The organism is Streptomyces sp. NPDC006872, from assembly GCF_040635845.1.
Lineage (GTDB): Bacteria > Actinomycetota > Actinomycetes > Streptomycetales > Streptomycetaceae > Streptomyces.
This window is the reverse complement of record NZ_JBEYIL010000002.1, coordinates 753,500-868,842: the sequence shown is the minus strand read 5'-3', so window position 1 is coordinate 868,842 and position 115,343 is coordinate 753,500. Positions and strand designations below refer to the sequence as shown.

General features: G+C 72.0%; 61 protein-coding genes and 1 riboswitch (2 of these 62 running past the window's edge). Of the genes, 16 read left to right on the top strand and 45 right to left on the bottom strand.

All coding sequences use genetic code 11. The features are described from left to right. Positions 1-657, bottom strand: partial view of a LuxR family transcriptional regulator gene (locus tag ABZ725_RS08685; protein WP_358801999.1) — the start only. 2,421 nt of this gene lie to the left of the window's left edge; 657 of the gene's 3,078 nt are visible here — the first part of the coding sequence; the start codon lies at positions 655-657; the stop codon falls past the left edge of the window. 230 nt (positions 658-887) lie between these two features. Between ABZ725_RS08685 and ABZ725_RS08680 the strand changes: the two genes are divergently transcribed. Beyond that, complete coding sequence (locus ABZ725_RS08680) at positions 888-4,070, top strand: AAA family ATPase (protein WP_358801998.1); 3,183 nt, start codon at positions 888-890, stop codon at positions 4,068-4,070. A gap of 239 nt (positions 4,071-4,309) precedes the next feature. After that, on the top strand, positions 4,310-4,951 hold the full coding sequence (locus ABZ725_RS08675) for a response regulator transcription factor (RefSeq protein WP_351915567.1): 642 nt from the start codon (positions 4,310-4,312) through the stop codon (positions 4,949-4,951). Between the two features lie 45 nt (positions 4,952-4,996). Here the strand turns inward: ABZ725_RS08675 and ABZ725_RS08670 are convergent, their stop codons facing one another. The 13 genes from ABZ725_RS08670 to eccD form a co-directional block, all read right to left on the bottom strand. Further along, positions 4,997-6,106 carry an RICIN domain-containing protein gene (locus ABZ725_RS08670; RefSeq protein ID WP_358801997.1) on the bottom strand — a complete coding sequence of 370 codons (1,110 nt, stop codon included), beginning with the start codon at positions 6,104-6,106 and terminating at the stop codon, positions 4,997-4,999. Between the two features lie 168 nt (positions 6,107-6,274). Then, the gene (locus ABZ725_RS08665) at positions 6,275-10,021 is read right to left on the bottom strand and encodes a hypothetical protein (RefSeq protein WP_358801996.1); all 3,747 of its coding nucleotides are present in this window, start codon (positions 10,019-10,021) and stop codon (positions 6,275-6,277) included. Between the two features lie 299 nt (positions 10,022-10,320). Then, a complete protein-coding gene (locus tag ABZ725_RS08660) occupies positions 10,321-11,172 on the bottom strand; it encodes a type VII secretion system-associated protein (RefSeq protein ID WP_358801995.1) in 852 nt (283 codons plus the stop codon). 55 nt (positions 11,173-11,227) lie between these two features. Next, positions 11,228-11,869, bottom strand: a complete 642-nt coding sequence (locus ABZ725_RS08655; RefSeq protein WP_358801994.1) for a type VII secretion system-associated protein — start codon at positions 11,867-11,869, stop codon at positions 11,228-11,230. 150 nt (positions 11,870-12,019) lie between these two features. Continuing rightward, positions 12,020-43,675, bottom strand: coding sequence for a lonely Cys domain-containing protein (locus ABZ725_RS08650; RefSeq protein WP_358801993.1), 31,656 nt, complete (start codon positions 43,673-43,675; stop codon positions 12,020-12,022). Between the two features lie 22 nt (positions 43,676-43,697). Then, a complete protein-coding gene (locus ABZ725_RS08645) occupies positions 43,698-44,099 on the bottom strand; it encodes a hypothetical protein (protein WP_358801992.1) in 402 nt (133 codons plus the stop codon). Then, positions 44,096-44,575, bottom strand: a complete 480-nt coding sequence (locus ABZ725_RS08640) for a YbaB/EbfC family nucleoid-associated protein (RefSeq protein WP_358801991.1) — start codon at positions 44,573-44,575, stop codon at positions 44,096-44,098. Before ABZ725_RS08640 ends, ABZ725_RS08645 begins: the two co-directional genes overlap by 4 nt. A 68-nt stretch (positions 44,576-44,643) precedes the next feature. Further along, positions 44,644-48,201 carry an AAWKG family protein gene (locus ABZ725_RS08635; RefSeq protein ID WP_358801990.1) on the bottom strand — a complete coding sequence of 1,186 codons (3,558 nt, stop codon included), beginning with the start codon at positions 48,199-48,201 and terminating at the stop codon, positions 44,644-44,646. After that, on the bottom strand, positions 48,198-48,677 hold the full coding sequence (locus ABZ725_RS08630) for a type VII secretion system-associated protein (RefSeq protein WP_358801989.1): 480 nt from the start codon (positions 48,675-48,677) through the stop codon (positions 48,198-48,200). The genes ABZ725_RS08635 and ABZ725_RS08630 overlap by 4 nt, the downstream gene beginning before the upstream one ends. 198 nt (positions 48,678-48,875) lie before the next feature. Beyond that, the gene (locus ABZ725_RS08625) at positions 48,876-49,196 is read right to left on the bottom strand and encodes a WXG100 family type VII secretion target (RefSeq protein WP_358801988.1); all 321 of its coding nucleotides are present in this window, start codon (positions 49,194-49,196) and stop codon (positions 48,876-48,878) included. 63 nt (positions 49,197-49,259) lie between these two features. Continuing rightward, positions 49,260-49,595 carry a WXG100 family type VII secretion target gene (locus ABZ725_RS08620; RefSeq protein WP_358801987.1) on the bottom strand — a complete coding sequence of 112 codons (336 nt, stop codon included), beginning with the start codon at positions 49,593-49,595 and terminating at the stop codon, positions 49,260-49,262. Between the two features lie 305 nt (positions 49,596-49,900). Continuing rightward, entirely contained in the window at positions 49,901-51,388 is a 1,488-nt protein-coding gene (gene eccB / locus ABZ725_RS08615) for a type VII secretion protein EccB (protein WP_358801986.1), read from the bottom strand. A 269-nt stretch (positions 51,389-51,657) separates the two neighbouring features. Next, complete coding sequence (gene eccD, locus ABZ725_RS08610) at positions 51,658-53,058, bottom strand: type VII secretion integral membrane protein EccD (protein ID WP_358801985.1); 1,401 nt, start codon at positions 53,056-53,058, stop codon at positions 51,658-51,660. A 283-nt stretch (positions 53,059-53,341) separates the two neighbouring features. Between eccD and eccCa the strand changes: the two genes are divergently transcribed. Further along, the gene (gene eccCa, locus ABZ725_RS08605; protein ID WP_358802081.1) at positions 53,342-57,307 is read left to right on the top strand and encodes a type VII secretion protein EccCa; all 3,966 of its coding nucleotides are present in this window, start codon (positions 53,342-53,344) and stop codon (positions 57,305-57,307) included. A gap of 132 nt (positions 57,308-57,439) precedes the next feature. Here the strand turns inward: eccCa and ABZ725_RS08600 are convergent, their stop codons facing one another. Continuing rightward, on the bottom strand, positions 57,440-58,618 hold the full coding sequence (locus ABZ725_RS08600) for a S8 family serine peptidase (RefSeq protein ID WP_358801984.1): 1,179 nt from the start codon (positions 58,616-58,618) through the stop codon (positions 57,440-57,442). A gap of 317 nt (positions 58,619-58,935) precedes the next feature. Here ABZ725_RS08600 and ABZ725_RS08595 point away from each other — a divergent pair, with 317 nt between their 5' ends. Then, positions 58,936-62,238: a right-handed parallel beta-helix repeat-containing protein gene (locus ABZ725_RS08595; RefSeq protein ID WP_358801983.1), complete on the top strand. Its 3,303-nt coding sequence runs from the start codon at positions 58,936-58,938 to the stop codon at positions 62,236-62,238. 91 nt (positions 62,239-62,329) lie between these two features. Here the strand turns inward: ABZ725_RS08595 and ABZ725_RS08590 are convergent, their stop codons facing one another. The 3 genes from ABZ725_RS08590 to ABZ725_RS08580 are packed head-to-tail and all read right to left on the bottom strand — an operon-like array spanning position 62,330 to position 66,087. After that, positions 62,330-63,637, bottom strand: coding sequence for an LLM class flavin-dependent oxidoreductase (locus tag ABZ725_RS08590; RefSeq protein ID WP_358801982.1), 1,308 nt, complete (start codon positions 63,635-63,637; stop codon positions 62,330-62,332). 10 nt (positions 63,638-63,647) lie between these two features. Next, the gene (locus tag ABZ725_RS08585; protein ID WP_358801981.1) at positions 63,648-64,760 is read right to left on the bottom strand and encodes an LLM class flavin-dependent oxidoreductase; all 1,113 of its coding nucleotides are present in this window, start codon (positions 64,758-64,760) and stop codon (positions 63,648-63,650) included. Then, positions 64,753-66,087: an MFS transporter gene (locus tag ABZ725_RS08580; RefSeq protein WP_358801980.1), complete on the bottom strand. Its 1,335-nt coding sequence runs from the start codon at positions 66,085-66,087 to the stop codon at positions 64,753-64,755. Before ABZ725_RS08580 ends, ABZ725_RS08585 begins: the two co-directional genes overlap by 8 nt. Before the next feature lie 675 nt (positions 66,088-66,762). Between ABZ725_RS08580 and ABZ725_RS08575 the strand changes: the two genes are divergently transcribed. The 3 genes from ABZ725_RS08575 to ABZ725_RS08565 all read left to right on the top strand — a co-directional run bounded on the left by ABZ725_RS08575 (position 66,763) and on the right by ABZ725_RS08565 (position 70,548). Next, positions 66,763-68,895 carry an RICIN domain-containing protein gene (locus ABZ725_RS08575; RefSeq protein ID WP_358802080.1) on the top strand — a complete coding sequence of 711 codons (2,133 nt, stop codon included), beginning with the start codon at positions 66,763-66,765 and terminating at the stop codon, positions 68,893-68,895. Positions 68,896-69,049: 154 nt separating this feature from the next. Then, positions 69,050-69,817 (top strand): NPP1 family protein, encoded by a 768-nt coding sequence (locus ABZ725_RS08570; RefSeq protein WP_358801979.1) that lies wholly within the window; start codon positions 69,050-69,052, stop codon positions 69,815-69,817. A gap of 299 nt (positions 69,818-70,116) precedes the next feature. Beyond that, entirely contained in the window at positions 70,117-70,548 is a 432-nt protein-coding gene (locus ABZ725_RS08565) for a hypothetical protein (RefSeq protein ID WP_358801978.1), read from the top strand. A gap of 133 nt (positions 70,549-70,681) precedes the next feature. On the opposite strand, the gene ABZ725_RS08560 is transcribed toward ABZ725_RS08565, so the two are convergent. Further along, complete coding sequence (locus ABZ725_RS08560; RefSeq protein WP_358802079.1) at positions 70,682-72,307, bottom strand: glycoside hydrolase family 76 protein; 1,626 nt, start codon at positions 72,305-72,307, stop codon at positions 70,682-70,684. A gap of 564 nt (positions 72,308-72,871) precedes the next feature. Here ABZ725_RS08560 and ABZ725_RS08555 point away from each other — a divergent pair. Beyond that, positions 72,872-75,760 carry an alpha-L-rhamnosidase gene (locus ABZ725_RS08555; RefSeq protein WP_358801977.1) on the top strand — a complete coding sequence of 963 codons (2,889 nt, stop codon included), beginning with the start codon at positions 72,872-72,874 and terminating at the stop codon, positions 75,758-75,760. A gap of 76 nt (positions 75,761-75,836) precedes the next feature. Next, positions 75,837-75,986, top strand: coding sequence for a hypothetical protein (locus tag ABZ725_RS08550; protein WP_358801976.1), 150 nt, complete (start codon positions 75,837-75,839; stop codon positions 75,984-75,986). Positions 75,987-76,091: 105 nt separating this feature from the next. Here ABZ725_RS08550 and ABZ725_RS08545 read toward each other — a convergent pair whose 3' ends face one another. From ABZ725_RS08545 to ABZ725_RS08520, 6 genes are all read right to left on the bottom strand, one after another. Next, the gene (locus tag ABZ725_RS08545) at positions 76,092-76,721 is read right to left on the bottom strand and encodes a hypothetical protein (protein ID WP_358801975.1); all 630 of its coding nucleotides are present in this window, start codon (positions 76,719-76,721) and stop codon (positions 76,092-76,094) included. 56 nt (positions 76,722-76,777) lie between these two features. Next, entirely contained in the window at positions 76,778-77,149 is a 372-nt protein-coding gene (locus ABZ725_RS08540; protein WP_358801974.1) for an STAS domain-containing protein, read from the bottom strand. Between the two features lie 139 nt (positions 77,150-77,288). Next, positions 77,289-77,450, bottom strand: a complete 162-nt coding sequence (locus ABZ725_RS08535; protein ID WP_358801973.1) for a hypothetical protein — start codon at positions 77,448-77,450, stop codon at positions 77,289-77,291. Positions 77,451-77,455: 5 nt separating this feature from the next. Beyond that, positions 77,456-78,100: a DUF5994 family protein gene (locus tag ABZ725_RS08530; protein WP_358801972.1), complete on the bottom strand. Its 645-nt coding sequence runs from the start codon at positions 78,098-78,100 to the stop codon at positions 77,456-77,458. A 137-nt stretch (positions 78,101-78,237) separates the two neighbouring features. Then, the gene (locus ABZ725_RS08525; protein ID WP_358801971.1) at positions 78,238-78,633 is read right to left on the bottom strand and encodes a VOC family protein; all 396 of its coding nucleotides are present in this window, start codon (positions 78,631-78,633) and stop codon (positions 78,238-78,240) included. Between the two features lie 157 nt (positions 78,634-78,790). Then, positions 78,791-80,128, bottom strand: coding sequence for a PLP-dependent aminotransferase family protein (locus ABZ725_RS08520; protein ID WP_358801970.1), 1,338 nt, complete (start codon positions 80,126-80,128; stop codon positions 78,791-78,793). A 92-nt stretch (positions 80,129-80,220) separates the two neighbouring features. On the opposite strand from ABZ725_RS08520, the gene ABZ725_RS08515 reads away from it, so the two are divergent. Further along, positions 80,221-80,844: a DJ-1/PfpI family protein gene (locus ABZ725_RS08515; RefSeq protein ID WP_358801969.1), complete on the top strand. Its 624-nt coding sequence runs from the start codon at positions 80,221-80,223 to the stop codon at positions 80,842-80,844. A gap of 30 nt (positions 80,845-80,874) precedes the next feature. On the opposite strand, the gene ABZ725_RS08510 is transcribed toward ABZ725_RS08515, so the two are convergent. The 4 genes from ABZ725_RS08510 to ABZ725_RS08495 form a co-directional block, all read right to left on the bottom strand. Beyond that, positions 80,875-82,023, bottom strand: coding sequence for a N(5)-(carboxyethyl)ornithine synthase (locus ABZ725_RS08510; RefSeq protein ID WP_358801968.1), 1,149 nt, complete (start codon positions 82,021-82,023; stop codon positions 80,875-80,877). Positions 82,024-82,216: 193 nt separating this feature from the next. Continuing rightward, the gene (locus ABZ725_RS08505; protein ID WP_358801967.1) at positions 82,217-83,230 is read right to left on the bottom strand and encodes a VOC family protein; all 1,014 of its coding nucleotides are present in this window, start codon (positions 83,228-83,230) and stop codon (positions 82,217-82,219) included. Beyond that, on the bottom strand, positions 83,227-84,111 hold the full coding sequence (locus ABZ725_RS08500) for an alpha/beta fold hydrolase (RefSeq protein ID WP_358801966.1): 885 nt from the start codon (positions 84,109-84,111) through the stop codon (positions 83,227-83,229). The genes ABZ725_RS08505 and ABZ725_RS08500 overlap by 4 nt, the downstream gene beginning before the upstream one ends. An 8-nt stretch (positions 84,112-84,119) precedes the next feature. Then, entirely contained in the window at positions 84,120-85,691 is a 1,572-nt protein-coding gene (locus ABZ725_RS08495; protein WP_358801965.1) for a bifunctional 3-(3-hydroxy-phenyl)propionate/3-hydroxycinnamic acid hydroxylase, read from the bottom strand. Between the two features lie 278 nt (positions 85,692-85,969). Between ABZ725_RS08495 and ABZ725_RS08490 the strand changes: the two genes are divergently transcribed. Next, positions 85,970-87,019, top strand: a complete 1,050-nt coding sequence (locus ABZ725_RS08490) for an amidohydrolase family protein (protein WP_358801964.1) — start codon at positions 85,970-85,972, stop codon at positions 87,017-87,019. 30 nt (positions 87,020-87,049) lie between these two features. Here the strand turns inward: ABZ725_RS08490 and ABZ725_RS08485 are convergent, their stop codons facing one another. Beyond that, on the bottom strand, positions 87,050-87,280 hold the full coding sequence (locus ABZ725_RS08485) for a hypothetical protein (protein ID WP_358801963.1): 231 nt from the start codon (positions 87,278-87,280) through the stop codon (positions 87,050-87,052). A 108-nt stretch (positions 87,281-87,388) separates the two neighbouring features. Here ABZ725_RS08485 and ABZ725_RS08480 point away from each other — a divergent pair, with 108 nt between their 5' ends. Together ABZ725_RS08480 and metE are read left to right on the top strand one after the other, a co-directional pair. After that, positions 87,389-87,991: a hypothetical protein gene (locus tag ABZ725_RS08480; RefSeq protein WP_358801962.1), complete on the top strand. Its 603-nt coding sequence runs from the start codon at positions 87,389-87,391 to the stop codon at positions 87,989-87,991. Positions 87,992-88,122: 131 nt separating this feature from the next. Further along, a riboswitch (cobalamin riboswitch) is annotated at positions 88,123-88,353 on the top strand. Positions 88,354-88,519: 166 nt separating this feature from the next. Continuing rightward, positions 88,520-90,838, top strand: coding sequence for a 5-methyltetrahydropteroyltriglutamate--homocysteine S-methyltransferase (gene metE / locus ABZ725_RS08475; RefSeq protein ID WP_358801961.1), 2,319 nt, complete (start codon positions 88,520-88,522; stop codon positions 90,836-90,838). Positions 90,839-90,937: 99 nt separating this feature from the next. Here the strand turns inward: metE and ABZ725_RS08470 are convergent, their stop codons facing one another. Then, complete coding sequence (locus ABZ725_RS08470) at positions 90,938-92,122, bottom strand: ArgE/DapE family deacylase (RefSeq protein ID WP_358801960.1); 1,185 nt, start codon at positions 92,120-92,122, stop codon at positions 90,938-90,940. Positions 92,123-92,179: 57 nt separating this feature from the next. Further along, on the bottom strand, positions 92,180-94,597 hold the full coding sequence (locus ABZ725_RS08465; protein ID WP_358801959.1) for a diaminopropionate ammonia-lyase: 2,418 nt from the start codon (positions 94,595-94,597) through the stop codon (positions 92,180-92,182). 121 nt (positions 94,598-94,718) lie between these two features. Between ABZ725_RS08465 and ABZ725_RS08460 the strand changes: the two genes are divergently transcribed. The 3 genes from ABZ725_RS08460 (at position 94,719) to ABZ725_RS08450 (ending at position 99,141) form a co-directional block, all read left to right on the top strand. Continuing rightward, positions 94,719-95,639 (top strand): LysR substrate-binding domain-containing protein, encoded by a 921-nt coding sequence (locus ABZ725_RS08460; protein ID WP_358801958.1) that lies wholly within the window; start codon positions 94,719-94,721, stop codon positions 95,637-95,639. Between the two features lie 160 nt (positions 95,640-95,799). Beyond that, on the top strand, positions 95,800-96,840 hold the full coding sequence (locus ABZ725_RS08455) for a LacI family DNA-binding transcriptional regulator (RefSeq protein WP_358801957.1): 1,041 nt from the start codon (positions 95,800-95,802) through the stop codon (positions 96,838-96,840). A 273-nt stretch (positions 96,841-97,113) separates the two neighbouring features. After that, entirely contained in the window at positions 97,114-99,141 is a 2,028-nt protein-coding gene (locus ABZ725_RS08450) for an RICIN domain-containing protein (RefSeq protein ID WP_358802078.1), read from the top strand. 78 nt (positions 99,142-99,219) lie between these two features. Here ABZ725_RS08450 and ABZ725_RS08445 read toward each other — a convergent pair whose 3' ends face one another. From ABZ725_RS08445 to ABZ725_RS08385, 13 genes are all read right to left on the bottom strand, one after another. After that, positions 99,220-101,574 carry a glycoside hydrolase family 3 N-terminal domain-containing protein gene (locus ABZ725_RS08445; protein ID WP_358801956.1) on the bottom strand — a complete coding sequence of 785 codons (2,355 nt, stop codon included), beginning with the start codon at positions 101,572-101,574 and terminating at the stop codon, positions 99,220-99,222. A gap of 123 nt (positions 101,575-101,697) precedes the next feature. After that, positions 101,698-102,621 carry a carbohydrate ABC transporter permease gene (locus tag ABZ725_RS08440; protein ID WP_358801955.1) on the bottom strand — a complete coding sequence of 308 codons (924 nt, stop codon included), beginning with the start codon at positions 102,619-102,621 and terminating at the stop codon, positions 101,698-101,700. After that, complete coding sequence (locus tag ABZ725_RS08435) at positions 102,618-103,469, bottom strand: sugar ABC transporter permease (RefSeq protein WP_358801954.1); 852 nt, start codon at positions 103,467-103,469, stop codon at positions 102,618-102,620. The genes ABZ725_RS08440 and ABZ725_RS08435 overlap by 4 nt, the downstream gene beginning before the upstream one ends. 47 nt (positions 103,470-103,516) lie before the next feature. Then, entirely contained in the window at positions 103,517-104,806 is a 1,290-nt protein-coding gene (locus ABZ725_RS08430; protein WP_358801953.1) for an extracellular solute-binding protein, read from the bottom strand. A gap of 275 nt (positions 104,807-105,081) precedes the next feature. Beyond that, entirely contained in the window at positions 105,082-106,740 is a 1,659-nt protein-coding gene (locus ABZ725_RS08425; RefSeq protein WP_358801952.1) for a DHA2 family efflux MFS transporter permease subunit, read from the bottom strand. A 149-nt stretch (positions 106,741-106,889) separates the two neighbouring features. Then, the gene (locus ABZ725_RS08420; protein WP_358801951.1) at positions 106,890-107,867 is read right to left on the bottom strand and encodes an MBL fold metallo-hydrolase; all 978 of its coding nucleotides are present in this window, start codon (positions 107,865-107,867) and stop codon (positions 106,890-106,892) included. Positions 107,868-108,002: 135 nt separating this feature from the next. Next, the gene (locus tag ABZ725_RS08415; protein WP_358801950.1) at positions 108,003-108,962 is read right to left on the bottom strand and encodes a PDR/VanB family oxidoreductase; all 960 of its coding nucleotides are present in this window, start codon (positions 108,960-108,962) and stop codon (positions 108,003-108,005) included. A 257-nt stretch (positions 108,963-109,219) separates the two neighbouring features. Continuing rightward, positions 109,220-110,287: a 2-oxoglutarate and iron-dependent oxygenase domain-containing protein gene (locus ABZ725_RS08410; protein WP_358801949.1), complete on the bottom strand. Its 1,068-nt coding sequence runs from the start codon at positions 110,285-110,287 to the stop codon at positions 109,220-109,222. 76 nt (positions 110,288-110,363) lie between these two features. Further along, positions 110,364-111,308 (bottom strand): sugar phosphate isomerase/epimerase, encoded by a 945-nt coding sequence (locus ABZ725_RS08405; protein ID WP_358801948.1) that lies wholly within the window; start codon positions 111,306-111,308, stop codon positions 110,364-110,366. Between the two features lie 29 nt (positions 111,309-111,337). After that, positions 111,338-111,946 (bottom strand): nucleoside deaminase, encoded by a 609-nt coding sequence (locus ABZ725_RS08400; RefSeq protein ID WP_358801947.1) that lies wholly within the window; start codon positions 111,944-111,946, stop codon positions 111,338-111,340. Beyond that, positions 111,943-113,496, bottom strand: a complete 1,554-nt coding sequence (locus tag ABZ725_RS08395) for a GMC oxidoreductase (RefSeq protein WP_358801946.1) — start codon at positions 113,494-113,496, stop codon at positions 111,943-111,945. Before ABZ725_RS08395 ends, ABZ725_RS08400 begins: the two co-directional genes overlap by 4 nt. A 77-nt stretch (positions 113,497-113,573) precedes the next feature. Continuing rightward, a complete protein-coding gene (locus ABZ725_RS08390; protein ID WP_358802077.1) occupies positions 113,574-114,704 on the bottom strand; it encodes an ROK family protein in 1,131 nt (376 codons plus the stop codon). Between the two features lie 8 nt (positions 114,705-114,712). Then, a protein-coding gene (locus ABZ725_RS08385; protein ID WP_358801945.1) for a carboxylesterase family protein crosses the window boundary here: on the bottom strand, positions 114,713-115,343 show its end. 764 nt of this gene lie beyond the right edge of the window; the window shows 631 of its 1,395 coding nt (coding positions 765-1,395); its start codon lies beyond the right edge, outside the window — the gene reads right to left on this strand; its stop codon occupies positions 114,713-114,715.

Sequence of the window (115,343 nt, the reverse complement as noted above, 5' to 3'; positions counted from 1 at the left end):
GCCGCTGTCCTCGCGGTGCGCCGGCGGGTGACCCGGTGCATGCGGTGGCCCGGCGGCCAGGACCACCGGCAGGCCCGCCGGGCGGAACACCCGCAGCAGCAGTGCGAGGGCGGCGGCCGTCGCGGGCGGCAGCCGTTCCATGCCGTCGCCGATCAGAGCGAGCGGGGATCGGTGGGCGGCGGTCGTCAGTGCTTCGCCCAGCGCGGCCAGGACGGCGAGCGCGGCGGGTGAGGCCTGGGGATCCGCATGGGGCGCGGGGCGATCTTCGGCCAGCCGGGACCGGGCGCGGCGTACGGCGTTCACCCGGGCCGAGAGACGGGTGTCACGGATCTTGGCGAGGAGCCCGCACACCGCGTCGGCGAGCGGTCCGGCGGCGACCGCCGCCCCTTCCTCGCCCCGGTCGCCGGGGTTCGGCGGTCCGTCGGTGCTCCAGCCCTCGAAGGCGGCCGGTACGGGCAGTCGCAGCACGCGCACACCGTCACCCACCGCCGCCGACCGGGCCGCCTCCAGCACCGTGGTCTTCCCGGAACCGGGGCCGCCGGTGACGAGCAGGGTGCCGGCTTCGGTGGTGGCGCGCAGGACACGGGCGATCGCGGTGATCTCGGTGTCCCGGCCGATCGGACCGGAGTGCGCCACGGGTAAGGGGTTCGGCGGCACGGCGACTCCTCGCTTCGTTCGTCGCTTCCTTCGCCCGGACAGCCGGGCCCCGCCGTTCGGTGTCCGACGGCGTCCCACGGCCAGGAGGGATCGCGTGGCAGTCCCGGCCGTTTGTGCACCGGGCGCAGCAATAATTGCAGTTGCCCTTACGGTCCGGTCGACCGGGTTTGCCCCGGCACGGGGAGTCGGCCTGCCCAGGCGACCCACGCGGCACTAGGAGAGCACGGACTGTGGCAGGTCGGAGAAACACCGAGTTGGTCCCGGGCGGCACTGCCGCCCGGCTGGACCATTCGTACGAGCAAGTGGTCGGCCGGGAGAAGGAGTTGGGGGAGGTCCATGCGCGGCTGAGGGATCCTGACGGGCCGCGTCTGGTCGTCGTGCGGGGTGAACGGGGTGTGGGGCGGAGCGCGTTCGTGCGGACGCTCGGCGAGCGGCTCCGGGCGGAGGGGGTCGCGGTGCTGCCGCTGGCCTGTGCGGTCGGGGACACGGAACACCCTCTGTTGCTGGCGTTGCGTCTGGTCCGGGCGCTGCCCATGGCGCGGTCGGCCGGGCCTGGCCCCGGGCCCGGGGCGCCCGGGGCCGGGCGTGGCCGAGGCAGGGTGCGGTCCGACACGGATGCGCTGGCCGCTGTCGAGGCGAGGGACCCGACGGCGATGGCCCTGGTGCTCGGTGCGGCAGTCGCATCGGGGCAGGCAGGGGGTGCGAGGCCGACGGTCGTGGTGATCGAGGACGCCGAACATGCCGACGCCGACTCCCTCGTCCTGCTGGGCGGAAACGGCGGCGACGGTCTCTTTCCGCCGGACGTCCGACTGCTGGTCACCGTCGCCGAGCGTGGAGCGGCGCGCGAGGGCGGGACAGGCATCGGGGGCGAGGGCGGGACAGGCGTCGGGGGCGACGGCGGGGTCGAATCCGAGGGCGGGGTCGGCAACGCGTCGGCCGGGTCGGGCCGTCGGCGGCCCGTGGAGCGGCTGGCGGACGAGTTGTCCTCGTACTCCCTCGTGCTGCGGCGGCTCGGTGAACCGGAGGTCGCCGCCATGGTGGCCGGGCGGTTGCAGGCGACTCCGCAGCCGGATCTGGTGCGGCGGGTGCACCAGTTCGGCCGTGGTGTGCCGGCGGCGGTCGACGCCCTGCTGACCGGGTGGGTACGGGAGGGCGCGATCCGGGTGGCCGACGGCCACGCCTTCCTGAGCGTCCGCGTTCCGGTGCCGTTGCTGCCGTACGACCACCCGCTCGTCGCGGAACTGCGGGCGCTCGGTGAGCCGTACGGGACGGTGGCCGGGGCGCTGAGCATCCTGTGGCCGCTCGGCCGGGCGGCGCTGACCCGCACGGCCGAGGTGACCGGGCTGTCTGCGGAGGAGACGTGGGCCGCGCTGCGTGCACTCGGCTGCGCGGGGATCGTGACGGAACTGAAGGAACCGGCGCGGCCGGAGGAGGGCGCGGACGGCTCGGCGGGGCCGGGCGACGGTGGTCGGGGCGTCCGGGGCTGGATGTTCTGCCTGCCTCTGGTGGAGCACACCGTCCGGGAAGGGCTCGGGCCGCTGGAGCGGGCGCGGCTGTCGGCTGCGGCGGTGTCCGAGCTGTGGGGTGAAGGGGCCGGGGGCGAGCGCCTGCCCGCGGAGGCGGGCGGCGGGGGCCAGCCGGCGGAGGCGGGCAGCGGGGGCCAGCCGGCCGAGGCAGGCGGCGGGGGCCAGCCGGCCGCGGCGGGCGGCGGGGGCCTGCTGGCCGAGGCCGATGCCGTGACCTATCCGGCCGACCGGATCGCGGACGCGGGTGTGCTGGTCGACCGGGAGCGGGCCGTCGACGAGCTGGTACGGACCGCGGATCGGCTGCTTCCCGATGTCCAGGGGCCGCTCCTGCTGCGATACCTTCGGGCGGCCCTCGACCTGATCGAGGATCCCGGGGCGCGCGAACACATGCTGCTGCGGTACGCGAAGGCCGCCTACGTGGTCGGCGACTACTCGCGCGCGCGGGCCACGGGTGAGGAGATCCTGCGCGACCCCGCCGACAGCCTCACCGATGACCTGCTCCAGGACGTCGCCCTGCTGCTGGTCGCCTCGACGGCCGCCTCGGAGGACTGGGCGCAGGTGTCCCGGATGGCTTCCGCGCACTGGTGGCGGGACCTGCCACTGCCCCCGATAGCGGCCCTGACGGGCCAGGCGCTGGCGCTCGGCAACACGGAGCGGTGGCTCGAGGCGCGTGATCTGCTGGCGCGGACCGAGCCGATGTGGCGGACCGGCACCCGTGAGCAGTGGAACCCCGAGTGGTTCCGGGTCTGTGCCGAGTGGGTGCTCGGACGGCCGGAGCGGTTCCGGCAGCTGATGAGCGCTCCGTACGGGCCTGACATGACGCTCGACTCCAAGCACGCTCTCAGCATGGCCGCGGCCGATCAGCTCCTCGGCGCCAGGGATCTGCACGCTGCGACGCGAGTGCTGGCCTTCCGCGGTCTGTCGCCGGAGTGGATGCCTGCGTACACCCGCTTCCTGTGGCTGCACCTTCTGGGGCGTTGGGACGAGGCGCTGGCGGTCGCGCGCTGGATGCTGGCGAACCGGCAGGCGTTCAACCCGGCGCCGAGCCACCATCTGCTCCCCGCCCGGACGGCCGCCATGCTCCTGGCCAAGGGGCGCGCCACCAGTGCGCGACGGCTGCTGGACAGTGCGCGCAGCCTCCACGAAGGGCCGCTGGAACTCTTCCTGGACCAGGCCGAGGCCGAGGTGCTGCGTGCCCTCGGCGAGGCGGGCGAGGCCGAGCGGATCCTGCGCCGCGCACTGGCGGTGGCGGGCGAGCGCGGACATGCCTACGGCATCGACGAGTTGTGGGCCCTTCTGGCCGAACTCCTTGCGGAGGCCGGGCGGGTCCCCGAGGCGGCCGACGCGCTGGCGAACCTGGAGACGCTCACGGAGCGCACCGGGGGCGAACGGACCCGGTTGTTGTGGTTGTCGACGTCGGCGCGGGTCGCGGCTGCGGGCGGCCCCGGTGGTTCTGACTGCGGACGGGAGCGGTTGCCGGCCGCCGTGGAGCTGGCCCGCGCGCGTGAGCAGCCGTTCGAGACGGCGGTCGTCCTGGTGTCCGCCGCCCGTTCGGGGGCCGGCCACGAGGAACTGCTGTACGAGGCGTACGACCTGTTCGGCGAGGTCGGTGCCGCGCTGTGTCGCTTCCATGCCCGTACGGCGATGCGTGAGGCCGGGCTGGCCGTGCCGGATCGTCGGCAGGTGACCGTCGAGAACGAGCAGTTGCTCGCCACCCTGATCACAGAGGGCCTCAGCAACCGCCGGATCGCCTCGGTACTGCGCGTGAGCGAGGACGCGGTCGCCAACCGGCTGACGCGGCTGCTGAGCCGTACCGGACTGCGGTCCCGTACGGAGGTGGCCACGGCGGTGCTGACCAGCAGTGCGCCGGCCTGGCCGGTGCGGTGAGTCTGTCGGGGTGACGCGGTGAGCCTGTCGGGGTGGCGGAACTCGCGCCAGGTTTCCCTATTCCTTGGTGCACGGGGGGTGTTTGCCCACCGAGTACGGGGCTGGATCATGACAGCATCGGCCTCCCGTTGCCCTGATTCCCCAACCATGACATCCGTGACTTCTGTGACATCCACGACATCCATGCCTTTCGCAACGCCTGATGTCGTTCCGTCACTCTGGTACCCAGTGGAGGGCGAATGCCCCGGTCGGCGCTCACACTCACCGTTCGGGTGGCGATCCACGCCCCCGATGCCGTCATACGTGCCGGCCTGGCCAACCACCTCCAGTTCGACCGGCGGATCACCGAGGTTCCGCCCAGCAGAATCGGCGAGGCCGATGTGACGGTGGTGGCGGTGGACTCCGCCGACGCCGGCACCCTGGACGTGCTCGCCGCGCTGTCCGACCGCCGTGAATCACGCTTCGTGCTCGTCGTCGGCCGACAGTGGCAGACCAACATCTTCACCGCCGTGGACCGGGGGGTACGCGCCGTGCTGTGGCGGGACACCTTCACCCCCGCGGCGTTCGTGCGGGCGCTGATCACCGTCGCGGAGGGCGGGGGCAGCTTTCCGCCGGCCCTGCAGGGCGTGCTCATGGAGCAGGTCCAGTGGACCCACCGCGAGGTCCTCACCCCGCACGGCCTGACGGCGTCGGGCGTCTCACCGCGTGAGGCGGATGTGCTGCGGCTGATCGCGGAGGGCAAGGAGCTGTCCGAGATCGCGGAACTGCTCTCGTACTCCGAGCGCACCATCAAGTACATCCTGTCCGGTCTGATGAAGCGTCTGGAACTGCGCAACCGCGCGCACGCCGTGGCCCACGCCATACGCTCCGGCCTGATCTGATCCGACCCGGCCGGGGAAGGCCGGGTCAGGTCAGGTCACGCCAGGTCAGTTGACGATCCACTCGTGGTCGTCGGTGGGGCTGCACGGGTAGACGCCCAGCCGGGTGTCGGGGCCGCCGGAGCCGTCGGCGCCCCACACCTCCAGGCACATGCCGTTGCTGGCCTTGTTGTGGATCCAGTACTGGCCGTTGCCCCGGCTCTCCAGCCACCACAGCTGGTTGTCGGCGGTGGTTCCGGTGCAGGCGCCCTCCCTGACGTGGGTACGCATGGCGACCGCGCCGGTTCCCGGGAGGTCCATGCACAGGCCGTCCTTGACGTTGCGGATCTGGAAGACGTCCGCCCCGTCCGCGCCCGCACCCTTGTAGCGCACCTCGAAGTCCCACATCTGGTTGTCGACGGTGCCCCGGTAGCAGTACTCCTGGAAGACCCCGGCGCCGAGCTTCCCCTTGGCCGAGCCGCCCAGGTCGGCGCACATGGCCGTGCTCGCGTTTTTCAACATGACGTTCTTGCTGTTGGCGATGTTGACGGTGGGCTGCGCCGCCACCTTGGGGGTCAAGGCCGCCCTCGGGGTCGGTGACGCCGTGGTCGTCGTGCCGGAGACGGAGGTGGACTTCGCCGTCCCGGTGGTGGCGAGGCTCTCGCTCTGGCTTCCCGGCTTGTTCCGGTCCGTGCCCGTGGCGCCCGCACCGCCGGCGCTGGTGGTCGGAGTGGGGCTCGCGGTCGGTGACGCGGTGCCGTAGGCGGGTGTGGGCGCACCCGGTCCGAGCTGCTTCGGCAGCACCACACCGGAGGCCGGTTCGGTCTGCTCGGCAGACCGGTCGTCTTCGTCCCCGCCGATGAAGAGCAGCGGTACGGCGAGCAGCAGCGCGCCCACGATGCCCGCGCCCGCCAACAGGGCCTTGGTCGGGCGGCCGGAGGGCGGCTCACCGTCGCCGCCGTCGGCCCCGACGCTTGCGGTGACCTGCGTGTCGTCGTCCGAGGCCGATGCGGCGGCTGCGGTCGCAGCGGTCGCTGCGGTGGGGGCAACTGATCCGACTGGGGCGGCCGACGCGGCTGCCGCCACCCCGGACGTCTCGGACGACTCCCCCGCCGGGCCGCCGGACCGGACCCCCGACGAAGCCGGAGCGCTGCCGGACGTCCCTTCCGGAACGGACACCCGGGACGCCTCCTCCGAGGAGGCGGAAGGGGAACCGGAGGCCTCCGGCGGCATGAGGGACGCATCCGGCTCCCCCGGCGCTGCGGGCACCGCGATGGCACGGCGTACCGCGGGGGCACCGGGTCCCGTGCGCTCCTGACGAGGCATGTCGTCTCCGTTCTCGGATCTTCAGTCGGCGTGCGGCGCCGTACGGGGCGCCTGCGGGGTGGTGTGTGCCGGGCCGATCGGCCCCTGGCACAGGCCCGGCCAGGCGAAGGCACCGGGCGCGGGGAATCGGCCGCGCAGCGTGTCGTCCAGCCGGGCGAGCACGGCGCGGTCGGCGTCGTCGAGTTCGGGGCGCTGCGGGAGGGGGCCGCCCGGGGTGCCCGGAGTGCCCGGAGTGCCCGGGGCGTCGGGCGGCAACTCACGAAGCATGATCAGCGGGGCCGGGCCGGACGGCCGTACGTCGAGCACGCGCAGCCTGGTGCCCGGCGCGAACAGCACCTTTTCGACGGCCGCTCCTTCGCTCGGGCGGTCGGTCAGCTGGCGGACCCGCCGCCCGGTGGCGGACCAGATGACGTACTGCGGCCCACCGGGAAGCGGTCCGCCGACCCCGACGGGTACGGCGCCCAGCGGGGCCGAGTCGTACAGCAGGGCTCCGACGGCCAGGCCGTCGAATGGCACTCCTCCGGCGCCGTGCACGGCGACACCCCGGTAGGAGGGCAGGCGGCGGAGGGCCGAGGCGAGGCAGGCGACGTAGGGCAGGAGGCGTTCGTCACCGGATCGCAGCCCCCGGACGACCGCTTCGGGGGCGAGCGGGCCGTCCGGGGAGTTCAGGTAGATGTGCAGTGCGATCACATCGGCGCGGGCGGCTTCCTGATCCTGGGCGCGCAGAGCGGGCATCCGGATGAGGGCACGGGCCACGGCAGCCCCGTGCCGCTCCCACACGTCCTCGGCCAGCTCCCGGAACGCCCGCCGCTCGTCCTCGGTGCTGATGTGCCCGGGGTGGAACGGGACAGGGGGCTCTTCGAGCGCGGGCAGCCGGGACCGCTCCGGCAACTCACCGGTCGTGGGCGGACGTTGGCGCTCGGGCAGCTCGGTGGGCGGCGATATGCGCGGCCCACGGGAGGGGGTCGGACGAGCCTCCCCGGCCCCTGCCGAGGGCGATGGCGTGGTCGCGGTGCTCGGGGCGGGCGTGCGCCGGGCTTCCGCCGGGTCGCTCCCCTCCGGCCGCACCGGGGACGATCCCGGTGCGACCGGCGGCGCAGGCGCCTCGGCACGCTCCGGTGCCGGCACGGCGGCGCGGTTGCGGGTCTCCGTCGCCGCTGCGGGGGCGGTGGCGGGTTGAGCCGCCGGGTCGATGCCGGCCAACGGCCCATCGGCTGCGGTTGGTTCGGAGGGCTCGGCAAGTTGCGGCGTGGCTGTTGTGACCCGGACGGGCGGGAGTCGAGGTCCCGCTGTCTCCGGGTGCTCCGGAGCGCCCGGCACCGGTGCGGCGGCACGGTTGCGGACATTCATCGCCGCTACGGGGGCGGCGGGTCGTGCCGACCGGTCGATGCCGGCCAACAGCCCGTCAGGTGCGGTGGGTTCGCCGGGCGGGGCGGGCGGGAGCTGAGACTCCGGTGGCTTCGGTGCCTCGGTGCGTTCCGGGCGTTCCGGCGTCGAGCGGGAGGGGCTTCGCTCCGGGCGGAGCGGCCCGGCGGGTGCTGGGCGCTCCGGTGGTGAGGTGCGCGTCTGCGGTACGGGGGCAGCCGGCCGCACGGGAGGTTCGGGCTCGGCCAACGGCCCGTCCGCCGAGCTGAGTTCGGCAAGGACCTGGCGCGCGGCACCGACGAGCGGCGGCGTGATGGGGGTGGGTGCGGCGGGTACGGTCGCCCTTGGGGCGGCCGGAGCCATGCCGGACGGCATGCCCTCGGCCGGTGCGGCAGCCCGTACCGCCTGCGGGGCCGGATTCCCCCCGGCCTGGGGCAGCCGGGCCGACTCCTCGGTCGATGCCGCCGCCTGGGCAGGCGAACTCCCGACCGGTGCCGTTGTCCGGCCGTGCGGGTCTCCGGCCGGTGTATGTGTGCCGTGCTCGGCACCCTCCGGTGCCGGTGTGCCGTGCGGGTCCCCCGCCGGTGTTGGTGTGGCGGACTGGGCACCTGCCGGTGCTGCCGCCCTGGCGGACGAGCCCCCTGCCTGTGCCGCTGCCCAGGCGAACGGGTCCCCGGCCGGTGTCGGTGCGCCGTGCGGATCCCCCGCCGGTGCCGCTGTCCCGTGCTGGGCACCCGCCGGTGCTGTCGCCCGGGGAGACGAGCCCCCTGCCTGTGCCGTTGCCCGGGTGGGCGGGACTCCGGTCGGTGTCACCCTCCCCTGCGACTCCCCCAGTGGTGCCGCCTGGCCGCTGTGCTGGGCACCCGCCGATGCGGACGGGCCGCCCTGCCGGGCCCCCGCCATCCGGCCCTGCTGAGCACCTGTCGGAGCCGTCAGGCCGCCCCGCTGAGCCGCCACCGCAGCCACCGGCGCCCGGCGCGGGGCCGGGAGAGGCGGGGCGGTGAAGCGGACGGCGCGGATGTCGTGTTCGGCCGCCATACGGCGGAGTTCGGCGCCCCCGTCGAGGCAGGTGCCCCGTATGTACAGCCGTACCCGGCGGCGGACGTCGGGCCACAGCGAGGCCAGCACCCGGGACAGCACGGGCCAGAGCGAGGCGTCGAGTTCCTCCCCGGGGCGGCCGACCTCGATGCTCGGGCTCTCGGCGTCCACCGGCTGGTGCACGGGCTGGTGCACCGGCGAGGGCTCCCCCTCCGTCCCGGAGATGTACAGCCCCGCCCGGGTCACCGTCGCCTGCCAGTGCTCCGACAACCGCACGACGCCCGTCCCTGACTGCTCGCCGGCCACCGGCGACTCCCAGCGCAGCAGCCGCGGCGTGGGGACGGTGCCGTCCTCCGCCGGGGGCAGGCACATCACCGAGTCCACGAAAGGCCGCCACTTCGGCTCCCCGTCGGCGCCCACCAGCACCGACCGTACCGGCGCGGGCCCGCCGCCGGCCCCGGGGCCGAGGAACGGCAGCCCGGTGTACACCACCACTCCCGCGCCGAGCCGCTCGGCCACGGCCTGCCCGGTGCGCAGCACGTCCCGTGGGCCGCCCGGAGCCAGCCGTACGGTGGACCGTACTGCCGTGGGCAGTTCGCCGAGCAGATCGCTCACGTCCCCGCCGAGGATGTCCTCGTCCTCCGGCATGCCCAGCAGCACCAACGGCCCCCGGGGATCCACCGGGACGGCGTAGCACAGGTCTCCCGGGCGCGGGGCGGCCGCCTGCCCGGAGCGCGCCAGCACACCGGCCGGGATCGGGTCGATCAGGGAGCCGCCGTCGGTGCGTGCGGGCAGCGCCTCCACGGCGGGCTGCCAGTCGGGGGCCGGCTGGCGGGCGCCGAGTCGATCCGGCTCGGCGCCCGGCGCGAACCGCCACCAACTGCCGTGCGCGAAGAGCGTGCCGCCGGGCACCACGAAGACGAGGCCGTCCGGCGCGATCACCGTCAGCTTCCAGCCGTCCGCGAGACGGCGGGCCAGCGCCGGACGGTCCGGACGGCCACCCCCGGTCCCGGACATGACGAGCCGGACCGTCTCCACGCGGTCTTCGCGCAACACCGAGAGGACCGCGCCCAGACGAGTCCACAGCCCGGCTGCCCGCGTCGCGCCCACGCCGGCGATGACCGTCACGGTGTGCTCGGCCTCGCCGCCCAGCGACCGCACCAGGTCGGCCAGGTCGGTGGGGTCCAGCGTGTCGTCGTCGGGGGTGCGCAGCAGCCGTAGGCCGTCGTACTCCTCCACCAGCAGCCCGTCACCGGCCCCGGGCCCGCCCGCCCGCGCCGACTCCGCCCCGGGCGCGGCGGGCGTCTCGGGGCGACGCTCCCTGCCCCGGCCGAACCAGCGCGACCGGCGGCCGCTCCGGGTCACCGGCGCACCGCCCGGAACCGGGGCGAGGCTGCGGTCTCACTCATGATGGTTCGTCACCTTGTGGGATTGCGGGGGGGGTGTTGTGAGGTACGGGACCCTCGGCGTCGTCGCCGGCGGATGCGGGCAGACGGGCAGACGGGCATGAACACCGGCAGCCTAGGGAGCGGGGACGTCGGCGCACCGGGGCACCGGCGCGTGATTGCACCTGGGGCCACCCAACTCTGCCCGCCTCGGCGGTGGCCGCCGGTCGATCACGGATCAGTCGCCAGGAAGGGTTTCCCGAACCGCGCGTGTCCGCGCTACAAGAGGGCGTTGGTTGCCGTCCGTCCGGGATCGGCGGGGGGCTCGGCAGTGGGCCAGCCGTCGTTCTCGGCTATGCCGAAATCGAAGTCGCCGAGGTCGAGGTCGAAGTCGGTGGCGGCGTCGTCGGCCGAGGTGGGCGGGTCGTTCGCGAGGGTGCCGCTCTCCGTCGGCACCCTCGGCATGGCTGCTGTCGCGACTTCCGATTCGGCTTCAGCTTCCGCTTCTGTCGCCGCGACCGCCACCGCTGCCCGGAGGGCGTCCGTGTCGACGACCATGCTCACCGTTGCCGACGGGTTGACGCACAGGCTGTGGTCGGCGGGCAGGCGGTCCAGCAGGTCGGGGGTCTTGATCAGCTCGAAGGACAGCTCGCCGTAGCGGTGCAGGAAGGCGGGGGAGCTGAACGCCAGGATGACGGCCGTGCCGTCGGGCTTGGCTGCGGAGACCGGGGTGCCGTCGAGGGTGACGAGGACGGCCAGTTCGGCGGTGGCCAGTTCGCGGGTGACGGTCTCGGCGGGGGTGTAGCCGGTCGTGGCCAGTTGGATGGCCGCGTCGATCACGTCCTCGGGCTCCGGCCAGCCGTGCGCGTCCGGGGAGGGCTTGTAGGCCTCGTTGTCCTGCCACTCGACGATCTCGCCCTCCAGGTCGGTGCGCCACTGCCCGACCACCGCCCACTCCGGCGGCTGTCCCTCGCCCCGCCAGGTCGGGTCGACGTAGTAGAGCCAGTGGTCGGGGAGCAGTTTGCCCGCCTTGACGAACTCCTCGGGCGGGGCGGGGTCGACGGCGGTGGTGTCGGTGGCCGGGTCGGTGGTGACGGCGGTGGCGGTCGCGTCGGTGGTGGGCTCGCTCATGGGTCCTCGGGCTCTCGGGTCGACGGGTCGTCGCTGATCCAACTGGTCATCGGGGTCAGGGCGTCGAGGGTGGTCGGCTCCCGGCCACGTCCTTCGCCGGCGCCGCCTTCGCCAGTGCCGCCGCCAGCCCGTCCATGGCCAGCACCATGCTCACCGCGGCCGAGCTGTTGAGGCACAGACTGTGCCCCTCGGGAATCCGGTCGAGGACGTCGGCGATCCGCACCTGTTCGAACCCCAGTGGCCCGGTCCGGTGGAGGTGGCGTGGCGAGGTGTAGACCGGGACCACCGCCGTGCCGTCGGGGGCGGACGCGCGTACGGGTTCGCCGTCCGCCGTGACCAGCATGGCCACCTCGGCCCCGGCCAGGGCGGCGGTGACGTCGGAGGCCGGGCCGTAGCCGGTGGTGGCGAGCTGGATGGCACGGTCCACGTCGTCGGTGGGCTCGGGCCACCCCCGGGCCCCTGGCGACGGCCGGTAGTCCTCGTTGGCCACCCACTCGACGATCTCGCCGTCGGCGTCGGAGCGCCACTGTCCGACCACCGCCCACTCGGGCGGCGGGGCCTCCCCACGCCAGGTGGGGTCGGTCAGGTAGAGCCAGTGGTTCGGCGCCGCCTTGGCGGCCCGGACGAAGTCCTCGGGCGGGACGGGGCCGACCACGGGGCCGACGGGGGCGGGGGTTTCGCCGCTGGGGTCACTCATGTTGTCCTCGTTCACTGTGCTCGCTGCCGTGCCGTTCGGATGCCCGGAACTCGGGGGGTGCGGAGAAGCCGACGTCCGGCGACGGCGCGAGCGGGGTCGCAGCGGTCGCGCGGGCGGGTGGTGTGCTCCCGGTGGGAACATCGCGGGAGGTCATGGTCCCACCCCGCCGACCGGGGCCGGGGCGGGCTGGGGGTACGGCCGCGGGACCGGGGGAGGGGCGTCCACTTCGAACGCCGGTGTGGCGGGCACCGCTTCCTGCCAGCCTCCGCCGGGCGCGGATCCGGCCTGCGCGGTGAGCACCGGCAGGTCTTTCGCGCTCCTCCGGGACAGGTCCGTGGAGACATCGGTCCACCACACGGGACGGCCCAGATACTGCGCCAGCCACTTCGCCAGCTCACCCATGCCGGGCCCCCGCCCGTAGAGGGCGATGGGAGTGTCCTGGTGGAGGCCCATCAGGACACGGTCGTTGGCCATCACTTCCAGGAACTCGGTGCCCGGCATCGTCACCGTCCGGCCTCCGAAGGTCACCCCAAGATTGTCCGGGTCCTGCCCGTCGATCTCGATGCCCACCGGATAGGGGAACCAGAGGTCGTCCAGCCACGGCGCGTCCTCCAGGCCGGCGGACGTGTGGATCTGCGCCAGATCCACCGTCTCCCGCACAGTGCCGGTGAGGTCACGGCCGCTCCCCTCCGTTCCAGTCATGTTCGTGACCGTGGCGGTGTAGTCGTAGAACCCGTACTTCTCCAGGTGGTACGTGGCTGCCGCGTCCGGGTCGGACGCGTCCCGTCCCGCCGCGAACGCGTGGGTGAGCAGCTGCCGCAGCTCGTTGAGTTCCGGCTGGTTGATGTCGAGGTACGGGGGCAGATGGAGCACCTGTGCGGCGAGTTCGGACACGTGTGCACCGGACTCGTCCATCACCTCCCCGGCCTTGACACGCGCCCAGAACATCCGCGACCGCTCCGGCTCACCAACCTCCTCGGGACCGGACAGCTGCAGAGCGTCGACGGCCTCGCCCTTCATGCCGGTCGAAGCCACCCATCCGGCAGCCTCCCGCACCGCGTCGGGCAGCGTCACGAACTCGGACTCGCTGAAGCGGGCCGGGCGCACTCCGGCACCGAGCCGTGTGGCCCGCTCCTCCGCCGCCGCGATCAGCACACGGCGGGCGGCCTCCTGGTCCAGCCCGTCCCCGGCGGCCTCCCGATGCGCAGCCACCACGCGCTCCAACAGATCCAGCGTCAGTGGACCCGCCTGCTGGAACGCAGGGTCGGCCAGCCACATCTCGTCCACTGCCGCCGCCCCGTACAGCATGTCCTCGAAGTCGGCACGATCCTCCGCCCAGACGCCGAACATCGACTTCAGCGCCCGCACCAGACGCAGCGTGCGTATCCTTTCCGCCTCCGGCACCGGGCCAGGCCCCGAGTGCAGCCCGGCCGCCCGCGCCAGCCGGTCGAGTTCCCCTCCCGTCGGCTCCGGCCGGAACAGAACCCACGCCCGGTGCCGCCCTCGGGGATCGGTGTTGATGTCCCGCACGTATTTGCCGTCATGCGCGTCGGACATCCCCTGCGGGCCCTCGGAGGCACGCACCCAGCGTTGCGCCCCGTTCGCGATGTGCTGCCCCAAGGAGACCTGCGCCAGCGGATCGGGCACGAACACTCCGGGCAGGGACACAAGCAGCGCGCTGCCCGGCACGGCACGGTTCTTGGGAGACGCGATCCAGCAGCAGGCGAGGTCGATCCAGTGGTCCTTGGGCAACTGGGACGTCTTCCAGACCACCCAGGCGATCGCCTCCTCCTCGTCGACGAGGCGGACGTCGAGCCTGCCGGTGACCCTGTCCCGGACCAGCAGCTCCAAGTAGCCAGGTCTGCCGTGCGTGGAGAAGTGGTGCGCCGCGTCATGGGGGAACGGACGGCCCTCGGGGCCCGGACGCGGCAGCTCGCGCTCCGAACTGGAGTCGGCGGTGGCAGCGTTGTAGTGGACGAACGTCGTCGCCTGGCGGAGATGGCTGTCGTCGTCCTCGAAGTCCTTGGCGAACTGCTCGGGGTCGAACGAGGCGTCGCCGATCAGCTTGTCCGTCGACGGGTCGACGAGGGGCTGGATCACCACATCGTGGTACCAGCCGGGCACGCTGTCATCGAGAACGGGCCCCTCGCCCGGCTGGAGCGGGAGCCAGGCGCCCTTGGGTACTCCCGCCCGGCCGACGACCGTGTCGATGCCGCCCGTCCCGCCGGGCCGCGGGCTGACCTTGACCTCGCCGCTGTGCAACCGCGCCTCCAGGCCGGTGCGGTTCACGAGCTGCTGGAACAGCTCGCGGTGGCGGCCCAGGAAGGGGACGGCCAGCACGACCAGGGTGCCCGCCGGCAGAGCCGACTGCGCCAGGTCGGCCACCACGAGCTCCATGAACTCCTCGATGTCCACGTCCTCCGTCGAACCGTCCGGCATCCGCACCACCACCTTGCCGTTCTGCCAGTCGCCCGCAACGACGTACGGCACAGTCCCCTTCGGCCACGGCGTCTCCCGTCCAGGAGCGGCGGAGAGGGCCAGCGAGCCGTCCGGCTGCGGCACCAGGACATCGCTCAGGTCGGTGTCCAGTTCCAGGGAGTCCATGTTCCCCATGACGTCCGGCCCCAGCCAGTTGAGACCTGCCCTCCGTCGGCCCCCCACCGTGAACCAGCTGCTCTGGGACCGCCCGATCGCCCCCCGCTTCTCGATGCGGAACGCCCCCAGCTCCGCCAGGCTCCCCACTCGTCGGGCCGCCTCGGCCTCCCGCACCACCTCGAACAACCGCGCACGCACGGCGCTGGTCACCCGTACGCCCTGCGGCAGGCCCAGAACATGACGGGCCACCACGTCCAATTGGAGCGGACCTTTCCGGAACCGGTGGTCGCGCCCCCGCAGCACGTCCAGCGTCTGGAGCGCCGCCGCGTCCTCGGACAGGGTCACCCCCACCGTCGCCCGCCGCACCAGGTCGTCCCGCTGCACACCGGCCCGGGTGGCCGCGCCCTCGGACGGCGACCCGGAAGCCTGCCAGGTGACCACGAAATTCTGCGCACTCAGTCGGGGTTCGCCCGGGGGCAGCCCCTGCTGAAGAGTGCGCAGCGCGTCGTCCAGGAAGCCCATGAACGCCTGGTGCGCGTTCCGCGCACGCTTGTCGTCCTCAAGGCCGATGCCGTACCCGGTGATGTCGATCGTCGGCAGCGCGACACCCGCCCGCCGGTTCCGCAGACCGGCCAGCGCCACCTTGTACGCCAGCTCCCTGACGGATTTCCGCTCCTCCCCCAGCAGAATCTCCGTTCCCTGGGCCCAGAACATCACCGGGGTCAGCGCCGGCAGCGCCCCTAGCGGCTCATTCGCCCGCGGCGCGGACGGCTGCGGATCGACCGGCGCGGTGAACACCCGGGGAGCGGACATCTCCAGACCGGGCATCGCCTGCCCCGGCGACGCCTTGGGCACCGGCCGCCTCGACGGCTCCCACTCCATCGCCCCAGATCCGGCCTCGGGCTCGGAATCGGCCTCGGGCTCGGGCTCGGAATCGGGCTCGGCCCCAGGCCCGGCCTCGGCCTCGGACGCACCGCCCGGCGCGGAGCCCTCCGGACGTCCGTCCGGGGTGGCGAAGAAGGGGGCGAAGTCCCGGTCGCCGTCAATACCCAACTTGCTGCGCGCGGTCACGAGGTGGTTGGCCACCGTCTTGGGTTTGATCTTGAGGATGCGGCTGATCTCCAGGTTCGAATGCCCCTTGTTGGCGAGCTCGACGACGCGCCTCTGCGCCGTGGTGAGTTTGGACAGGTCTGCGGGCACGGGTGCCTTGCCGGGGCCCGACGACTCCTCGGCCAGGATCCCGAGCCGCACGGCGAGGTTCCGGCGCTTTTTTTCCCGATTCGACCCAGTGATGCTCAATTTTTGGTAGATGGCAGTGATATGCCATTTCACAGTACTGAGCTCGATGCCCACGATCTGGGCGATCGCCTGGTTGCTATACCCCTGGGCGGCGAGTTCGGCGACCCTCTTTCGCGTGTCACCGAATGGGGGGAGGTCTTCGGGCCAGGGCACCCTCCCGGGGCCCGACGACGCCTCCGCCACCGCCCCCACTGCCGCCTCCGCCGCCTCTGCCGCCTCTGCCGCGGGCACGTCATCCTCGGGCACCATTCCGCCCGGTGCCGGTGTCGACGCCGGGGCATTGTGCACGGACTGCGGTTCGAGCGGCACCGCCTTCCGCCAGATCTCCGCGCCGACGGGCGCTCCGGCGGACACGGTGAGCACCGGGAGACCCTCATCGCCGGGGGCGGACCATTCCGTGGGGAAAGGGCTCCACCACACAGGATGGGTGGTCAGCCGTGTCGCCAGCCGCGTGGCCAGCTCCGCTGTGCCGGGCCCCGGTCCCGAGAACAGCAGGAGGACAGGAGTGTTCGGGTCCTGGCCCGTCAGAGCGGGGTCGTTCGCCGTCAACTCCAGGAACTCGTCGACCGACATGTCCTCCGTCAGATCCCCGAAGGTCAGCTGGAGACGGTCCGGATCCCACTCGTCGGGTGTGACGGTCACCGGGAAAGCGACCGGGGCGTTCACCTGGCCCGCCGGGTTCTGCTTCCGCCAGGGCGCGAGTTCCAGGCCACCGGGCGTACGGACCCGTGCCAGGTCCACCAGCGGGGGCTGCCCGCCGACGAAGTCGCGTCCGCGCCCCGGGGCTCCGTCCTGGACCGTGTCCACGGCGGTGGTCTCGTAGGCCCCGCGCGCCTCCAGGCCGTACACGACCGCCGCACCCGGGCCGGACACTTCCCTCCCCTTCACGATCGCCCGGGTCAGCAGCGCCAGCGCCTGTTCGCGGTCCATCCAATCGGGCTCGAACCCCGGGCCCTTACGGAGCACCCGGCCGACGAACGCGTCCGCGTCCGCACCGGCCGCCTCCAGGACCTCCTCGGCCCTGACCCGTGCCCCGAACATCCGCGACCGCTCCGCCGCACCCACCTGACCGGGACCGGAGAGAGACAAGGCGCCCATGGCAGCGTCTTCCAGCGCGCCCCCACGCAGCCATCCGGCAGCCGCCGCCAACGCCGCCAGACTTCCCGTCCACCCGGCCGCTTCGGCGTCCTGTACCAGTTCGAACAGCTCAGCCCGCGCGGCGTCGTCCACCGGCGCACCCTCCGCCGGACGCAGAACACGACGGGCCACCGCGTCCAGATCGAACGGACCACCACGCAGTTCCACGTCCCGCCCGCGCAGCACGTCCAGTTTCGCCACCGCCGCCGCTTCCGGGGTGAGGGTGAACCCGACCGTGGCCCACCCGCTCAACTCCTTGCGCGTCACACCGGCGCGCGCGGCCACGTCATCGGAGGGTCGAGCACCACCCGGCTTGGCGGAGATCGTGAAGTGCCGTGTGTGCAGCCGCGGCACACCCTCGGGGAGGCCCTGCTGAAGACTGTTCAGCGCTTCTTCCAGACAGCGGATGAACTCCTCGTACGCGCGCTCCGCACGCGTCATACCCATGTCACCGTGAGGCGTTGTTCTGCCGTACCCGGTGATGTCGATCGTCGGCAGCGCGACATTCGCCGCCCGGTTCCGCAAACCGGCCAACGCCGTCTCGAACGCCGACTGCTTGAGGGTGCTCTTCCCCTCCTCGAACAGTCGCACCGAACGGGTGGGGAACACCACAGGGGTCAGCTCCGACAGTGCCCGAAGCGGCCCGGCCCGTCGCGGATCGACCGGATCCGCCGCCGCTTCCGGGGAGAAGGTGACCTCGATCGTCGCCTCCCGCTCCATCGCGGGCAACACACCGGAGAGGGGGCCCTCGCCACCCGGCTCCGCGGAGATCGTGAAGTTCCTCGCGGTCAGCCTCGGCACATCCTCGGTAAAGCCCTGCTGAAGGGTGTTCAGCGCATTGTCCAGCCGGCTGGTGAGCGCCTCGGACACGGCCTCCGTACGCCGCGCATCACGACCGTGGACGCCATACCCGGTGATACGGACCTCCGGCGGTCGGCCCCGCAGACCGGCCGCCGCCATCTCGAACGCCAACTCGTCGATGTCACTCTCGGACATCGCGAGCAGCAGCGACCTGTAGTCCCGCCGGAACTGCACCTCGATCAGCCGCTGACCTGCCGGAAGCGGACCGGCTCCCCCGGCGGCGGGTACGGAACCGGGGCGGCTGCTCACCGCCCACTCGTCATCCGTGCCGGAAGCCTCGAACGCGTCCAGGTCCAGGTCCATGTCCATGTCCATGTCCGCGTCCGAATCGAGACTCGCGTCCAGGTGTGCGTTCAGACTCAGACTGCTCAGGTCCAGGTCCAGGTCCAGGTCCAGGTTCAGGTCCGGGACCGCGCCCGGGAGCAGGCCCGTGCCCGCTTCCGCCTCCGCTTCCGCGTCCATACGCAGACGCCGGTCCAGTTCCGGGTCCAGGCCCAGGCCCAGGCTCGCGTCCTCGCCGAAGACCCCGGTGGCCTCCGGAGCCGGCACAACAGGCACATTCCAGCGCTTCCGCAGGCCCAGTCGCTCCCGGAGCCCGTCGGCCAGCTCCGCCGCGGACCGCAGCGTGGTCTCCGTGTCCGGTCCGCCCGCCAGGACGAGATCGGCGACCGCGCGCACCGCGTGCTGGAAGTCGCTCCCGGCGTACCGGGAGTCGGCCAGCACCGCGTGCGGCTCCCGTGGCAGCACCAGGAAGACGGCGGTGGCCCAGGCCCGGGTGACGTCCGCCTCCACGGCATCGGCGGGTGCCGCGCTCTCGAAGGCCACCGTCGCCGATGTCCACAGCCGCCGTGCCACGTTCGCCGCCGCGGTTTCCAGTACGTCCGTCCAGGCGCCTGCCCGGGTCATCCGCACTCGGGCCAGGTCCAGCAGCGAAACCGCCTCCTCCGACAGCTCGTTCCCGCCGCGCATCACCAGCTCGACCTGCTGGTCGCCGGACGGGGTGAAGCCGGGGACCTCGGGGACCGCCCTGTGCAGCTCTTTCAGACCGACGGTCGCGCCCGCGTTCGGCAACACCTGATCGGGCGGCAGGTCCGCCTCGGTCAACTCCCGGGCGATCCACTGACGCTGGTCGGCATCCCTCGGTACGACCGGCGCCTCGCCGGCCACGCCGGCCTCGTCGACATCCCGCTCCTCGGCCAGGGCATCCAACGGGATGCCCAGGGCCCACAGCCGCGCCTCGGTGTTCTCCAGCTCCTTGCGCGCCCAGTTGACCCCGCCCCAGGAGTCGTCGTCCATCGGCACGTTGTCGCCGTCGGCCCGCTCCAGGGCCGCAGCCTCGGCGAGCATGATCCGGGCCTCCGTGTGCTCCTCCCAGGCGTCGGCGAGTTCGGCGGCGAGGTCGTCGGGAAGGTCGATGGCGAGGTCGTCGGCGAGGTCGTCGGGAAGGTCGTCGGCGAGGTCGTCGGCGAGGTCGGCTCCGGTGGGGTCGACGGCATCCGCGCCACCGTGCGCGGGCAGCTCGGGGCGCAGGGGTACGGGCGGCGCCTGGAGTACGGGCGCCGGAGCGTCACCCACCGCCGGGGTCGGCGGCGAACCCCCGGGCTCGTCGCCGGCAGGCGCCCGACCCGCCGCTACGGGCGCCGGAGCCGACTCCCATGCCCGCACAGCGACATACCGGGGAGTCAGATCGAAGGGACCCGGCAGCTCCAGGGCCGTCCCGACCTCACGCGCGGCCGCCACCAGAACAGGCGGCAGCGCATCCCACAACGGCTCCATGGCCTGCCCGAGCCGGTCGAAGTGCGCGTCGATCAGCGTCCGCAGACGATGCCAGGTCAGCGGAGTGTCATCACCCTGGAGTTCCCGCTGCCGGTCCAGCGCCTGGAAGCCCCGGAGCAGGGCCTCGAACGCCGGGTGGTCGTCCTCCAGCATCGGCCCGTACACCAGCCGGACCGCCCACCACCACCGCTTGACAGCGTCCGTCCTGTTCCGGTCACCGGTGATCCGCTCGGCCCACCCGGCCAGCTGCACCGACGTCGGCAGTGGACGGGCCCCGGCCAGGGAGTCGAACTCCGTCAGCTGGAGGGAGGTCGTCCGCACCGGCTCACCGTGCTCGTCCACCCCCTCCTCGACACGCGAGCCGAACTCCACCTCCAGGCCCGTGGCGGAGGCCCACGCCCACCGGTCCCACCCTTCGGCCAGCACCCAGGAGGCCAGCGGCCACTCCAGCGGATCGCGGCCGTACGCGTGCGGGCCCGCCACGTCCGCGCCCAGCACCACCACGTGCGTGTCGCGCGGCGCCGCCGTCAGCGCCGGAACCTGCGCGAAGAGGTACTCCACCACCCCCTCGTAGCGGAACGCCACACTCGGACCGTTCCGGTCCTGGGGCAGCAGCTCCGCCGAGGTCCCGTCCCCGTCCAGAGCCACCAGGAACACCCGGTCGAACGGCGCCCTCTCCCGGGAGATCTCCACCGCCGACAGTCCCACGCCGCCGGGCGACGGCGTCCACTGCACCACCGCGAGGTGCGTCACTCCCGGCAGCAGGCCGTAGGACTCCGGCGACCCCAGCCACCCCCCGTGGCGCCGCGACGACACCCCCACCGGCTCGTCCGCCGGATTCCGGTGCGTGACGTGCCGCAACTGGTCCACCGGGACCATGTTCCCGTCCAGATCCGCGATCTCGGGCCGCCACTCGATCACGTCCGGCGCCGGGGCCGGCTCGGTACGCGGCTCCCGCAGCTCCCGCAGCGCCCGCTCCGCGTTCACGACGGCCTTCTCGAAGATCGTGAGGTCTATTCCGCGCGGCACGGTCCCGCCCGCCAGCAGCTCGTACCCCTGCTTCACCAGCTCCTCCAGCAGCGGGTACGCCGGATCGATGTCGGACCACCGGGTGTGCCCCAGGGCATGACGGCCCAGCGTCCCGGCCAGTGTCATCTGGTCCGCCAGGCTCAGCAGCCGCACGGGTGGGGCACCCGCCTGCGGCACGCCGGTGACGGCCATCCCCAGGAGACCGGCGAACCCCCGGACCACCGGATCGCCCAGGATCCGTCCCACCGACCGGCGCAGCACCTGGGGCGACAGCGGAACCCTGGCCGCCACCGCCCGCTGGTACAGCCCCGCACCGAGCGCCCCCAGCTCCCGGCCGGACTGCCCGATCCGCTGCTCGGTGATTCTCGTGCTGTCGAGCGTGTTCGCCGGCAGCTCGTCCACGATCAGCGGGACCGCCAGCCGGCCGGCGCCGGTGTCCAGGCCCGGGAGTTCCGGGATGCCGAGCGACTCGTACGGGCCGACCCTCCCTCCCTGGGACGTGCGCCCCGTCAGCCCGGCGGTCAACTGCTCGCGCGGGGACGGCACGTCTCCGGCCGTGTCGTCGAGGAACCTGTACGAGACGGCCCCGTCCGGCCGGTGACGCCGGGACAGACGCTCCAGCACGTCCGTCAGCACTTCCTCGCCGATAGCGGTGAGCTTGTCGTGGTTCGCGCCGAGGAAGGCCCGTGAGCTGTGCTTGCCGGGCCGCAGGGCCCGCCTGACGGAGTCGAGGGCGGCCCGGGGTGCCGCCGGCAGCATGTTCCTGAGCGGGAGCCAGTTCTCGGGCGCCAGCGCGAGCGCGGCGTTGACCGGCTTGACGCCGACCTGGTTGAACACCGTCCAGGCGTATCCCCAGAGCTCGTCCACATCGGGGACGGCCGACAGGAATATGACGAGTTCCGGCGGAACAGCGCCGCGGCCGAGGTTCATGCCGCCCACGAACTCCCTGACGGCCCGCTCCCCGAACTCCCTCCCCGCCATGAACAGGGGAAGCAGGTCCGTGTGCGGCGACCGGTCGACGGCCTGGCTCAGGACCAGCGTGCGGCCCACCGCGGGGGTCCCCGACGACAGCCGGGTGGCGGAGCGCTCGTCGTAGTCCAGGGCGGGGGGATGGACGGTGGCTGCCTTGCCGACCTCGGTGATCTCCCAGTCCTGAAGACCTCGCAGAAGGTCCTCCAGCGAGGTCGGGCCCTGCCTGGCCGTGAGCGCCAGCCGGTCGCCGACCTGCACCCGCCGGTCCTCCGCCTCCTCCAGGGACTGCCACGGCTCGCCCGGGATGGCGGCCGCCGGATCGACGACGACCTCCGGGACGTGCGAACTGATCTCCGTGAACCCCGACCCCGCAAGCGACTGCGACGCGATGTCGACGGGCCGACGGGTGACGGGGTCGAAGTGGAACGTCGCCTCGCTGAGGACGACCTTGATCCCGGGCCCTCTCGCCAGCACCGCGTTCCGCAGATCGGGCTGCCCGCCCGGCGGGATGCCGAGGCTCCGCAGCAGTTCATCGGAGAGGTTGATCTGCGTCGGATGGCGGTACTTGACCCCGGTGCCGACGCCCGCGTACTCGTCGCGCACCGCCCTGTCCAGCAGCGCGTGCTGCACCGAGGACGACTCCGCGAACGGCGGCAGCGCGTCCCTCACCACTTGCCCGGACGGGTCGATCACCACCGCCCGCACGTCGAACAGGGTCATCTCCGGCGGCACCGGCAGCACCCGGTGCCCCCTCTCCCGCGACACGTCCACCCACACCACGCCGCCCGGCAGGTGGTACGCCGCGAACGCGTGCCCCAGCCCGTCCTCCGGCCGTTGCCCCGGCTCCGACGACACCGACCCGGGCCGCCGCGCCAGCACCAGGGCCACCGACCCCGGCCCAGCACGCTTCACGTTCCGCAGTGCGTCCGCCACCGCGTCCCAGGACCCCACCCGGTCCCATCCGGGACCCATCACCAGATCGGACGCCGCGCCGCGCCGGTCCAGCTCCGAGTCGTCCACCGAGCGGCGGCCCGCCAGGGGGGCGGGCCGCACCGCCGCGCGATCCCACACGTCCCGCAGCAGCTTGTCCCGGAACCCCTCCAGCAGCTGCAGGCACCGCCACACCGGCGCACCCTTCGCCTGTGCCTCCAGCGCGGTCACCGCCACGCCGTCCACCAGCTCGTTCAGCTTCCTGGGCGTCAGCACCTGGGGAGGGGAGAGCGGCACGGGGGTGGGCGTGCTTTCGGCAGCGGGGTCAGTGGTGGGCTCCGCGACGGGTTCTACGGGCACGTCCGTGACCGGCGCGACGGAGTCCCCGTCCGACCCGGCTTCGAGTGCCGCGTGCGGGCGGGACCGGCCTTCGAACTCGGCGAAGGCGGGGGTGTTCGGGTCGCTGTCGTGCAGCGCCCCGTAGGACAGGTCCCCGTCCCGGATGGGCCCGTCGTACAGGTCCTCGTGGGATGCGTACTCGTCGTGCGCCGGGTCCTCGGCCGGTGCCGGGGGGCTGTCCGGCGTCGGCGTCGGCGTCGGCAGGACCGCCGGGGGCGGGGGCGGGGTGGTGCGGTGGTTGTACGGGCCATGGGGGTTGCGGGTGCCCTCGGGCAGCGCGGCGAGGTATTCGTCGCCGCGCTCGTACACCGTCACGGCGTTCCCCGCGCCCTCGGTGCGCGCCGTACCGAACGTGTCGATCGTGCCGTTCTCGTGCACCAGGGTCAGGTGGAGACCCGCGTCCTGGGCGAGGTGTTCCGCGGCGAGCAGGGCGGTGGGACCGTCCCACCGCCGGGCCGCCGACAGCTGGGCCCGGATGAGGGCCACCTCCTGCGCCCGGGGCAACGGCAGGTGCGTTCGGGGCAGTCGGCCGCCGCTGCGCTCGAACATCCGTCGCTCGCCGGCGGTCAGCTCGACGCGGGCCCCTGTCAGCTCCTCGGCGGTGAAGGTGGCCCGGGGGTCGAGCCACGCCGTGTCGGGCAGCGGCCGGTCGGTCGGCCGGGACAGGTCGTCGGACTCGTACTCACTGTTGTTGTCGGGCGTCCGCAGCCCGGCCCGGTTCATGGCGAGGGCCACGGCGGCGTAGAAGCGGTTTCCGTCGCCGGGGGGCAGGTCGAGCCGGTAGGTGTGGCCGTGGGGGTCGGTGAGCCGGGCCGGGTCGGAGGCAGCGTCGAAGACGGGTACGGGTACGGGTGCGGGCGCGGTGGTGTCGGCTGCGGTGGTGCTGGGTGTGGTGTCGGCGGTGTCGGTCGACTCGGGCCGCAGCCAGGGCCGTCGGGTGTGGGCCGGCAGCGGCCCCCGTTCGGCCGGTTCGGCGGGCGGGGTCGGCGGGGCCGGTGTGACGGGTGTGCCTTCGGGCTCCGGGACGGGGTGTACGGCCTGGTAGTGGCGGTCGGCGAGGTGGAGGAGGACCCGGGGAACGTCGGTGAGGTGCTGGTCCGGTTCGGGGCCGTGGTCGTGGTGGAGGCCGTCCTCCGTCACGATCCGGATGCCGGGGTTCCCCTTGCTTACGGTGAGCCGGGCCGCCAGCGTCGGCCACAGGTCCGCCGCGCCGTGGTCCCAGCCCAGGTCGCGTTCGGCGTCCGCCGGGCGGCGGAGCTGGGCGACGGCCAGCGCCCGGCGCAGCGCGGGGCTCAGCGGGAGGTGCGTACGGTCGGGGGTTCCGCCGGCGGAGTCCGGGATGACGCCCAGGGCGTCGAACTCGCGGCGCTGCGGGGTGTCGGTGCCCAAATCGAGCCCTGCGGCGGTGAGTTCGTCGGCGGTGAAGGTGTCGGGCCGGTCCGGGGTGACGCGGTCGAGGATGGGTGAGTTCTCGGGGAGCTTGGCGAGTTCGTTGGCGACGGCGAGGCGTAGCTGCTCGGCGGTCTCCTCTTGGCCACGGGCCTCGGCCAGGGCGTGGAAGAAGCCGTTGCCGTCCCGGTGGACGTCGATGAGGCGATGGGTCCGGCCGTCCGGGCCGGTCAGGGCGAGGGGGCCGGTGGCGGTGCCGTCGGCATCGGGGGCGGGGTCGACGTCGATGGTGACACGGCGGTAGACCGGTTCCCGGGGGGTCTCGGTGACGGTGTCGGGGTCAGGAGTCGGCGCGACGGGCGGGGTGACCGTGGGCTCGGGCAGGCCCGCCCGGGTCACGGCGGGGGTGGGGGTGTCCGCGCCGGTCGTGGTGCCCGTGCCGGTCGTGGCGGGGGCGGTGGTGCCTGTGCCGGTGCCGGTGCCGGTGCCCGTGCCGGTCACGGCGGTGCCCGTGCCCGTGCCGGTCACGGCGGGGGTCGTGCCCGTGCCGGTCACGGCGGTGCCCGTGCCCGTGCCGGTCACGGCGGGGGTCGTGCCGGTGTCCGTGCCGGTCGTGGTGCCGGTGCCCGTGTCCGTGCCGGTCACGGCTGGGGTCGTACCGGCGTCCGTGCCGGTCGTGACCGTACCCGTCCCCGCGTCGGCCGGGAGCTGGTGCCAGCGGGTCAGCCGGTCCGTCTCCCCCCGCACCCGGTGGAACTCGTCGGCCGCCGTCTCGGCCCGTTCCCGCTGTGCCTCGGTCTTCCGGATCCGGGTCGCCAGGGCATCCCGGGCCGTGGCCGCCGCCTGGTTCGCCGTGCGGGCCGACTCCAGCACCTCGCTCATCCGTCGGTCGGCGGCCGCCCGGAGTTCCGCGCGCGCCCGGTCGGCCGCCGCGACCAGCCGGGCGCGTTCGTCACGTCGTACGGTGGCGACCGCCTTGATCGCCTGCTCCAGCTCCTCCCGGGCCGTCTCGACCCGGGACACGGCGGCGGTGACGGGGGCGGTGGGGGTGAAGTCGTCGGTGAGCGGGCCGTCCTCGCCGGCCGGGGCCGGGGAGGTGACGAGGAGTTCGAGGAACAGCGCGTCCTCGACCTCCGTACGGGCCAGGGCGACCTGGTCGGTGGCGGTTCGGAGCCGCGCCGCGAACTCCCCGGCCGGATCCGTGTCACCGGGCCCGGCGGGGTCCGTGGCGGGGGGCGGCACGGCCACGACGGCCGCCACGGCAGCGGCGGACACCGCCTCGTCGTACGCCCGTTGCGCGTCGGCATACTCCTCGCGCACCTCCCGCCGCGTCACCTTGCGCACCCTGCGGGCCACCGCCTGCGCCACGGCCGTCTGTTCGACGGCCTTGCGCAACTCGGGGACCTCGCGGCGCAGCGCCAGGTATTCCGCGTCCGCCTCCGTCCACGTCGTGGCCGCCTCAGCGACCTGGTCCCAGGCCTTCCCGACCCGGGCGGGGAAGTTGGTGTCGGTGATCAGGCCGAGGCTCCGGGCCACGTCCTCACGGATCCACGCGACGACCAGGGTCTCGGCCTCGACGGCGCCGGCCTCGGGCTTGCGGCCGAGGGTCCCGCCCAGGTTCTTCCGGAGCCAGGAGGGGGTCGGGCCGTCCTTGAACTGCCGGTCCACCTCGGCGACGGCCAGCCATTTGGTCGGGACGGCGAAGAGGAAGGTCCGGCTGCGCGCCGGCTTCAGGTTCTCCTGGTAGCCGATGTCCTGGCCCACCGCCTGGCCGTCGTCCTCGGCGGTGTCGAGGCCGGTGCCGCTGACGACCGGGTTGGCCGCGCCGATGGCGTCCGACCGCAGTACGGGGGTGCCGCCGATGAGCGTGTTCTGGGTGGTCCCCTGCGAGCCGTCGGACGCCGAGCTGAGCACTAACAGCTCGGGTGCCTCCAGCCCCGTGTCGTCGGTGACCGCGAGCAGGGTGGCGGCGGCGAGGTCGGGGCGGGTGTAGAGGGCGAGGGCGGTGGAGGCGTGGTCGGTGAGGGTGTTCTGGGTGAGGCCGTCGGTGCGGTAGCCGCCCTGCTCGGGGGTGGTCGTGTGGAAGAACGCGCTGAGCGGACCCGGCCCCGACGCGTCCTCCAGCGCCTGGGCGGCGGCGGTGCCCTCAGCGGTGAGGGGGGTGCGCAGGGCCTGGGCGAGCGCCCGCTCCAGTGCTTCGCCGGTCAGCTCGCCGCGTGCGTCGGCCAGCCGGTTGTCGAACGCCTTGCCGAGCGCGACGGTGGAGGCGGCGCGGACGAGGTCGTCGCCGATGACGTCGCGGACGTGGATGCCGTTCGCCGGGAGCTGGAAGGGGCGGGTCGTGCCGTCCGGGTGGGGGACGGCGGCCCAGGCGGTGAGAGCGGCGGCGGGGTCCTGGGTCTGGAGGGGGTTGGCTTCGCCGGTGAGGACGGTGAGGGCGGGGGTGGGAAGGGTGGGCTCGGGGGGGCGGAGGGGGTCGGGGGCAGGGGCGGCGTCCGTGCCCGTGTCAGCGTCCGTGCCGGTGTCCGTGGTCGGCAGGGTGCCGGGGCGGATCAGGCTCACCGGGACGAGGTCGGTGATCTCGCCGATCTCCTCGTCCACGAGGAGGAGGTGACGGGCGTTGGACCGGCCGACGGTGGGTGCCTGCGGCGGGGCTGGTATTTCAGCCTGCCCAGCGTTTGAGGGCACGCCCGTAGGGCGTACCGGGGTCTGGGGCGGAGCCCCCACCCGGCGGAGCCGCACAGTGTCACTGCCGGGAAGGGGCGGGGTGGGGTGAAGGCCCGCCGCAGGCGCCCCACCCGCACCCGCCTCCCCCCTCTTCTCCCCCAGCTCCAGCGTCACCCGCAACCGGTACCGCGTCCGGAACTCCGCATGGGGCCCCTTCGACACCGCCTTCCACGTCTTCGTGTGCGTCGCGGACTGCTCCCAGGACACCTGCTGGCGCGTCGAGACGGTCTCCCGGAACGCCGGGCCGGCCGCCGGGGCGACGGCGTCGCCGGTGTGGAGGTTCTCCGTGACGAGGGTGCCGATTTCGCTGCCCCGGGTCTCGGTGCCGCCTTCGGTGATGACGGTGGTGGCGGCCCGGGTGTCCTCGGTGTCGGTGCCCGGCCACAGGCCGACGAACCGCTGGCCGTCCTCGACGGGTACCAGCTCCGCGCGGACCCGCACCGAGCGGCCGCCGATGCGGATGGTGTGCCAGCCGGGGCCGCCGACGCGGACGGGCAACGAGGCTCCGGAGGCCATGAGTTCGCGGCGGAGGGCCCGGGTGACCCGGCCCGACAGCAGGTGCTGCACGCTCTCCCGGCCCGGGTCGTCGATGCCCAGGTCCCGGAGTTTCTTGTCGATGCTCGCCAACACCTTCGACGCGTCAAGGGTGTTGACCGGGTACGAGGCGAACGGGCGGGCGCGGAACCAGTTGTGCTGGAGCCACGGGCGGCGCCCGTACTCCGGTGGGTCGCCCAGGCCGTCGTCGAGCAGGTCGAGCCGGTGCGCGACGCGCTCGGGCAGGTAGCCCAGCCAGCCGCCCGGCACCGACTGCCGTCGGCCGGCGGTGCCGTAGGGCACGCCCGGCACATAGCGGCCGAGCCACCGCAGCAGACCCGTGGTCCGGACCGAGGCGGCCACCTCGTGCGCCGCGTCGCCGGCCGTCAGTACGTGCATGCCGCCCTGCACCAGGCCCAGGCCCGAGGTGACCGAGCGGGTGGCGGTGAGGGTCCGGCCCCGGCCGCGCTTCCAGGGCCGCAGCACGAAGCCGTACGTACCCACGCTCGCCCCGGGGTGCGAGTGGCCGTACATGAAGGCTCCGCCGGCCTGCTTGAACTGCGTTCTGACCGCCGAACCACCGGCCTGGGCCGACGACTTGACCGTGGTGGTGGTCGCCACCGGCACCGGGCGGCCCAGTGCGCGCAGCCGGGTGACCCGGACCTGGTGGACGACGGTCGCCAGCCAGTCGACGTACGGGCCCTTGCCCCACAGGCCGGTCACCCGGGAGCCCATCGGGCCCGAGGCCTGGTCGAATTCGGCGGCCAGGTACTGCGGCCGGTGCGGGCGTACGGAGGCGTCGTGGGCGGGCGCGCCGTGCTGGGTCAACTGCCAGGCGCCCTTGGGGGTTTCGCGTTTCAGCAGCCGGTCGCCGAAGCCCCTGGAGGCGTCCCGCAGCGCCTCGTCCACCAGGCCGGGGGTGCCCCCGGTGGCCAGCACGGCGAGCGTCTCGTGGGGCTGGCCGTGCAGCTGGCCCGGGGACCGGTCCGGGTCGGTGGGCCCCGGCCCCGCTTCCCGGTCCTCGTCGGTGAGCAGACCGGTGGCCAGCCGCCGGGCCCTGGCCGGGTCCAGCACGGTGGTCCGAGCCGGCTCGGTGGTCCGGTACGGGTTGGGCGCGTCGGCGGCGTGCGGGTCCTTGTCCGGGATCTCGGCGTCGGAGACGCTGAGCAGCACCCGTCCGGTGATCGGGTCGCCGGCCGTGCCACCGATCAGGTCGACGGTGGGCTGCGGCCAGAACCCGAAGAGCTCGGTGCCCAGCAGGCCGAGCGAGGCGATGCCCCGGAAGAGCCCACGGAACCGCCAGTAGCCGTCGGAACTGGCGGTCAGCCGCAGGCCGTAGGAGAAGAGATGGGAAGGCCCCGGGCGCGCGTGCTCGGTCTCGAGCGAGGCGGTCATCCCGTACGCGGTGTTGTCCTGGCGCTGCAGCCCCGCCTCGACACTGACCTGTCCGGTGAGCGCGTTGGCCGGGCGGCCGGCGCTGTCGGTGGCCGTGTTGCGGGTGGAGACGGTCACCTCGAAGCCGGCCTCGGCGATCTGGCCCGCCTGACGGGAGCCGTCCGCCCTGGTCGTGCCGATGACGGTGTGGGTGAGGCCGAGGTCGTTCTGGGTGCCCTCGTAGCGGCGGCCGGTCAGCGCCACGTCCAGCCGGATGTGGCGGTACGTGTGGGTGATCCGGCCCGGCTCCAGCAGGGCCAGGTGGAGGCCCTGCGGGGAGGCCTCCTTCAGGCTGCCGGCCAGCGAGTGGTGGGTGAGGGCGCTGATCACGGTGGTGGTGTTCTGCAGGACGGCGTTGTAGACGCCGAAACTGCGGAACTTCTTCGGGTCGCCGAGATCGGCGAACCGGGCCACCAGGTGCGGGTACTTGGCGGCGAGCGCGGTGAGGACCTGGTCGGTGGTGGCGTCCAGGAAGGTGGCTTCCGGGGCGGGGGCAGGAGCAGGGGTGGGTGGGTCGGTGATGGCTGCCGGGTCGGGATCGGCGGGATCGGTGGCGGGCGCCGTCGTCGTGGGCGGTGCGGTCGTCGGTTGTACGGTCGTGGGCGCCGTGGTCGTCGGCGGTTCGGTTGTCGGCTGTACGGGCGGGGCGGGCAGGTCGGTGGTCCCGGCCGTGGTGTCGGTCGTCCCCGGCGTCGTTTCGGCCGTCGTCCCCGCCGTCGTTTCGGCCGTCGTTTCCGCCGCCGGCACCGCCACCGGGTTGGTATAGCGCCCGTCCGCGTGGAGGAACTGCTCCACCCGGCTCCCCCCGAGCGTCGGCGGGTTGTCCTCCGTCAGGAAGGCCGGGGCGAACGGCGCCGCGCCGCTCGCCCCGCGCAGGGTGGTCCCGTCGTCCCAGCCCGCCAGCCGCCGCGCCTCGGTGACCGTCATCCGGTCCAGGCTCCACGTCACGAACCGCGTCGGCCGGGCGTCACCCGTCCGCTGTACGTAGAAGATCTTCTCGACCTTGTACAGGACGGTGGGCACCTCCTTCGCGGCGCCCATCGACTTGTCCGTCCCCGAGCCGCCGGTCATCGTGGTGCGCCCCGAGACGTGCCCGTAGCGGGCGGTGGGGCCGAACTGGACCCGCAGCCGGGCCGACTCCCAGCCGAGGAGGCCGCCGATCCAGGCCAGCGGGTTGAGATTGAACGCGGGGCCGAGGGCGATGATGACGTCCTTGAACCACGACTTGTTCTGCTTGCGCTCGTTCTTGGTCGTCGCCTGGCCTATCTCCCAGATGGCGGCCCGGTCGCTGTCCTTCGCGGGGACGGCCCTGCCGGGCTCGACCCGGACGGCGAAGGCGCCCATCGGTGTGCGGTGCTTGTCGTCGGCGAACATCGGCTCGCTCACCACCGTCGACCTGGCCAGCCGCCCCGACAGCTTCCTCATGTTCTCCGAGTTGAAGAGGTCGTTGACGACGTCGTGCGCCGAGGAGTCCTCCCGGGGGCCGAGCCGGTCCGTCGCCCACTGGTGGATGTGCTCGACGGAGGCGTAGCCCTCGGTACGGACGAGGCGGTAGTCCGAGCCGGGCCCCAGCTTCATCTCGGCGGGGGCCCGCAGTGGGGGTGCGGTCCGGTCGGTGGTCAGGCTGTCCGCCACGCGCAGCCCGAGGCCCCTGCGCACCCCGAACCCGTAGGTGCTGTCGTCGAGTTGCTCCAGCGCGGGCCGGGACCGCCAAGCGGTGCCGAGGACACCGGGGCGGGCCGGGCGCGCGTCCTCGGTGTCGGTGACCCGGATCGTGAAGTACACGTCGTCCAGGTGCAGATGGGAGCCGTCGGCGTGCCGTGTCTCGGACTGGCTCTGCACCTGGTCGTGCGCCACGAAGACGACACCCCGGTTGCGGCCGACCCGCGCGGTGCCCCGGCCGAACAGGGAGAGCATCCCGGCCGCCGGGCCGGCCGGGAAGCCGGGGGCCAGCATCCGCGTCTCGGAGACCACCTTGGCGGTGCCGGTGGTGGTCTGGAGGCGGCTCGCGCTGTCGACCTTGACCGCGTTGGCCGGATCATCGCCGTCCGAGAACCGCTCCCAGTTCGCGTACCGGTGGGCATTGACGTACAGCGTGCGGGCCCGGCCCGACTCGGTCTTGTAGGTGAAGGAGTGTCCGGCGCGGTCGAAGAAGGGCCGGGGGTCGGACTGCAGCGCGTCGCGCAGCCGCTGGTCCAGCGTGCCCACCGACCCGCGGCGGCGGTGCTTGGACGGCTGTTCGGGTTTCTCGGCGGGGCGGGTCTCCGGGTCCGTGTCCAGCCGGGCGAGGATGGTGTCCGCCGTCTGCCCGGTGCCGCGCAGGACGGCGCTCTCCGAGCCGAGGACGAACTGCTCGGAGTCGGGGTCGGCGGCGAGGTCGGGGTCGGGGTCGGCAAGGACCTCGGCGACGGCCTCGGTGAGGGCCTCGGTGAGGGCCTCCGTGCCGGTGCCGGTTTCGGTGGGCGGCACCAGCGGCAGCAGCTCCTCCGGGTCGACGGGCAGCGGCAGCAGCCCGTCCAGGTAGCCAGGCAGCCGGCTCCCGTCGCTGAAGACGCTGGGCCCGTGCTCCGTACCCGGCGGCAGCATTCCGTGGTCCACCCGGGCCGGGCGGCGGACCTCCAACTCCTCGTCGATCCGGTTGCCGGGCACTTCGGGCACGGTCCGGCCCGCGGGCGCGGCGGGGTCGCCGTCCTCCGCCGGAGGAGTGACGGTCAGGACGGGTACGGGCGGAGGCGGGGGCGGTGTTTCGGCGGGCGGCAGCACCGGTGTTTCCGGCGGTACCGGCGTTTCCGTACCGGCCGGCGTCGGCAGTCCCGCCGAGGAGGGGGCGTCCGTGGGCTCCTGGCCCGGTGTGCTGCCGGCGGACAGCGTGACCGGAGCCGACGAGGTGCTTGTCGGGGCAATGGCGGGGGCATTGGCCGGGGTTTTGGCCGGGGCAGGGTGATAGCTGCGGTAGTGCCAGGGGCCGGCGCCCGGTGCCGTCATGTCGATGAGCAGCAGGGCGGTGTCGGGCTCACCGTCCGCGCGGGTCCAGGTGATGTCGCCGTCGGTGTACGGCACCGGCCGGCCCAGTTTGTGCAGCAGCTTGCCCGGCAGGTCCGGGTTCAGGAGGCCGACCTTGTCCATCGCCAGTACCAGTGGCACCGCCAGCGCTTTGGAGAACACGGCGGGGTCGCGGGTGAGCAGTTCGACGAGTTCGTCCTCGGGGATCGTGTACGACGTGCCGTTCGGGTCGCCCGGGTCGCGCAGCCGCACCAGCCCGTTGCCCAGGGCTTCCCCGGTGACGACCAGCCCGACGGGGCTCGTCTCGTTCTGCCACGGTGCCCAGTCGGTGCCGGTGTCCGAGATCTTGACCAGGGCGGCGTCGATCCCGTGGGCGAAGGGCGTACCGGCGAAGTTCCGCCCGCCCGCCGACTGACCCGTGGGGGGGATCCGGGTGCCGTCGCCCAGCAGCCCCCTGTCCTCGAAGAAGAAGGCGGCCAGCGCGTCGAGGTTGCGCGGGTCGCGCCCGGTGGCGAGGGCCCTGGCCACCAGCGACCGGGCCGCGGCGGACCGCGCCGGATCCGGCCACGCGGGAGCGGGGCTGTGCAGGATCCGGGCCTCGAAGCCGGCCGGGTCGGCCCGGTGCCGGGCGTACACCTCCTCGGTCACCACTTGGACCCAGAAGTACTTGGACCGGTGGACGCTGTTCACCCTGGCCGACGCGTCGAGGCCCAGCACCCTGCGGACGTCGTCGTCCATCGTGCCGGGCGGGCCCGTCCGGGCGGCGACCGCCACCACCTCCGGCAGGTGCGCGAACGCCGGGCCGGCCGTGCTCCCGGAGTACCAGGCCTGCGCCGCCGCGTGCAGTGCCCCCTCGATGTCCTGTGCCGTCAGGGGGCCGGGAGGGGTGCCCGACGCGACCGTGTGCGCGAAGGTGAACCGGTACAGCAGGTCCAGGGTGAAGTGCGGGGCGGCCCGGGACAGGTCGGGGTCCGCGCGCCGCATCAGTTCCAGGGCACCGATCGCCCGCAGCAGGGCCGGGAAGTGGGGGCGCAGGTACACGTCGTCCCCGAAGACCTCGCGCAGCGCCCGCTCCAGCCGGAGCGCCGCCATCCGGTCGGCTGCGGAGACCAACCCCGGGCCCCGGCGAAGCCCGGCCGTCCGGGCCCGGGCGGCCAACTCCGCCCAGGTCGGCTCCGGGTGGCTCTCCGGCGAACGGCCCTGCCCGCCCTCCACGTCGGTGTACAGCGCGAGCAGGGGCGCCGCGACACTCGTGAAGGTGGCACTTGTCCGGTCGCCACCGGTGGGAATGATCATGCGGGACTTGTTCGCCATGTCCTGCGCGTTGGAGACGTCCGCCAGCGGGTCGAGGGTGAACGGCGGGGGCGCGGCCGGCGCGTCCCAGTCGTCGGGCAGGTCGGAGACGGCGGCGCCGAAGCAGAGGCCGTAGTACAGCCTGAGGGGCGGCAGGCCCCGGCGGACCCGCTCCGCGCTGGCCTCTTCGAGATCGCGCACGCTGTTCCGCCGGCGCAGCGCGTTGTTGAAATGCGTTCCGGGGACCGTGACGGTACTGCCATTGGTCAGGGGCACGACGGCCTTGCGCGAAAGGCCGTGCGCCCAGATCGCGTAGTCCGCCTCCGGGGCCGGCTCGTTCGAGGGCACGAACATCCCGGTCGCCGGGTTGTAGTGCCACCTCTCCGTGACCTTCCGGAAGTTGCGCATGTGGCCGGCGCGCTTGTGGGCCTGGGCGTCGGTGTGGTGGAACGCCGCCCGGCCGTGCCGCTGGTGGTCGGGGTCGACGACGGTGCGGGTGTGCCACAGCGGTTCCCACCAGTACGGCGGGTCGGCGGGGTCCGGGTCGCGGTGGTCGGTCGGCAGGCTGCGCACCCAGTCGCCCAGCGGGTTGTCGGGCAGCGCCAGCCCGGTCAGGTGCCGACGGCCGGTCACCGGATGGGTCGTCAGACCGAGGTGCGCGGTGAACGACCACACCGTCCGGTCCGTGCGCCGCGCCAGCAGCTCGGCCGCCTCCACGCCCTGGTCGCCGGAGCCGGGCCAGGCCAGCACGAGCTCCACGCCGGCGGGCAGCCCTTCCGTCTCCACTACGAGGTACTCGATGACCTCGTCGAAGGTCATGGCCCGCCGGCCACCGCCGGGCCGGGGCACCTGGACGCTCCGGTGGTCACCGGCGTCCCCCAGCGCCAGCAAGGGGATTCCCGTCCACGGGGCGGGGACGAAGGTGACCTGGCCGTCGAGCTGCGTGCTCGCCACCAGGGTGGTGTCGAGGTCACCGGCGGCGAGGCTCCAGTTCACGCCGGTCCTGGTCCCGGTGCCGTCGACGAGCGACAGGGCGGGGCCGGCGGTGGCGTCGGCGGTACGGAAGTGGTGGGCGCCCAGCGCGGCGAGGTTGCCGGCGCGGCCCTGCTCGACGGCGTCCTGGACGAGGGCGGTCAGTTCGGCCCGTACGGCGTCGTCCACCTCGGCGTCGGCGGGCAGGTGCAGCAGCCGGCGGGCCAGGGCGTCCTGGGCGTCCATGGTCAGGGGGTCCCGGCCGTGTTCCGGGTCCTGGGACCAGAGCCGGGCCAGGACATCCCGTACGGGCTCGGGGGCGGGGGCGGCACCCGGGGCCGGGGGGACCGGTGCTGCCAGGACCGGTGCCGGGCCGGTGCTCAGGGCGTCGGTCGGTGGCGTCGTCCCGGCCGGGGTCGGGCCCGTGGTCACGGGGTCGTCGGATGCCACAAGGGCCGGTACGGACCCGGTCGTTACGGACCCGGTCGTTACAGCCTCGTCCGGTGTCGCCCCGGCCAGGATCAGGGGCGGGGTGTTCGGGGCGGCGGGGCCGTCGGCCGTCTCCCCGGTGGGGGTCGCCCGGGCCATGACCTCGCTCAGGGCGTTCGGGTCGGACGGCCCCGACGAGCTGTGGGAGAACATACTGTTCGGCATATCCGGCATATCCGGCATATCCGGCGCATCCGCCATGTCGCTGTCGTGCGCGCCGCTGTCCTGCTCCATCTCGGCGACGAAGCCGCCGGCCTGGCCGAGCAGCGGCAGCGCGTCCACCGCGGCCTTCGTCACGCGCAGCACCGCCGTCCGTTCCGCCTCGCTGAGCGCCCTCGGGTGCGGGGCGCCCACCCGGGCGGAAGTGACGACGGCCTGGAGCACCAGCCGCAGCCGGTCCTGGATCCCCGGCGCCAGCGGGGATCCGAGGGCGACCAGGGCCAGTGCCTCGGCGACCGACTGGGCGTGCCAGGCCATCAACGGCGGCCGGGCGCCCCCGTCGGTGGTGGGCAGCGGCCGGGTGGAGGCCATGGCCAGGAACGGTGCGAAGGCCCGTACCACGGGATGGCCGACGATCCGGCCGACGGCGTCGCGCAGGGCACCGTCAGTCAGCGGCTCCCGGAACCGAGTGGCCCGCTGGTGGATGGTCCGCGCCAGCGCCGCCAGCTCCTCGACGGTGCGCCGGAGGTCCTCGTCGGTCGCCAGCGGGGTGCCGGTGAGGTTCTGCCGGATCTCCACCAGCACCCGGGGTTCGGGGAAGCGCCCGTGGTTGGTGTCCAGCCGGCCGTAGCCCTCCATACCGGTGGCCCGCAGATGGACGGCGGCGGCCAGCTCCGTCCTTTCGGGGAGCTCTCTGCGCAGCTGCGGGAGCCGGGGCAGCGCGCCCAGTCCGCGCAGCGTCGCCGTGAGGTACTCGCCGACGGTCAGCAGCGGGGCGGGTTCGTCGAGGAAGCCCCGCATGTCCGTGGTCTGCCCGGTCAGCACGAACCGGTGGCGGTTGGCGAGTTCTGCCATCGACGTCTCGAAGGCCTCGCGGATGCGGTCGTGCCGCAGGTCGAGGAAGGCGCGGGTGCGTGGCCGGAGAGCCTCCAACACCCCCGGGAGGTCGGGCCGGGCGGGATCTCCGGCCAGATGGGTCCGGGACGCGCCGGAGATCGAGTTCTTGAGCAGATTGCGGCCGTGGGCCTCCATCATCGGCCACGCGCCGGCGTGCGTGTACACCAGCCAGGTGTAGCCCCAGACCTCGTCGACATCCGCCAGAACCGACAGGAACGGGACATGGGCCTCGCCCACCTCCGGGTTGCCCGTCACGTCCCGCACGAAGCCGACGGTCATGGCCTGGCCGAAATGCCGGGCGGCATGCAGGACCTGGAAGCGCGGGGGAAGGATGGTCCGCTTCATGATCCAGTCATGTGCCGCCCGCAGACCCACCGTCTCCACACCGATCGTGGCCTGCGGGAACATCAGGTGGCCGGCCCCGGAGGTGTTCGGCGGCAGCTGGATCCGCCGGGCTTCCGGCGTGGTCTGCCAGCCGAGGTGGGCGAAGATCTCCGCGAGCGTCCAGGGGCGGTTCTGCCGGTGGGCTTCGGCCAGCGCCGCGCGGCCTTCGGTCTGCAGGGCCATCAGTTCCTGGAGGGAGTCTCCCTGCTCCCCGGGCAGCACCTTCCCCGGTGCGAGCACGAACTCCACGACGGGGCTGCGCACCGGCAGGGGGTTCGGCATCCCCTCGGACACCGCCAGGTGCCGCTCCGGGTACATCAGTCCGTCGGCCCCCCGGAAGAACGTGCCGTGGTCGGTGACCGCCTGGATGCCGGGGGCGGCGGCCAGCAGTGTCTTCGACTCCATGTGGGTCCTGATGGGATACACGGGCAGTCCCCCGGGGGCGGGCCCCGCGAGGTTCGTGTGGAGGACGTAGCCCGATGCGCCCGGAGCGATCGTCCAGCCGGTGGCGGCGAAGACGTCGTTCAAGGTCGGGAGCCGGCGCAGGCGCTGCTGGTGTGCTTCGGCGAGGGCCGCGTACGCATGCTCCAGCGAGACCCTCGGGGCGGTCCCCTGCCCGGGCGGAAGCGCCGACGTCGGATCGGATTCGAAGACCACGACGGGGAACTCGTCCTGCGGCGGGTCCGGTTGCTCCGGGGACTGCGCCCGGGCCCGGTCCGGATACCAGAGGTGGTCCGCCCCCTGGAAGAGCACGCGAGTGCCGGAGATCGCCCTGAGGCCGGGGGCGGTGGCCAGCACTGTGCCGGGGACGTGCGGGATCTCCAGGAAGTGGCGGTCCTCGATCTCCGGGCCGACGGCACCGTAGTCGCGGCGTGGGGACGGATTGAGGTCGAGGGCGCTGTGGGCGGTGGAGGAGGACGGGGTGAACGGCGGTTGCGGGTCTTCGACGACCTGGCCGGTGGCTCCGATCACCACGATGCGGGCGTCGGCGGCGGACAGGCCGGACAGGCCGGGCAGGGCGGGCAGGGCGGGGAGCCGTTCTCCGTCGGGCGCCTGGAGCTCCACCCAGACGGGCGTGTCGCTGCCCCGGCCGTCGGCGGTGAGCGGCTGGTAGGCGGCCCAGGCGTGTCCTTCCTGGTCGCCGGGGCGGCGGGCGAGGATCAGGGCGACGGAGCCGGGCCCTTGTGTGCGGAGGACGTCCTGAACCCGGCCCCAGGAGCCGGCCGGCTGCCATTCCTGGCCGGGGGCCAAGGAGGATTCGGCCGGGTCCTGGAGGAGTACCAGGTCGTCCAGACTCCGGGCCGGACGGACGCCCCGGGGGAACAAGGCGTCGCGGAATGCGCGGAGCAGGGGGAGGCAGCCCGGGGCGGGGGCCGGGGTGGGGTGAAGGCCCGCCGCAGGCGTCCCACCCTCACCCACCGCCCGCACGGCCGCGACCACCTCGTCGACCAGCGCCAGCAGGCCGGCAGTGGTCAGCGGGCCGGGGCCGGTGGTCCGGTGGGCCGAGGCCGGCGGGGTGTTCGGCGTGCGCGGTGCCGGGGCGGACGTGACGGGGGCGGAGGTGATGGGACGGGGCGGGGGCGGGGCGGTGCGGGGCACGCCCGTAGGGCGTACTGGGGGATCCGGGGTCTCCCCACCACGCGGCGGAGCCGCATATGTCGCTTCGGGAAGGGGCGGGGTGGGGTCAAGGCCCGCCGCAGGCGCCGCATCCACCCCCGCCTTCGCCGGCCCCGACGAGTCGTAGGTGACGACGTTCGCGACCGGGGACGCCCCGGTCCCGGGGTTCAGTTGCTGCCAGGCCTGGGCGGTCGGCGTCGCGGTGTCGATCAGGGACGGGTCGTGCGGGTCGTCGCGGTCCAGGTCGAACGAGCCGCGCGTGAACACGACCGGGCGGCCCAGCTGTCGCAGCGCCTTCCCCGGCAGGTCCGGGTTGAGGACGCCGAGCTCGGAGATCCCCAGTATCAGGGGGACGTTCAGCTTCTTGTTGAAGATCTCGGGGTCGCGGGCGAGCAGTTCGACGTACTCGTCCTCGGACACGACGTACCGTGGTCCGCCCGGCTGCCCGATCCGCAGCCGCCCGTTGCCCAGGGCCTCCGCTGTGGCCAGCAGCGGCGCCGACCGCCACGGCGAGTCCACGGCGGTGGGGGCCGAGTACCCGGGGGTGGTGGACGGCACCAGCCACTTGTCCAGGTTCACGCGGCGGGCGGGTTCCAGCCCGGCGAGGTTCCGGCCGCCCGCCGTGCCGTCGCCGGTGATCAGGGTGTCGGCCCCGAGCAGGCCCTCGAAGTCCAGGTGGGCGGCGGCGAGCGCGTCGACGTTGTACGGGTCGCGGCCGGTGGCCAGAGCCTTGGTCACCGTCAGGCGTGCGCGGTCGGACTCGGCGGGGTCGGGCTGCGCGAGGTGCAGGATCCGGGCTTCGAAGGCGGCCAGGTCGGCCTGGTGCCGGTCGTACACCTCCTCGGCCCGGACCTGGGCCCAGAAGTACTGCGAGCGCTGGAGGCTCGTGGGCATGGGCCCGACGTTCGGGTCCAGGACCAGGACCTCGCGGACCTGGTCCGGGGTGGGGTTGCCGTGCTGCTGGGCGGCCTGGTGCACCAGGGGCAGGGAGACGAAGTCGCTGAGCGTGGGATCCGGAGCGGGTGTCCGTCCCGCAGCCACCGCCGTCGCTGCCCTTGCCGCCGCCTTCCGCCGGGTGACGAGTGCCCGGCCCAGGGTGATCTGGACGTCCTGCTGCGTCAGGGGGGCCGACAGCGCGGTTCCCTTCCGGGCCTTCCGGTCGGCGCGTACGACCCGCGTCAGCAACTCCATGGTGAAGAGTGGTGCGGCCGTGGAGAGGACGGGGTCCGCGCGCCGCATCAGCTCCACCGCGCCGATCGCCGTCAGCAGCGTCGAGTAGTTGCTGTGGGTGTCCACGGCGTCGCCGAAGACGGAGCGCAGCGCCCGGGTCAGGCGCAGTGCGGCGTTCAGGTCGCTGGGGAGGACTGCGCCCGGTTCGGTGTGGAGCCCGACCGTCCGGGCCCGGTCGGAGAGCTCGGCGGGCAGCGGCTCGGGCCAGCGATCCCGTGACCGACCCGGGCGGCCCAGTACATCGGTCGCCAGGCCGTGCAGGTAGTCGCTGCCCGACGCGATGGTCAGACTGATCCGGTCGCCGTTGGATTTGATGATCAGGCGGTTCTTGTTCGCCGTGATCTGGGTCAGGGGGATGGTCTCCAGCTCGTCGAGGACGAACGGGGCGGGGGCGGCGTTCCCGCGCCACTCCGGCTCTTTGGACAGGTTCGAGGCCGCGTCGGAGGAGCAGATCCCGATGAATATCGCCCGCGGCGGAAGGCCTTGGGCGACATCCGCTTCGCTGGCATCCCTGAGTGCGCGCACGCTGGGCCGCCGGGACAGGGCCCCGGCGAAGCTCTCCGCCGACACGGTGATGACGCTGCCGTCGGCCAGTGCCACCTGGGTGATCCCGGGGTGGCCGTGACCGTAGTAGAAGTAGTCCGCCTGCGGCGCGGGCCTCGGCTTGCCCACCGGCCGGCCTGTCACGGGGTTGAAGTCGACCTGCTTCGTGAAGGCCGGCAGGTTGCGCAAATGCTTGTAGGTGACGTCCAGGCCGGGCTCGTCCGATGGGAAGGACGACCGGCCGATCTGCTCGTGGTCGGAGGAGGCGATGGTGCGGGTCGCCCACTGCGCCTCCCACCACTCGGGGACGTCACCGGGCAGCGGGTCGCGCCACTCGTCGGGACCGACCGGGAACCAGTCGCCGATGGGGTGTCCGGTCCCGCCGAGGGCGGTCAGGACGCGGCGGCCGGCTGTGGCGGCCGTGATGCTCGGGGCAGCCAGGCCGGCCGGGGTAGCCGGGCCGGTTGTGGTGGCTGTGGTGGTCGGGGCAGCCGGGCCGGTCGCGCTGGCCGTGGCGCCTGGCCCGGTCGTGGCGCCCGCGCCGACCGGATCGAGGCGTGCCGACACTAGGCCGCTGTTCACCCAGACGGTCCGGCCGGTCCGGTGCGCCACCAGGCGCGCCATTTCCAGCCCCCCGTCACCGGAGTTGGGCCAGGCCAGCAGGATCTCCACGCCGGCGGGGAGCCCCTCCGCCTCCACGACGAGGTACTCGGCGACCTCCGCCATGCTCATCCAGCGGTGCCCTCCGCCGGGCCACGGCACGCTCACACCGGTCGGGCCGCCCGTGTCGGCCACCAGGGTCAGGGGGACGCCGCTCCACGGAGCCTTCGTCGGCGGGGCGGACTGCCCCGTCGGCCGGTCCTCCACTTGGGTGGTATCGAGGTCGAGGGAGAGCAGGGAGGTCCAGTTGCGGCCCGGCCCCAGGGCGCCGTTCAGCAGCAGGGGGCGGCCCGTGGCGGGGGCTCCGGTGGTACGGATGTGGTGGACGGCCAGCGCTTCGATGCTGTTCGCCCGGTTCTGCGCCACGGCGTCCCGTACCAGCGCGAACAGCTCGGTCCGGATGGCGTCGTTCCCGGGGGTGTCCGCGGGTAGGTGCAGGATCGCACGGGCCAGGCCATCGATGTTCACCCAGCGCTCACGCGGATACCGGGCCCTGTAGAGGTCGGACAGGACCTTCAACTCGGCGGCGGCAGCGGCGGCGACAGCGGGGGCCATGGGGACGTAGGGCGGGAGGCCGGGCGCCGGTCCGGCTGGGGTGGCCCCGGCCAGGATCCGGTTCAGGGACCCCAGGTCGGGCGGGCCCGGGGAGCTGTAGGTCCGCACCTGGTCCGCGTCGGACGCGGTGGGCGCCGAGGAAGGGCTGTCGGCGCCCTCGTACGGCGGGGCCGGTGCCGTCGGGCCTTGGTCGGCGCCCTCGTACGGCGGGATCGGCGCCGACGGGCCCTCCTCGGCGCCCACCGGTTCGGCACCCACCGGTTCGGCGGGCGGCTCTTCGGGGCGTACCGCCTCTGGCCCGGAGCCGGTGGCGACGGGCCGGGCCGGTGCGGATACGTCCCGGGCCGTGTCGCCCGAGGCCGTGGGGACGGGTTGGGCCGGGCCGAGGGCCGGCTGCTGCGCCGGTGCGACGGCGGGGAGGGGGCCGATCGCCCCGGCGACGGACACCGGGCTGCGCGGGTCCAGCCCGACGCGCTGGGCGAGTTGGCGGGCGAGCTCGGCGGGCGTCGCGGCGGCGCCGGCCGGCCCGGCGAGGTCCACCGTGAGGTACGGGGCGGCGGTGGCCGGTACGACGGTGAGGTGCAGCAGGTCGCCGTCGGGCAGCTGGATCGCGGGGGTGTTGAACAGCGCGTCCACGCCGCTGGCCAGGTCCGACCAAGCCGATTCCCGTTCGGCGTCGGTGGCCCCGGAAGCGAGCGCCACCTCGATCGTCAGGTCGGTGACCGGCTGCCCCTCGAAGACGAAGCGCCGCACCTCGAAGGAGGAGGAGCCGTGCTGTCCCGGCGCCACCGCCGAGGGGACGTCCGTCGGGGTGCCGTCGGTGGTGCCCTCGGCGCCGGGTTCGGCGTCGGGCTGCTCCTGCCAGGTGTGGTCGCGCCGTACCGCGTCGGCCTGGGCGCGGGCGCTGTCCCAGCCGGGTGGGTTGTGGCCGGCGGCGGAGCTGCTCGGGAGGGTGGCAGGGGTGACGGCGGGTGTGATGGCCAGGGCATCGGCAAAGGTGCTCTCGACGTCGGACTCGGCCCCGGGCTCGGGCTCGCCGTCGGTCCGGTCCTGCCCGTTGTCGCGCTGCGCCGGGTCGGTCTGGCTGCGGTTGGTGTCCACTCCGGTGGCTGGCTGGCCGGTGGCGGGGCTGTGCGGGGTACTGGCGGGCGTGGTGGCCGGGGTGACGGCGGGAACGTCCGCCGGGGTCTCCTCGGCGTCGAACTCGTCCTGCCAGGCGTCGCGTTGCGCCGCGTCGGTCTGGGCGCGGTTGCTGTCCCACCCGGTGGGGGTCTGGCCGCTGGTGGGGATGGAGCCCGGGGTGTCGGCCAGCGGCGTGCCGGAAGCGTTGTACCCGCCGCTCGACTCACCCTCGTGCGCCTCGACGAACGAGTTGTCCGAGCGGTACGGCGAGACCCCGGTGGACAGGACGGGCCGCGAGGCGCCGACGGTGTTCAGCGCCGAGGCGGGCAGCCCGCCGGCCGTCTGGAAGGGGACGGAGCTGCCCAAGCCGGACGACGAGGTTCGGTCCGGGGGGACGGACGACGTGCCCGACCCGCTCGAACGGTCGGTGCTGTCCGTGCTGTCCGTGCTGTCCGTGCTGTCGATGTGGTCGACGCGCCCCGGGGAGCCGTTGTTCAGCGAACTGCCGCTGCTCGTCGGCACCATGACCGGCGGCGTGGACACCGGCGGGGTCGGCAGCGGCGTGGGTACCGACGTCTGCACCGGCGGGGTGGTGCCCAGGCCCCCCGTGAAGTTCCCGGAGTCCCGCCCCCCATTCGTCAGCGGCACCGACCCGGAGCCTGAACCGGAACCGGAGCCGGAACGGTTCGCGCCCGTCCCGTCACGGTCGCCGCTCCAGCCGCTGTCCATGTTGTTGCGGAACGTGTTCGCGTCGTTCACCCCGCCCGGCGGGATCTTCGGCGGGAAGAACTTGGCGTTCAGTGCCAGCGCCCCGGCGACCAGGCCCCCGCCGACCACCGCGCCGATGACCCCGCTGGTCGTCCCGTACGCCACCGTCGCCCAGTCGAAGGTCCACCGGCCCTCGAAGAGACCGTTGTAGAGCGTCTCGGCGACCCCCTCGCCGAAGCCCTCGGCCGCGCCGCTGATGGCGACGCCCACCGCCCAGCCGGGCGCGTTCCTGATGTCGAACCTGCTGTTCGGGCCGCCGCCGGGGGTGGGCAGGTTCACGTCGAACTTGCCGAGGTCGCGGGGGAGGTCGTCCTTGAAGAACTTGGCGCCGACGTTCTTGAAGAAGTTCCCCAGCGTCGAGAAGACACTGATGACGCCGCCCGCGATGGCGCCGAACGCGAACGACTTGACGACGGCGAGCCAGTCGATGTTCTTGATCCGGCGGTCGTCCGGGTTGAGCCCCATCTGGGCGAGGCCGACCCCGAGGCTGATCATGGCTTCCTCGATGCCCTCGACCAGGCTGGGCCCGATATGGGTGAGCCGGGACAGCCGGTCGATGATCATCAGGATCGTCAGGGTGGTCCGGGCCCGCAGCAGCCACGCCTGGGTCAGCGACGTCCCGCCGGTGAAGAACGCCATCGCCGTCATGAACGCCATCTCGGCGAGGAACATGATGCATTCGGCGAGGATCTCCCACTTGGCCTGCTGGACGTTCTGGGAGATGCCGACCTGGCCGTAGGCCGCGTCGTCGAGGCTCTTGGCGAACATCTCCAGGTAGTCGACGCCGCCGCTGTTGCCGGTGAGCAGGGATAGGGCGTCCACGTACGGGTCGGCGACGCCCGGCGGGAGGGCCCGCGAGGCCTTCTGCACATGGGTGTTGAGCATGTCCCGGAAGAGGCGGAGCCGGCTCGCGAGATCGGTGTAGATGACACGGCTGTCGAACGCGAGGTTCTCATGGGCCGTGATGGGAGTGACGCCCAGCGTGATCTTCAGGAGTTCCTGAGCCCAGGGCGGATAGTTGATCTCCTCCATGTCCGACAGCCGTGCCCGCTGCTCAGTGCCGCGTGTCGGAGCCGGAGTCGGAGCCGTAGCCCGAGTCGAGGTCGTCCATCACGGAGTCCGTCCGGGACCGCTCGTCGTTGATCTCGTCCTGGGCGTACTGGCTGGTGCCCCTGATGCTGTTCATGTTGCTCAGGGTCGCGTCGACCACGCCGACGACCGCCTGCTCCATCGGGTCGCCGACCGCGCGGACGTTCCTGTTGCGCTCGTCCCAGCTCAGCTGGAACTGCTGGGACGGCTTGTCCGTGCCGTCACCGGGCCACGCCGAGAAGAGCTGTACGCCCGCGTCGAAGTCGGCGAACATGCTGACGATCTCCCGGCTCATGTCCCGCATCTCCTCGCCGCACTGCCTCAGCTCGGGGATGTTCGCCACGAACCTGCCTTCGTCGACGCTCATGCCCTGCTCCTGCCTGTGGAGGTGTCGGTGTCGGTGTCGTCCTCGTGGATCTCGTCGCGCAACCGGTCGCCCGCCGACCGGCCGCCGCCCCGGCCGTTGCCGCCCACGGCGTCGGCCCCGAAGATGCCCGCCCAGTCGACCTCGATGGGCCGACCCCCGGGGATCGCCGGATTGGCGCCCATCAGCGGGCCGAAGGTGTCCATCACCTGGCGGGTGACCTTGGTACGGGCCTGGTGAGCGGCCTCCAGGACCGAGGCGGACAGCTGGGTGGCCGTCATGCCCTGGTACTTGTTGTCCAGGAACTTCAGGCCGGTCAGCTGCCCCTGCGCCCCGACCGTGGCCTCCACGGCGCGGTCCCGGGAGCGGGCCGTCGCGGTGGCGTCGCGCAGCCCGGCCTCGGCCTTGGCCACGGCGGCCTGGGTGGCCTCCAGGTGGGCCATCGCCTCGGCTATCTGCTGGTTGATTCCCTCGGTCACCGGTCGTCGCTCCTCTGGTTCACCTGCACGCTCATCGGTCGCCCCTCCCCCGGTTCGCCTTCACCGGCTCACCGGCCGATCACCGCCGGCGCACCGCCCTCGTCCGTGCCCCACACGTCCTCGTCCTCCTGCACCCAGGTGTCGCGCACACGGTCCCCGCTCTCCGTCTGCTGCTGCCCCGGACCGCCGGACCCGCCGCCGCCCATCGGGGGCATGAAGGGGGTGCCGCCGGAGGTGGCCACCGTCGCCTCGCGCTCGTCGAAGCCGCCGTTGCTGCTCCGGGTCGCGGACCGGGCGCGGTTGCTGATCGCCCCATCGCTGTCGATGACGTTGCGGACCCGCTCGCCACTGCCCTCGCCGCTGCCCCCGCCGCCCCGGGGGCTCTGCATGCCGTTCAACGGCATGCCGCCCATGGGCATCTGGGACTGCTGTTGCTGTTGGGCGGCGGCTGCGGTGTTGCCGGCCAGGTAGTCGGAGGCCGAGTCGCCGTAGGCGGCGTTGTCGTACAACTCCTCCTCGTACGACGGAAGTTGGGTGGTGGTGTCCTGGTACTGGTAGCCGGAGCCGCCGTTGTTGAGATACCCGGTGGTCGAGTTGCCGTTCGGCTCGGTGACGGTCGTGACGCCGCTGTCCGGGTCGACCGTCGCCTTGCTGCCGTCCGGGTAGTTCGTCACCACCTGGCCCTGCGAGTCGACGTAGGTGCGGCTGCCGTCCGGGTTGTTCAGCACCTCGTCCGCGTTGAGGGGGCCGGTCGTGGACTGGCCGTCGGGGCGGATGACGGTGGAGGTCTGGAGGTCCGGGTCGACGATGGTCTTCGTACCGTCGGAGAAGTCGGTGATCACCCGGCCCTGGTTGTCGACGTACGAGGTGCTGCCGTCCGGGTTGGTCAGCGAACCGCTGCCGTTGACCGGGCCGTTGACGGCACCGTTGACCAGGCTGTTGGCCGGGTCGTTGAGCGAGCTCTCGTAGCGGCTCTGGTAGTCCTCCTGCGCCTGGAGCTGCTGCTGCCGGTACTCGTCCTCCCGGGCCTGCTGCTCGGTCCGGAGCGCGTCTTCCTTGGCCTCCAGCCGGGCCTGTTCGGCCTTCTGCTCGGCCTGTTCCTGGTCGTACCTGGCCTGGGCCTCGGCCTCCTGGGCGTCCTGCCTGGCCTCCTGCCGAGCCTGCTCGGCTTTCTGCTCGGCCTTCTCCTGCTCGTACCTGGCGTCGGCCGCCGCCTGCTGGGCCTCCTGCTTCGCCGCGGCCTCGGCCTGCTGGGCGTCCTGCTTGGCCTCCAGCCGGGCCTGTTCAGCCTTCTGCTCCGCTTCCTGGCGGACCTGCTCGGCCTTCTCCTCCTGGTACCGGGCCTCCTGCGCGGCTTCCTGCTCGGCCTGCTGGGCGTCCTGCTTGGCCTCCAGCCGGGCCTGTTCGGCCTTCTGCTCGGCCTCCTGGCGTGCCTGCTCCGCCTTCTGCTCGGCCTGCTCCCGCTCGTACTTCTCCTCGGCCGCCTGCTGCTCGGCCTTCTGCTCCGCCTCGGCCTGCTGCTGTTCGGCCTTCTGCTCCGCCTCGGCGGCCTCCTGCTTGGCTTCCTGCTCCGCCTGCTCGGCCGCCGCCTCCTTGCGAGCCCGCTCCTGGTCCTCCCGCTGCTGCCGTATCTGCTGCTGCTGGATGACCATCTGCTGCTGCTGGTATTCCTCCTGCTGGGCCTGCTGAGCGGCCTGCTGGGCCTTCTGCTCCTCCTGCTGGGCCTGCTGAGCGGCCTCCTGCTTGGCCTGCTGCTCGGCCTGCTCCTGCCGCTGGGCCTCCTGCGCGGCCTGCTGTTCGGCCTGCTGGGCTTCCTGGTCGGCCTTCTCCTGCTGGTAGCGGGCTTCGGCTTCGGCTTCGGCGGCGTCCTGTTTGGCCTGCTCCTGCTGGTAGCGCTCCTCGGCTATGGCCTCCTGCCGGTCCTGCTCGGCTTCCTGCTCGGCCTTCTCCCGCTCGTACTGGGCTGCGGCCTCGGCTTCCGCCGCTTCCTGGTCGGCCTTCTCCTGCTGGTAGCGGGCCTCGGCCTCGGCGTCCCGGCGGGCCTGGTCTTCCTTTTCCTGCTGGTAGCGGGCTTCGGCCTCGGCATCCCGGCGAGCCTGGTCCTCCTCCTGCTCTTTCCTGATCCGCTCGGCTTCGGCCTCCTGTTCCTTCCTGATCCGCTCGGCTTCGGCCTCCTGTTCCTTCCTGATCCGCTCGGCCTCCGCCTCCTGTTCCTTCCTGATCCGCTCGGCCTCCGCGGCTGCCGCTGCCGCCGCCGCTTCGGCCTCCTCCTTGTCCTTCTTGGCCTGGGCCTCGGCCTCCGCCTTGTCCTTCTTGGCCTGGTCCTCCTGCCAGTCGGCCTTCAGCGTGTCGCCGGTGGTACGCGTACGGATCTCACCGATGTCGAAGGTCTGCGGACTCCACGCGTTGTGCACCGACGTCAGGATGTCCTTGGCGGGGACGCTGAGATGCTCGGTGACGCCCGCCTGCCAGAGCTGCACGGCGAGATCGCCGATCTTCTTCCAGGTGTCGAGGTTGTCCAGCCGGCCGAAGTCCTGCGTGCCGTGGTCCAGCTGGGCGTTCTGGGAGAAGCCGCCCTCGGTGTAGTAGTCCCTCGTGGTCGTCCAGTTGCCGTCGCTGTCGCTCGTCGTGCTCGACGTGTAGTTGATCTTCATGATGTTGTGGTCCCACACCCAGTCCGCGAGCTCCAGCAGCCGGTCCATCAGCCAGCGCAGCGGATTGCTGTAGTTGCGCTGCCAGTAGTCCCAGGCCCAGTAGAGGTCGTTCATCCCGTCACGCAGTGCCTTGCGCGCCTCGCGGATCTTCTGGCCCTGGATCGAGCCGCCCGCATGGCGCACGGTGTCCTCGGCGTACCCCTCGTACACCCGGGCGATCTTGTGGATGAGGTCCTGGAAGACGCCGGCGGCCGTGCCCTGCCAGGCGTTGTTGTCCTCCGTGCCGATCCACTGCTTCCATCGCTCGGTCTCGTCGGCGGACCGTTTGAAGAAGCGGGCCAGCCGGTCGAAGGAGTCGGCCACCCCGTCGAAGGTGCGCAGCACGACCGACGCGTCGGCCGGCACGTCGATGCCGTCCCAGTAGAAGCCGTACGTGCCGTTGTCGGCCTCGTCGTCGTCGTAGTTGAGCGCGGTCTTCAGCGCCAGCCCGCCGGCGTAGGAGTACTTCACGAAGTTCTTGTTGTCCCAGATCAGGTCGTCGCCCGTCAGGCCGAGGCGCTCCTTATACTTGCTCTTGACCTCGACGCCGGTCCGGACACCGCCGTCCGCCGGGTCCGAGGTGCTGCTGATCAGCAAGGTGATCCGGGCCTTGTAGTACGCGACCTCCGAGCCCTCCCCGTCGTCACCGCCCCTGGTGTAGAAGGGGATGACGAAGTCGGTCTTCGAGATGTTGGCGCCCAGGTTCTCGCTGCGCCAGTCGAGGTCGTCGAAGTCGACGTAGGTGACGCTCTTCTGCTTGGTCAGCTCGACGAGCATCAGCGGAATGCCGTGGTTGCCGGTCCACTCCTCGAAGAGGGTGGTGCGCTTCGGGAGCGGGGAGAGGCCGGTGAGCAGCTCCACCGCCCGGTGCCACCAGTCGTCGGTGTCCGTGAGCTCGCGGATGTACTCGTCGTGGAGGATATTGAACGTCATAGTTCGTCACCCCCACCGTTCATGGTCGACAGGTCGTCGTCGACGTCGATGAAGACGTCCACCATCTTCTCGCCGTTGATGGAACCGAGGTTGCCGTCCTGCGTCTTGAGCAGCGAGTGGACGGTGTCCTCCAGGCCCTCCTCGATGTCGGCGAAGAGCCGGATCTGGAGCTTGAGGATGTCCTCGACCTGGGTGATCATCCCGGTCACCGAGCTGAGCAGGTGGGTGGAGCTGAGCAGCACACTGGCGTCCCCGGCCATGCCGCCGATGGCGAAGGGCATCTTGGCGCCGGCGATCGAGGAGGTCGCGTCGTGCTTCGCCTCGGCCGAGTGCCAGGGCAGGGGCAGGACGCCGTCCTCGTTCGGCTCCTTGAGGACCTTCTTCACCGACTCCTTGAAGGGGCGGACCTCCTCGGTGAGGAACTGCTTGACCGCCGTCTTGTCGAGCTTCACCGGAGTCTTGCCGGAATCCGCCATGTCCTACGCCCTCGTCTCCGTCATCCGCCCGACCATCGACCGTCGATCACCCGCCGGCGGCCCGCCCGGCCGCCGCGCACAGCACACAGCGCACGGGCGACGGCCCGTACGGTCGCCGGTCACCTGGCCAGTCGGTCACCCGGTCACCTGATCGCCTTACGGACAGCCGCCCCCTGCTCGCACGTACCCTTACGGGTGTCAGCGCCCGATACGGACGCCCTCCCAGCTCTGGGTCAGCGCCTGCTCGGTCCGCTTGTAGTTGTCCGTCACGTCGAGCAGCAGGCCGGAGTGGCTCTGCAGCAGCTGCCGCATCTTCTCGACGGCCGCGTGCCAGGACGCCTGCTTCTGGTCGTACACCGACCGGTCGTCACCCTCCCAGCTGTTCTTGAGCGCAGTCAGCTCGGAGTCCAGGTCGGTGAGGATCTGGGAAATGGCCCTCGTCTGCTGGATCATGTCCTCAGCGGCGTTGTTCATGCTGGCGTAGTCGACGTAGATGAATCCGTCGTTGTAGTCGGCCATCTTCTTCCTCGTCTCGCGCGGTGGGGAGGCTGTGGGCTGTGGTCGGTGGCTGCCGCTGCCCGGTCAGCCGCTGAGTGCGTCGAAGACCGACTGCGACTGGTTGTACGCCTGGTTGACGGAGTCGTTCGCCGAGCCCTGGGCGATGCCCTGCTGCTTGAGCGTCTCGTTCAGGGTGTCGATCATGTCGCGCAGGTTCCGGGAGATCACCTCGGCCTGCTCGTCCCAGAGCCCGAGCAGCTCCTGGTACGCCTTGCCGTCCGAGCCCTGGTGGCTCGTGGCGAGGTTGGCCTTGGTGTTCTCGAGGTCCTGCCGGCGGGTCTGCACACTGGTGAACGCCTGCTCCAGGGCGTTGATGCCGTTCTGAGTGTCACGGACCTGGGACTGCTGCAAACCTGCCACGGGCTGTTCCTCCGGATCTCGTCGGCGCCGGACGTAGGGCCCGGTGTGCTGCGGTGGCTTTCCGGCGCGGGCGATGGGCCCGGCCGGTGCACACGTACGTCTGACGCTAGAAGGCGGCGGGCGACCGCTCAAAGCCCGGGGCCACGGGCTTGCACCTGCGGCCGCGCAGCCTTGCACCTGCGTGCACTTCCGGGCTCCGCCCCCGACAGCGCCCCGGTTTGGGGAAGGGGCGGGGTGGGCTGAAGCCCGCCGCAGCGCCCCCTACCCGCACCCGGCCCGCACCCGGCCCGCACCCGCAACGGAGCTCAGGCCCCAGGGCCGGCCCCGCACGGCGGAGTCGTCGTGCTGCTCCGGCCGAGCGTCGCGGCCTCGGGGCTGAGGTCCGGCCCGGTGGGCACCATCGCCAGCAGGGACGAGGGAAGGTCCTGGGCCTGTGCGGCGGTGTAGCCGAGCGCGGTGAGCGCGTCGGCCGACGGGACGCGGTACTTCATGCCCGTGTCGGTCACCAGGTACAGCGTGGCGCCGATGTCGGAGCCGTCCGCGCCCAGCGCGTGCACCAGGGCCCCGCCGCCCGGCGGCACCGTGATCCGGCCGACCGCGACACAGGCCGGCGTGAACCACTCGGCCGGGCCCTGGGCAGTGGGGCCGAGCCCGTCCGCTTCGACCAGGGCGACGCTCACCCGGGTGCCGGACTGCCCGGACTCCACGGCGGCGCAGGCCGTCAGGTCCGCCGTCAGCGCCACCGGCTCCGGCGGCGTGGCGGGCAGCGCACCCCCGGATGCCGTCCCCGCTCCCTCCGCCCCCGCTCCTGCCGTCGCATCGGACGCCGGTGCCAAGTGCCCGGCCAGCGTGGTGGATTCAAGGGGCACGGCGGTTGCCGTACGGCCCCCGTAGACCTTCGCCACGGTCTCCGGGTCGCTCAGCACCAGCGCGGCGGCGGTCGCGGTGAGCGGAGTCAGGCCTGTCGCACCCAGCAGGTAGTACCGCTCGGTGGCGCCGGGCGCGGCGACGGTGAAGACCTCGCCGACCCGCGTCGGACGGCCGCCCAGTTCGGGCCCCGGGCCGCCACGCCCCGGCACCGCGGGCGGGGTCAGGTCCGGCCCCGCCGACAGGGCGTTGAGGAACGCGGCCGACACGGCGACCGGCTGGTGCGAGCCGTAACCGAGGGCCTCACGGACGTTGCCCTTCCGGTCCAGCCGGAACCGGCTGCCCTGCCACACCAGATAGGTCTCCCGATCGGGCCCGGTCACCAGCAGTCCCTGCCGCTCGCCGAGCCCGGTGCCGGTGATCCGCCGCGCCACCCCGAGCGTGGCGGCGGTGTCCCCCGCCAGGGAGCCCGAGCACACCTGCCAGGGGGCGCCGTCCAGGGCGGCAGCCCCGGGCAGTACGTCCGGAGCGCCGGGGATGCCGACCGGCATCCCGCGCGGGGTGTCGGCCAGCGACGCCTCACCGACGTTCACGGTCTTCAGCTCGGCGCCCACCAGCAGCCGCGCCGAGGCGTAGTTGCGCACCGGCCGCAGCCGGCCGTCGAGGTACAGGTAGCGCGACCCGGTGCCCTTGGAGACCACCAGGGTGCCGGCGGCACGCCAGGAGTCGCTGGTGCCGGGCTTCAGCAGCCCGAACACGAAGGCGCCGGCGGAGATCAGCACGGCGATCACGATGCCGATCGCCACCCCCCGGTTGGTCCTGCCCTGCGGGCTCTCCGGGGCGTCCGGATCGGCTCGCAGCATGGCCGAGGTGAGCCGGCCCATGACGAACATGTGCGCCATGACCTGGTCGCGTTTGGTCTGCACGAGGGGACTCCGTCCGGGTCAGGTGTGGGGGGGTGGGGCATGTCGGCGTCCGAGGCGCGGGGGTGCGGGGGTGCGGGGGTGCGGGGCCGCTGCGGGGTTGCAGGGACGGACCCCGCGAACCGGGGTCTGGGGCGGAGGCCCCCACGCGGCGGAGCCGCACTGTGTCTCGTCGGGAAGGCGCGGGTTGCGGGGCGCGGGGCGCGGGGGCTCCGCCCTCGAGACCGGGTCCGGGGGGCAGCACGCCGCAGGCGCCCGCGCCCTCCCCCACTTCACGCGTTCAGCCCCCGCAGGGCCCCGTACACACCCAGCACCCACAGCGCCAGCGGCAACAGGCTGATGGCCGCGGCGGAGTGCAGGATCTCCCCGGCGCGACCCCAGTAGGGCACCAGCCGCCGCCCCGGCACCGTCCACGACGTGATCGCGGCAGCGGCAGTCGCGGCGAGCAGCGCGCCGGCCGTCAGCAGCCGGCCGCCCGGCGAGGCGCCGGCCGCCTGCTCGACGACCAGCAGCAGCGCCCCGGCGATGCCGGGGACGACCAGGAACAGCCGCTGCCACACATTGCCCAGCCCGCGCCCGTGCAGCACCAGCAGCAGGGACAGCGCCACCACCATGGTGATCTCCGGCAGGCCGTCGTGCCCGGCGAGCAGCACCAGGCAGACGGCGCAGGTCACGCCGGTGGCGCCGTACAGGGCGCTCATCCAGCCGTCGGCGAGCACCGCGCGCGCCGAGACCACCGCCGTCGGATGGGGTTCGATGCCTTCCTGGAGCTGCTGGGCGTTGGTCGGCAGCGGCGGCATCCGCAGTCCCGACATCCGGAAGGCCAGCGAAGGCACGAACGCCCCGAGCACCACCGCGACCAGGGCGACGATGCCGGCCACATGGTGCGCCGGGAGGTCCGCCGCCGACATCAGGACCCCGGCGAGCACGCCGAGTACGGCGATCACGGCGAGGGCGAGGAAGAGCGCCGCGAAGCTCGCCACCGCCGCCAGCGCCAGGATGGCGCCGCCCGCGCCCGCCGCGCAGGCGGCGAGCAGCCGGAGGCCCAGCGTCTCGGGTCCGTGCGGGCCGGTCAGTGAGCCGCCGGGCAGCAGCCAGCCGGCCACCGCGAGGTACGGGCCGACCATGCAGCCCAGGGCCGCGGCCGCGCCCGCGTCGCCGACCGCGCGGCTCGCCGAGGCCGCCCCGGCGAGCAGCAGCAGCCCGCCGCCCGCCGCGCACAGGGCCCGCACCCACCCGGGTCCGCCGGGCAGGGCGATCACCAGCAGGCCCACCGCGAGCAGTGCGACGGCCACACCGCGCAGCACATAGCGGCTCACCTCCGGGGTCCAGCTGTACGGGCGGCCCCGCATGGTGGTGGAGATCCCGTCGACCAGGTCGTCCAGGTGCGCCTCGGGCAGCGCGTCGACGCGGGGCCGCAGGTAGACGGTCTCGCCGTCGCGCAGGTCGTACGAGTCGAGGGTGCGTTCCTCGTCCAGCGGTGCGCCGCCGAGCCGCTGGAGCACCCAGCCGCCGTGGTCGATGCCGGTCTCGCCGAGGTCGGCGCCGCCGTAGCCGAGCACGGCCGGCAGCAGGTCGGCCACCGGGACGTCGGCGGGCACCGCGAGGTCGATGCTCTTGCTGGGGGCGCGCACGGTCAGACGGCAGAGTCCGGCTGTCTGGTTGTCCGGCATCGGGCAGGCTCCATCAGGGCAGGCTCACGCTTCGCCCGGGTCTTCCCGGCTTCCACGGATGATTCGTCGGCTTTGAGTTGCTTCAGTGTTTTTGGCGGTTTGGTGGTTCGATGAGAATCGCGCACGGTCCCGCGTGTCAACCAGCCTTGTACGAAAGGGCAATTCGAGGCGCGGGTGGCACAGGCGCCTTTCGGGATGACGCACATTAGCTGGAGTGGCGCCCGCCCCGTGCACCGGGCTACCCGCTGCCTCTCTGCCTTCCTGAGGAGACTGTTCGTTGAGTGTGGTCCTGTTCCGCCGGCCGGCTCGTCGGCGTGGCCCCGAGATGCCCGAGGGCGAGCTGAGCCTCCAGGAGCCGCCGACGCTGCCCGAGGTGGTGCCGGACAGCTCGGCCATCTGGACCTATCTGCCGATGGCGCTGATGTCGGTGTCGATGATGCTGATGTTCATGCGGCCCGGCAGCACGGGCTCCAACAGCAGCTTCATGTATCTGGCAATGGGCCTGATGGTGCTGTCGTCGGCGGTGATGATCATCGGCCAGACCATGCGGAAGAACAGCGAGCGCAAGCAGCGTCTGAAGGGCGAGCGCCGCGACTACCTGCGCTATCTCACCCAGACCCGGCGCAAGGTGCGGGCCACCGTCGCCGAGCAGCAGCACGCCCTCGCCTGGCGGCACCCGCCGCCCTCGGCGCTCTGGTCGATGGCGGGCACCACCCGGCTGTGGGAACGGCGGCCCCAGGACGAGGACTTCGGCGAGGTCCGGGTGGCGGTCGGCGACCAGAAGCTGGGCCTGCGGCTGACACCGCTGTCGACCAGCCCGGTGGAGGACATGGAGCCGCTCACCGCGCACGCGCTGCGCAGTTTCATCCGCGCCTACGGGACCGTCCCCGACCAGCCCATCGCGATCTTCCTGCGGGCCTGGGCGCGGGTGCTGTTCCGGGGCGACGAGGAGGCCGTACGGTCCCTGGCCCGCTCCATGGTGGCCCAGTTGGCGGCGTTCCACGCACCCGACGACGTGTGGATCGCGCTGTGTGTGTCGGACGAGCGGCGGGCGGACTGGGAGTGGGTGAAGTGGCTGCCGCACAGCCTGCATCCGCAGGAGCACGACGGCGCCGGCCCGGCCCGGATGATCGTCTCCTCGTTCAACGAGCTGGAGGACCTGCTCGGCGCGGAGTTCCTGGAACGGCCGTCGTTCGACCCGGACGCGACGTCCGGCCGGGAGGAGCCGTTCACGGTGATCGTGGTGGACGGCGGCGCGGTGCCCACCGGGCACCGGGTGGACGGCACCGGCTTCCGCAACACGGTGGTGCTCGACCTGGGCGGCGCGCTGTCCTGGCGGCCGGGCCGGGTCACGCTGCGCTTCGAGGTGACCGAGGACGCCTTCGACCTGGTCCGCACCGACCGGGAACGCAAGGAGCAGATGGCCCGGCTGGGCCGCCCCGACCGTCTCGGGCCGCGCGGCGCCACCACGCTGGCCAAGCTGATCTCCCCGTACCGGCTCGGTCTGGGCGGCGATGTCTCCGAGCCGCTCTCCGCGAGCACCGAACTGACCACCCTCCTGGGCATCCCGGACCTGCACCGCCACGACCCGGCCGACCTGTGGGCCCGGCACACCGGGCCGATGCGGCTGCGGGTGCCGATCGCGGTCGGCGCCGACGGCACCCCGGTGGAACTGGACATCAAGGAGTCCGCGCAGGGCGGCACGGGCCCGCACGGCATGCTCATCGGGGCCACCGGCTCCGGTAAGAGCGAACTGCTGCGGACGCTGGTGCTGGCGCTGGCGCTCACCAACTCCTCGGAGACGCTGAACTTCGTCCTGGTCGACTTCAAGGGCGGCGCCACCTTCCTCGGCCTGGACGAACTCCCGCACACCTCGGCGGTCATCACCAACCTGGCCGGTGAGGCCGCGCTGGTGGGCCGGATGAAGGACGCGCTGCACGGCGAGTTGATCCGCCGTCAGGAACTGCTGCGGGCCGCCGGGAACTACACCTCCGCGCTGGACTACGAGAAGGCGCGGGCCGCCGGAACACCGCTGGCCCCGCTGCCCAGCCTGTTCGTCGTGGTCGACGAGTTCAGCGAACTCCTCGCCTCGCACCGGGAGTTCATGGAGCTCTTCGTGATGATCGGCCGGCTCGGCCGGTCCCTGGGCGTCCATCTGCTGCTGGCCTCGCAGCGGCTCGACGAAGGCCGCATGCACCAGTTGGAGAGCCATCTCTCGTACCGCATCGGCCTGCGGACGTTCTCCGCGATGGAGAGCCGGGGCGTGCTCGGGGTGCCGGACGCCTACGAGCTGCCGCCGCAGCCCGGCAGCGGCTTCCTGAAGTCCGGTGTGGAGGCACTGGCCCGGTTCCGCGCCGCGTATGTCTCCGGGCCGTACGAGGAGCGTGGGGGCAGCGCCAACCAGGCCCGCGTGGCAAGCCAGTTGGCACCCTGGACCGCCGGCTGGGTGGTGCCCCGGCAGGCTTCCGAGCCGGAACCGGAGCCTCAGCCGGAGCCGGACGAGAGCGGCGAGACCCTGCTGTCGGTGGCCGTGGGCCGGCTGCTCGGCTCGGGCCCGCCCGCCCACCAGGTATGGCTTCCGCCGCTGGACCTGCCGTCCACCCTCGACCAGGTGCTGCCCCCGCTCACCCCGCACCACGACCTCGGCCTGACCACCGTCGGCTGGCCCCTGCGCGGCAAGCTGACCGTGCCCATCGGCATCATCGACCGGCCCTTCGAGCAACTGCGCGACCTGCTCACCGTGGACCTGTCCGGAGTGGGCGGGAACGTGGCCGTCGCCGGCGGCCCGCAGAGCGGCAAGTCGACCCTGGTCCGCACCCTGCTCACCGCGCTCGCCCTCACCCACACCCCGCGCGAAGTGCAGTTCTACTGCCTGGACTTCGGCGGCGGCACCCTGTCCGGACTGGCTGAACTCCCGCACATGGCGGGGGTGGCGAGCCGGCTGGACACCGAGCGGGTGGGCCGTACCATCGCCGAGGTCACCACGTTGCTGGCGGCGCGCGAGCAGTTCTTCCTCGACCACGGCATCGACTCGATGGCGACCTACCGCAGACGGCGGGCGACCGGCGAGTTCCCCGACCAGACGCACGGCGACGTCTTCCTCGTCATCGACGGCTGGTCCACCGTGCGACAGGACTTCGACCGGAACATCCAGACGTTCAGCGCGATCGCGGCGCGCGGGCTCAACTACGGCATCCACCTGATCGTCACGGTCGCCCGCTGGGTGGAGCTGACGGCGGCGGTACGCGACCAGGCCGGCACCCACCTGGAACTGCGCATGGGTGACTCCATGGACTCCGAGGTGGACGCCCGGCGGGCGGCCACCGTGCCGCGCATCCCCGGGCGCGGCCTGACCCGGGAAGGCAAGCTGCACTTCCTCGCGGCCCTGCCCCGCATCGACGGCGTGGAGGACTCGGAGGACCTCACGGACGGCGTCGCGGCGATGGTCTCGGCGGTCAAGGAGTGCTGGCCGGGCGAGGCCGCCCCCCGGGTCCGCATGCTGCCCACCCTGCTGCCCGCCACGGAACTCCCGGCCGCCGAGGGCGACTTCCGGATGCCGCTCGGCATCGAGCAGGAGGAACTCTCCACTGTGTGGCACGACTTCGCCGAGAACCCGCACATGATCGTGGTCGGCGACACCGAGAGCGGCAAGACCAACACACTGCGCCTGGTGGCGCAGGCGATCATGGACCGGTACTCGCCGGCCGAGGCCCGGATCATGCTGGTGGACTACCGGCGCGATCTGGTCGAGGCGATCCCCGACGCGTACCGGCTGGGGCACGCGGTCTCCGTCGACGCGCTGAAGGACCTCACGAACGGGGCCGCCAGGGCGGTGGCCGCCCGCGTGCCGGGCCCGGACATCGCGCCCGGCCGGATGCGGCTGGCCGACTGGTGGAACGGGCCGAGGCTGTTCATCCTCGTCGACGACTACGACATGGTCGGCGCCGGCCCGATGAACCAGCCCTTCGACCCGCTCCTCAACCACCTCGCCCTGGGCTGGGAGGTCGGCCTCCACCTGGTGGTCGCCCGCTCCGCCGCCGGTGCCGGTCGCGGCCTCGGCGAGACCCTCCTGCGCCGCCTCCAGGAGGTCAACACCCCTGTCCTGCTGCTGTCCTGCCCCCCGTCCGAGGGCTACGTCCTGGGCAACGTCAAGGGCCAGAACCTTCCGCCGGGGCGGGCGACGCGGATCGCTCGGCGCAAGACGGTGCGGATGCAGACAGGGCTGGTGGACAGGGCACCGGGGTCTTGACCGGGTGGGGGTCGGTGCACCGGGTGGGGGTCGGTGCACCGGGTGGGGGGTCGGTACGGGGTGCGCCTGCGGCAGCCGTACCCCCACTCCCCCACACCCCGCACACCGCCTACCCGCACACCCGCACACCATCTACCCGCCCGCCGCCCGCCACCCCCTGGCCCGCCCCCGCGGTAGAACAACGGCCCCGGCCGCCACCAGCACCACCACCCCCAGCGCCACCCCCGTGACCAGCAGCGCCCGGCTCCGGGGCCCGGCCGGAGCGGGGGCCACCAGCTCGGCCGGCCCGGCGCTGGGAACAGCGCCCCGGGAACCGGCACCGGCCAGCACGGCCGACAGCGAGGCGTACGCATCCAGCCGGGCCGGCATGGCCGGATACGCCACCGACGTCAGCCGGTGGGCCGCCTCCGCCGCCGACAGCCCGGGATACCGGGCCCGCACCAGGGCCGCCGCCCCGGCCGCCTGCGCGGCGGCGAAGGACGAGCCCGAGCCGATGAAGTGCCCGGTCCCCGCAGGCCCGACCCCCACCACCGAGTCGCCCGGCGCCGCCAGATCCGCGCCCGCCACCTGCGGCGCGTCCTCGGGGCGGCCCCCGTCCGGGCCGAAGTCCAGCACCGACACGACCCCCGGGGCGGCGGCCGGCCAGTACGCCGGCGCGGCGGGCGTCGTACGGCGTGTGCCGGGGTCCACGGGCAGCGTGTCGGGCGCAACCGGCGCGACCACCAGCGCGTCCTGCCGCGCCGCGTGGGCGACGGCGGCCTTCAGTTCGTCCTCGCCGGCCGCCAGGGCCTGGCCGACGTAGATCACGCCGGCGCCCTGGTCGGCGGCCGTACGGATCGCCGTCGCCAGCCGGGCCGGCGTGGTGGCGCCCCGCTCGTCCGTGCCGCGCACCGCGAGGATCCGGGCCTCCGGAGCGAGCCCCGCCACCCCCGTGCCGTCCTGGGGGGCGGCGGCGATCAGCCCCGCCGCGAACGTCCCGTGCCCCACACAGTCCGTACCCGCCTCCCCGACCGCCGTGACCCGGCCGGAGAGCGCGGGGGCGGCCGTGCCGACACCGGTGTCCACGACCGCGACGGTCACCCCGGCGCCCCGCGAGAACTGCCACACCCGGGTCAGACCCAGCGCCTGCCGGGTCCACGGGTCGTCGGTGGCCCGCTCCGTGGACGGCTGCACACACGCCCCGTCCGCCGGGAGTGCGGAACCCACCGCGGGCAGCCCCACCTCGTCGGCCGCCAGGGCCGGTCCCCCGGTCGCGACCGGCAGGGCTGCGGTCAGCACGGTCAGCAGGGCGGCGGTCATCAACCGTGCCATCGGGGGGTGTCGATCACCAGCACGTCGCATGGCGCGCATGCTACGTGAGGCCCCGCCGCCCGCCGCTCCGGTTGTCCGCAGGGGCAGAATCCGCTGCTGAAAGGGGCAGTCCGGGCCAACGGGCAGCCCCTGCGGGGGGATCCTGGCAGCCGGTGCCCGGGGCCACGTGACCTGCGCTGCGGGCATCTCCCCGGCCGCCCACAGCGTGTCCGCGTGCCCGCGCACCCCGGCCGTACCCTTCGTTCCGTGTCCCCGGCCACGGAAGTCCCCGCCGACGGACGACCCCGGCGACTGCGCCACCCACAGGAGGTCCTTGCGTGTCACGGCAGTTGCTCACGGTCTCGGCGGACCGGCCGGACGACTTCCGGACGATCGGCGAGGCCCTGGCCAAAGCACGCGCGGGCGCGGTGATCCGGGTCCGCCCCGGCCGCTACCGCGAGAACCTCACCATCCGCACCCGGGTGACCATCAGCGCCGACGGCGACCCGGGCAGCGTGGAGATCTGCCCCCGCAAGGGCACCGCCGTACTCCTCGTCGCGGACGCGGTGATGCTCACCGATCTGACCCTGCGCGGTGGCAGCGAGGACCTGCCGGTGGTCGACGCGCCCCGGGGCCAGGTCGCCATGGACGGCTGCACGGTCGTCGGCTCCGGCTGGACGGCCGTCATCGCCCGTCAGGAGGGCTCGGTGGCGATGCGCCACTGCCGGGTCTCCAACCCGGAGGGCGCCGGCTTCGTCGACACCGCGCCCACCGGCAGCGTCATCGACGACTGCCGGTTCGAGAACCTGGGCACCAGCGCCGTCGTGCTGGGCGAGGAAGCCCGTACGACGGTCCGCGACTGCACGATCCGCGACGCCCAGGCCAACGGTGTACTCGCCAACGGCGAAGCGCAGGGCCTGGTCGAAGCCTGCGTCATCTCCGGCACCGGAAAGCCCGCCGTCGCGCTCGAGGGCCGCTCCGCCACCCGGGTCGTCCGCACCACCGTCCAGGACACCTCGGCCGGCGTCTACATCACCAGCGCCAACCGCCCCGCCCTGGAGGACGTCACCGTCACCGACACCACCGGCCCCGGCATCGTCCTGGCCGCCGGCGCCGACCCGGAGCTGCTGCGCTGCCGTACCAGCAGGACCAAGGACAGCGGACTCGCCGTCACCGAGCGCTCCCGGGGCACCTTCCAGGACTGCGCGTTCGACTCCGCCGCCGTGTCCGCGATCCGGGTCACCGGGTCGAGCGCGCCCCTGCTCAGGGGCACCGTCGTACGGGACTGCGCCGACAGCGCCGGGGCGGTGCTCCTCACCGGCAGCTCCCATGCGGAGTTCGAGGACCTGACCGTGGCGGACCCGGCCGGCACCGCCGTCGCCGTGCGCTCCGGCGCGGACCCCCTCCTGCTGCGGGTCAGGATCACCGGCGCGGGCGGCCACGGTGTGGAGATCACCGAGGACGGCCGGGGCCGCCTGGAGCAGTGCATGGTCGTCGAACCGGGTGCGGCGGGGCTGCGCACCGCCGACGGCGGCCGGCCCGTGGTCCGGGATCTGACCGTACGTGACGCCACCGGGCCCGGTGTCTCCGTCGGTGACGGCGGCCTCGGCACCCTCACCGACTGCGAGGTGTACGGCGGCCACGCGTCCGGCATCGCCGTGGAAAGCGGCGGCCGGCTCGCCCTGAACCGGGTCCACGCCGACGGCGCCGGAGCGCACGGGCTGCTGGTCGGCGACGGCGGCCGGGCCGAGCTGGACGGCTGCCGGATCAGCCGCAGCACCGGCGACGGCATCCGGGTGGACAGCGCGGAGCCCGTCTCGGTGGTCGGCTGCGTCGTCCAGGACAACCGGGGCGCGGGGCTGCGGCAGTCCCGGCCGGGTGAGCGGCTCACCGTGGAACGGCTGAGCAGCAGCGGCAACGCCCTCGCCGACGAGTGGGGCGCCGTCACCGGAAGTGGGCCGGCCGCCGTCGGCGACCGCAGGTCGGCCGCCCCCGCGGGCCCGATGGACGAACTGGAGGTCCTGGTCGGGCTGGCCGACGTCAAGCGGCAGGTACGCACCCTGGTCAACCTCAACGAACTCGCCCAGCGTCGTGCCAAACTCGGCATGCCCACCCCGCCGATGAGTCGGCACCTGGTCTTCTCCGGCCCGCCCGGCACCGGCAAGACCACCGTCGCCCGGCTCTACGGCGGCATCCTCGCCGAACTCGGCGTGCTGCGCTCCGGGCACCTGGTCGAGGTGTCCCGGGCCGACCTGGTCGCGCAGATCATCGGCGGCACGGCCATCAAGACCACCGAGGCCTTCGAACGGGCTCTGGGCGGTGTGCTGTTCGTCGACGAGGCGTACACCCTGCTGTCCGACAGCGGCAACTCCGGCGCGGACTTCGGCCGGGAGGCCATCGACACCCTGTTGAAGCTGATGGAGGACCACCGCGACGACGTGGTGGTGATCGCCGCCGGCTACACCGAGGAGATGGGCCGCTTCCTGTCCTCCAACCCCGGCCTCGCCTCCCGCTTCACCCGCACCATCGACTTCGCGAACTACTCGGTGGACGAACTGGTCACCATCACCCGCACCATGTGCGAGACCCACCGCTACGAACTCGACCCGCACACCTCGGACGCGCTCGCCCGGCTCTACGAACGGATGCCGCGCGACGCGACGTTCGGCAACGGCCGCGCCGCCCGCAAGGTGTTCGAGGAGATGGTGGACCGGCAGGCGTTCCGGCTGGGCTCCATGGACTCCCCCGCCGAGCGCGACCTGTCGCTGCTGCTGCCCGAGGACGTCGGAGGGGACAGTGCCGCCGACGCGGACGCGGTCCCCGACTCCGCGCAGCTGCTGGCCGAACTGGGCGCCATGATCGGTCTGTCCGCCGTCAAGCGTGAGGTGACCGCCCTGGTGAACGTGCTCACCGCCGCCAGGCACCGGCGGGCAGCCGGCCTCCCCACCCCCAACGTCGGTCGGCACCTGGTCTTCTCCGGCCCGCCCGGCACCGGCAAGACCACCGTCGCCCGGGTCTACGCCGACCTGCTGCGCTCCCTGGACGTCCTGCCCAAGGGCCAGCTGGTGGAGGTGGCCCGCGCCGACCTGGTCGGCCGGTACGTCGGGCACACCGCGCAGCTCACCAAGGAGGCCTTCGAACGGGCCCTGGGCGGTGTGCTGTTCATCGACGAGGCGTACACCCTGACCCCCGAGTCCGCTTCCTCGGACTTCGGCCGGGAGGCCGTCGACACCCTGTTGAAGCTGATGGAGGACCACCGCGACGAGGTGGTGGTGATCGCCGCCGGCTACACCGAGGAGATGGGCCGCTTCCTGTCCTCCAACCCCGGCCTGGCCTCCCGCTTCAGCCGGACCGTCGAGTTCGAGCACTACACCACGGACGAACTCGTCGCCATCATCGGCAGGATCGCTGACGGCTCCGGCTACGACGTCGGCTCGGACACCCTGCGAGCCCTGCACACGTACATCGACGCCATTCCCCGCGACCGCTCCTTCGGCAACGCGCGCACGGCCCGCCAACTCATGGACGCCATGATGACCCGGCAGGCCGGTCGGCTCGGCGCCATGGCCGTCCCAGGCCTGGAGGACCTGCGCACCCTGCTCCCCGAGGACCTGCCCGGCCAGGACCTGGCAACCGCCTGAGGGGCGGCGCGGGCATTGTCGGCCTGGCCGGCAGACACGGGCTCGGATCGCACCGAGTCGCCTCGACGTCCGCCGGACGGCCACGGCTTCCTCAGTCGACCTGCGGGTCGGCGAGCGGGGGCAGGGCCAGATGGTCGCGCAGGGTGCTGCCCCGGTACTCAGTGCGGTAGACGCCGCGGGTCTGGAGTTCCGGGACCAGCTTGTCGACGATGTCGGTGACCGACGACGGGAGCAGGTGCGGCACGATGTTGAATCCGTCGACGGCACGGGTGGTGATGTAGCGGGTCCACTCGTCGGCGACGGTCGACGGTGTGCCGGTGAACGCCGGGTGACCCGGTGCCACCTCCAGCACCAACTGCCTGATCGACAGGCCCCGTTCGGTCGCCAGCTCGCGCCACTTGCGGATCAGGGCCGCTTTGCCGGTGCGGTGCGCGATGGCGATCGTGCCGCGTGAGGGGTCGAGTTCGCCCTCGCTGGGCTCGATGTCGGGCAGCGGTCCGTCCGGATCGTGGGCGGACAGGTCGGTGCCCCAGTACTGCTCCAGGAAGGCGATCGCGCGGGGCCCGTTGATCTGCTCGCCGCGCACCCAGCGGGCCTTCTCCTCCGCCTCGGCCGGGGTGTCGCCGAGGACGACGCTCGCGCCCGGCAGGATGCGCAGCGAGTCCGGGGACCTGCCGTGCCGGGCCAGCCGGTCGCGCAGGTCGGCCGCGTAGGCGACGGCCTTGCCGTACTCGGTGTTGGCGGAGAAGACGACGTCGGCATGGCGGGCGGCGAGTTCGCGGCCGCCGTCGGAGTCGCCCGCCTGGAAGAGCACCGGCCTGCCCTGGGGGCTCGCCGGGACGGTCGCGGTGGCACGGAACCGGACCAGGTCGGTGTCCCGCTCGGTCGGCCCGCCGCGCCACAGCTCCTTCGCCGCGTCGACGAACTGTCCCGCGCGGTCGTAACGGCGCTCGTGCTCCAGCCAGCCTCCGTCCCGGAAGTTGGCCCCGGTCCAGGCGTTGTCGGTGGTGACGATGTTCCATCCGGCGCGGCCCCCGGACAGCAGGTCGAGGCTCGCCAGCCGGCGCGCGAGGTCGGCCGGGTAGTTGTAGGTGGTGTTCTGGGTGGCCACCAGGCCGATCCGCTCGGTGACGGCGGCCAGCGCGGACAGCTGGGTGATGGCGTCGGGCCGGCCCGACGCGTCGAGGTCGAAGATCCTTCCCCGGTTCTCCCGCACCCGCAGTCCCTCGCCGAGGAAGAAGGCGTCGAAGAGTCCCCGCTCCAGCGTCCGCGCCACGTCGGTGAAGGTCTCGATCGCCGTGTGCGCGGGGGCGTCGGGGTCGGTCCAGATCAGCTGGGGTCCCACGCCCGTGAAGAAGAGGCCGAGATGGAGCTGGGGACGGGAGGACGGTTCGGTCATGGCGGTCACCTCAGGCGTTCGTGGTCGCGGTGGCGAATCGGTTGGCGGGGCGGGGCAGGCCGAGCGTGGTGCGCAGCGTGTCGCCGGTACGGGGCGGGTGGTGCAGGCCGGCGGCGGCCAGGGCGGGCAGGACCCGGTCGGCCAGGACGGGCAGGTCGTCGGCGAGGACGGCAGGGTGCAGCCGTACGCCGTCGACGGACCGGGCGAGTTGGGTGAGGAGTTCGGTCAGCGCTTCCGGGGAGCCGGTGTGGCGCAGCCGTCCGGACTCCTGCCAGGTGGCGACGGCGTTCAGCTCGGCCAGCCGGTCGACGGCCGGGACGGCGGTGTCGAGCACCACCTCCACCTCGGCGAAGACCAGGGGTGCGCCGGCCTCCCGGGCGGTGGCCGCGCGGGAGGCGATTCCGACGACCGTGGGGCGGGCCACGAGGACCACGTCGGCACGCTCGTCGATCTCCAGCGCGTCCGGGGCGAGCACGACGATCTGCCCCTGCGGCGGACGGGGCGTGATCAGGGGGCCCTTGACGGTGAAGGAGGCGCCCTCGAAGTCGATGTGGTGCACGCGGTCCGGGTCCAGGAATCGGCCGGTGGCGACGTCCTTGATGACCGCATCGTCCTCCCACGAGTCCCACAGGGCACGGGCGGTGTCCACGACGTCCGCGATCTCCCGGTGCAGCGCATCGGCGGGGAGCAGGGCCCGTCCGACGGTGGCGAGATCGTCCGCACCGGCCGCCGCTCCCACCAGCCAGGCGGCCCGGCCGTGTGATGCGTGGTCCAGGGCGGCCAGTTGGGTGGCGAGATGGAAGGGCTCGGTGGTCGTGACGTGCAGCGTGGGAGCGAGCCCGATGCGGTCGGTGAGGCCCGAGACGTACGCCGCGCGGGTTCCGGCCTCGATACGGCCGACGGGCTCCGGGCCCCCGCCGGGTGGAAGCGGAGTGTCGGCGAAGGTGGCGAGGGCGAAGCCGGCGTGCTCGGCGGAGACGGCGGATTCACGGACCGCCTGCGGGGTCGGGGCCACTTGGGCGGCGGGGTGCGCGCCGCCTCCGTCGGCCTCAAGGACGAGGTGCAGACCGGTCGGTCCGGTCAGCCCGGTCGGTCCGGTCGGTCCGGTGTGGCGGTCAGTCATGGGGAGTTCCTCCGGTGGACGGTTCGGATGCAGGTGTGTGGTCGAGGGAAGGGGTCCGGCCCTTCGCCACGGACCGGGAGATCGGCAGCGCGGCCGGGTCCGGCGCCGAAGGTGACCTCCGGGCCAGCCACAGCGCCACGCCGACCGCCGCCAGGACGGCGGTCGCGGCGCCCGTGGCCAGCCCCCAGCGCACCCCCGCGTGCTGGGAGATCCAGCCGATGGCGGGGGCGCCGACCGGGCTGCCGCCCATGGAGATCACCGTGTAGACCGCCATCACCCGGCCGCGCATGGCGTCGCTGACCTCCGACTGGACGAAGGCGCTCACCGCCGTGTTCAGCGTCATCAAGGTGAAACCGGCGGGCAGCAACAAGGCGAGGAAGGCGGGGTACGTGGGCATGACCGCCGCCAGTGCCTCGAAACCGCCGAACAGCAACGCGCCGATCACGACGGTCCGCACCCGGGGCGAGACACCGCGCGTGGCGGCGATCGTCCCGGCGACGGTACCGATGGCCAGGGCCGTGTTCATGATGCCGAGCCCCCCGGAGCCGACGTCGAAGACCCGGCCGGCGAACAGGGTCAGCGTGGTCGGGAAGTTGACCGCAAAGGTGGCGACCAGGCCGAAGATCGTGAACACCCCGACGAGTTCGGGCCGCGCGGCCACATAGCGCAGCCCCTCCGCCCCCGCTCCCGTCCACGGGGGCCGGGATCCGGCGCGTGCCTCCCGCGCCCGTGGCCGGATCGACAGCAGACCCGCGAGGACGACGGTGAAGGACACGGCATTGAGGGCGAACACCCACCCGGTACCGATCGCCCCGATCAGCACACCTGCGATCGCCGGGCCGATCAGGCGGGCGGCGTTCAGGGACAGAATGTTCAGGCCCGCCGCCTTCGGGATCAGCGTCCGGCCGACCAGTTCGGTCACGAAGGACAGACGTGCGGGGTTCTCCACCGTGAACACGCAGCCCAGGGCGAAGGACAGGAGGTACAACAGCCACAGCGGGGCATGACCGGAGAGCACCATCACCGTCAGAAGCAGGGCCTGCACCGCGTACAGCGTCTGGGTCCACAGCAGCAGGGTCCGCCGGTCGTACCGGTCGGCCAGCACCCCGCCCCACAGGCCGAACAGCAGCACCGGGGCGAACTGAAGGCCCACGACCCAGCCGAGCGCGGTTCCGCTGTGCGTGAGCGTCAGGACGAACCAGTCCAGCGCGACACCCTGCATGGCGCTGCCGACGTTGGACACCAGGCCCGTGCTCCAGTAGATCCGGTAGTCACGCACCCGCAGCGCGGCGAACACCCCTGCCGGGGCGGTGCTGTTGACGGCCATGCGTCTCTTTCCGATGGGTCGGTCAGGGTGGTGCGCACGATGGACACGCCCTGCCGAAAGCCGCGGGGCGGATGCGCGAAGCGCTGCACGGCGCGTTCGCCGCGAAGGCGGCCGACGACGCCGGTCCAGGTCCGTGCGAGGGCACGGCAGTGCGCGGGCGCAGAAAGGGCTGAAGGGAGCGAGTGCTCAGCGACAGGTCTCGTCGAACTGATCGGCGCGGCGGCCCACCCAGAACGGGTCGAGCAGCACGGTGCGTGCCTGACCTGCGGTCTCCATGAACGGATCAAAACACACGGCGCAAGGGGCGTCCACCACACGTCCCGGCACGTGAGACGGCCCCCTGCACCGGCAGGGACGGCTCGGAGTCCTTCCTTCCCGGTGAAGCCTGGCCGGAAGCCACAACTCCCTTGCTCCGCAGCCTGCTTCACTTCTTGACGGATGCGGTCCAGACCTTTAGGTTCACGGCTCAGCATCGCACCGTGTGACACATCCACTGTTCAAGAGGTGAACGCTGCCTCGATTGCCCATCCCCACGAAGGGCCCTCAGCGCCACCACCCCCCACCATCCGCCGACTCGTTCGGCAAGGAGAATCCGTGCTCATCCATGTGCGCACCGCGCTCGAGCGCCGCCGCAGATCCACTGCCGCCGCGCTGGTCACCGCAACCGTCGCCGCCGTGCTCACCTCCGCGCCCCCGCCCGCGAGTGCGGCGGCGAGCGCGGTCGAGGCTCTGCCCGCCGGCTTCGCCACCGTCATGAACGCCGCGAGCGGCAGATGCCTGGACGCCAGGTCCGCCGCCACCGCCAACGGCACCGTCGTGCAGCAGTACGCGTGCAACAGCTCGACGGCCCAGCAGTGGAGCTTCATCGCCACCAGCGACGGCTACGTCCGTATCGGCAACGGCAACAACACCGGCCAGGTCGTGGACATCGCCGACGTGTCCACGGCCGACAACGCGCCTGTCCACCTGTGGGCCTACGGCGGCGGCGCCAACCAGCAGTGGCTGCCGGTCGACGAGGGCGGCGGCGCCTACCATTTCGTCAACCGCAACAGCGGCAAGTGTCTGGACGACCCCGGCGCCTCGACGGCGGACAGCGTGCAGTTCGTGCAGTACACCTGCAACGGGAGTGCCGCCCAGCGCTTCCAGGTGGTCCCCGTGACCCAGTCCGGCACGAATCCGGACCTCGGCCCGAACGTCGTCGTCTTCGACCCGTCCATGTCGTCCTCGACGATCCAGAGCAGGCTGACCTCGATCTTCCAGCAGCAGGAGACGAACCAGTTCGGCTCCCAGCGCTACGCCGTCCTGTTCAAGCCGGGCTCCTACAACGCCGACGTCAACGTAGGCTTCTACACCCAGGTCGCGGGTCTGGGTCTGACCCCGGACGCGGTCACGATCAACGGTGCGGTGCATGCCGAGGCCGACTGGTTCCAGGGCAACGCGACGCAGAACTTCTGGCGCGGCGCCGAGAACCTGTCCGTCAACCCGACCGGCGGCACCGACCGTTGGGCGGTCTCGCAGGCCGCCGCGTACCGCCGGATGCACCTGCGCGGCAACGTCGCCCTCGACGACAACGGCTGGTCCAGCGGCGGTCTGCTCGCCGACACCAAGATCGACGGGCAGGTCGACTCCGGCAGCCAGCAGCAGTGGCTGACCCGCAACTCCCAGCTCGGCAGCTGGACCGGCGCCAACTGGAACATGGTCTTCGTCGGCAGCCAGGGCGTCCCGGCCACCAGCTTCCCCAGCCCGCCGTACACCACGGTCGCGCAGAGCCCGGTCAGCCGGGAGAAGCCGTCCCTGTACATCGACGGCAACGGCGCCTACCAGGTCTTCGTGCCGTCCCTGCGGTCCAACTCCACCGGCACCAGCTGGGCGAACGGGTCCCCGTCCGGCAGCTCGCTGTCTCTCGACACCTTCTACGTCGTGAAGCCGGGCGCGACCGCGGCGGACATGAACGCGGCGTTGGCGGCGGGCAAGAACCTCCTGGTCACCCCGGGTGTCTACCACCTCAACCAGACGCTCCAGGTGAACCGCGCCAACACCGTCGTCCTCGGTCTGGGCCTCGCCACCTTCATCCCGGACAACGGTGTCACCGCGATGAAGGTGGCCGACGTCGACGGCGTGAAGGTCGCGGGCGTCCTCTTCGACGCGGGCACCACCAACTCGCCCGCCCTGATGGAGGTCGGCCCGACGGGCTCGTCCGCCTCGCACGCCGCGAACCCGACGTCCCTGCACGACGTGTACTTCCGCGTCGGTGGCGCCGCCGTCGGCAAGGCCACCACCAGCCTCGTGATCAACAGCGACAACGTCATCGCCGACCACACCTGGATCTGGCGCGCCGACCACGGCAGTGGCGTCGGCTGGAACACCAACACCGGGGACACCGGCCTGATCGTCAACGGTGACAACGTCACCGCGTACGGCCTGTTCGTCGAGCACTACCAGAAGTACCAGACCATCTGGAACGGCAACGGCGGGCGGACGTACTTCTACCAGAACGAGATGCCGTACGACCCGCCGAGCCAGTCGGCCTGGATGAACGGCTCCACGCAGGGCTACGCCGCCTACAAGGTCGCCGACTCCGTCACCAGCCACCAGGCCTACGGGCTCGGCAGCTACTGCTACTTCAACGTCAACCCGAGCGTGGCCGCCGAGCGGGCCATCGAGGCGCCGAGCAACTCCAATGTGCGCTTCACCAGCATGGTGACCGTCTCGCTCGGCGGAGTGGGGACCATCCGGCACGTCGTCAACGGCACGGGCGGCCCGTCCAACTCCACGACCAACGTGGCCGATCTGACCAGCTACCCCTGAGCACACCAGGCGACGCACTCGGCATCGACCTCCTCAACAACCCCTGGCTGGTGCAGAGCCGCGTGGACGCCTATAACCGCTTCACCTCGCTCCTCGGCGTCCCGCCGGGCAGCAACCTCTACTGCTGACGTCGGCCGCTCGACAAGGAGTCCCCATGCGCAAGTTGAGATCCCTCGCCAACGTCCTTCTCGGCACGCTCGGCGCGATGACGCTCGTCGTCGCGGTCCCGGCGACCGCCCACGCCAACGTCCTGACCCTGCTGCCGCAGAATGCGAACGGCCTGGAGCAGACCTACTCCCCCGCCTACGACTACGACGGTGACGGCTGCTACGCCACCGCCGCCATCGGCGCCGACGGCACCGTCAACCCCGGCCTGAAGCTCGGCGGAGACGTCAACGGCAAGTGCCACGATCCCGCCCAGCTGAACAACGCCAACACGTACTCGCGCGAGAAGTGCAACAACGGCTGGTGCGCGGTCATGTACGCCAGCTACTTCGAGAAGGACCAGGCCACACTCGGCCCGGCGGCCCTCGGGCACACCCACGACTGGGAACACGTCATCGTGTGGATCAACAACAACGAGGTCCAGTACGTGTCGGTGTCCCAGCACAACACCTACCAGACGCTCGCCCGGTCGCAGATCCGCTTCGACGGCACCCACCCGAAGGTCGTGTACCACAAGGACGGCATCTCCACCCACTGCTTCCGCTTCGCCAACAGCAACGACGAACCGGCGGAGAACGCCACGGGCAACTGGTTCTACCCGCGCCTCGTCGGCTGGGACGGTTACCCGGCCGGTTACCGCGACAGGCTGAGCAGCGCCGACTTCGGCTCGGCCACCTTCAAGATCGACGACGGCGACTTCCAGTGGGCTCTCGATTACACGAGCCCGGCGGGAATCCCGTTCGACCCGTACGCCTGACGCTCGGCCCTCCGAGGTCGGCAACGGTCCGTCGAAAGACCCCGCAGGCTTCTTGCCTGCGGGGCCCTCCGCTTCGGCGGCTCGCTGCGGCCAGGCCCACCCGTACCGTCGGCTGTCGTGAGTCGCTGTCAGCTCGGCATCGCGACCGTTTCGTCCATGCCCCCGCCACGGTCCACGTCCGATCGGGCGACCGTCGGGCGAGTTCGTCGCCGGGTGGCGCAGGTTCACGGCCAGGATCGTGTGTGCGCTCCGCTTGGAGCACCGCACCGACGACTTCCCCTCCCGAGGAGACCCCTGTCATGGCACCGATCCCCAACGGCCCCTACGGAATCTCCAGGCGCAACGAGCAGTACCTGACACTCCACGACGAGAAGGCCCCTGCGGTCGTCCTGCCGCCGACCGGTGAGCCCGGGGAGCAGGAGTGGCACATCGAGGCCCTCTCCAACGGCAACGTCACCATCATGAACCTGCGGCACGAGACGTACCTCAGCTTCGACGGCGTTCCGGAGATCAACAAGATGCTCCGCGGCTCCTCGCAGGCCACCGAGTGGCAGCTCCGGCAGTCCGCGGAGCCGCACATGTTCCACATCGTCGTCCCCGGCGGCCCGATCGACGGCGTCGAACTGACGGTGGACCTCAGCCTGCTGCGGATCTTCCCACCGATGACGGCGCTGCGCCCGCTGGAGCCGGAGAGCCCGGCGCAGGCCTGGCGCTTCGAGTTCCACGAGTAGGCCGCACCCTTCGGCACCGCCGCCTTCCTCGCTCGTGGAAGGAGCGCCGACGGCAAGGACAGGGTGGCGCCACCGGCTCGGCCGGTGGCGCCACCCTGCGGTGCACTGGGTGTGCGCCGAAGCCTGCGGCCGTTCAGCCTGCCGCGGCGGCGGTGAGCGCTTCGAGGGCGCTCGCCTGGGTACGCCAGTCGGTCTGGTTGGGGCTGGTGCCGGCCCAGCGTTCACCGAGGGCGTTGAGGGAGCTGCGGTCCCACGCCCACAGGGTGTCCGCCTGCTTCTGGACGTAACTCCGGTAGGCGCTGGAGCCGGTGGCCTTCGCAAGGTCGGCGAAGTACCGCATGAAGATGCCCTTGAACTGCTTCTGGTTGTCGTCGCAGGACGCCGAGCCGATGTCGCAGGACTCGGTGAGCACCCCGTCCCGGGTCAGCGCTGGGCTGCTGACGGCGGCGTCGGCCAGGGTCCGCGCGGTGGCCAGCAGCGAACCGTCCCCTGTTGTCCTCCACAGTTCGGTGAAGCCGCCGATGGCCAGCCCCTGGTTGTAACTCCACACGGTGCTCCCGTTGTTGGCGCAGGCAGAGGTCAGCCCGTCGTTCACCAGCCCCGACGAGTTGATCATCCCACTCGCCCTGTACCAGGCGGCGGCCGTCTTCGCCCGCTGGAGCCATACGGTGTCGCCCGGTATGCGCTGATGCAGTGCCGTGGTCAGCCAGAGGTACTGTCCGTTCGTCACGGCGTTCTTGTACGTGCGCTCACGGTCCCACCACACGCCACCGCCGCAGGTGCCGGTGTCCCAGTACTGCTGGACGTAGTTGGCGATGGTGACGGCCTCGTCGAGGTAGCGGGAGTCGCCGGTGTGGTCGTACGCGTCGAGCCAGGCGATGGCCCACCAGCCCGAGTCGTCGATGGAACGGCTGATGAAGTGGCCCTCGATCGCGTCCGAGCTGCGCACCCCGGCGGCGAAGACGCCCTTGTTCCGGTCGAAGGTGCGTGCGATGACCCAGTCGTAGTCGTGCCTGCCGGTGGTCTTCGCGAAGTCGATGAGTGAGGTGAGGGCGGCGGCGGAGTTCCACCAACTGCTGGGCCACCAGCCGTTGTAGGGGTCGTACGAGGTCATCAGCGCGTCCGCCGCCGCGCGCGCCCTGGTCGGCGCGGGCCGGACCCATGCCGTGCAGCTGCCCTCCTGGTGGGCGGCCTCCCGGCCGCAGGCGCGGACCGCGCCGCCGTGGAGGAGGCCGCGAGGGTCGCGGGTGGCGTACATCGCGGTACGGGTGCCGGTGGCCCCGGACGGGGTGCTGGTGCGGCCGAGGGAGGAGCCGTCCGGCCAGGTCGAACCGCCGTCCCAGGAGCGGTCGAGCCAGATCTCGTCGCCGCTGCCACCGGTGTCGATGCTCGCCCAGGCCATGGAGTTCTGCTGGTCGACGTGCAGCCTGATCGTGCGGCCGTGGAGGGTGGTCGACGGCACCGGCTGATCGTCGCCCGCCGCCTGGCCGACGTCGATGCCGTCGCAGAGGGTGTCGCAGACGGTGGGGTGGACCCAGTTCGTACAGCCGACGCCACCGGCGTCGCCGCACGCGCGGATGAGCCCGCGTCGGTGGTTGCGGGGATCGGTGATGTTGTACATCAGCGTCCGGGTGCCGGTCCAGGTGCCCGGGATGCTCGCCTTGCCGAGCAGTCCTTCCCAGGTGGCGCCGCCGTCCCAGGAGCGGTCCAGCCACACCGAGTCGCCGGTCACGCCGTTGTCGATACTGGCCCAGGCCATGTCGTCCGCGTCGGAGACGTGCAGTTCGAGGCGGCGGCCGTTGAGGTTCTTGGCCGGTACGGGAAAGCTCTCCTGCCGGGCCAGTGCGGGGTCCAGCGTGTCGCAGGCCAGGACGCAGACCTGGGTGGCGGCGGCCGCGGGCGTCGAGGCCGGGACCAGCGCCGCGAACGCGAGAGCGGCCGCCAGGAGGAAGGTGAGGAGCCGTGTTCTGACAACGATGTCGAAGCTGGGTGAGGGCACCGGAACTCGCCTCGATTTCAGAGTGGGGGACGCCGGTCGGGTCTCACTGAGCCAGGCGGAGGGAGAGGTACTGGTCCAGACCTGTTCCGGAGGCAGTGAACCGGCTCGGCGGGGTGCTGTCAATGTCTCCAACGAGAGTGATTCCAGGGGTGGTTCACACCGGACGTGACGGGTTGACACCCCGCTGGGGGGCGCACATCATCGGTAGAACTTCGGCGAGGCGCGCCTCGCACACCCACCGCTTCATGAGCCCCCGATCTCTGTCGGCCATGTTTTGAATCGATTCAAGAGCCTCGTTTTCCCATCCGGACCCGGGAGGTACCCATGCGGCGCCGTCGCCCGTTGCTGATCCGAACATCCCGTCCACAGAGCCTGCTCGGCCTCGCCGCAGTGGTGGTCGCCGCACTGCTCACGGCTCCCGCGCCGGCCGCCTCCGCGGCGACCTCGAAGCCCATGACCGGCGTCCGCCCGGCGGCCCTTGACGCCCTGAACTACTCGCCGACCTCCCGCACCGTCAAGCCGACCGCGATCTACCGGACGTCCGGCAGCGTCGCGAACCCGCAGAACGTCCTCAGCGGGCAGTCGACGCGGATCTCCGGCGCACAGTCGGCCGTGACCCTCGACTTCGGCAAAGAGGTCGGCGGTGTGACAACGTTGTCCTTCGGCAGTGTCAGCGGTAGCGGCCAACGGGTCGGCCTGGCCTTCAGCGAGTCGTCCCTGTACGTGGGCAACAACAGCGACCGCAGCAGCGGCCGCGACGGCGAGGACGGCGCGCTCTACGCCACGGCCTCCGCCAACGGCACCTACACGATGCCCATCGCGAGACAGCGCGGCGGCTTCCGCTACCTCACCGTCTTCCTCGACACCTCGGGCTGGGTGGACCTCAAGGGCGTCAGCCTCGGCTTCACCGCGGCGCCGGGCAAGACCAACCCGGCCGACTACGCCAACTACTTCCACTCCAGCGACGACCTGCTCAACCGCATCTGGTACGCGGGGGCGTACACCGTGCAGCTCAACACGATCGCCTCCGACGAGGGCCGCGCCTGGCCCCCGCCTGCCTCGGAGTGGGACAACGGCGCCACCGTAGGTGTGGGCGACTCCGTCCTGGTGGACGGCGCCAAGCGCGACCGTACGGTGTGGCCCGGCGATCTGGGCATCGCGGTACCGACGCAGTACGCCTACTCGGGCGACCTCACCTCGACGCGCAACGCGCTCACCACGATGTACGAAGCGCAGTCGGCGGAGGGTGAAATCCCCTGGTCGGGGCCGCCGTTCAACCTCACCGGCTCGGACACCTACCACACCTGGACGCTACTGGGCACGGCCACGTACTACACCTACACGGCCGACCGGGCGTGGCTGGACTCCGCGTGGGCCGACTACACGCGCGGGATGGCCTTCATCATCGACAAGATCGACGGCAACGATCTGCTCGACGTGACCCGCACCCAGGACTGGGCCCGGGTCGGTCAGGGCGGCGAGAACATCTCCGCCAACGCACTGCTGTACGCCGCGCTCAAGGGCGGGGTCGCGCTGGCCACGGTCAAGGGCGACAGCGCGCTCGCCGCGAGCTGGGACGCCAGGGCCGCCGCGGTCAAGGCCGCGGCCAACTCCCGCCTGTGGGATGCCTCGAAGGGCATGTACAAGGACAACCCGACCAGCGGTCTGTACCCACAGGACGGCAACTCGCTCGCGGTCTGGTACGGGCTCACCGACTCCCCCGCGAAGTCGCGCAGCATCGTCAGGCAACTTGCGACCCGGTGGGGCTTCTACGGCCCCACCACCCCCGAGTGGGGCGGCAACGTCTCGCCCTTCGCCGGTGGAATGGAGCTCAACGCCCACTTCACCGCCAACGACGACTACACGGCCCTGGCGCAGATCCGCCGCACCTGGGGCCACATGCTCAACAGCGACATCGGCACCAAGAGCACCTTCTGGGAGGGCGTCAAGGCGGACGGCGGCCTCGCCTACGGCGGTTCCTTCATGAGCCTGGCCCACGGCTGGTCCAGCGCGCCCACCTCCACGCTCACCTTCGACGTGCTCGGCATCGCACCGGAGTCGGCGACCGGCGCGTACCGCTTCGTCCCTCACCCGGGCGACCTGACCAGCGCCGAGGGCCGTATCACCATGCCCCAGGGCGCGGTGAACGCGTCCTGGTCCCGCAGTCCCGCCGCCGGCACCTACTCGGCGCAGCTCTCCAGCCCGGCCGGCAGCACCGGTCGTATCGGCGTCCCGAAGTTGGGCGGCGGAGACGTCTCGGTGTCCGTCAACGGCTCCGTCGTCTGGCGCAACGGGACCTTCACGCCCACGTCGGGAATCACCGCCGCGAGCCAGGACGACGCCTACGTCCACCTCACCGGCGTCGCCCCGGGCAGCTACACCGTGACCGCCACCGGGCTGGGCAATCCGCCGGTTCCCGCCGATCCCGGCACCGGTCCGCTGCGGGCGGGTTTCACCCGGTGCGCGGGCGAGGACGGCACCTGCTCCTTCAGCGGCACCCGCTCGGTGGCCTACGGGGCAGGGACGTACACGTACAAGACGGCGACCGACGGCACCGCCTGCACCAACGCCTCCTTCGGCGGCGATCCGGCGGCGAACCTGGTCAAGTCCTGCTACGTCGCCGACGCGGGCGGCCCGCCCGGCTACACCGTCTGCGCGGCCGAGGGCGGCACCTGCGCCGTACCCGGCTACAACCGTGACGTCGCCTACGGGGCCAACGGCAACTTCGCCCACCAGGTCGCCAAGGGCACCGTCGCCTGTACGAACGCCCACTTCGGCGACCCCATCGACGGGGTCGCCAAGTCCTGCTACCTGCCGCCCGCCGGAGGTCCACCGGGGGGCTGGACGAAGTGCGCGGACCAGGACGGCACTTGCCCAGCCGTCGTCGGACAGCCGGTGATGTACGGCGCCTTCGGCGCGTTCGCCACGGTCGCGGCCACGGGCAACACCCCATGCACCGACGCCACGTTCGGCGACCCGATCCCCGGCGAGTCGAAGGCCTGCTACACCGCCACCGGCGGCCCGGCCGGTTATGTCACCGTCTGCTCCGCCGAAGGCGGCACGTGCTCCTTCAGCGGACAGCGGACCGTCGCCTACGGCGCGCGGGGCCGCTTCCTCTACAAGTCGTTCACCGGCGGCGCCGGCTGCACGACGGCGGCATTCGGCACCGATCCCCTGCCCGGTGTGAGCAAGGCCTACTACCTCACCTCCTGAGAAGCGCCCGGCAGGGCCGGATGCCCCCGGGGGGCGAGCAGTCGGCCGTGCTCGATCCGGCCGAGGATGGGGTTCAGTGTTCGGCGACGCGGTCACGCCACCGGCGGCGTGGCTGCTCACCGCCGCGCTCGCCATCCTGGCGGCAACCGGAACACTGACCGCCCTGCCCGCGTGGGCTCACACCCGCAGCCCCGCCGGGCGCGCCCTCAACGCCGAACCCGTCTGACGGACCGTTTCACCGGGGCCGCCGGCTCACAGCCCAGCTCCCCCGACGGGCACCCCGGTGCGGCGGAGGGAGCGGCTCGCTCGACGGACGTGATCAGCGTCGGCATCAGTAGGGCCGTTGGGTGCGGTTTTCGTGAGCCAGCCCGTCCGGGTGGACAGCCGTACGCGGCCCGGGTCCGAGCGGAAGCACCAGGGCCCGGAGCGCCACGGCGTCCGACGGCTGATGACCTGGACGGTCCGACGGTCGACGGACCGTCCCGATGTCCTGCCAGCCCCAGGACAGCAGGGCGTCGCAGGCCGCCGAGTCGGCTTGTTCCACCAACGTCGCCCCGAGCGAGGCGTGATGGTCGGCGAGCAGGCGCTGCTGGAGTCTGCGGGCGAGGCCCCGCTCGTTGGTGTGCGGGTGAACCAGGGTTTCGGTGATCGCGAAGACGTGACCGGACGCCGTGAGCTGTTCGACACTGCGCGGAAGGGTCCCGTCGAACCCCCGCCACCACGTCCCCTCACGCCGTACCGGGAAACCGTAGACACACCCCGCGAAAGCGGTGCTCTCCGCGATCAGCAGGGCGAAACCGGGCCGCCGGATGGCGCCGGTCAACCGTCGCAGAAACGCCTCCCGGCCCCGGTACCCCTCGCCGGGCTGCGCCCGGGAGGACTCCACGTACAGATCGGCCAGGTCCTCCTTGAGGGTCTCGGCCTGCCAGCGGTTCAGGCGGCGCAGGCGTAACGCATCCATGGGGGACGATGTGCTTCGGTCACCGCGGGGCCGCTGCTCCCGCCCGGGCGGGGCCGTCACGGCGTACCGCCCGCAGCGACGGGAATCCGACGCGGTCGCGCGGCGGCGGCCGGGAACGAGTGGAGCAGGAATCCGGAGCCGGTGATCTCGATGACGCGGGTCATGCACTGCGACGGGTGGTGCGGTCGCAAGGTCATGCCTGCATCCGTGGCGAGCCGGGATGCCGTGAGGAAGGCGTTGAGTCCGCCGGCGTCGCAGAAGGTGACCGCCGTGAGGTCGACATCGATACTGCGGATGCCGTCGGGCAGGCACTCGGCCGGCGCCTGGCGCACCAGCGGTGCCGTGGCCAGGTCGATCTCTCCCGCGAGGGTGATCAGAGCGCGGGTACCGCGTTCGTGCCGGTAGACGTTCAGCTGTGGAAGGGCCATGGCTCCTCTGTCCGGACGCGTGCGGATGTAGGTGTGCGTACGCGGTGACGGACAGGATGAACTTCCGGTCCGGCGAACCAGGCTCCAGGCTCCATGTTGGTGTCCGCCAGGAGCCTGATGGGGATCATGGGGACTCACCTCATACTCCCTTTCCGGGTACTGCGTCCCCGCCGGCCTGCCCGGGAGCGGCTGTGGTCGAAGGTGGTGGTGCGATCGCGTGCTGCCGGTTGGCCAGGTGGACGAGGAGGACGCCCAGAGCGATCATCGCCATGACGACGACCAGGGCCACGAAGGTCTCCATGGTTCTCACATCCCCTTCGGCCGATTCGGGGTCGCGGCGGGTGCAGCGGCCTGATCTCCGCCTCGGGGAACGACTGCCGGGATCCGTGGCCGCGCGGCGGGATCGAGGGCCCCGTGCCCTCCCTCGGAGTCCCAGACCGCCTCCACGGCCCGATCGGTCTCCGTCACCGTCCGCCGACGCGCGGCCTGCTCCATCAGCCGGCTCGCGGTCGACGTGCCCAGGGGGTCGCTCGCGGCGGCCATCAGCCAGACGGCCTCGACGGGGTCCGTCGGCGGCGGGACCACCAGGAGGTTCCAGCGGCCCAAGTGGTAGGAGAGCAGCAGCAGTTCGTGCGGGTCCTGCTCGGGCAGGAACCAGCCCACCTTCACGACATGCCCGGCGACCGGCACCTTGCGCGGGACGACCGGCCAGTGGGTGGGATTCACCGTGACCCGGGTGATCCGCCCCCACAGCGGCTCCAATGCGGCTGTCAGGGTGGGGAGTTCCGCCCCGAGATCGCGGGAGCGGGGCCACCAGGCACCGTCCAGGAGAGCCGGCGCGGGGCCGACCGGAGCCAGCGACAGGCGGAGAGAGGAAGAGGTGGGGGAGGAGGACGGCAGCCGGTCTTCGAAGGCTTCGAGTGTCGGCGAGAGGGTAGTGGTCGCAGTCATGACGCGAACCCTGCTCCGGGCCGGAGGTGACCGGCCCGGCATATTGAATCGCCGAAAACGACACGAGCGTGAAAGCCGGTGCGCGAAGTATCCTCGGTACTTTCAGCGTACTCCCCGGCCGAGCCGAACGGACCGTGCTAGTTCTGCGGTGCCAGGGTGCGCAGGACGTCGAACTCGTTGCCCTCGGGGTCTGCCATGACCACCCAGTTTCGCTCCGAGCCCTGACCCACATCCGTCTTGGTGGCGCCGAGGCCGAGCAGTCTGGTCACCTCGTCCTCGGTGCTGCCGTCGATCGGGCTGACGTCGAGGTGAAGCCGGTTCTTCACGGTCTTGCCCTCGGGCACCCGGATGAACGTCAGGGTGGGCGGCATCTGGCGGGCCCGGACATCCTCGACGGTCGGCACCCAGGAGCCGATCTCGACCTTGCCCTCGCTCCGGTCGATCACCTTGAAGTCCAAGACCTCACACCAAAAGGCCGCGAGCCTCTCCGGATCGTGGCAGTCAACGGTCAACTCGGTGAACCTACTTGTCATGACTCTCCCAGATAGCGCGGACGGGGCTCAGAGTATGCCGCCCGTCCGACAGATCACGAACCGTCACGAGACGTTACCGAGAAGGGCTCACTGACGAAATCTGAGGCAAGAGTGCCGCGAAGCACCCTGTGGTGCAGGCGTGTGCGGCGAGGGGAGTTCAAGCGTAGGCGTCCTCGACGGCGACTCGTCGTACCGTGCGCAGCGTCGACCGGAGACTGTCCAGGTCGGTCGAGCCCAGAGCCAGGCGGATCGCCTGCGGTGTGTGCGTCGAGGTGGTGAACGGCTCGGCCGTGGTCACCGAGATGTGCCGGCGCGCGAGGGTTGCGGTCAGACGATCGGCGCGTGCGTCGTCGGGCAGCGGCAGCCAGGTGAAGTAGGACGCGGGGTGGCCGATGAGTGGCAGGCCTGCCAGCTCCTGCCTGGCGAGTGCTTGGCGGGCCTTCGCGTCGTCTCGTTTCTGCGCTTCCAAGTCGTCCACCGTGCCGTCCTCGAGCCAGCGGCAGGCGATCGCGGTGGTGAGAGCCGGGGTGTTCCAGGTGGTCGCCCGGATCGCGCGTTCGAGCGACGGCACCGCAGAGGGCGGGGCGACGACGAAGCCGACCCGGAGGCCGGTGGCGACGCTCTTGGACAGTCCCGAGACGTAGACGGTGATGTCCGGCGCGGTCGCGGCCAGCGGCGGTGGCGGGTCCTCGACCAGGTAGGCGTAGGAGGCGTCTTCGATGAGGAGCGGACCGTGTTGGCGGGCGATCTCGATCAGACGGGTCCGGTCGGCTGCCGGCATGACCCAGCCCAGCGGGTTGTGCAGGGTGGGCATCGTGTAGATCGCGCGCACGGGACGGGTCGCGCACAGCCTCTCCAGGGCATCGAGATCCGGCCCGTCGGCGGTTACGGGGATGGGCTCCAGGTCGAGATGGAAGGTATGCGCGAGCACCTTGAAACCCGGGTAGGTGAGTGCGTCGACCGCGACGACGTCGCCGGCGTTGAGCGCGGACATGACGGTGATGGCCAGGCCGTGCTGCGCACCGTTGACGATGAGGATCCGATCCGCGTCGGTGGTGATTCCCCGGCGCCTCAGGTGCCGTGCGATCGTCGCTCTGTCCTGGGGACGCCCTCGATGTGGCTGGTAGCGCAGCAGCGAGTCGAGATCACCGGAGGTGGCCACCTCTCGCAGGGCCTGCCGAAGGAGATCGGCCTGCCCGGGCAGCGACGGAGAGTTGAAGCTGAGGTCGACCGCATCCGTGGCGACGAACAGCTGATCGATGCCGTGACCGGCGGGAACCGCGATGTCACGCACGAACGTGCCGCGGCCCTGTTCCCGGCTCACCAGACCCATCGTTTCCAGCTCGGCGTACACCCGGGTCGCGGTCACCACGGCGATGCCCTCACGGGCGGCGAGCCCGCGGTGTGTCGGCAGCCGCATGCCCGCGGCGAGCCGCCCGGTCCGGATGTCGGATGCGAGCGCGTCGACCAGCGCTTTGTAGCGCGAGGCTGCCATGCACCGGATTGTATGCATGACAATTCTTTGACTGTCCTGTTCGCGGGTCCTTACCGTCGAGAACCACCCGTCCACCCGGAAGGACAGCCGCCGTGCACATCGCCATCCTCACCTTCGAGGGCTACAACGAGCTCGACTCCCTGATCGCGCTCGGTGTCCTCAACCGCATCAAGACCGACGACTGGCGCGTCACCATCTCCACCCCCGGCCCCAAGGTGACGTCGATGAACGGGGTGGTCATCGAGCAGATGTCCACCCTTGAGGAGGCGTGCGCCGCCGACGCCGTCATCGTCGGCAGCGGCATCGCCACCCGCGAGGTCGTCGAAGACCCGGCGATCATGAACATCCTGCGCCGTCTGGACCCCTCGCGCCAGCTCATCGCGGCGCAGTGCTCGGGCGCGCTCGTGCTGGCCAGGCTCGGTCTACTCAACGACATCCCCGCCTGCACCGACCTGATCACCAAGCCCTGGGTCGTCGCCGCCGGCGTCGAGGTGCTCAACCAGCCCTTCTACGCCAAGGACAACATCGCCACCGCCGGCGGCTGCCTGGCCTCGCACTACCTCGCCGCCTGGATCATCGCCCGCCTCGAGGGCCACGACGCCGCCGAGAGCGCGCTGCACTATGTCGCCCCGGTCGGCGAGAAGGAGGAGTACATCGAGCGCGCCTGGCGGAACATCACCCCCTACCTGCCCGCTCCCGCACCGGCACTCGCCTGAACCACCGGTCGCGGGCAGGAGCCCTGGGAGTCACGCTCGGGCATGCGGGTGGGGGTAGGCGGTTTCCCGGTGTTGGAAGGAGAGGATCTTCGGGTTCTGGACGACGCCCTCGCGGATCTCGATGGCCTTCTTGACCGTGACGTCGCGGTCCCATGCCACAGGACCGCTCATGACCTTGCGCAGATAGGGAAGGAGCGCCTCGCTGATTTCCCAGGTGGCGGAGTTCCACAGGTGGGACGGGCTGTGATCCACCGAGTAGTAGTGGCAGCCCGGCCCCACCTCGAACATGGGCTCGCCGAAGGTGGTCGGGCGGGCCCATCCGAAGCCCATGCCCTCGTCGCAGGCGACGTCGATGAAGAAGGTCCCCGGCCGGAACAGGGCGAGGTCCTCGTCGGTGACGAACATGAGCGGCGCGTCGGTGTCCTGCAGGACGCAGTTGACGATGATGTCGAACCCGGCGAGATACTCCGCCAGCGGCTTGGAACCGGCCGCGGTGACGGCCCGCAGCCGCGACGGATCGTCCTCCTGCTCCTCGAAGTGGCCCATGACCACCGAGGGCATCGGCGAGGCCACCGCCGCGGCGGCCCGCTGGGTGAGCACCGTGACGTCGGTGACCCCCATGGCGCCCAGGCCCGTGACCGCTCCGCGCGCCGTGGCGCCGAAGCTGATGACCGCCGCGCGCAGGCGGCGGCCGTAGTGGCCGGTCAGCCCGCCGAGCTGGAGGGCGTGCAGCACCGAGCAGTAGCCGGCGAGCTCGTTGTTCTTGTGGAACACATGGACGCTGAAGGCGCCCGCGGAGGTCCAGTGGTTCATGGCCTCCCAGGCGATCAGGGTCAGCCGCCGGTCGATGCCGATCTGGGTCATCTTCTCGTCCTGCACACAGTGCGGCCAGCCCCACAGCACCTGGCCCTCGCGCAGTTCGACGACGTCGTCGTGCATCGGCTTGGGCAGCAGCATGACGTCGCACTCGGCGATGAGCTGCTCGCGGGAGCGCAGGCCCGCCACGAGTGGTCGCAGTGCGTCGTCGGCAACGCCGAAGCGTCGGCCGTAGCCCTGTTCGAGGAAGATCCTCTCCCTTATGTCCGGGGCGATCCGGTCGAGGTGGCGCGGGTGCAACGGCAGCCGGAACTCGTTCTCCTTGCGGGAGGAGGCGAGTACTCCGAGACTCATCAGACTCATGTGGGGCGGCTCATTTCCGACCGGACGCGATGCGCTCCGGCATTGCCGTTCCCCGAGGGCGACGCCGAAACGGATGACGGCGTGCGAGGTGCGCTCGGTACCGCCACCCTACTCCCGTCCCGAGCCCAGGGGTCGCGGGTGCGGGAGGGGTCAGCGGGCGACCCGGTAGGTCCAAACCGGGCAGGCCGGGTCGTCAGCCGTCGGCGATGCCGGTGCCGCTGAGGGCGGGCACCGTCTTCTCCGGACGGGCGAGGGAGCGGGCGCCGAGGCGGAACTGGTCGAGTCTGTCGACGATGGTCCGGCCGACGGGCAGGTGGCCCCATGTGCTGATGCCCCGGTGGGTGGAGGGCTGCCAGGTGCTCTCGTCGATGACGATCGGGTTCCAGCCCACCTCCCACTCGAAGCCCGAGGGGGTGCGTGCGTAGTAGGAGAGTTCCTTGTCGTTGGTGTGCCGGCCGACGGAGAGGGCCATGTCGAAGCCGAGTTCGTGCACCCGCTCGTAGCTGCGGGCCAGGTCGTCGAGCGAGGCGGCCTGGATGTTGAGGTGCTGGACTCGCGTGCGGATCGGGTCGATCGGCAGGCCTCGGACGGCGGCGATCGCGATGGAGTGGTGGCGTTCGTTGACCCGCAGGAAGCGGATCTTGAGCTTGACTCCGCTGATGGTCTCGTCGATGTAGTCCGTCAGACGGGCGTCGAAGACCGTGTTGAAGTAACCGCGCATCAAGGCGGGCTTGGCGGAGGTGATGGCGACATGGCCCATGCCCGCGTCGCCGGTGACCCAGCCGGACGCGAGCATGCGCAGCGGTTCGGGCGAGGTGACGGGCGTGGTGTAGATCTCCTGGGTGATGCCCTTGGGGCCGGGGAAACGCAGGAGGCGTTCGACGCCGCGCAGCTCCGCCTCTTCTTCGGTGCCTTCGGCGACAGGCACGCCGTGGGCGCGTATCCGGTGCTCTATGCGTTCGAAGGCAGTGTGGTCGTCGATGTGCCAGCCGATGGCGACGACGTCCTCGGCCGGTCCGCGCCGCAGCAGGAAGCGGCATTCCTGTTCGTCGAGGCGGAAGCGCATGACGTCCGTGTCGAGGTCGTCGTGATGCATCCCGATGGCGTCGGTGCCGAAGCGGCGCCAGTCGGCGAAACGGTTGCTCTCGACGACCGTGTAGCCCAGGTGGACGGCACCGAAGACGGATGCTCCCGGGGTGGTGTTCATCGGCGGCCTGCCAGGAAGTCGGCGCACAGCCGGTTGAACAGCTCGGCGCGCTCGAACTGCACCCAGTGCCCGGTGTTGGCGACCTCGTAGAGGTCGCAGTCGGGCATGCGGTCGGCCAGCATACGGCCGCCGGAGGGCCGGTTCACCTTGTCCGCCGCGCCCCACAGCACCAGTGTCGGCACGGGCAGCCGGGACAGCCGGTCGTCGCGGGTGAAGTCCATCTTCCACAGCGTGCGCAGCGCGTTCGGACCGGAGGGGCGGCGCAGCGGCGGAGCCGCGATCACCTCGGGATCGATACTGGCCTCGTAGCGCGCGTCGATGACGGCGTCGGGCACGTCGGCGGCGTTGAAGACGAGGTAGTTGCGGATGAACTTCTCCAGTTTGAGGCGCGAAGGCCCGTCCCCGGAGTAGTAGTTGAGCAGGCTGTTGAGGCCGGGGGTGGGCAGCGCGCGGGTGGTGCCGATGCCGCCGGGGCCCATGAGGACCATCCGCCCGACCCGGTCGGGGGTGTCCAGGGCGAGGCGCAGGGCGCAGGCGCCGCCGTAGGAGTTGCCGACCAAGTGGGCCTTTTCCAGGCCGAGTTCGTCGAGCAGACCGCGGATGACGTCGGCGAGGTACCCGAAGGGGTCGGCGCCGTCCATGCCCTTGGTGCTGCGGCCGTAGCCGGGCAGGTCGGGGACGATGACCCGATGGGCCTTGGCCAGTTCGGCGATGTTGCGGGAGTAGTTGGAGACGCCGGAGGCGCCGGGGCCGCCGCCGTGCAGCAGCAGGACGGGCAGGCCGTCACCGGTCTCGTCACCCGTCTCCGCGACGAAGATCTTCTTGCCCGCGACGTCGAGCAGGGACTCCTGCAGGGGCGGCGGTGCGGTGTGCGTGGTCATGGTGTTCCTCAGCTGACGGTCGGGGCGGTCGATTGCGATGCCGGTGCGAAACCGGCCGGGGGCGGCGGGAGTGGGGCGTCCTGGGGAGCGGCGGCGTAGACATAGGCGTCCGGGCGCAGGGCGAGCGTGGCCACGCGGTGCTGTGTCATCCAGGCGAGCAGCACGCCGTCGCTGTCGACGATCGCGCCCTCGGCCGGGCGGGAGCCGGCGGGCAGGACGGTCAGCGAGGGGGTGCCGCGGCGGTCCCACGGGGGCTGCGCGGCGGGCAGGCCTCCGTGCAGGAGCAGCCAGCGGCCGCCGAGCACGTCGTCCAGCCGCACGCGCCCGCCGTCGGGGCCCGTGACCCAGGGCTGGGGGATCTGGCGTCCGGAGGCCTTCGTGCGCGGGCGGGCCAGGAATCCCTTGGCGTAGTGGGCGACCGGTATCCAGTGCGCGTCCACCAGTCGGCCGCTGACGGCGGACACGCGGCGGACGGCGTGCAGCGTGGTGTCCCGGGCGCGGGCGAGGGGCAGCCGACGTTCGGTGATGAGCTTCCCGGTGAACACGGCCCGCCGGGTGATCTCCTTGACGTGCGGCTTGCGTTCGGCCTCGTAGGAGTCGAGGACGGTCTCGGGCAGTTCGCCGCGCAGCACGGCGGCGAGCTTCCAGCAGAGGTTGGCCGCGTCCCGCACCCCGGCCGCCATGCCCTGGCCGATCCACGGCGGCATGGCGTGGGCGGCGTCGCCCGCGAGGAAGACCCTGCCGACGCGGAAGCGGGCGGCGAAGCGGACGTGGTGGCTGTAGACGGTGGCCCGCAGGATCTTGATCTGGTCCCGGCCGATCCCGTACTTGGCCACCATGGCGTGGATGGCGTCGTCGGTGGTCAGGTACGTCTCGTCGTCGCCGGGCAGGATCGGGAACTCCCAGCGGTGATGGCCGAGCGGGGTCGGGCAGTCGACGGCGGGGCGGGCGGGATCGCACCGAAAGCGCAGCCGGTCGTGGTCCGGCCAGGGCTTGAGCATCTCGGTGTCGACGACCACCCAGCGGTCCTCGTACGTCCGTCCCTCGTAGCCCACGTTCAGCTGGGCGCGGGTGAGGCTTGAGCCGCCGTCGGCCGCGATCACGTACTTCGCGCGCACCCGTCGTACGGAGTCGTCGGCGGTCCCGACCACCGTCAGCTCCACCCCGTCGGAGTCCTGGCGCAGCCGCAGGCACTCGTGCCGCAGCAGGATCTCGACGTCGGGATAGCGGTCGACGCCGTCGCGCAGGACCTGCTCCAGCGCCGGCTGGTAGAGGAACATCTGCGGCGGATGACCGTGTCCGCGCGGGGAGGGGCAGGCGCTGAGGAAGGTGCGGCCGCGCGCGTCGACGAAGTCCAGCGGCCGCTCGGCCAGCATGTCCTCCTTCAGCCGGTCCGCCAGCCCGATCCGCTGCCAGATCCGGATGACCTCCTCGTCGGTGGAGATGGCCCGTGCCCGGGAGTAGATCTCCGCGTCGCGCTCCAGCACGACCACCCTCAGTCCCAGCGCTCCCAGCAGGTTCGCCGCGGTCACGCCCGTGGGCCCGTACCCGATCACCGCCACGTCGTACGGAGTGCTCACCACGCCACCTCGCTGTCTTCCATCGGCTCGTTGTTGTAGCGTTTACTACAATTGGAATGTTCGCTACGCTAATCCGGCTGCCGGAGACGGTCAAGAGTCGGCACGGAAGACACACGGAAGACAGAAGGAAGGGCCCGGCCGCACCACCCCGTCGCCGCGTCGACACCCGCATCCGACGCCACTCGTTGAACCTGCGGCACGCGGCGTGGCCGGCGGCCGGAACGACTGGATCGACGTCGCCTCGACCTGCTCACCCCAGAAAGCCGAGAGACCTCCTCATGAACACCGCACCCCGCCGGATCGACGTCCACCAGCACGTCATCCCGTCCTTCTACCGCGACGTCCTCGCCAAGGCCGGCATCGCCGAAGCGGGCGGCCGCGCCCTGCCCGACTGGAGCCCCGAGGCGGCCCTGGAGCTGATGGACCTGCTGCGGGCCGAGACGGCGATCCTCTCCGTCTCCACCCCGGGCGCCGGCTTCCTCACCCACCCCGGCGAGGCCGCCGGTCTGGCCCGACGGCTCAACGACCACTCGGCGTCCGTCGCCGCCGAACACCCCGACCGCTTCGGGTGGTTCGCCACACTGCCCATGCCCGACATCCACGCGTCGGCGCAGGAGGCGGAGCGGGCCCTCACCGAACTCGGGGCGGACGGGGTCACCCTGCTCGCCAACAACCAGGGCGTCTACCTGGGCGCCGAGGGCCAGGACTCACTGTGGCGAGTGCTCGACGAGCACGGCGCCGTCGTCTTCGTCCACCCCGCCGAACTCCCCGCACCCGCCGTCGACGGAATCCCCCCGTTCGCCGCCGACTTCCTCCTCGACACCACCCGCGCCGCCTACCTCCTCGTCCGCAACGGCATCCCGCGCCGCTACCCGAACATCCGCTTCGTCCTCAGCCACGCCGGCGGCTTCGTCCCCTACGCCTCCCACCGCATGGCCGTCGCCATCGCCGCCGACACCGGACGCAGCCCTCTCGACACCCTGGACGACCTGCGCGGCTTCTACTACGACACCGCCCTCTCCGCCAGCCCCGCCGCCCTGCCCACCCTGCTCGCCTTCACCCGCCCCGGACACGTCCTGTTCGGCAGCGACTGGCCCTTCGCCCCCGCCCCCGCCTCCCAGTACTTCGCCAACGGACTGGACAGCGGCGTGGACCCCCGCACCCTCGCAGCCGTCAACCGCACCAACGCCGAAGCCCTCTTCCCCCGCCTGGCCACGAACCCGCCCAGGCGGGCATCTGCCCGGCCGCTCCCGGTGCGGCTGCGCCAGTCCGCCCAACGGGCCGGCGCCCGCCTCTTCTACAAGCTCATCCAGCCCGGAACCAACTGAGAGCCGGACCGGCACCCGCGGAACGCCGTTCTAGCGGCCGCGGTTCAGCAGGAGCCCGACTGCCGGGCGGCAGGGGCGGCCCAGATCGGCGCATCGCCTCTCGAAGTCGGGCGGGAGCCGGCCGCGTCCGAGCAGTCCGGGGTGGGCGGGGAACGCTGTGACGGCGGCCAGGACGAACAGCAGGGACGCCCAGGGCGTGTGGAGCTGGACTGTCGTCTGCTGTCCGTTGTGGATGTTGCGGAAGCTCTGACGTACCGTCAACTACTGGTGTGTCGTGGCCACTTTACTGACCGGGTAGGGCAATTGGCGGCAACCGGTGGTCTACTGAGGTACATGCCCCTTATGGACGATGAGCGGGAAGCTCTCATCATGGGTGCGGTCATCGCGGGAGGCGGGTCGGCGATCCTCCTCGTCGGCGGGCTCATCTGGGGATTCCCGTGGCAGGTGATCCTGCTCGTTGTGGCTTTCACGGTCGTGCTCGGGGTCGCGCTCTCCGCCATGACGTTGGCCGAGGTACGGCGTGACGCGGAGCGGCAGGCGCGCAGCCGCGCGATGCTGGCCGCGTGGGCGGGCCGCAACGGAGGACGTTGCGAGATCGACTTGGCCGCGCTCACCGCCGACGGGGAGGAGTGGAAGCTGCCGGCGAGCCCGCTCTTCCGCGGCGAAGTGCTGGCCGTGGTGCACCGGGACGGTGTCGAAGTGGGCATCGCCTGCTTGATCGTCGACGAAGGCCTCGAGGGGGGAAACAGCTGGTACACGGCGATCCTGGTCCGTCTCGCCGAGGAGCGGCCGCCGGCCCGACTGCGCCGCCGGGAGATACACCGACTGGATCTGCCGCAGGGCGTGGAATCGGTGGAGATCGGTCGCCAGGAGCTGTGCGTGCGGTACGCGGGCTGGCCTGATGCGTCACCGGTGCTGGACACGCGGGTCGACGCAGCCGTCCGCCTGGCGGCGAGCCTGCAGGGGGCGTGACAGGGCTCCAGCCTCGGGGAGGCGCGGGGGGGCGCTTCCCTCCCCCGGGCCGTTCCACACACGTCCGCCATGTGGCTCACCCCACCATCCGAATGCCGGACACCATGGGCCGCATCCCTGAAGGCCGCCGTACGGTGGCTGGTGCAGCTGGTTCGCCCCGTCCGCCAGGCGGGATGCGTCGCAAGAGGGAACCCGGTGGGAATCCGGGACTGCCCCGCAGCGGTGAGCGGGAACGACCGCCGTCATACGCACTGGGTCCACGAAGGGCCTGGGAAGCGACGGCCAGTAGGTGTCTCGTACGACTTCGTACGACCAAGACGTGCCCGCGAGTCCGAAGACCTGCCAACTGCCCGCACACGAACCACTCGTGCGCGGACATCCCGGTGACCTCGTGGGCGGGTCGGCGTACATACCGGACGGACGACTGCGCCGTACCCTGCGCAGTCGGTCGCCGTCCGGTTCGTCACCCCTTCGCGCTCGCGTCCCGTCGCCGGGATCTCAGGGATTCGTCTCGCGAAGGAGATCTCCGTGACCACCAAGCCCGCAGCCGCGGCAGCACGGGCCACCGTGTACGGCTACCCCCGCCAGGGCCCGAACCGGGAACTGAAGAAGGCCATCGAGGGCTACTGGAAGGGCCGCATCACCGCCGACGCCCTCCGGACCGCCGCCGCCGAACTGCGTGCCGGCAACTGGCGGCAGATCGCCGAGGCCGGCATCCACGAGGTGCCCACCGGTGACTTCTCGTACTACGACCACGTCCTGGACACCACCGTCATGGTCGGCGCGATCCCCGACCGCCACCGGGCGGCCGTCGAAGCGGACGCCCTGGACGGCTACTTCGCCATGGCGCGCGGTACCCAGGACGTCGCGCCGCTGGAGATGACCAAGTGGTTCGACACCAACTACCACTACCTCGTCCCCGAGTTGGGCCCGGACACGGTCTTCACGACCGACTCCACCAAGCAGGTCGCCGAGTTGGGCGAGGCCCTGGCCCTCGGACTCACCGCCCGTCCCGTCCTGGTCGGCCCGGTCACCTATCTGCTGCTGGCCAAGCCCGCCCCCGGCGTGCCGGCGGACTTCGACCCGCTGACCCTGCTGGACCGTCTGCTCCCGGTGTACGCCGAGGTCCTCGCCGACCTGCGGGCGGCGGGCGCGGAGTGGGTGCAGTTGGACGAGCCCGCCCTCGTCCAGGACCGCACCCCGGCCGAGCTGAACGCCGCCGCCCGCGCCTACCGCGACCTCGGGGCCCTCACCGACCGGCCCAAACTGCTGATCGCCTCCTACTTCGACCGGCTGGGCGAGGCCCTGCCGGTCCTGGCCAAGGCGCCCGTCGACGGGCTCGCCCTGGACTTCACCGACACCGCCGCAGCCAATCTCGACGCGCTGGCAGCCGTGGGCGGGCTGCCGGGCAAGCGTCTGATCGCCGGTGTCGTCAACGGCCGCAACATCTGGATCAACGACCTGTCGAAATCCCTCGCCCTGCTCGGCACCCTGCTCGGCCTGGCCGACCGGGTCGACGTGGCCGCCTCCTGCTCCCTGCTGCACGTCCCCCTCGACACGGCCTCCGAACGGGACGTCGACCCGCAGATCCTGCGCTGGCTCGCCTTCGCCCGGCAGAAGACCGCCGAGATCGTCACCCTCGCCAAGGGGCTGACCCACGGCACCGGTTCCCTCTCGGCGGAACTGACCGCGAACCGGTCCGACCTGGCCTCCCGGATGAACTCCCCCGTCACCCGCGACCCTGCCGTCCGGGCCCGCGCCGAGGCCGTCACCGATGCCGACGCCCGCCGCTCCCAGCCCTACGCCGAACGGGCCGCGGCCCAGCGCACCCACCTCGGCCTGCCGCTCCTGCCGACCACCACCATCGGCTCCTTCCCGCAGACCGGCGAACTGCGCACCGCCCGCGCGGACTTGCGGGCCGGCCGGATCGACACGGCCGGCTACGAGGAGCGGATCAGGGCCGAGATCCAGGAGGTGATCGCCTTCCAGGAGAAGACCGGCCTGGACGTCCTGGTGCACGGCGAGGCCGAACGCAACGACATGGTCCAGTACTTCGCCGAACAGCTCACCGGCTACCTCGCCACCCGGCACGGCTGGGTGCAGTCCTACGGCACCCGTTACGTCCGCCCGCCGATCCTGGCCGGCGACGTCTCCCGCCCCGAGCCGATCACCGTGCGCTGGACGACCTACGCCCAGTCCCTCACCTCACGCCCGGTCAAGGGCATGCTCACCGGCCCGGTCACCATGCTCGCCTGGTCCTTCGTCCGCGACGACCAGCCCCTCGGCGACACCGCCCGCCAGGTCGCCCTCGCCCTGCGCGACGAGGTGAACGACCTCGAGGCCGCCGGGACCTCGGTCATCCAGGTCGACGAACCCGCCCTGCGCGAGACGCTGCCGCTGCGCGCCGCCGACCACCCCGCCTACCTCGCATGGGCGACGGAGGCGTTCCGGCTGACGACGAGCGGCGTCCGTCCGGACACCCAGATCCACACCCACATGTGCTACGCCGAGTTCGGCGACGTCGTCCAGGCCATCGACGACCTCGACGCCGACGTCATCAGCCTGGAGGCCGCCCGCTCCCATATGCAGGTCGCCCGCGAACTCGCCGCCCACGGTTACCCCCGCGAGGCCGGCCCCGGCGTCTACGACATCCACTCCCCGCGCGTCCCGAGCGTGCAGGAGGCGGCCGAACTGCTGCGCACCGGCCTCAGGGCCATCCCCGCCGAACGGCTGTGGGTCAACCCCGACTGCGGTCTGAAGACCCGCGCCTGGCCCGAGACCCGCGTGTCCCTGGAGAACCTCGTCGCCGCCGCCCGCACGGTCCGCGGCGAGCTGACCGTGTCCTGACCGACCGTTCCCAAGGGCCGGGGCGCCACGAGCGCCCCGGCCCTTCATTCTCGGGCGACGGAGGTGGGCACCGGCCCCGGCTCGGGTCCGGCCGAGGGCTCAGGAACAGAAGTCGGCGATCGTGTGGGTGAGGATGTCGGTCAGGCGGTCCAGCGAGGCGAGGTCGACGTACTCGGTCGCCGCGTGGGCGCCTTCGCCGTCGACGCCGAAGAGCAGGCAGGGAATGCCGGCGCGGTCGAGGATGGCACAGTCGGTCCAGAACGGCTCGGCGCGTACCACGGGCGGGTGGCCGAGGGCTTGGGTCGCGTGGCGGGTGAGTGCGCGGACGACGGGTGCTTCGGGGTCGGCCTGGAAGGGTTCGCGGTGCAGGCCCCGGGTGAGCCGGTAGCGGAAGTCGGGGACGGTGGCGGCGAGGCGGTCGAGGACGGCGGTCAGTTCGCGCTCGACGCTTTCGGCGTTCTCACCGGGGACCGTGCGGCGCTCCAGGGTGATGCGGCAGTGCGCCGGGTAGGTGGAAGGCTCCTCGCCGCCGTGGATGACGGAGGCGTGCACGGTGCCGGTGCCCAGGAGGGGATGTGCCGGGCCCTGCGCGAGTTGCCGGCCCAGTTCCTCAAGGGCGACCAGGAAGTGCCCGGCCTTGGCGATGGCGTCGATGCCGAGCTCGGGCCGCGAGCCGTGGGCCGCGCGGCCTTCCACCTCCACGTCGAACCAGGCGAAGCCCTTGTGGGCGAGAGTGACTTCGAGGTGGCTGGGCTCGGTGACGATCGCCGCGTCCGCGGTGAAGGACTCCAGTACCTCCTCGGTGCCCGAGCTGCCGTGCTCCTCGTCTGCGACGCAGGCCAGGACGACATCGCCGCGCAGGGGCCCGTGGGCCGTGGCACGGGCGGCGGCGACCATCATGGCCGCGATACCGCCCTTCATGTCGAAGGTGCCGCGGCCGTACATCCTGCCGTCGCGGAGCTGCGGGTCGAGCGGGTCGCCGTCGTAGTCGGCGCAGCCGACCGTGTCGAGATGGCCGTTGAGCATGAGGGACCGGCCGCCGCCGGTGCCGCGGGCGATCGCGACGAGCGAGGGCCGGCCGGGGCACTTCTCCAGGCGGTGCACCTCGAAGCCGCGGGCGGCGAGCCATTCGCTGCAGAAGTCGGCGATGACGGTCTCACCGGCGCCGCCTGGTACGAGGTCCGGGTTCACGGAGTCGATGGCGATCAGCCGGGCCAGCAGGCGGCCGGGATCCGCCTCCAGGACATCGGGAACCACTGGAATCGAGGGAGTCTCGGGGGGCATGAGGGCCTTTCCGAAGGGGGGAAACCGGCCTGGGAGCCGGGGCCGCTGAGGGCCGTGTCAGTCCTGGCCGGCCAAGCGCAGAAGCGTGCCCGCCAGGACGTCGACGCCGTGGGCACAGACTTCGGGGGTGGAGTACTCGCGGGGGTTGTGGCTGATGCCGTCGTACTCACCGCGCACGAAGATCATGGCGGTGGGGCAGAGCGCGGCGATCTCCTGGGCGTCGTGGCCGGCGCCGGAGAGCAGGGAGATGTGCTCCAGGCCGTGCTCGTCGGCCACCTGCGCGATGACCTTCTGCACCTCGTCGTCGAAGGGGACGTAGGCGGTCCTGGCCATCCGGCGAGTGGTCAGCGACAGACCCCGCTGACTGCCCTCCAGCTCGCCGAGGAACGCGGCCAGGGCCTCCTCCGCTCGGGCCATCTGGGCATCGTCGGGGTTGCGCAGGTCGACCGTCAGCTCGGCGCGGTCCGGGACGATGTTGGTCAGGTCCGGGTGGACGACGAGGTGGCCGACGGTGGCCCGCAGGTCGCCGTACTCGCCGGAGTCGACCAACGCCCGCAGATGAACGATGATCTGCGCGGCCGCGAGGCCCGCGTCGGCGCGCAGATGGGTGGGGGTGGTGCCGGCGTGGGCGGCGCGGCCGTGGATGGTGATCTCCTGCCAGGAGATGCCCTGCACACCGGTGACGACGCCGATCTCGACGTCGTTCTCCGCGAGGACGGGGCCCTGTTCGATGTGGCACTCGACGTAGGCGTGCGGCGGGGCGAGGCGTGCATCGGTCCGTCCGTCGAAGCCGGTACGGGCGAGTTCGCCGCCGAGGGTGCGGCCGTCGCGGTCGGTCAGCGCGTGGGCGTACTCCAGGGTGAGGCGGCCGGCGGCGACGGCGCTGCCGAGCATGTCGGTGCCGAAGCGGACGCCTTCCTCCTCGGTGAAGACGGCGACCTCGATCGGGCGGCGGGTGGTGACGCCGCGCTCGTCGAGGGTGCGGACGACCTCGATGCCGCCCAGGACGCCGAGACAGCCGTCGAAGGCGCCGGCAGTGGCCACGCTGTCGATGTGCGAGCCGGTCAGCACCGGAGCCGCGGCGGGGTCGCTGCCCTCGCGGCGACCGTAGACGTTGCCCATCCGGTCGATGCGAACGGCCAGGCCGGCCTCTTCCATCCATTCGATGACCTGACGACGGCCGGCCGCGTCGGCGTCGGTCAGGGCGAGTCGGTCGACACCGCGCAGACCGGTGCGCTCGTCGTCGTACGCGCCGATCTCGGCGAGGTCCATCAGGGACTTCCACAGACGGTTGCCGTTGACGGTGATCGGGTCGGGGGCGGGCGTCATGAGCCGTCTCCCGGAGGATGTCGGCAATGGCCGGTGCGCGGCGTGCGGGTTGGCGGCCGTGCCCTCGGTGCTCAGCAGGACGACCACCGAGGACGGGCCGAGCCCCAGCGCCGTACGGCGTTCGTCGGCGCCCGCGCCGGTGAGCACCGCGCGCAGACCTGCGAGTGTCGCGGCCCCGCAGGGACCCGAGGAGACGCCGAGGGCCGCCAGATCGACGGCCGCGCGGGCACTGGCGGCATCGGGGACGGCGACAGCGGCGTCCAACCCGCCGTACAGGTAGGGCCAGGCGATGCTGGACGGGGTGCCGCAGTTCAGTCCGGCCATGGCGGTGTCGCCGGTGGTGACGCTGACGGGTTCGCCGCGGATGAGGCTTTCCAGGACGCAGGCCGCGGTCTCCGGCTCCACCGACAGCAGGGCCGGAGCGTGCCCGCAGGGGCGGCTGCGGTAGTGGGTGATCACGGCCTGGGCCAGTGACCCCACGCCCACCGGTACGGAGACGAGGTCGGGTCCCTCCACGATTCCCTCGGCCGCCAGTTGCTCGTCGATCTCGGCGCACAGAGTGGAGTAACCCTCGACGATCCACCCCGGGATCCGCTCGTAGCCCGCCCAGGCGGTGTCCTGGACCAGGACCGCGTCCGACCCCGCGGCCGCCTCGGCCGCCAGACGCACGGCCTCGTCGTACGGCCCCACGACCTCCGTGACCGTGGCCTGCTCGGCGACGATGGCCGCCACGGCCTCCGGATGCACCCCCTGTGGGACGAACACATGGGCGCGCTGCCCGAGCAGACGGGCCGTGCGGGCCACCGCCCGGCCGTGATTGCCGTCGGTGGCGGTCACCAGCGTGACCGGGCCGTGTGGTTCGCCGCTCGCGGCCCGCTCGGCAAGGGTGCGGTGCACCGCCCAGGACGCACCCAGCGCCTTGAACGCGGGCAGCCCCAGACGGCTCGACTCGTCCTTGACGAAGACCCGGCCGACGCCCAACTCCACTGCCAGCGACGGGAGTTCGGGCAGCGGGGTGGGTGAGTAGGCGGGCAGCGAGGAGTGGAAGTCCCGGACGTCGGCAGGTGCGGGTGCACACCGCCAGCCACGGGCACCGGGCCGTACGGTCCACGGCAGCACATGAAGGGAATCGAGGTTCTCAGACACACGAACAGGGTCCGACGCGGACCTGTAATCGGTCCAGCGAATGTTTCCGACCTATACTCGTCGAAAAAACCGACCATTGGGCACCCCGTCGCTCGCCGACGGCAAGGAGTGAGGGCCGCCGATGTTCGATCTGCACCGACTGCGTCTGCTGCGCGAACTCAAGCACCGCGGCACCCTGGCGGCCGTCGCCGCCGCCCTGTCGTACGCGCCTTCCTCCGTCTCCCAGCAGCTCTCGCAACTGGAAGCCGAAGTCGGCGTCCCGTTGCTGGAGCCGATCGGGCGCCGGGTGCGGCTGACCGAGCAGGCCGAGATCCTCGTCGCCCACACCGAAGCGGTCCTCGAGCGCCTGGAGCGCGCCGAGGCGGACATCGCCACCTCCCTCGCCGATCTGACGGGCACACTGCGCATCGCCTCGTTCCAGACCGCCGCCCTGGCCCTGATCCCGACCGCACTCAGCCTGCTGCGCGACCTGCACCCGGCTCTGCGCGTCCACGTCACCCACATGGAACCGGAACAGGCCCTGCCCGCCCTGCAGGCCCGCGACTTCGACCTGGTCCTCGCGGAGGAGTACCCCGGCAACCCCAACCCACGGCCCGCCGAACTCGAACAGGAGGACCTGCTCGACGACCCCCTCCGCCTCGCCCTGCCCGACACGGGCGACAGCCCGGACACCGACGGCCCGACGGATGCCTTGCGCTCGCTCGCGGACCGCCCCTGGGTGATGGAGCCCGAGGGCACACCTGCCCGGCACTGGGCCATGACCCTGTGCCGCAACGCCGGCTTCGAGCCCGACGTTCGATTCGAGACCACGGACCTCCTGCTCCACCTCCGCCTCGTCGAGCGGGGGCACGCCGCCGCCTTCCTGCCCGACCTCGTCTGGAGCGGCCGGCACCCGACCGTCCCGCTGCGGCAGCTCCCCCGCGGTCAGCGCGCACGCCGCGTCTTCACCGTCGTACGTCGCGGCCGCAGCGGACATCCCGCCATCCTGGCCTGCCGCAATGCCCTCTCGCGGGCGGTCGCCCTCGACTCCGGCCAGGCGTAGGGCAGCACAGCCCACCGGCGCCAAGGCCCTTTACGGCAACACAACAGAGCGCTCCGGTCTTGCCTCCCCGTGTCGGGTCCCGTTACCTTGCGGCGAGTTTCTGACCAGGTACGCGGTGCGGTCCGGCGCATCGGTGTCCGGCGAGCGGAACGGGCATCGGGTGACAGGTCGAGGCAAGGGCCGGCAGGAGGCGCAGCACGGTCTGCTGACGAACATCGCCGCCGAGGCGGGGGTCTCGCTCAGCACCGTGTCCAAGGTGGTGCACCGGCGCCGGGACGTGGGCGCGGCGACCCGGGACCGGGTCGAGGAACTGCTGGCGCGGTACGGGTACGTCCGCCCGTGGGAGCGGGATCCCGCGACGCCCCGGCAGATCATCGTCGTCTTCCGCGATCTGTCCGGCCCGTACACGCTGGAGGTCGCCCGGGGCATCGTGGACGCGGCCGGTGAACTCGGCATCGACGTGGTCACCGGGACGACGAGCCGGCGGTCGATCTCCGGGTGGCTGGAGGAGTGCGTGGCGCTCGGCGCGGCGGGGATCGTGATCGTGATCTCGATGCTGGCCGAGGACGACCAGCGGCGGATCGTCGAGCAGCGGCTGCCGGTGGTGCTGATCGACCCCCTCAGCGCTCCGTCCGAGGACATCCCGAGCATCGGCGTGACGAACTGGAGCGGAGCCCGGGACGCCGTCCAGCACCTGCTGGAACTGGGGCACACCCGGATCGGCATGGTCGCGGGCCGGTCGCACTCCCTGGCCGGGGCGGCGCGCGTGCACGGCTACCGGGCCGCGCTGGAGGAAGCGGGGATCGCCTACGACCCCGCGATCGTCCGCTCGACCGACTTCGACTACACCGAGGCGCTCGCCGCGAGCCTGCAGATCCTGCGGGCGGACGACCCGCCCTCGGCCGTCTTCGCAGCCAGCGACGCGCAGGCCCTCGGTGTGCTGGAGGCGGCCCGTCAGCAGGGGCTCGCCGTGCCGGACGATCTGTCGGTCATGTCGTTCGACGACACGCTGGTCGCGGCCATGGCCTGCCCGCCGCTGAGCGCGGTGCGCCAGCCGTTCGAGGAGCTGGGGCGCGAGGCTACCCGGGTGCTGATGGATCTGGCCCAGGGCCGGCCGCCCGCGTCCCCGCGCATCGAACTGGCGACGGAACTCGTCCTGCGGACCTCGACGTCCGTACGCCGCCGAGTCAATACCCCGTAACCCGCAATCGCGCGAAACCCTTTCGCAATGTGCCGGTGACAGTGCGGTGTCGCTTGCGAATACTGGCGTCCTCCCTGCACCCCCGTGCATCCCCATTCAAAAGGAACGCCGTTGAAAAGATCCTGGGCGCGAAAGGCTTTCGCTTCGGCGACCGCCTTCGGTACAGGCGTGGCATTCGCCGTCGCCTCCGCGACAAGCGCGTCGGCATATCAGCCGAGTACCGCGAATCTGTATACGGCGACCAACACCGCCGCGTGCAACAAGAGCCCCTGCGTGCTCTACCCGAAGTCGGCCCAGCTGCCGGACGGCCGGATCGTGGCCACGTTCGAGGACAGCGAGAGCGCTCCGGTGGGCCAGACGATGCCGGTCTACAAGAGCGACGACGACGGCACGACCTGGTCGAAGCTCACCGACGTCAAGGCCCCCGCCTATATGTCCAGCGACTCCCAGTACGCCAAGTACACGAGCAACTGGACCAACCCGTATCTCTACGTCCTCCCGCAGGACGTCGGCTCGCTGAGCGCCGGCACGCTGCTGCTCGCCAACATCGTCTCGGGCGACGACTACTACTACCAGGAGCAGAAGGCCGCCAACTCCAGTTGGACGCCGTCCGCCGACGGCGACCGCAAGGACGTGGCGCTCGCCCTGTACGCCAGTACGGACAGCGGTGCGACCTGGAGCTTCAAGAACATCATCGCGGCCGGCGGGTGGCAGGGCGGCAGCGCGGGCAGCATCGGCCGCGTCTCCACGGCCAACACCGCCGCCCAGGTCGATCCCCTCTGGGAACCGCACCTGCTCGCCCACAACGGCAAGCTGATCGCCTACTACTCCGACGAGAGGGACTACACCGGCTACGACACCACCACCGGCGCCCCGACCCTCGACCCGGCCAACGACACGGCGACCGACTCCGGCGGTCAGGTCCTCCTGCACCGGACCTGGGACGGCGGCAGCGGCACGTCCTGGAGCAGCCCGGTCGTGGACGTCCCGGGCTCGACGGTGAACATGGGCGGCGGCAAGACGGAGATCGGCGGCGGCCGTCCGGGCATGACGACGATCGCCCCGACGACCGACGGCAAGTGGCTCCTGACGTACGAGTACTGGGGCGGCGGCACGAACGTCCGCTACCGGATCTCCGACGACCCGACGAAGTTCTTCTCGGCCACCGACGCCGCGATCACCTCGCTGCCGGTGCCCTCGGGCGGGAACACGCTGTCCACCGGCGGCAGCCCGGTCCTCCTCCCGATGCCGGACGGCCGGATCGTCTACAACGCCTCCGGCAGCGGCGATGTCTGGGTCAACGAGTCCGGACTGTCCACCGGCACCTGGAAGGAGTACAGGACACCGATCGCCGCCGGGTACAGCCGCAACCTGCAGTACGTCGACGGCACGGGACGGGTCCTGATCCTCCAGGCGTCCTGGGGCGGCGGCAGCGTCGGCCCGGTCAAGTACGCCGAGGTCGACCTCGGCCGCTCCGACGGCGCCTACTACAGTCTCGTCAACCGGCTGACCGGCCAGGTCCTGAGCACCGCCTCGGCGAAGACGCAGGACGCGAGCTACACCGGGAACACCCCCGACCTCGTCCTGGGCGCTGCGGACTCCACCGCCACCACCCAACGCTGGCACCTGGCCGCCAAGGGCAGCAACGTGACGCTGCTCAACAAGGCCGGGGGCCGCGCGGTCGCCATCTGGACCGGCAGCGCCACGGCCGGGCAGAAGCTGGCCCAGTGGGTCGACGACGGAGCCACCGACAAACAGTGGACCCTCGTCTCCTCGACCAGCGGCTACTACAAGCTGCGCTCGGTCCTCAACACCGGCCTCTACATGACCGGTACGACGGCGGGCGGCTCCGTCACGGTGGCGGCCTCGACCACCGACGGCTCACAGGACTGGCAGCTGGTCCAGGACCCGCTGCCCACGGCCTCGACCTTCACCCTGAAGGGCGCCTACTCCGGGCGCTGCCTCGACGTCCCGAACGGCCAGACGGGCGTCCAGGTCCAGATCTACGACTGCTCGGGCAACGCCAACCAGACCATCACCCAGACCACGGCCGGCGAACTGCGGGTCTCCGGCAAGTGTCTGGCCGCCGACGGGGACGGCACCACCGCGGGCACCAAGCTGATCCTGTGGACCTGCAACGGAAAGACCAGCCAGCAGTGGTCCTTCCGGGTCGACGGCACCATCGTCAACCGCTCCAACGGCCTGGTCGTCGACGTGACCGGCTGGGGCACGGCCAACGGTTCGAAGGTCCAGCTGTGGACCGGGCTGGGCAACGCGACCCAGCAGTGGAGCCGAAGCTAGCTCCTGACCAGGACGAACAGAAGGCGGCGCCACCGGATCCACCGGTGGCGCCGCCTTCTCACGCTCGTCTCCCCCGACTCACTCCCGTTCGACGGTCACGGGCACGCCGTGGTGCCGTATGACCGTCGCGTCCCGCTCCTCGCCGACGAGCCGGACGGCGTCCCGTACCGGCGTGTCCAGGCTGGAGGAGCCCGCGTGGAGCAGGATCTCGCCGGGCTCGACGATACGGCGACCGTCCAGACCGGTGAAGGCCAGGCGGTCGGTGTGGACGTGGAAGCGGACCGTCGCCCGCTCGCCGGGGGCGAGAGCCACCTTGGCGAAGCCGAGCAGGAAGCGCACCGGCCGGGTCACCTGCGCGACCGGGTCGACCGCGTACAGCTGGACGGTCTCGGCGCCCGGGATGCTCCCCGTGTTCCGCACCCGCGCACTGACCGTGAACTCCCCGTCCGTGGCCACCGTTTCACGGTCGACGGCGAGCAGGTCGATCTCGAAGTCGGTGTACGACAGCCCGTGCCCGAACGGGAACGCGGGCGTGGGGTCGAGGTTGGACAGAAAGCTCTGTCGGTCGCCGAGCGGCGGGTGGAGGTAGGTGTACGGCTGCCCGCCCGGCGAGGTGGGGATCTGCACGGGCAGCTTGCCGCTGAAGTTGGCTCGCCCGGACAGGAGTCGGGCCACCGCCCGGCCGCCCTCCTCCCCCGGCAGGAACACCTGCACCATGGCCGCGGCGGCGGACGCGAACCGGCCCACGGCGTAGGGTCGGCCGCTGTTGACGACCAGCACGACGGGCTTCCCCGTCGCCGACACCGCCTCGATCAGCTCCTCCTGGACGCCCGGCAGCCGCAGGTCCTCCACGTCGCAGCCCTCGCCCGAGGTGCCGATGCCGAACATGCCCGCCTTGTCGCCGACGACCAGGACCGTGAGGTCGGCGGCGGCCGAGACCGCCACCGCGGCCGGGATCCCGGAACGGTCCTCGTCCCGGATCGGGCAACCCGGCGCGAACTCCCACTGCACGGACGGGAGTTCCTCTGCGAGCGCGGATCGCAGGGAGATCGCCTCGACGCCGTTGCCCAGGTCGTCACGGTCGGCCAGGACGTGGTTGGGGAAGCTGTAGCAGCCGAACATGGTGCGTACGTCGTCGGCGCAGGGGCCGATCAGCGCGATCCGGCCGGTGGTCGGGAGCGGCAGGGTGCCGTCGTTCGACAACAGGACGGCGCTCGACTGCGCCACGGCGTGGGCCAGCCCGCGGCTCTCCGCCTTGTCCAGGTCGAGTTCGCCCGCGCGCAGGGCGGGGGGCCGCGGGTCCCAGTCAGGGTCCAGGAGCCCGAGCTCGATCTTCTGCCGCAGCACCCGGCGTACCGCACGATCCACCAACTCCTCGTCCACGAGACCCTGTTGTACGACGTGGACGAGGGCGTCACCGAATCCGCGCTGGTCGGGCAGTTCGACGTCCATCCCCGCGCCCAGGGCGAGTGCCCCCGCGTCGGGCAGGTCGGCGGCGACCCGGTGGGCGCTCACCAGGAAGGGCAGGGACCAGTAGTCGGAGACGACGGTGCCCTCGAAACCCCACTGCTCGCGCAGGACTTCGGTCAGCAGCCATCGGCTGGCGGCGGGGGCCTCGCCGTCGATCTCGGCGTACGAGTTCATGACCGAGCGCACGCCCGCGGCGACGAGCCGTTCGAAGGGCGGCAGGAGGACGTCGAAGAGTTCACGGCGGCCGGCATGCACGGGGGCGTGGTTGCGGCCGCCCATGGAGGCGGAGTACCCGGCGAAGTGCTTGAGGGTGGCGTACACGCCGGCGCTCTGCAGCCCGGTGACATACGCCTCCCCCATCTCCCCGACCAGGTACGGGTCTTCGCCGTAGGTCTCCTCGCAGCGGCCCCAGCGGTAGTCGCGGATCACGTCGACGACCGGGGCGAGTCCCTGGTGGACGCCGGCCTCGGCCATGTCGGCGCCGATGGCCGCGCCGACCCGCCGGATCAGTTCCGGGTCGAAGGTGGCCGCCATGCCGAGCGAGGTGGGGTAGATCGTCGCGCCGTAGGCGGTGAAGCCGGTCAGGCACTCGTCGTGCGCCATGGCCGGGATGCCGAGCCTGCTCTGCCCGACGATCTGCCGCTGGCGCTCGGCCAGGGCCCGGGAGTGCTCCAGAGCGGGCCGGGGCAGGGTGCCGTACGGGCGGGTGAGCTGGCCGAGGCCGTGCCGGGCGGTCTCGGTGAGGTCGCCGACCCGGTCGAAGATGCTGGTGCCCGGCGCCACTTCCGGGCCGGCCGGTTCGACGTCCTCCCAGGCACTGCTGAGCTGGGCGACCTTCTCCGCGAGGGTGAGGCCGGCGAGGAGGGCCTCGACCCGGTCGGGGGTCGGCAGGGTGGGGTCGGTCCAGGGTCGGTCGTCCTCCTGCTGGGGGGTGCCGCCATGGTCCGGGACGGTGGTCGTCATTCACGACTCCTCGGGGATTGCGCATGTGCTCGCGAGGCGGCGCGCGGGGTGTGCGTGGGCACGCCGACGGGGCCGGGCGCACTGCCCGGCCACGGCTCGGAGCGAACTGCTTGCTGAAGTGGGTTACTTGGAGAAACCGGCGGTGAGACCGGCGACGAGCTGGCGCCGGGCGAGGATGAACAGCGCGAGCATCGGCAGAGTGGAGAGAACGACTGCGGCCATCGTGGCCGGTACGTCGATGCCGAACTGGCCCCGGTAGAGGGTCAGCGCCAGTGGCAGCACGGCCTTGTCGCCGCTCTGGGTGAGGATGAGCGGGAAGAGGAAACCGTTCCAGACCTGCAGTCCGTCGTAGACGGCGACCGTCATCAGCGCCGGTCGGGCCAGCGGTGCCGCGAGCGAGAAGAGCATGCGCCAGTCGCCGGCGCCGTCGACGATCATCGCCTCGAACAGCGAGCGGGGGACGTCGCGCAGGAAGCTCACCAGGATCATCACGGTGATCGGCAGCGCGAACGCCGCCGAGGGCAGGACGATGGCGAGCAGGCTGTCGTACAGCTGCATCCTGATGATCAGCAGGTAGACCGGGATGATCACCGCTTGGAGCGGGATCGCCAGGCCCAGCAGGTACAGCCGGAAGGACACGCGGGAGAGGCGGCTTCCGGCGCCGCGGACGATCGCGAAGGCCGCCATGAGGGCGAAGGCGACGGTCAGGGCGACTGCCGCCACGGTCACGATCACGCTGTTGAGCAGGTAGGTCGTGAAGTCACCGGCCAGGACGGTCCGGTAGTTCTCGAGCGTCGGGTGGCCGGGCAGGGCCAGTGGGCTGTCGGCGGTGAAGTCGCCGCGGCTGCGCAGACTGGTCACCACCAGCCAGTACACGGGTACGACGACGATCGCGGTCCACAGGAGGGTGGCGCCGCCGGTGAGGGCACGGCGTACCGCGCCGACGGCCGTGCGGCGGCGGGCGATACCGGGACGCGGGGGTGGTGTCGGCGGTTCGCCGCCGGTTGCCGTACGGGAGTGGCGGGCCCGGGTGACGGTGGTGCTCACATGCCCTCCTGCCGGCTGTCCATCCGGGTGAAGCCGGACAGGCGGGTGGTCAGCAGCGACAGGCCGAGGCCGAAGACCACCAGGAGGGTGGCGACGGCGCTGGCCCGGCCCATGTCGTGGGCCTGGAATCCGGTGATGTACATGGCGAGGGGAAGGACCCGGGTGGCGGTACCGGGACCGCCGGTGCCGCCGGACAGCACGAAGATCAGGTCGAAGTAGGTGAGCGAGCCGACGAGCATGAGGGTGCTGGAGGTGACCATCGTGTACTTCAGCTGCGGCAGGGTGATGTGCAGGAAGCGGGCCGTCGGCCCCGCGCCGTCGAGGGCGGCCGCCTCGTACAGGGCCGTCGGGATCTGCCGTATCCCGGCCTGGTAGAGCAGGGCGTGGAACGGCACGAACTGCCAGGCGATCACGAAGATCACCGTGTACAGGGCCAGGTCAGGCGAGCCGAGCAGCGGCTTGGCCAGCCAGTGCAGCCCGGGCGTGGCGCCGATGCCGAAGGACGGGTCGAGCAGCGCCTGCCAGGTCAGGCCGATCGCCACGGCCGAGAGCAGCAACGGCAGGAAGAACAGCACGGCGAACAGCGCCCTCGCCCTCCCCCTCGGCGCCTGGAAGACACCGAGGGCCAGGGCGATCGGCGTCTGGACCAGCCAGCTCACCGCCATCACCTTGACGGTGAGCCCCATCGCCTGCCAGGTGGCGCCGTCGGTCAGGACACCGCTCCAGTTGGCCAGGCCCGCCCAGCCGATGGAACCGAGGCCGTCCCAGCGGGCGAGGCTGAGCGCCATGACCCCGACGAGGGGGACGAGCCCGAACAGGCCGAAGAGAAGGAGTGCCGGGGCGGCCATGAGGAGGCCGGCGCCTCCTCTTCGGCGCGCCGGGGCGGCGGTGACTGTCACGACGCCGCCTTGCTCATGTTCGTGCCGAACTCGGCGGGCGAGATCTGGCGCAGGAACGACTTGTCCGTGTTGGTCAGCAACGGGTCGGCCTGGTCGGACGGCAGGGCCTGGTCCCAGGAGAGCTGGAAGCCCGGCGCGTCCTCCACAAGGTTGTAGACGAAGGTGAGCCACGCCTTGTCGGACGACGACTCGACCGCCGCCAGCTTCGACTCCAGGCCCTTGACCGGTGGCACGCTGCCGGCGGCGAGGTAGGCGTCGACCTGGGAGTCGTCGAGGACGTAGTCCTTCAGGTACGTGAGGGCCGCCGACTTGTTCTTGGTCGACGAATTCAACGACAGGAAGTTGGAGGGGTTGCCGACGATGCTCTTCGGGTCGCCGGCTCCACCGGACAGCGACGGGAACGCGGTGTAACCGAGATCGCCCTTCAGGAAGTCGGGATCGGCCTTGGCGATGTTGGCGTACTCCCAGGTGCCCATCACCTCCATCGCCGCCTTGCCGGTGTAGAGCAGGGCGGTGGAGGCGCCCTGGTCGTAGCTGACGGAGGAGGCGTTGTCGCCGAAGGCGCCGGCCTTCGTCAGGTCCTGGAGGTACTGGTTGGCCTTGGTGACCGACGGGTCCTTCCACGCCGAGGCGTCACCGGAGGCGATCTTCGTGAACACCTCGGAGCCGCCGGCGCGGTCGAGCAGGTACTCCAGGTACATCAGGGTCGGCCACTTGGAGTTCGCCGCGAGGGAGAGGGGCACCACGTCCTTCGCCTTCAGCTTCTTCACGGCCGCCAGCAGGTCGTCGTACGTCTTCGGCGGCTCGACGCCCGCGTCGGCCAGCACCTTCTTGTTGTAGTAGAGGACGACCGGGGCGAGGCCGTTGGCGGGCACGCCGTAGACCTTGCCGTCGAAGGTGGCGCTCTGCATGACGCTCGGAGTGAACCGGTCCGTGTCCGCCCCGGTCTGCGTCAGCGCGTCGACCTTGCCGGCCTTGACGTAGTCGTTCAGTGCTCCGCCGCCCCAGCTGAAGAAGATGTCCGGGGCCTGGTTCGCGCCGAAGGCGACGCGCAGCTTCTGCTTGTAGTCGTCGTTGGCGAACAGCCGCAGGGTGATCTTCTCGTCCGGGTGGTCCTTGTTGTAGGCGTCGACGGACTCCTTGAGGATCGTCTGGTCGTTGAGCGCCCACATCGTCAGGCCCTTCGCGGACGAGTTCGCAGACGATCCGGCCGGCCCCGAAGTCCCGCACGCGGCAAGGCCCATGGCCGCCGTGAGCGTGACGGCGGACGCGACGACGCGTCGCATTCTGGGGCTTCCGGAATGTCCGTAGACCGGGATTCTCCGCATGCTGTGCCTCTCTTCTTTCCACATGCCGTCGTTGAGCAAGGCAGATCGGGGCCGATACGAAAGGCTTTCGAAAACCCCACTGCCGAACGGCCTGCCTGCTGGCCGGGACACTGACACGGAATTCACGACCGGGACAAGGACAGGAAATACCTCGGTTACGAAATACTTTCGCGAACCTGTCCGCCTCGGGGAAAGCAGGGCGTCTCCCCTCGGGCGCTGGGCGCTGTCCGGAGTCAGCGACCGGGGTGCGCGCCCAGGCGGCCGGCGGTCGGTGCGCCCTTGACCTCGCCGTGCGCCGCCCCGGTGCGCCGCATCGCGGCGGCCGCGAGTGTGGCGAGGACGAGAACCGCGACCAGGGGGATCAGGGTCTCCTTCGAGGCCTGGGTGAGTCCGCTCCGTGTGGCCTGGTCGGCGAGTTGCCCGGCCTGGCCGGCCAGGTGCGCGGGCAGTCCCGACAGCGCGTGCGCTTCGCCCCCACCGGCCGGGCTGCTCCCGGCCGCCTTGCGCATGTCGTCCAGAAAGGCCGCCCGGTAGGGGGGCGGGAGTCGGGCGGCCGCCGTGTTCGCCTCGGCGGCCACGTTCGCCGCGATACGGGCCTGCAGCAGTACGCCGATGGCCGCGCTGCCCAGGACCGCGCCCAGCTGGCGGGCGGTGAAGAAGATGCCGGAGGCCGCGCCGCGCAGCTCGGCCGGTACGGAGCCCATGGCCACGCTGTTGACGGGGACCAGCACGAAGCCCATGCCGAGGCCCGTCAGCACCAACCCCGGTATCAGCTGCCAGGCCGGAAGGTCCGCCCTTGCCTTGACCGCGACGACGCCGAGGCCGCCCGCCATACCGAACAGGCCTGACATGACAAGGTACTTGCCGCCCACGCGGTCCGAGAGGCGGCCGATGAACGGGCCCATGGAGGCGGAGACGAGGGCCATGGGCGCGGTCAGCAGGCCGGCCTCGGTGGGCGACAGACCCAGCGCGGACTGCGGGTAGATCACCAGCGGCAGGAACATGCCGGTCATGGCGAAGCCGATGGCGGCCGTGGTCAGGGTGGCGGCGGAGAAGTCGCGGTTGTTGAAGACGCGCAGCGGGACCAGCGGTTCATCGCGGTTGACGCGCTGCCAGATCACGAAGGCCACCAGCAGCGCCACACCGGCGGCGATGACCTCGAACACGGTGAGGGGGCCGAGCAGCCGACCCCAGTCGTACGTCTTCCCGTTCTGCACACCGAACACGATCAGGAACAGCCCGCCGCCCGACAGCAGGATGCCCGGCACGTCGAAGCGCCGCGCGTGACCGAGGCGCAGGTCCGGCACGACCAGCAGGCTCAGGGCCAGGGCGAGGACGCCGACCAGGACGTTGACGAAGAAGATCCACTCCCAGCCGAGGCCGTCCACCAGTACGCCGCCGAGCAGCGGGCCGGTGACGGTGGCGAGGCCGGACACCCCGCCCAGGACGCCCATGGCCCTGCCGCGGTCACCGGCCGGGAACAGATGGGTGATGAGGGTGAGGGTCTGCGGGGTGAGCAGGGCCGCGCCCAGGCCCTGGAACGCACGGGCGGTGATCAGCATTTCCACGCTGCCGGACAGCCCGGCGGCGAGGGCGGCGCCGGTGAAGACCGCGAGACCCGCCACGAAGACCCGTCGGGGGCCGTAGCGGTCGCCGAGCCTGCTGGTGAGCAGCATGGGGACGGCGTACGCCAGCAGGTAGACGCTGTTGACCCAGACCACCGCGTTGAGCCCGGTGTCGAGACTGCGGACCATGGTGGGTACGGCCACGGACACGATCGAGGTGTCCACCACGATCATGAACAGGCCGAGGGAGAGGGCGGCCAGTGCGGCCCAGGGGCTGGTGGAGGGGGCCGGACGTCCGGTCGTCGGTGCGGTCGCTGTGTCCGTCAATGCTCTGCCGACCTCGTGGTTCTCGGGATGGTGGTGGGTCCGGTCACGGCCCGGCCCGGCCTCGGGGGACGTGGTCGGGCCGGGCGGGCCCAGGAGCGGATCTCGCTGTCGCCCCTGAGCCCGGTGAGGATTGGTCCGCGTTCAGCGCGTCAGTAGCGGACCGCCCCGTAGTCGATCTCCTCCTCGGGGTAGGTCGCGGCGCGGCGGCCGAGGCCCCTCATGCGTTCGCGCATCTCGTCGGCGGGGAGGTGGTGCAGATCGCCGTGGCCCGGCAGCACCCACTCGAAGGTCAGCTCCTCGGCCCCGCGGGCCACCGACTCGGCGAGCGTCCTGATCGAGTCGTAGACGACGCTGTGGGCGACTTCGAGGGTCTGCTGACCGTTCGACCAGAAGAACGCGTCGCCGGTGAAGCAGTACTTCTCGTCCGCGATGAAGAGGGTGCTGCCCTCGGTGTGGCCGGGGAAGGGGTGTGCGATGACGCCCGGCCCGATCTCGACCGGCTCGGTCCCGCGGATGATGTGGTCGGCGGAGGGCAGGGAGTGCAGGTCGCCCTCGTGGATCCACAGGCGTGCGCCGAAGGCGTCGGCGTACTTGCGGGCGTGCGCGACGTGGTCGAGGTGGGTGACCAGGACGTCCGTGACCCTGCCGACCTTCTCCTCGTACCGGCGGGCGAGCGCGGGCCGCCAGCGCGGGGTGTCGATCATCATCGCGGTGCCGTCGGGGCGGCGCACGAGGTAGGAGGTGGCGCCGTAGGTCTGCGGGGAGGCGTGCCCGCAGAGCCAGACGACCTCGTCCTCGTCCAGCGGTTTCGGGTACGGGTCCGAGTCGGCGTCCCACCGGTCGGCCGGCGGGTGGACGGACCGGGTCGGGCAGGCGTGCGCGGCCATGTACAGCTTCTCGACGTCGGCCTCGGTCTCGGGCTGGCGGATGACGGTCGACAGACCGCCGTACTCGCCGCCCTCCTTGAAGCCGATCATGCCGGGGGCGAGCTGACGGGCGATGTTGCAGTTGAGGCAGCGGTCGTCGACGGACCAGCCCTCGCTCCGCGCGGGCACCGCCTCGGCGCCGTGCCCGGCCTGGGCCTCCTGCTCCGCCTGGGCTTCCTGCTCTGACTGAGTCGTGCTCATGACGTCACTTTCTTCGGGTTGTCGTGCTGGTCGTCGTGCTTGAGGTGGGTGTCGAAGAAGGTCTCGATGCGCCTCCACGCGTCGGCGGCGGCATCCGGGTCCTGGTACGGGCGAGTCGGCGGCCGCGAGCGGCGGTCAGAGATCGAGGACCAGCCGGGGCCCGCGCGAGCGGGAGACGCAGATCATCATGATCTCGTTGGACTCCCGCTCCTCCGCGCTGAGGACGGAGTCGCGGTGGTCGGGCTCACCGTCGAGGACCTCGGTCTCGCAGGTGCCGCAGATGCCCTCGGCGCAGGAGGAGAGCGCTGCCACGCCGGCCTCTCGCACCGCGTCCAGCACGCTGCGCTCCGGCGGCACCTGGACGGTGATCCCGGTGCGGTCGAGCACGACTTCGAGGGCGTTCCCCGAACCCGTCTCCTGCGCCTGCGCCTGGAACCGCTCCACCTGGAGGGCCTCGGCCGGCCATTCCCGGCACCGCTCCTCGACCGCGGCGAGCAGCGGCTCCGGGCCGCAGCAGTAGACCAGGGTGTCGGGGTCGGGGACGCCGAGGTGACTGTCGAGGTCGAGCAGGCCGTGCCGGTCCTGCGGGTGTACGGCCACGGCGTCGCCGTACCCGGCCAGTTCGTCGAGAAAGGCCATGGAGGAAAGGCTCCGGCCGCCGTACAACAGCCGCCACTGCGCCCCGGCGGCCTCGACAGCCGCCAGCATCGGAAGGACCGGGGTGATGCCGATGCCGCCCGCGATGAACAGGTAGCGCCGGGCCGGGCGGAGGGCGAACCTGTTGCGCGGCCCGCGGACCCGCACCTGGGTTCCGACGTGCAGCTTGTCGTGGACGTAGGCCGAGCCGCCACGGCCGTCGGGTACGCGCAGCACACCGATGCGCCACGCTGTCCGGTCGCCGGGTGCACCGCACAACGAGTAGTTGCGAACCAGGCCGCCGCCGAGCAGCAGGTCGATGTGGGCACCGGGCTGCCACTGCGGGAGCGGCTCGCCGTCGGGGCGACGAAGCGTCAGCACAGCTACACCGTCGGCGGCTTCGGATCGTTCCACGACGACGAGATCACTCTCGTACTCGCGATCGGAGGGGTTGCTCAAGATGGTGTCCCGCTTTCACAGGAGACGGAGCGACACCCACACTTCCGAAGCAGACTTCCGACGCATGGGCTGACGCTGAGACGTGTCAGGACATGGATCGCGCGACGGAAGGCAAGGCAACGGACGACGAGTTCCGTTGAAGAACATAGCGGATACACAGGCCCCTGCATTGCCGAATCGTTACGTTGACAGCGCACGGAGCGTCACATTCAGGCCATGCCTCCCTCGCCGTGGAGGACTACTTCTGAGGACGACTTCTACTGGGTGGCCGCCCGCGCGCGGGCGGCCTCGCGGACCGCGGCCACGTTCTTCTTGCCCTCCCGCGAGCCGTTCAGCTTCGCCCTGATGTGCTCGCGGACGGTGACCGGTTCATAGGCGAGACCGTGGTCCGCGTCGAGCAGGGCGGGCAGTGTCTCGATGACCGCGTCCGGGTTCCCGTCGTGGAAGAAGGCGGCCGAGCGGCGCCGCAGGATCGTCCCGTCGACGACGGGGGGTTTGACGCGGTGCAGCGTCGACATCCACCGGTCGTTGGTCAGCCGGGCCGTGAGATCGCCGAGGTTGACGAGCAGAGCGCCGTCCGCGGGCGCCACGTCGTGCCAGGCGCCGTCCCGGTCGAGCACCTGGAGCCCGGGGACCTGGTCGGCCCACAGCACGGTGACGATCCCGTAGTCGGTGTGCTCGCCCATTCCCATCAGCTCGCCGTCCAGGTCCACGGTGCCTTCGGGCAGGGCGTAGTTGTTCATGCGGAGCACGTCGATGGAATGTCCGGTGAGCGCCTCGAAGAAGTCCGGCGTCAGACCGAGGGCGTCCGCGAAGATCCGCGTCAACGTGCGTGCCACCCGCGAGGCGTGGCCGAAATAGGCCTCCACCCGGGACGTGAACGCCTCGATGTCCGGCCACACGTTGATCCCGAAGTCGTCCTCGGAAAGGCCGAGTTCGGGCGGGAAGGAACGCGCCTCGACACCGACGTTGAAGGCCTCGAAGAAGTCGTTCATCCGCGAGGCCGACTCCAGGCCCAGGCTCAGGCTGAGCGACTCGCTCTTCGGCGGGCTGTACCCGCGGTTGGCGCCGCCGTCGACGCGGTACGCCTTCTTCGCCTCCAGCGGCAGCGCGAAGAACGCGTCCATCGCCCCCTTCAGAGCATCGAGCGCACTCTGCGGAATACCGTGCCCGAGGACCTGGATGAACCCCACCTCGGCACACGCGGCATCGATCAGCCGTGCCACATGCCCCCGCTCCTCATCCGTGCCGTCGCCGACGTAGGGGGAGATGTCGACGGTCGGCACGGTGAACGTGTGCTGGGAGGCGGCAATGTGCGAATTCACTGTCCTACGTCCTTTCAGACTGTGGTTGTTCGGCGAAGGGCCGGGAGCCACCGCTGGGCGCGCCGGCCGACCCGGCTCAGGCGAGAAGCCCGACGTCTTGCCGTATCCCCTTCACCACGGCCGTCCCCGTCCGGAGCGCCGCGACGGGATCAGCCGCCTCGTCGAGTTCGATGAGCACGGTGTCGGCGCCGGGAGTGAGTGACATCGCGACGGCCCATGCCTTCCAGTCCACGATGCCCGTACCCAGTTCGGTCATGTAGGGCTGCTGTTGGGCGAAGACCGTTTCGTCGATGGTGAGTTCGACGTCGATCGGCTTGACCGCGTCCTTCCAGTGCGCCAGTGCGATGCGTGGGGAGTGGCGACGCGCGACGGCGACGGGGTCGCCTCCCCCGAGTGCGATGTGGCAGGAGTCGGGGCACAGCCACACGTAGCGCGGATCGGTCAGGGCCATGAACAGGTCGATGTCCCTCTCGTACCAGAGAGTGCTGTTGGACTCGGTGTGGAAGGCGAGCTTCACACCGTACTGCGCGACGGCCTCACCGACGGTGTGGGCGATGTCGGCCATCCGGGTCATGTACGCGGCGTCGACGAAGAAGGGTGGGCGCGTCCCGAACGTCGCACGCATGGGCAGCCCTGCGACGAGGAGTTCGGCGCCCACGTCGGCGAGGAAGGCCGCACGTCGCTCGGCGTCGGCGACTATCGCGGGCAGGCTTTCGCTGTCCCGCCAGTCGGGGCATTCGCTCTCGGCGATGAACGCGCTCACGACGGACAGGCCTCGGGCCTGCAACTCATGGCGGAACGACGGCGCGTCGCCGAAAGCGCGCAGGACCGAGTCGATGTCGCCAGGCGCGAAGGTCAGCTCGAGGCCGGTGACACCGGCCTCGGCCAACGCGTCCATCGTCCGGTCCCAGAAGCGCTCGGGGTTCTGGACGGCCCAGTCGCGAAAGGCGTCGGCGGATTCCAGGCCCCAGAACCCGGGGTGGTAGAAGGTCACGACGTCGGTGGCGAAACGTGGGGCCATGGTGGGTGTCTCCCGTCGGATCGGCGGTGTCATTCGGCGCCCGCGCGCGCGTTGTAGACGACGAGGCCGTCGGCGTCGACGGCCTTCCGGTAGCCGCGGAACACGGCGAGCGCCTCGTCCCGGAGCACGTCCCGTACGACCTCGATGCCGCGTGCCTGAAACTGCTCGGCCCAGTCCGCGCCGAGCGGGCCCTCGTCGAACGTGGTGATCTCCTCCAGTTGCGGGCCGTCGCCCGCGACCACGAGGCCGCGCACCCCGGACCACATCGCCGCGCCGTAGCACTGGATGCACGGACGCCAGTTCACCACCAGCTCGTGCGCCTGCATTCCGTCACCGCCGAGGTCCCAGCCGCCGGTCGCCGTCTGGGCCAGTCCGAGGGCGACGACCTCGGCGTGTGCGCTGGAGACGCCGGAGGCGAGTACGACGTTCACGCCGACCGAGACGATCCGGCCGGTGTCCCGCTCCGCGACGAGTGCCGCGAACGGGCCTCCGTTGCCCTCACGCCAGTTGCGGTCGGCCAGGCGGTGCACGAGGCGCATCCGGTCGTCGCGGTCGGGAACGACGGCGGGGACGGCGGCCAATTCGTCATCGATCCATGTCGGGAGCGCCACCCGGTATTCCTTTGCGATGTCGATCATGATCGGACTTCCTCTCGAGGTGCGGCGAGCGCGGCGAGCGCGGCGGTCCGTCCGGCGACGGCCCGGGCGGCCCGCACGGCCGTCACCGCGCCGGTCAGGGTGACATTGGCGGCCATCGCGGTGGGGATCACGCCGTTACCGGCGAGGTACAGGTTGTCGTAGCCCCACACCCGGCCCTCCGGACCGCACACGCTGGTGCCGTCGTCGACCGGGCCGGACCGGACAGTGCCGGTCAGATGCAACGACGAGCCGGGCGGGAGCAGCGCCCGTTCCGTCGCGGGATCGAAGGGGCCGAATTCCTCGGCGATCGACTGGATCTCGTCGAGGGCCCGGCAGAGCAGCGCGCGGTCGGCGTCGGAGTAGCCGAACTCGACACCGATCCGGGGCATCCCGGCCAGGTCGGTCTCGGTCGGCGAGAACACCAGCCGGTTCTCGGGGCGTGACTCGACGGGAACGTACAGCGACAGGCCCACGGAATGGGCGAGGGGGCGGCCGTCTCCGTCCACGTACGTTCGGTTCATGATCTGGCCGTGGAACGGCTGCGCCGCTCCGTTCTGGGGCAGCCAGAGCGAATCGGTGCTGAACTCGCCCGCCCGCGGCAGGGGCAGGTCGTCGGGATCGATGCCGAACCGGTCGGGGTCGAGCAGCACCCGGGCGGTGATGAACGCGTGCTCGTTGAGGTAGCGGCCCAGTGCCTGGGGCCTGATGCCCGAGGCGAACAGCAATTGCGGGGTGCGCAGCGCGTCGGCGCACACCACCACGGCGTCCGCGAGGAGCTGCGACTCGGCGCCGTCGGCGATGCGACGCAGCCGGGCACCGCTGACCCGGCCGTCCGAGACGATGAGGGCCGTCGCGAGCGTTCCGGTCAGCAGGGTGAAGGCCGGGTCCACGCCGGTCGCCATCGCGGGGAAGATCGTCCCTGGAGCTGTGCGCGGCATGGGGCCCGATGCCGACGCGGTGACGGCCATGGGCATCGGCTGCGGCCGTCGGTCGTCCGGTCCGATGCCGTCGAAGCGCCGGCGCAGTGCGTCGAGCACGATCCGGCCGACGTCGGTCGGGCCGATCGCGGTCGGGGTGACCGCGAGCAACCGGCGCGCGGTGTCCAGGTCCGTCGCCCAGCGGGCCGGGTCGCCGAAGTCGAACACCTCGTCCCCGGCGGGCCACGGCGTCGCGGCGGTCCAGTGCACCCCCATGCCGCCGGCGTTCCACGCGAGTGCTGTCGCGGGCATCGCCTCCGCGTCCTCGCCGAAGGCCAGCGCGTGGAACATACCGGGTGTCAGGGCGTCGAGGCTGTCCGCGACATCGCGCGCTATCTCGGCTCCGGTGTACATGCCTTGGATGCCGGTGCCGACCCGTTCGTTGTAGCGCGACCAGAGGGCCGGGTCGTCGACGTCGTGCAGGTGCAGGCCGGGGGCCTCGCCGATCGCGCTGCCTGCCTCGACCATGGTGATGTCCAGCGTCGGATCGGCGTCGCGCAGCAGTCTGGCCACGACTGATCCCATGATGCCGCTGCCCACGATGAGGACGTCGGTGCGAGTGGTGCCGGTCAAGGGGAGGCTCCTGTCCTGTACTGCCGCCTGTTGCTGCCGTCTGTTGCTGCTGTCCTGCTTCTGCTGGTGGTGCGCGGTCACGCGCTCGGGGCGAGCGGGCCGAACAGCTCGGTGTCCATCGAGTCGAGTGCCAGCTTGACGGCGCCGATGAGGTCGGCGTCGCGGCCCAGACACGTGGCCCGCAGCTCGACCGCGGGGGTACGGGCGTCGTGCATCGCCCTGCGCACCCGGGGCAGCAGCACATCGGCCGCGTCCTCCAGACCGCCGCCGAGCACGATGAGCGACGGCGCGACCGTCCACGACAGGGTCGTGAGGATCGACGCGATGTTCTCCACGAATTCGTCCACCTCGGCGAGCGCTGTCGCATCGCCGGCCCGAGCCGCGTCGAAGCGGTCGAGCGCGACCCTGCGCCGCTCCGGTTCCGGTGAGGTGAGCCCTGCCACCGGGCGGTTCTCCACCGAGCCGGTCCGCATCGACACCGCCTCGACGATCTCGCCTGCGGCACCGTCGAGACCTCGGTGCACGGCGCCTCGGATGAGGATGCCGAGGCCGGTCCGGTTCCCCAGTACCGCCCATACGACGTTGTCGTGGTCGCCGGCCACACCCCGCCAACGCTCCGCGAGGGCACCGAGATTGGTGTCGTTGTCGGCGAACCAGGGCACCCGGACCCGTCGCGCGAGTTCTCCGGGGAGGTTCACGCCTTCCCACCGTGTCGTGTGCACCAGGCGCCGTACGACCCCGTCGTCGTCGATCGCGCCGCCGCTCGCGACAGCACCGGCCCGAAGACGGTTCGCCGACCCGCCCGCGTCGTCGAGCGCCTCCAGCACCAAGGACGCCGCGTCGTCGAGCGTGGACTGCGGATCCTGGTAGGCGCGCAGCGGCCGGTGCGCTCGGCCGACCACACGGCCGCGTACATCAGCGATGACCGCGGACGCGTCGAGGGTGGTGATGCGCACGGCCGCCAGCAGCGCGTGTTCGGCCCGCAGTTCGTACCGGCGGGCCGGGCGCCCGGCACAGCCCCTGGTCGGCACGCGGTCCAGCTCGGTCACCCAGCCCGCCTCGACGAGGGAGTCCAGGACGACCTCGATGGTGCGGCGGGAGAGGCCGACCTGTTCGGCGAGCTCGGTCAGCGTGATCGGCCCGGCCGACACCGCCAGTGCGCGCAGGATGACCGAGGTGTTGATGCGTCGGACGGCGCTCTGGTTCATCCCGGACATCAGCACTCCTCCGCCGCCCCGGACACCGCCGGTACCACCGGATCGAACACGCCCGTGGTGTCGGCTGCGAGCGCCGCGCCGGGACGGCCGTATTCGCGGGCCGTGTCGCCGTGTGTCCCGGTCGCCCTTGCCCAGGCCGGCTCCTCGCCGTGTACGAACCCGACCAGATCACCGTGCGTCGCTGTGGCCAGTTCCCCCGGCGGGTTCGGCCCGAGCGCCTCGGCGACACCGGGTGCGTCGAGCACGTCGAAGAAGAACGGGATGTCGATGCAGTGCGTGGCGCCGCCGAGCACCGGGGAGGGCCACTCGAAGGAATACAGCCAGGTGCCGGCGGCGGCGGCGCGGCGGGAGGCCGCGACGCGCGGGCAGGCGGCGCGGAAGAGCGTGTCCGTCACCCGGGTGCCTGCGGTCCGCGTACCTGCCGTGCGGGTGCCTGCCGTGCGGGTGGTGGCGTCGCCGTCGAACTCGTCGCCCGTCGCACCGAGCAGCAGCGGTACGGCGTGCCCGTGCAGGGTGAGTCCGTCGACGACGGGCGCGGGCAGGATGTCGTCGCCGACGAACAGGCCGAGCGCGGGCAGGTCGTCGCCCTGCTCGTCCCGCAGGTCGATGACGCACCGCTGGATGTGCTCC

Coding starts and splice junctions, on each gene's coding strand:
- ABZ725_RS08625 (WP_358801988.1), bottom strand. CDS start 49,196: ATGGCCGACTACAACGACGGATTCATCTACGTCGACTACGCCAGCATG.
- ABZ725_RS08655 (WP_358801994.1), bottom strand. CDS start 11,869: ATGAGTGACCCCAGCGGCGAAACCCCCGCCCCCGTCGGCCCCGTGGTC.
- ABZ725_RS08390 (WP_358802077.1), bottom strand. CDS start 114,704: ATGAACCAGAGCGCCGTCCGACGCATCAACACCTCGGTCATCCTGCGC.
- ABZ725_RS08530 (WP_358801972.1), bottom strand. CDS start 78,100: ATGACTGCGACCACTACCCTCTCGCCGACACTCGAAGCCTTCGAAGAC.
- ABZ725_RS08505 (WP_358801967.1), bottom strand. CDS start 83,230: ATGAACACCACCCCGGGAGCATCCGTCTTCGGTGCCGTCCACCTGGGC.
- ABZ725_RS08600 (WP_358801984.1), bottom strand. CDS start 58,618: ATGGCACGGTTGATGACCGCCGCCCTGCTGACCGTGCTGACCGCAGCC.
- ABZ725_RS08400 (WP_358801947.1), bottom strand. CDS start 111,946: ATGATCGACATCGCAAAGGAATACCGGGTGGCGCTCCCGACATGGATC.
- ABZ725_RS08645 (WP_358801992.1), bottom strand. CDS start 44,099: ATGAGCGTCGACGAAGGCAGGTTCGTGGCGAACATCCCCGAGCTGAGG.
- ABZ725_RS08510 (WP_358801968.1), bottom strand. CDS start 82,023: ATGAGTCTGATGAGTCTCGGAGTACTCGCCTCCTCCCGCAAGGAGAAC.
- ABZ725_RS08585 (WP_358801981.1), bottom strand. CDS start 64,760: ATGACTGACCGCCACACCGGACCGACCGGACCGACCGGGCTGACCGGA.
- ABZ725_RS08630 (WP_358801989.1), bottom strand. CDS start 48,677: ATGGCGGATTCCGGCAAGACTCCGGTGAAGCTCGACAAGACGGCGGTC.
- ABZ725_RS08540 (WP_358801974.1), bottom strand. CDS start 77,149: ATGGCCCTTCCACAGCTGAACGTCTACCGGCACGAACGCGGTACCCGC.
- ABZ725_RS08460 (WP_358801958.1), top strand. CDS start 94,719: ATGTTCGATCTGCACCGACTGCGTCTGCTGCGCGAACTCAAGCACCGC.
- ABZ725_RS08490 (WP_358801964.1), top strand. CDS start 85,970: ATGAACACCGCACCCCGCCGGATCGACGTCCACCAGCACGTCATCCCG.
- ABZ725_RS08560 (WP_358802079.1), bottom strand. CDS start 72,307: ATGGCCTGGGCCAGTATCGACAACGGCGTGACCGGCGACTCGGTGTGG.
- ABZ725_RS08555 (WP_358801977.1), top strand. CDS start 72,872: ATGCGGCGCCGTCGCCCGTTGCTGATCCGAACATCCCGTCCACAGAGC.
- eccD (WP_358801985.1), bottom strand. CDS start 53,058: ATGCCGGACAACCAGACAGCCGGACTCTGCCGTCTGACCGTGCGCGCC.
- ABZ725_RS08650 (WP_358801993.1), bottom strand. CDS start 43,675: ATGGAGGAGATCAACTATCCGCCCTGGGCTCAGGAACTCCTGAAGATC.
- ABZ725_RS08500 (WP_358801966.1), bottom strand. CDS start 84,111: ATGACCACGCACACCGCACCGCCGCCCCTGCAGGAGTCCCTGCTCGAC.
- ABZ725_RS08430 (WP_358801953.1), bottom strand. CDS start 104,806: ATGCGACGCGTCGTCGCGTCCGCCGTCACGCTCACGGCGGCCATGGGC.
- ABZ725_RS08545 (WP_358801975.1), bottom strand. CDS start 76,721: ATGGATGCGTTACGCCTGCGCCGCCTGAACCGCTGGCAGGCCGAGACC.
- ABZ725_RS08570 (WP_358801979.1), top strand. CDS start 69,050: ATGCGCAAGTTGAGATCCCTCGCCAACGTCCTTCTCGGCACGCTCGGC.
- ABZ725_RS08420 (WP_358801951.1), bottom strand. CDS start 107,867: ATGAGCACGACTCAGTCAGAGCAGGAAGCCCAGGCGGAGCAGGAGGCC.
- ABZ725_RS08525 (WP_358801971.1), bottom strand. CDS start 78,633: ATGACAAGTAGGTTCACCGAGTTGACCGTTGACTGCCACGATCCGGAG.
- ABZ725_RS08520 (WP_358801970.1), bottom strand. CDS start 80,128: ATGGCAGCCTCGCGCTACAAAGCGCTGGTCGACGCGCTCGCATCCGAC.
- ABZ725_RS08580 (WP_358801980.1), bottom strand. CDS start 66,087: ATGGCCGTCAACAGCACCGCCCCGGCAGGGGTGTTCGCCGCGCTGCGG.
- ABZ725_RS08535 (WP_358801973.1), bottom strand. CDS start 77,450: ATGGAGACCTTCGTGGCCCTGGTCGTCGTCATGGCGATGATCGCTCTG.
- ABZ725_RS08565 (WP_358801978.1), top strand. CDS start 70,117: ATGGCACCGATCCCCAACGGCCCCTACGGAATCTCCAGGCGCAACGAG.
- ABZ725_RS08660 (WP_358801995.1), bottom strand. CDS start 11,172: ATGAGCGAGCCCACCACCGACGCGACCGCCACCGCCGTCACCACCGAC.
- ABZ725_RS08445 (WP_358801956.1), bottom strand. CDS start 101,574: ATGACGACCACCGTCCCGGACCATGGCGGCACCCCCCAGCAGGAGGAC.
- ABZ725_RS08405 (WP_358801948.1), bottom strand. CDS start 111,308: ATGGCCCCACGTTTCGCCACCGACGTCGTGACCTTCTACCACCCCGGG.
- ABZ725_RS08635 (WP_358801990.1), bottom strand. CDS start 48,201: ATGACGTTCAATATCCTCCACGACGAGTACATCCGCGAGCTCACGGAC.
- ABZ725_RS08590 (WP_358801982.1), bottom strand. CDS start 63,637: ATGACCGAACCGTCCTCCCGTCCCCAGCTCCATCTCGGCCTCTTCTTC.
- ABZ725_RS08480 (WP_358801962.1), top strand. CDS start 87,389: ATGGGTGCGGTCATCGCGGGAGGCGGGTCGGCGATCCTCCTCGTCGGC.
- ABZ725_RS08470 (WP_358801960.1), bottom strand. CDS start 92,122: ATGCCCCCCGAGACTCCCTCGATTCCAGTGGTTCCCGATGTCCTGGAG.
- ABZ725_RS08675 (WP_351915567.1), top strand. CDS start 4,310: ATGCCCCGGTCGGCGCTCACACTCACCGTTCGGGTGGCGATCCACGCC.
- ABZ725_RS08435 (WP_358801954.1), bottom strand. CDS start 103,469: ATGGCCGCCCCGGCACTCCTTCTCTTCGGCCTGTTCGGGCTCGTCCCC.